Source organism: Stakelama sediminis, from assembly GCF_014199335.1.
GTDB lineage: Bacteria > Pseudomonadota > Alphaproteobacteria > Sphingomonadales > Sphingomonadaceae > Sphingomonas > Sphingomonas sediminis.
The window spans coordinates 47,501-162,843 of sequence record NZ_JACIJI010000005.1 but is presented as its reverse complement, the minus strand read 5'-3'; the positions used below and the strand labels follow the sequence as shown (position 1 = coordinate 162,843).

Below are 115,343 nucleotides of genomic sequence, written 5' to 3'. Positions count from 1 at the left end.
ATGACGCTGACAAAGTTGTCGAACCCATGGATGCGCAGCGTATAGCGTGGCGGCAGCAGGAAGAAATTATAGCTCAGCGCGCTGATGGCTGCGGTGCACAATCCCGCGCCGCGTACCCCCCGCACCGACGCCGGCAGGACGGGAAGCAGAAACAGCAGCGCCGACGACGCCGTGCCGATCGCCGGATGCCAGACGATGGTGATGGCGGTAATGATGGCGACGGCAACGATGCCGGCCAGATAGTCGCGCCATTCCCCGTAGATCACAATTCGACCTGAGAGCCGAGTTCGACGACGCGGTTGGCCGGAATGTTGAACCATACCACCGGGTCGGCGGAATTGCGGTGCAGAAAGGCATAGAGCATCGTCATCCACCCCGGCAGAACCGGTCGCGACGCACGCCGGATGGCGTTGCGCCCGACAAAGAAGGACGTGCCGCCACGCTGCGCCAGCAATCCTTCTTCACGGCCGAGATCGCTCGGTACGTCGATTACGTCCATATAGCCATAATGCAGCGTCGCGCGCACGAAATGTTCATCGATCCGCTGCACCTCCAGACGCTTGCCCGGCACAATATGCGGGGCCTCCGCCGTCCTGACCGCCAGGATCAGGTTGGTGCGGTGCAATGCCTTATTGTGCTTCAGATTGTGCAGCAGCGCCGACGGGGCATAGGCTGTATCGGAAGTCAGAAATACGGCGACCCCGTCGACCAGCACCGGCGGATGCCGCGACAGCGCTTTCGCCACCTCCTCCATCGCCACGCCGTTTTCGCCAGACCGCCGCAACGCCGTGCGCCGCCCGCGCATCCAGGTGAAGATGATGAGGGCCATTGCGCTCGCCACCATCAGCGGCACCCACCCGCCTTCGGCTACGCGCAGGATATTGGCGCCGAAAAAGATCAGGTCGATGATCAGAAAAGGTGCAATGAACAGGACCGCCAGCTCGATCGTCCAGCCCCAGGCCCGCCACACGATGATGAAGGCCAGACAGGTGGTGACCACCATCGTTCCCGTCACCGCGATGCCATAGGCGGCGGCCATCGCCGAACTGCTGCGGAAGGTGCCGACCAGAATCAGCACGCCTAGCAGCAACAGCCAGTTGACCAGCGGGATATAGATCTGCCCGATCTGCGCTGCCGATGTCTGGCGAATGGTCAGCCGCGGCAACAGGCCCAGCGCAATCGCCTGTTGCGTCAGTGAATAGGCACCGGTGATGACCGCCTGACTGGCAATGATCGTCGCCAGCGTGGCAAGAATGACCAGCGGCGCGCGCAGGCTGTCGGGTGCCATCAGGAAAAACCAGTCGGCATTGGCAAAGGGCTGTCCCGCCGCCTCCGCCGCCCGCTGTCCGGATAATGCCAGCGCACCTTGTCCCAGATAGTTCAAGCTTAGTGCGGGCCAGACGAAGCTCAGCCAGCCGATCTGAATCGGTAAGCGCCCGAAATGGCCCATATCGGCGATCAGCGCTTCTGCGCCGGTAACCGTCAGAAACACCGCACCTAGCACGAACAGTCCGGCAACCCCGTGGCCAGCGAGAAAGTCGACGGCATAAAGCGGGTTGAACGCCAGCAGCACCTTTGGCGCATCCATAATGTGCCACACACCCAGCCCGGCCAGGGTCACGAACCAGACCGCGCAGACCGGCCCGAACAGGCTGGCCACGCTGGCGGTGCCGCGCGACTGGATCGCGAACAACCCGATCAGGATCGCCGCAGTCAGCATCAGCACCACCGGCGACGTCATCACCTGCTGAAACCCCGGCACGGTGCGCAGTCCTTCCACCGCCGACAGCACCGACAAAGCGGGCGTGATGATCGCATCGCCAAAGAACAGCGCCGCGCCCATCGCCCCCAGCACTACCACGATCGGCCATTTTCCCTGTGTCGCGCGGCGGGCAAGCGCCATCAGCGACAGCACCCCGCCTTCGCCGTTATTGTCGGCGCGCGACAGGAACAGCACATATTTCACCGTCACCACGATGATCAGCGCCCATAGCGCCAGCGACAGCACGCCCAGAATCTCGCCGCGCGTAATCCCGTCATCGGCGCACTGGGCCAATGCTTCGCGGAAAGCATAAAGCGGGCTGGTGCCGATATCGCCATATACGACGCCGATGGCGCCCAGTGTCAGCAATGCCAGACGCTTGCGGTTTCCGGCGGCAGGTTCGTGCGTGGTCGTATCCATGGTGCGCCATATGCGGTCACGCCCCGTAAAACGGCGCGGGGAAATTACGGGCACGGGCATAAGAAAACCGTAAAATTTTCCCACCGGCCCGCGCGCTATTGCCGCCGGACAGCATCTGCGCCACCATCGGTGCAAACAAGATACAAGGAGAGGGACATGGCCGCTGACGAAATGGCCGACTGGGATGCCGTTGCGACGGCGCAGGCACTCCGGTCGGGCGAGGTCTCCGCGCTGGAAGTCACCGACGCGGCCATCGCACGCGCCGAGGCGATCAATCCGCAACTCAACTTCCTGGTCGCCGACGATTTCGAACGCGCCCGTGATCGCGCGCGCGAACCGCTGGGCGACGGCGTGTTTGCGGGCGTGCCTTTCCTGATCAAGGATCTCGACGATTATATCGGCATGGCCACGCGCAAAGGCTCACGCGCGACCGCCGGCATGGCCCCGGCGACGCGGCAATCGCCCTTCGTTTCGGGCATGCTGGCGACCGGCCTCAACCCCATCGGCAAGAGTGCGACGCCCGAACACGGTTTCCTGCCGACCACCGAGCCGCTCGCCTTCGGCCCGACGCGCAATCCGTGGGGGCCGGACCATTCCTCCGGCGGCTCATCGGGCGGCGCGGCGAGTGCGACCGCCGCGCATGTCGTGCCCTTCGCCCATGCCAGCGACGGCGGCGGGTCGATCCGCATCCCGGCGTCATGCTGCGGCCTGTTCGGACTGAAGACCTCGCGCGGGCGCACGCTGGCGACCGATCCGGGGCATTTCCCGCTCCCGCTCAGCGTCCATCTGTGCGTATCGCGCAGCGTGCGGGACAGCGCCACGCTGCTTTCCGCGCTGGAAGCGCAGGACAACGGCCTGCCCCCGCTCGGCAGGATCGACGGACCGGCGAAAAAGCGGCTGCGCATCGGCATGCTGCTCGACAGCCCCTCCGGCGCGCCCGATGCTGAGGTGGCCGACGCCGTGCAGGGCATGGCCGGGCTGCTCGAACAGCTCGGCCACCATGTCGAGCCGACCGCGTGGCCGCAGCCGATTGCGGCGATGGGCGATCCCTTCCTGCTCGCCTGGTCCACCGGCGCGGCGAACATCGTCGCGGAAACGGCCGGGCGCATCGGCCATGCGCCGGGCCTTGAAGAGATGGAGCTGTTCAGCCTGGCGATGGCATCCATCGTCGCGAGCGCCCCTGACGGCGCGGTGGATCAGGCGGTCGCCTATCTCAACGGGCTGCATGTGCCGTACAGCGAATGGCTGTCGCGCTATGACATGATCCTGTCGCCGGTCCTGTCGCTGCCGCCGCCCGAAATCGGCTGGCTGGCCCCCGACCTGCCGGTCGAGACGATGGCCGAGCGCCTGCCGCGTTATGTCGGCTATACCACGCCCTATAATGTCGTCGGCGCGCCCGCGATGAGCATCCCCGGCGCGTTCAGCGCCGACGGCCTGCCCATCGGCGTACAGTTCGGCGCGGCCATCGGTGCCGAAGCCGACCTGCTCGCACTGGCCTATGAACTGGAAGAGGCGCGGCCATGGTCAGAGAAACGGCCGGGAGTGTGCGGGTAAGGTAGCCTCATTCCCCCTTCCGCTTGAAGGGTTTCTTCTTGCCCTTTGGCGGTCCCGCGCGGGTGCGGTCGGGTTTCTTGCCGCCTTTGCCCTCACCCTTGCCCGCGGGCTTGCCGCCCTCTCCCTTCGGGCTTCCGCCCTTGCGGTGGAGTTTGGCACGATGGGGTGGTGCGTCGCCCCGGCGCGACGGCTGGGCACCCCGGCGATGTGCCGGTCCGCTGTCGCGCGGGGCCTCATCGGACGGTTCGATGCGGATGTCCTCGCCATCCTCATCGCTGCCCGCGGTGCGTTCCAGTGCGGCGGCGAATTTGCCGGCGATGGCACGGGGCACCTGAAAATAGCTTTCCGCCGGGCCGATGCGGATCGCGCCGATTTCGTTGCGGGTGATGTGCCCGCGACGGCACAGCAGCGGCAGGATCCAGCGCGGATCGGCATTCTGACGCCGCCCGATATTCAGACGGAACCACACCACATCCTCAAATCCCGGACGGTGGCGCTGCTGCTGCGCCTCACGCCGCGCCTCCGGCGTGTTTTCGATCAGATCTTCAGGTTCGGGCAGCGCCGCGCGATGCGCGTGCACCAGCATCGCGGCAATATCCTGCGGCGTGCGTTCGGCGAGCAGGCGTTCGCCCAGTTCCCGATCCGCATCCTCCAGCTCTACCGGCGCCATCAGCCGTGCGAGCAGCCGCTCATGGTCCTGCTTGCGAATGGCGTCCGGCCCCGGCGCGTCGATCCAGGCAGCGTCGATCTTTGCCCGGCGCAGCATCGCATCGACCCGCTTGCGGCGCGGATAGGGCACGATCAGCGCCGCCGTGCCCTTCTTGCCCGCGCGCCCCGTGCGCCCCGAACGGTGTTGCAGCGTTTCGGCATCACGCGGAATTTCGACATGGATGACGAGGCTGAGCGTCGGCAGGTCGATACCGCGCGCGGCGACATCGGTGGCGACGCAGACGCGCGCGCGCCGGTCGCGCAGCGCCTGCAGCGCCTGATTACGCTCCGACTGCGAATGCTCCCCCGACAGCGCCACCGCAGCAAACCCGCGCTCCAGCAAAGTGGCGTGCAGGCGGCGGACATTGTCGCGCGTGGCGCAGAACAGGATCGCCGTTTCCGCCTCATGAAAGCGCAGCAGGTTGACCACCGCATTCTCCACGTCGGAGGGCGAGACGGTCACCGCCTGATAGGTAATATCGCCATGGCCGCGATCGTCACCCACCGTCGAAATGCGCAGCGCGTCACGCTGATAGCGTTTCGCCAGCGCCTCGATCGGGCGCGGCATGGTAGCGGAGAACAGCAGCGTGCGCCGCTCCTGCGGCGTGGCGTCGAGAATCTCTTCCAGATCCTCGCGAAAGCCCATGTCGAGCATCTCGTCGGCTTCATCGAGGACGATCCCCGCCAGCGCCGACAGGTCGAGCGCGCCGCGTTCGAGGTGATCGCGCAGCCGCCCCGGCGTGCCGACGACGATGGCGGCCCCGTTGCGCAGCACCCGGCGTTCGTGCGAGGCGTTCATGCCGCCGACACAGGTGGCGATGCGCGCACCCGCCTTGCCATAAAGCCAGATCAGTTCGCGGCTGACCTGCAACGCCAGTTCGCGCGTCGGCGCAATCACCAGCGCGCGCGGCGTGGCGTTTTCCTCCACCGCACCGCTGTCGCCGAGCAACTCATTCGCCAGCGCCAGGCCGAAGGCGACGGTCTTGCCCGACCCCGTCTGCGCGGAAACGATCAGGTCGCGGCCCGCGGCGTCGGGATTTAGGACGGCGGCCTGTACCGGGGTCGGCTCGGCATAGCCACGTTCGGCAAGCGCCTCTGCCAGAACGGGCGGAAGGGTGGAAAAGCTCATGAAACTCGCAATCATCACGTCCGGGCAACCGCGCCCGAAACCAGGGGGAAATCAGATCGATCGGGCGGCAGCCCAGCCGCTGGCCCAGGCCCATTGGAAATTATATCCGCCCAGCCAGCCCGTCACATCGATCGCTTCGCCGATCCCATACAGCCCCGGAACGCGTTTGGCTTCCATTGTTTTCGAAGAAAGTTCCGCGGTGCTGATTCCGCCCGCCGTCACCTCCGCCTTGGCGAAGCCCTCCGTACCGTTGGGGATGAAGCGCCAGCCGGAAAGCTGCGCCGCCGCCGCGTTCAGCCGCGCATCGGGCAGATTGGCAAGCTCGCCCTCCAGCGCCAGCCGCTCGGCCAGCGTCACGGCGAGCCGGTCGGGCAGCGCATCCTTCAGCAGCGAACGCATCGTCGCACGCGGGGTACTGCGCTTTGCATCCACCAGCCAGCCGGGCGCGCGGTCGGGCAGGAAATCCACCGCCACCGCCTCGCCATGCCGCCAATAGGAAGAGATTTGCAGGATCGCGGGACCCGACAGCCCGCGATGGGTGAACAGCCCGGCCTCCCGAAACGCCGTCTTGCCGGTGCGCGCGACAATCTCGGTGGCAACGCCCGAAAGCTCGCGGAACAGCACATCCTCACCGCCCAGCGTCAGCGGCACCAGCGCCGGGCGCGGCTCCACCACCTTCAACCCGAATTGCCGCGCCAGATCATAGGCAAAGCCGGTCGCGCCCATTTTGGGGATCGACGGTCCCCCGGTGGCGATGACCAGCGCGGGCGCTTCAAAACTGCCGTCCTGCGTCGTGACGCGAAAGCGGCCATCGGCATGATCGACGCCCGCAATCTGCTGATCGCAGCGGATCGTCCCGCCGGTCTGCACTACCCCATCGACCAGCATATCGACAATCTGCCGCGCCGATCCGTCGCAAAAGAGCTGCCCCAGCGTCTTTTCGTGCCAGGCGATGCCGCGATCCTCCACCAGCGCCAGAAAGTCCTGCGGCGTATAGCGGCTCAGCGCCGACTTGGCGAAATGCGGGTTGGCGGAAATATAGCGGTCGGGCGCGGTATCAATGTTGGTGAAATTGCACCGCCCGCCCCCCGAAATCAGGATTTTCTTCCCCGGCCGCCCGGCGCGTTCGAGCAACAGCACGCGCCGCCCGCGCAGCCCCGCCTGTGCCGCGCACATCAGCCCGGCGGCGCCCGCACCCAGAATGATGGCATCGGCTTCCGTGCCGGTCATCGCAACACCGTCGCTGTTTCAGCGCATCCCCGATGCCACACAGTCTGTTCCATGGGCGGCCCATAGAACGGTCGGCGCACAATGTCTCTAGGGTCATGACCCTAGCCGCTCCATCCGATCATCCCGCGCACAGGCGCGGCGCGTTTGCAACACCCGGCCCGCAACGTGCCGCCACTCCCAAAAGGAGGGCTTGGCAGTCGCGGTCGCGCATCATAGACGGCATCGGATCCTGTGATCCGGGGAAACCCCATGAAGCGTATCGCCACTGCCCTGCTGATCGCCGCCACGCTGGCCCTGTCCGGCTGCGGCAGCGCGAGCGACGAGCGGCAGGTGGTGGTCAGCGCCATCGGCGGCCCGGCGACACCGGCCGATCCGAACAAGGGGCGCATGGATTTTCCCTCGCGCGTGCTGATGGGTGCTACCGCACAGGGGCTGGTGCGGTTCGACGGCAACGGGCAGGTCGAACCGGCGCTGGCCGAACGCTGGATCGTGATCGACGACGGCACCAGCTATATCTTCCGCCTGGATAATGACGCGGCATGGCCCGGCGGCAAACCCGTCGATGCGGAAGCGGTTGCACGGACGCTCAGCCGTGCCGCCGCACCCGGTTCCAAAAACCCGATGGCGCCATTCCTCCATGCCGTCGATCAGGTGGTGGCGATGACGCCGCAGGTGCTCGAAGTCGAATTGTCGCAACCGCGTCCCGGCCTGCTGCAACTGCTGGCCCAGCCCGAAATGGCGGCGTTCCGTCCCGGCGGCCTGAACGGTACGGGTCCTTTCCGTATCGTCGATAACAGCAAGGGGCCGGGCGTGCTGCTGCGCCCCGTCAGCCCGGCGGACAGTGCGGATGAGGACGGCACCGACGACAGTGTGAACGCCGCCCCGCCCGACAAGCGGCAGGATGTCCGCCTGATCGGCGAGCGCGCGTCGCTGGCGATTGCGCGTTTTGCCGACGGCACCAGCGATCTGGTGCTGGGCGGCACCTTCCGTGACTGGCCGACGCTGGAGCTGAGCGGGGTCGCGAAAAACAGCATCAAGACCGATCCCGCACAGGGGCTGTTCGGCCTCGCCGTGGTCAATCGCACCGGCTTTCTGGCGGATGCGAAGAACCGCGCGGCGATTGCCATGGCGCTCGACCGCGACGCCATTCTCGGCGCATTCACCAGCACCTGGCATGCGCGCACGACGATCCTGCCCGATCAGCTCGATTCCGCCGCCGGCCCCGCCACGCCCGACTGGCAGGGCCTGTCCGCCGACGATCGCCTGACCACCGCGCGACGGCGGGTGGCGGCATGGAAACATGCGCTGGGCGACAAGGCGCGCAACGGCAGCGCCGATACCCTGCCCGGCGTGATGCCGATCCGGGTGGCGCTGCCCGACGATCCGGGCGGCAACCTGCTCTGGGCGCGGATCGGCCCGGCCATCCATGCACTCGGCCTGCCGGTAATGCGGGTGAAGGAGCGCGCGCAGGCCGATCTGCGGCTGATCGACCGGGTGGCCCCGTTCGACAGCGCGCGCTGGTATCTGCGCACCGCCTGCGTCCAGTGCAGTGCGGATAGCGAGACGCTGCTCGACGCCGCGCGCGACGCGCCCAATGCCGATGCGCGCGCGCAACGCCTTGCCGAAGCCGATGCCGCACTGACCGCCGATGCCGCCTTCATCCCCATCGCAAGCCCGCTGCGCTGGTCGCTGGTCGCCAACCGGCTCGACCAGTGGCAGGCCAATGCCCGCGCCTGGCATCCATTGAATCAGCTGCGCACCCTCCCCAATTAGGGGATATGGCAAGACCGATCCGAATGGCGCCCGGTTCCGCCGAAAAAATGGGCCGCACCAATCCCTTCGGCACCGACGCACAGTCTGTGCGCGCACGCGTCGAGGCACTGGAATTTCTTCTCGAACGTTCGATCCCGTTGCCGGGGCTGAAACGCCGCATCGGGCTGGACGTGGTGCTCGACATCCTGCCGTTCGGCGGCACGACGATCGGCGCGATCCTCGGCGGTTATCTGGTCTGGGAAGCGCGCAATCTGGGCATGTCGAAGCTGCAGATGACGCGAATGGGCGGCAATGTCGCGCTTGACTGGGCGTTCGGCATGATCCCCTGGGTCGGCGCCATCCCCGACTTCTTCTTCCGCTCCAACAGCCGCAATGTGAAGATCATCAGGAAACATCTCGACAAACACCACCCGGCCAGCGTGACGATCGAGGGATAATAGCGGGCGCGGCATTGCAAAACGGCCCGCACACGGGCAGCGGCCTCGATGCCGACCGCTCCGAAGGCCAGAAGACCGCGACGACTGACGTTCAAAACGAATCTTCACGATGCCATTGGTCTGAATATTTCAAATAAGCATAAACCGGGCTTCGCCGGGTTGGCCGAGATAGCCGGCGTCGGACAACATAATCAGATTTGTGCGATAGTAAGCTGAATGCAGTATATTATATGCAAATTCAATAAATACACTACAGTAAATAAGCTATAATACTGGGTAAATAAATTATTATTATGCCTATAGAAGCGAATAAATTTAACGAAATAATGCTCCAGAAAAATATGGGATTTTCAACTCTATAAATTTCTATAAAAACATTAGTTATATGTCCTGCACGTACGCTTTTAATAGAATAAATTAGAACAAAAAACCCGCACATCAGAACAAATATATTATAATATTTATCATGATTCATATTTAAGTGCCATACTGTAAATATTGCTGCGCGCATGTTGTTCTACACGAACAACATAAAGTCCGCTTTCTTTGCCGCAAGGACGGTTGCATACACACAAAACAGGGCCAAGCCCATCATGGGCATGACAGAGCTTGTCCACGCGATCCAGCCGTCACCCCTTCCCCATCCGCCCCAGATCATAGGCGCGTTTGAGGACGGCGACGCCGACCACCGTGCCGACCAGCAACCCGGCGAGCGAGGCTTCGGGACCGAACGCACCGCCCGACAGCCATGCCGCGGCGCCCGCCACCGGCTGCGTCGTCAGCGGGCCGCCCGCAAAGCCCGCGGTGCCCGATACGGCCGCGCCGAAAATCCAGCCTTGCGTGAAATTCCACCCGGCATGAACGCCCATCGACACCCAGATCCGCCCGGTCAGGATGTAGAAGGAGGCAAGCATGATACCGGCCTCCACCGCGATGCAGACGGCGGCGAACCAGTTCGAATTGGGGTTGGACAGGTGCGCCGCGCCGAAAAACGCCGCCGAGATCGCCAGCGCCCAGCCGGGGCCGAACGCGCGCCACACCAGCCGCAGGATGACGAGGCGGAACAGCACCTCTTCCATCACCCCCGATTGCACCGTGTCGTCCAGCGCGGTCAGGATATGGGTAATGGGCTGCGCGCTGATCGTCACCCAGCCGCCCAGCCATAACAGGCCGACCGCCGCCGCCTGCATCGCTGCGCCGATCAGCAGCCCCAGCGGCAGTTCGGCGGGCAGAAATCGCAGCTTCAGTTCATCCGGCTCGCGCTTTTCTCCCCAGCGCACCAGCGCTGCATAGAGCGACGTCGCCACCAGCGCGGCAAGGATCGTGGCGAGCAGGATGATACTGGGGTCGAGCAGTTTCAGCGGTATGCCCGCGCGGCTGGCCGCTATGCCCATAAAGCCGCCGCCGATCAGTCCGAAGCTGAAAATGACCAGCGCGCCGACCAGCACCATCCAGCCCAGCGCACGCAGCCAGCGCAGCTTTCCGGGGCCCAGCACCCGCGCATCCCCCAATGTCACCAGTCTTGCCATGCGATCCCCCGACAATTGTTGCCGCCGTCATACGCAGCTTCGAACGGTCACGCTACTGCGACTGCTATCGTCATTGCGATCCCGATCAATCCGGACTGCCGCGTCGCTACGCTCCTCGCAGTGACGATCCGGTTGATGGTCAGGCCCCTTTCCCGCGCCGCTATCCGGTGCCACAATCCCCCGCCATGTCCCGCCGTCCCCTTACCGCCGGAGAAATCGCGCTTGCACGCAGCGTGTTCGGCGCGGCCATCGACTATGACCGGGCGGAAATCGCGCAACAGAAATGGGCGTTCTTTCAGCCGCGCCATGTCGTCATGGCGCCGATGGGGTGCATCCATTTCCATCCCGGCGGCGACCTGTATCGCGACGACTTCGCCGCCGAGCCGCCGGACCTGCAAGGGCTGTTCGTCCACGAAATGACGCATGTCTGGCAGACACAGGTGCGCGGGCGCTGGTATCTGCCGCTGATGCGCCATCCCTTTTGCCGCTACGCCTATCGTCATGAACCCGGACGCCCGTTCGACCGCTATGGCATCGAGCAGCAGGCGGAGCTTGTCCGCCATGCGTTTATGGCGCGGCTGGGCCATCCTGTTCCCGGTGCGCCGCCGCTTGCCGCGCTCAACGCGCTGCTGCCTTTCCCTTTGGGGTAACTCCCCATTTCCGTTGACTTCAGCACCCATCTGGCGAGGCTGAAGGCATCCACGCCGCCGGCCAGATGGGGGATCGCAAACCATGCGACGGCACGGATCAGTCGGCACCGACGCGCGGCGTGATGGACGCGCGGTGCCCCTTGTGGAGAGAGATGCCATGACCCATGCCCTGTTGCGGCGTGCGATGCTGTTCGCCGCGCCGATCGCCCTGCTGTCCGCCGCCCCGGCGCTGGCGCAGGATTTCCCCGCCGATCCCGGTCAGTATTGGGACGTCACCGGCATCGAACTCACCGACGGCGGCAGCTATGCCTATATGCAATGGCTCGCCGATGCCTGGAAAAAGGATCAGGAATTCGCCAAATCCAAAGGCTGGATCAGCGGGTACAAGGTGTTGCAGAACACCCATCCGCGCGACGGCGAGCCGGACCTGTATCTCGTCGTGATGTACAAGGACGTGCCCAATGCCGAAGAGTCGCTGGCCCAGCGCAAGGCCTATATCGACTGGTACGCCAAACAGTCGAAAAACATCGAAAAGCTGGAGGCCGAATCCAACGACCGGCTGAAAATGCGCCGCGTGATGGGCACCACCATGTTGCAGGAAATGATCCTGAAATAGACGGGATCGACCCCTTACCCGGCGGGTGATGAACCCCCGCCCGTCGGGACCGGTTCGCGTGCCGTAAAGCGCCCCTTTTGCGCTAGGCCGTAAACCCATAAACGGCCTAAGTAGAAAGGGCGTTGTTGCGTGCGCGGACCGGGCCGCTATGGTCCCGCCTGCGGGGCAGCTTTGGAACAAGCTGCCCGGCACCTTTTGGGTTTCGGGAAGTTTCCGTCGCGTGACAACGCTCCTCACGCTTACCGTCAACGCTCTGCCGAAACCGGCGCGTCGCGCACTGGTGCGTGCCGATCCGGGTATGGTGCGCACCGCACGCGGCACGCGGGCGATGTTCGCCTTCATTCTGACGCTGCTGCTCTGTTTCGCGGTGGCGATCGTCGCGAAACAGCCGATCCTCTCCTTTCTGGTCGGTTTTCCGGTCACCGTCTTTTCCTGTGCCGTGGTCGGCGACGACCAGCTTGCGCTGCGGCTGCGCAAAACGGCGGCGCTGGCGCTTTCGGCGGGCCTGATGTTCACGCTGTCGGCGTTGCTGCATCAGACGCTGCTGAACCATGGCGTTTTCATATTGGTGGTCGGGGTAGCCGCCTATCTGCGGCAATATGGCCGGGAATGGGCACCCGCTGCGCTGGCCGCCAATGTCAGCTATTTCTTCGCCTCCTTCCTGCACCCCGACCCGGCGCAGTTGCACTGGCAATGGGTAAGCGTGGTGATCGGCGCGGCAAGCGCGCTGATCGTGCATCAGCTTGTCGTGCCGCACCGGCCCTGGCGGCGGTTCGCCTGGGCGGCGATGTCGCTGCGGATGCGGCTGGCAAAGATGGCACGGATGATCGCCGCGCTGAATGCCGACAGCGACCGCTCCCCGATCCGGGCGCAACTTCGCCGGGTGATGACGGCGGGCACGGTGGCCGAGGGCGAGCTCGACAATCTGAAAGGCGGCAGGCTGGCGCATCGCCCGCTGGCCGAGGCGCTGTTGCAGGTGCTGGCGCTGGCCGAACGGCTGGCGCTTCAGGCGGAACGCGATCTGGCATCGATCGGCGATATCGACCTGAAACCCGCCATCGCGCAGCTTGGCCAGGCGTTGCTGCATAAAGGGCCGATGCCCGACCATGGGTTGCTGCGGCCGATGGTGGAGGCGCTGAACGACCTGCAGGAAGCGGCGAAGCTGCCGCCCGATCTGGACGCCGCGCAATCCGTCACCCCGCCCCCTGAGGAACCGAAAGAGGTGGTGCTGCGCCCCGGTGTGCAGTCGGCTGCCGCCACCCTGCTTGCGATATTGGGCGGCACGGCGCTGTCGCCGGAACGCTGGTACTGGGCCGTCATCACCGTCTTCGTGATGTTCACCGGCACCTATTCGCGCGGACAGGCGCTGTTCAAATCGCTGCAACGCACTGCGGGGACCTTTGCCGGGATCGTTGCGGCAATGGTGCTGGCTTGGATCTTCAACGGCAATCCAGTTGCCGCGCTGGTGCTGATGCCGGTGGCGATCTTCTGCATCTTCTATGCCTTTACCCAGTCCTATACCTGGATGGCGTTCTTTATCACCGTGGTCGTCGGATTGCTGTTCTCGACGATCGGCGAGTTTACCGATGCGCTGATGCTGTTACGGCTGGAGGAAACGGCGATCGGCGCGCTGGCGGGGATCATCGTCGCCGCGGTCGTCCTGCCGCGCAGCACTGACGCCTATGCGCGCGAACAATATAACAAGCTGCTCGATGCGGTCGAACGCTCGCTGGAGGCGGCCTTTCCCGGCGGCAGATTCAACCGGCTGGTGCTGACCGCGGCGATCCATGATTTTGAGGAAAAGGCGGCGCTGCTGCGCGACGCCATCGCGCCCCTGCGGCTGGTGCCCTGGGGCCGCGCGCCGCAACAGCATGGGCGGCTGCGCCACCAGCTCGACCTGACCAGCTACTGGCTGCATGAAGTCGCGCTGTTCGCCCGGCGCATCGACCGGGAAGGGCTAAATCACCTCTCCCCCGTCGCGCGCCGCGCCGCGCGCGACCTGTCCGCGACGGTCAAAATGCTGCGCGCCGCCGATGCGCACAGCGTCCTGACGCCCAGCGACGAAGCCCTGTCCCGCACCCTGAAGCGCAAGCCGCTGCCGCCGATCTCGGTCGATCCGATGGTGGCGATGGCGCAGGCGTGCGACGGGCTGAAAGGCGCGCTCAACGACGGCGCATGGCTACTGACAGACCGCGGCCAGCAGGCAACGGCATTCCGGTTTTAGGCGAAGGACGAAGGCGACGCAGGAAATTCTTCCTTCGCTTTGGCGCCGGTTCTCCATAGAAGCGCAGCAAATGCCAGACGATCAAGCGGAGACGGCCATCATCGTGGGAGCCAGAGCGGAGTCATCTTCACCAGCGACCGAAGCAGCGGAGCAGGAGAACCGCACAACCCTCGATCCACAGGACTGGTCGGATATCCGGCGGCTGGGACACCGGATGCTCGACACGATGATCGACCATCTCGCGCATCGCGACGAAGCGTCGCTGTGGCGCGCTGCCCCGCCCGACATACGCGCAACGATGCAGGCACCGCTGCCGACCCGGCCTACCGCACCGGACGCGGTGTTCGATCAGTTTCGCGATACGATCCTGCCCTATGACGGCGGCAACACCCATCCCGGCTTCATGGGCTGGGTACAGGGGGCCGGGACGTCGGTCGGGATGCTGGCGGAAATGCTGGCGGGGGGGCTGAACGCCAATCTGGGCGGGCGCGACCATATGCCGATCGCGGTCGAGCAGCAGGTCGCGGCATGGATGCGCGATGTGTTCTCCTATCCCGACACTGCCGGTGGTCAGTTCCTGACCGGCGCGTCGCAGGCGAGTTTCGTCGCCCTGCTGATCGCGCGGGTGCGTGCCTGCGGCGAAGCGGTGCGCCGCGAAGGCAGTACGGCCTTTCCCGGCCTGATCGCCTATACCTCCGAAGAGGTGCATGGCTGCATTCCCCGCGCGCTGGAGATGGCGGGACTGGGCACCGATGCCTTGCGCCGCATCGCCGTGGACAGCGCGGGCCGGATGCGGGCCGATGCGCTGGAGGCACAGATAGCACGCGACCGTGCCGACGGGCTGACGCCGTTTCTTCTGATCGGTACCGCCGGAACCGTCCAATGCGGTGCCATTGACGACCTTTCCGCACTTGCCGACATCGCCGCGCGATATGGCATGCACTTCCACGTCGACGGTGCGCTGGGCGCACTGGGCATGTTTTCCGATATGATCGCGCCGAAGCTGGCGGGCATCGAGCGCAGCGACAGCATCGCCTTCGATTTCCACAAATGGGGGCATGTCCCCTATGATGCGGGCTTCCTGCTGGTCCGCGATCAGGCATGGCAGCACGCCACCTTTGCCGCCGATGCCCGCTATCTGAGCCGCGCCGAAACCGGGCTGGCGGGCGGCGACTGGTGGCCCTGCGACACCGGTCCCGATCTGTCGCGCGGGTTTCGCGCGCTGAAAACCTGGTTCACGCTGAAAACCTACGGCCTGCGCGCACTGGGCGAGGCGATGGCTGCCAACTGCCGACTGGCGCAGATACTGGCCGAACGGGTCGAAGCGCATCGCGATCTGGTGCTGCTGGCACCGGTGCCGCTCAACATCGTATGTTTCGGCTATGCCCCCGACGGCCGGAGCGGCGACGGCGCGGTCAATCGCCGGATCGTCGAACAGCTGCATCATGCCGGACAGGTCGCGCCATCACTGACGATGATCGACGGCAGGCCCGCCATCCGCGCGGCGTTCGTCAACCACCGGTCGACCCTGCGCGACGTCGAGAGGCTGATCGACGGTGTGGTGCGCTTCGGCGCCGCCGAAACCGGCAAGTAAGGAGTATCCATGGCACCCGCCCCCGTCCTTTCCGACCGCACCCGCATCCTGGGCCTGCACCACGTCCTGCCCATGGCCTATCGCGGGGAGGATATGATGCCGCTGCAATCCGAACGCGCCGCCCGCGTCGCGACGGACGCGAGCGATGCGGCCGCACTGATGGACATGGCGATGATCCTGCAAAGCACCGGACAGGCCGACACCGCCCGCGCATTGCTGACCGAAGCGGTCGCGCTGCAAAAGGATTTCTGCGTCGTGCATGGCGACGGGTCGGGGCCGCGCCTGCTGGCTTTCGTCACGCCGGGCGATTTCATGGCGAACACGCCGGTCGATTTCCTGCTCAACGGTTCGGATGCCGTGCTCTGGCTGCATTATGTCGATGCCGATACGCGTGACCTTGCCACCCTGCCCGATCATGACGTCGCGCTGGTCGCGGTCGGCGAAGCGCCGGAACACGGCCCCGTGCTCGACCGGCTGAAGACATTGCTCCCGCAACTCAGCCGTCCCGTCCTCAACAACGCCCCGCAAAAGATCGCCGACCTCAGCCGCGACGGGGTGAGCGCGATGTTCGCTGACGAGCCGTCGATCCTGGCGCCCGCAACCCACCGGATCGACCGCGCGACGCTGGAGGCGGTCTCGGCGGGCCGCACCACGCTGTCCGCCTGTTGCGCCGGACTGGAATTTCCGATCATCGTTCGCCCCGTCGGCACTCATGCGGGCGGCGGGCTGGAGCGCGCGGAAGCACCCGACGCCCTTCCCGCCTATCTGGCGGGACAGACGGCAGCGCACTTCTATGTCGCGCCGTTCATCGACTATCGCGGACCCGACGGCCTGTTCAGCAAGCAGCGGATCGTGGTTATCGACGGCAGGCCCTATCCCGGCCATCTGGCCCTGTCCGACCACTGGATCGTCCATTATCTGAGCGCCGGCATGGCCGAGGATGCCGCCAAGCGCGCGGTGGAGGCAGCGTGGATGGAAAGCTTCGATACCGATTTCGCGCGCCGCCATGCCGATGCGTTCGACGCGCTCAATCGCCGGATCGGCCTCGACTATTTCGGCATCGACTGCGCCGAACTGCCCGACGGGCGGCTGCTGGTGTTCGAAGCCGATATCGCCATGGTCGTGCATGACATGGATGACGCCCGGACCTTTCCCTATAAAAAAGTCGCCATGCGCACGCTGTTCGACGCCTTCATGGACATGGTGCGGGCGAAGGCCGGGACCGCGCAATAACCGGCGACATCGCCCGCAGCTTGCGCGCATAGATATAGCCGGACAGGTTCATCAGGATATGCGCGCCGATCAGCCACCACAGGCTGTGCGTCAGCGCAAAGCCGATGGCGAAGGCCAGCCCGATGGCGCCGGTTCGCACAACCCCCTTCCCCCCCTGATAGGCGTGCGCAAAGCCGAAAGCGGCCGAGGAAATCAGTACCGCGCCCCATATCCCCGCCACCGGCGCCAGCGCCCATAACAGAAATCCGCGATAGAGCAGCTCCTCGGCAATGCTGCCGGTCACGCAGACCCAGGGAAACCACGCAAATTCGCGGTCCGTGTGCGGGATGATGCGCGATGCATCCAGCTGGCGACGCAACAGCTCGGTCTTTTCCGGCGACAGGCTGCGTATGCGCAGCACCTGCACCAGATTGACGGCGAGGAATGCGACGACCGCGAACCCCAATGCCCCGCGCCAGCCGATCGCGCCCAGCCCCAGCGCCGCAAAGGGCCGTCCCAGCCACATCCAGCTCGCGACAAGGACCAGCGATACGATCCCCGCGCGCACGATGATGATCCGATAGCGGCGGAGCCGGTCGCCGGCTCCCGCGCTCCGCCGGACGCGTGCGCCCGTCCATGCCGACCAGACAGGCATGACGACAAGCGCAAAGGCAAGCAGGCAGAGATCGACGGTCTGATAATGCGGCATGATGGTCTCGCTATAATGTGAATGTATGTTTACATTTACATTTTCTCGGCGTCAATTATATCTGCCGCATGCCCGACACGCCCCCGCCCCCCGCCGCACAGCAACAGCGCAGTACCGTGACGCAGGACCTGCTGCTCGATGCAGCCGAAGCGGCGTTGCGGGAGGGCGGGCTGACCGCCTGCACCATTCAGGCGGTGGCGGCGCGCGCGGGCCGCTCGGCGGGCAGCGTCTATCGCCGCTTCGGGGACAAGGACGGAATGATCGCCGCGGTAATCGCGCGCTATCTGGACCGGGTTGTAACGGCGAACGAGGCGAATTTCCCGCTGCTCGCCGAACGCTTCCCGCACCTGTCGGATCGGCTCAAGGCGCTGGTCGACGGCGCCGTCACGGCACAGCGGCGCGACTGGCGGCTGGCACAGGCGCTGCGCGAGGCGGCCGCGCAATCCGACAATCCCGCGCTGACCGCCGCGATGCAGCGCCTCAACACCACGGTACAGGGTCTTGCGCGTCAGACCCTCAACGGCTGCGCAACGGAAATCACCCACCCGGACAAACCCCGCGCCATCGACTTCGCCATCCTGATGCTGGGCGGCGCGATGGAAGCCGTCACCCGCGCCGACCCGCCCATGGACGACGCAGCGATCAAGGCCGAACTATACGACATGCTCCACGGCTATCTGACGCGCCAGGGGGCCTGACGCTATCACGCTCACAATGCGTTTTAATGGCTGAGCGTTACTTGACTCAGCGGCATCGTCGAACGACTGTTTGGCATGTTCACCAATCGCTACGCAGCTCGGAGTATCAAAGCCTTTGAGGCGCAGTTCGAAGAACACGGCAGCGGCTATATCTATCGTAAAGGGTCCAAGGGACCACCGATCCCGGTCAGCGGGCAAGAACGCGATCAGTTTGTCGAAACTTTCAAACGTCATCAGCGCTATGCAATGCTGTCCATCATACCCGCGACCATTTTGCTGATCTTCGCGCTGGTACTCTCCAATACCGATCCAGACAGCACGGCTGGAAATATCGAACTGTTTGGCGGCATTGGGCTAATCCTGGCACTTTATTTCCTGTATTTCTTGCATTGCTGGAATGCGCCCGCACAGGCGTTGGAACGACGCGCGGCAATAGGCCCTGCGCTGAATCGGGAAGAAGTGCGACGAAAAGCGTTCTCCAAGCTGACCTATCGCCAGTTGGCCACCGCATCCGTGATGGGCGTTGCCGGGGTTTTTCATAGCTCTTTTAATGGAGGAAATTTTCATCGACCGGCCATTGGTTGGATACTGATGGGCGGACTGGTGGTTATCTTCGCAGGCATTCAGGCGGTCCGAAAATGGCGGTTCGATGCCGGGCAGAATTCGTCCGGTCCTGATTGCTCATAAAACGCCTCTTCCATGAGAGTCGTCATTGCGAGCGCTGAAAGCGCGCGGCAATCCAGAGCCCTCTTCGTTTTTCGGTCAAACAATGGGGTATGGTCGCGCCGGTATCACGATCATTGTCCGGAACTGAAAAAGCGGTAAATTGTCTGGATGGCAACGCCGAAACTCGGAGAGAATATCGCGCGGGAATGGGACGAAGAGCCCCGCGCCCCTGAATTATGGGACGCGCTTCAACAACTTAAATCCGATCCCATGGCCGGATTAGATGCCATGTTATACTTGGCCGAAGCCGGTTCCCGACTTGCCATGGTGTACCTTGGAGACATCTACCTTAACGCAAAACACGGTGTGCCAAAAGACGTGCAGCGCGCGGAATTATGGCTCAGGCGAGGTGCTGCTGAAGGGTCGATCGAGGCCGGACTCGGTCTGGCGTGGCTGCTGCTGACGTCAGGCAGGACCGATGATGCCCTGACCGAATATCAGCGAATAGCCGATCTGCACCATTCCCCGGCTCTCTTCGCCCTGGGCTGGCAATATTACAAGGGAAAGGATGTCGCGCACGACATTCAAAAAGCGCTGTATTATTTCGAACGCGCAAAAGCCGAAGGACACCTGCACGCCGCAAACTGCATTTGCTGCATTCGGATGCGACCGGGGATAGGGCTCGCCTCATGGTTGCGCGGTATGGCAGGCAAAATCGCCCTGACGCCGCGGCTCATGAGGACCATGTTTCGCTATCCGAACAGCGATACCCTGCGTTCTTACTGAAGTTCCTTCTGTCGCGGCCCGCTTCCTACGGCGCCTGTACCAGCCCCTCGGCAACGCCGGTCGCCAGTTGCGCGCGCAGATTGTCCAGCACGCTGGTCGGGACATAGGGTTGCGGCGATGCTTCCTTGCCGTGCATCAGCCGTTCGCGATCTTTCTTCGACGGATGGACGATCCGCACGCGCACCGGCGCGATGCCGCTGCGCAAAATGCCCAGTTCCTCCGCCGCACCGCGCGACAGGTCGAGGATGCGCCCGCGCGCGAACGGCCCGCGGTCGTTGACGCGCACCAGGATCGTCTTGCCGCTGTCGAGGTTCGTCACGGCGACATAGCTGGGCAGCGGCAGTGTCTTGTGCGCCGCCGTGACCCACTTCGCCTGAAACCGCTCGCCATTGGCGGTCTGATGCCCCGATTCCGCGCCGTACCAGCTTGCATAGCCGAGCACGTCATAGGTCGGATCGGCATGAGGGGTATAGGTAATCCCGCGCACCGTATAGGGCCGCCCGATCTTCACCGGATAGTCGCTGACCGGCTTGTAATGATGCCCCGCACAGGCGGACAGCGTCAGCGCCGTCGCTGCAACGGCGACCCTGCGCGGGATGATGAAACGCGATACCCCCCTGTCCATCTGCTTTCGTTAGGCGGTTCGCATCGCACTGACCAGAGCGGACACACCCCGGCCATCGCCGTCAGCACTCATTCTGTCGCGCGCATTGCGTTTGCCATGGCCGCTGCAACCATGCATGTTCACCGCTTCATCAGGGGGGAGATTCAGCATGATCCGTCGCGTCGCCAGCGCCATTGCCTTGTCCGGGCTGCTCACCACCACCGCGCTCGCCGCGCCCGCCACAACGCAGGCTTCGATCGAGTCGCAGTTCGATGCCGGCGTCAGTTCCGCCGATCAGATGGCGTGGCTGAAACAGATGGCGTCGCAGCCCAATCATGTCGGATCGCCGCATGACAAGGCGAATGCCGAATTCATGCTGGCGAAGTTCAAGGAGTGGGGCTGGGACGCGCATATCGAAACGTTCGACGTCCTCTACCCCACCCCCATCAAGACGCTGGTCGAACTGACCGCGCCCGAAAAGATCGTGCTGGGCGGGCAGGAACCTGCCGTCGCCGCCGATCCGGATACCGCAAATCTCTCCACCGCATTGCCGCCCTATCTCGCCTATCAAGGCGATGGCGACGTCACGGCGGACGTGGTCTATGTCAATTACGGCATGCCCGACGATTACAAGGAACTCGCGCGGCGCGGGATTTCGGTAAAGGGCAAGATCGTCATCGCGCGCTATGGCGGCGGCTGGCGCGGGCTGAAGCCCAAACTGGCGCAGGAACATGGCGCGGTCGGCTGCATCATCTATTCCGATCCGGCGAATGACGGCTATGCCACCGGCGATCCCTATCCGAAGGGCGGCGCGCGTCCGGCCGACGGCATCCAGCGCGGATCGGTGGAGGATATGACCACCTTCCCCGGCGACCCGCTGACACCGGGCGTGGGCGCGACGAAGAATGCCAAGCGGCTGACGCGCGAAACCTCTCCGGTGATCCTGAAAATTCCGGCGCTTCCCATGTCCTATGCCGACGCGAGCAAGATCCTGTCGCGGCTCGGCGGCCCGCTGGCACCTGAATCGATGCGCGGCGACCTGCCCTTTGCCTATCATCTCGGCGGGGACGGCGGGGTGTCACTGCACCTGCTGGTCAAGTCCGACTGGTCGCTCAAGCCCATTTACGATGTGATCGCGATGGTCCGCGGCTCGCAATATCCCGATCGCTGGATCATTCGCGGCAACCATCATGACGGCTGGGTGTTCGGTGCCGCCGACCCGCTGACCGGCAATGTCGCGCTGATGTCGGAGGCCAAGGCGATCGGCGGCCTGCTGAAGACCGGATGGCGCCCCAAACGCACCATCGTCTATACAAGCTGGGATGGCGAGGAACCGGGGCTGCTCGGCTCGACCGAATGGGCCGAAACCCATGCCGACGAGCTGAAGAAAAAGGCCGTCATCTACCTCAACACCGACAATAACGAACGCGGCCTGCTGTTCGGGCAGGGCAGCCACGACTATCAGCAATTGTTCAACGCCGTTGCCGCCGACGTCACCGACCCGGAAACCGGTGTGCCGGTAAAGAAGCGCACCGTCGACATGGTGCTGGCGAGCGCTTTCGACGGCGACGGCGCGCCGCCCGCGATGCTGAAAGCCGCGAAAAAGGGCGATCTCGCCCTGCTCGCCGCCGGATCGGGGTCCGACTATTCCGCCTTCCTGCAACATCTCGGCATCGCCTCGATCAACATGGGGTTCACTGGCGAGGGCGAAGCGGGCGGCTCCTATCACTCCGCCTATGACAGCTATCACCATGTCGTGCATTTCGACGATCCCGGCCTGAAATACGGCGCCGCGCTGTCGAAGGTGGTGGGCCGCATGGTGCTGCGCATCGCCGACGCCCCGACGCCGCCCACCCATTATGGCGATTTCGCCGACACGATCAGCGGCTATGTCGATGACGTGCAGAAACTGGCGGAGAAGCAGCGCAAGCAGGATGGCGAGCGCGACAAACTGCTCGCCGACGGCACGTTCAAGGTGGCCAGCGACCCGTTGCATCCGGTCGGCCCGCCCGAAGCGGAACCGGACACGCCCTATTTCAACTTCGCGCCGCTTGAAAACGCCGCCGCACGCCTCACCAAAAGCGCCAAAGCCTATGATCAGGCCTATGCCGCGAGGGACGCAGGCCTGACCCCGGCAACGCGTACGAAGCTCAACACCATGTTACAGGATATCGACCAGTTGCTGCTCGACGATCGCGGCCTGCCGGGGCGGCCCTGGTACAGGAATCTGGTGACGGCGCCGGGCGTGCTGACCGGCTATGGCGCGAAAACGCTGCCCGGTGTGCGCGAAGCGATCGAGGACCGGCGCTTCGGCGATGTCGATACCTATACGGTGCGCACGGCAAAGGTGCTCGACGCCTATGCCGACCGGCTGGATGCCGCGCGCAGGCTGGTCGAAGATAAATAGAAACCATAATGCCGACCGCCCTCGCCAAAGGATGAAGGCGGTCGGCGCATATACCGGGACCAGTTACGCGGTCGTGACTCTAGCGAAAGTCGGTCATCGCCTGACGCAATAGCGCATCCAGCCCTTCGATCGGCTCCGGCTTGACGTGAAAAATCCCTGCGCGCCCCTTTCGCTCCGGCGCGCCCAGCAGGGATTCGATAGTGTGATAATAGGGACGCTCCGCATAGTCGTCGAACCATAGCGTCGTCGGCTTGCCCTTGCGGATCGCATGATCGGCCGCACGCAGACCGCAGGCCAGTCGAAACCGCCCGTCGATCAGCACCAGATCGGGCACCCGCTCACCCAGCACGCGAAACGGTTCTTCGACATAGCGTGCCCAGCGCTTCCGGCGCGACGCACTGGCTTTCTCGACCAGCGGCATTCCCCATTGCACCGAAAATCCCGTATCGATGGTAAGCAACGTCACCGAACTGTTTTTGCCGATTTTTTTCTCCACCGAGCGTGCGAAGAACCGGTCGTTCTCGACCGTAATGGTTTCCTTGTTCTGCCCGGCGGCAACGACGGTCGACCCCCCTGCACCGAATTCCAGATACAGATTCGCCTTGTCGAGCAGCGCCTTAAACGGTGCCGTCGATTCGGCATCGAAATGCGGTGTGTCGGGAACGTCGAAGCCCTTGATTCTCTGCATGTATAAAAAATGCGCCAGCCGGACCGGCTTCTTAATCTGCGGACTGAACGCTCCCATCCACTATTCCCTCATTTATATTTTCAGAACCCATGCGACGCGACCAGCCCTGATCAGGCTTGCCCCAGCCCCTCGAACAGCGCACTCATGCGTGCCCACGCTTTTTCGGCGGCCGCCTTGTCATAGGCGGGGCTGTCGATCACCGTCCAGCCATGATCTGCCGGATAGACCTCGATCTCTGCGGGGCGTCCGGCGGCTGCCGCAGCCTGTTTCAGGTCGGTCTTGTCCTCCGGCTCTTTCGCATCGTCATTCTGCGCGATGGCGAAGAGATAGCTTGCCTGCGTCTTGCCCAGCAGCTTGTCGGGGCTTTGCGGATCGTCCGCTTTGACCAGCCCTCCGCCGTGCAGCGACGCGGCCGCCCGCACCCGGCCCGGCACGCCCGCCGCGCTGAACACCGTGAACGGCCCGCCCATGCAATAGCCGTTGGTGCCGATGCCCGCGGCCGTATCGACCTCGTCGCGCGCATCCAGCCAGCCGGTCAGCGCGCCCGCATCGCGCATGATCGCATCCGCCGTCAGCCTGGCGCGCCAGGGCGACACCTTCTGAAATCCGTTATCGCTGCGAAACCTATTGAAATCGGCGAATTGCGGTGCAGGCACGTCGCGATAATAGGGGTTGGCGACCAGCACCGCATAGCCCTGCCCCGCCAGCCGTCGCGCCATCACATGAAAGGCTTCCCGCAGACCGGCAATATCCGGCCAGGTCAGGATCGCGGGATGCCTGCCCTTTGCCGGGCGCACGAAAAACGCATCCATCGTCCCGTCTCTGGTCGGAATGCGTACATGATCCTCGGCCAGCGCCGCCGTACCCGCCATCGACGCGCCCGGCGCACAGGCGGCCAGCGTCCCCACCGCGCCCAGTGCCGCAAATTCACGCCGGTTGACCGACCACTCGAACCCGCCCTGTTCCTCCCAGGCATTCAGATTGTCGCGTTCGCACATGTCCGGTTTTCCATCGCTGTCGGTATCCCCGGAAAGATGTAGCACAATGGCGGCGTGCGCAAGGCTCCGCCGTACCGGCTCAGGCTGCGGAAATGTCTGCCGACCGCTGCACCATAATCCGGGAAATCCGGATCGATGCCAGCGCCACCAGCACCCCGGCGATCAGGTCGGCCAGATAATGTCCGCCCCAGACCAGTGCCGATCCGATCATCAGCACGTTCAGGATCACCAGCGGCAGCCCCCATCGCCCGACGCGCCGATAGCCCCAGGCAAGCATCGTCGCCCCCGCCGCATGATAGCTGGGAAAGACGATCAGCCCCGTCATCACCGAAATGTTCAGGATGCGCAGGCTGCCGTCGCGCGCACCGGTCAGTTGCCCGACATCGAACGGGAACGGCGGATTGCCGTATGCCGGAACCAGCATGAACAGCAATGCGGTGATCCACAATCCCACGATCATCGCGGTGACGAACGTCCATGCCTCTTCTTGCCGACGCGTGACGAACAGCCACAGCAACAGCAGTTGCGGCGTGAAGGCGAAGCTTTCGTAAATCCAGCCGCTGGCCTTGCTCAGCACCGGCGAGGCGAGCACGAAATCGACGATCGCCTGTCGGTGATATCCGGGCACCATATCCGCGAAACGGCGCAGCGCTTCATCCCGGACCGGCAGGCCGACCGCCGCCAATATGGTGTTGCACGTCGCCAGTATCAGCATGCTGAGCATCAGCAGCAGGATCGCCTCAACCCCGCCCGCCAGACGCGGAAATCCCGCCCAGCGCATCGCCCAGCTAATGGCCAGAAAGATCAGGAAGCTGGTGCCCAGCCCGGAATACCATGCGGTATCGAGGCTGAACCGCCCGACCGCCACCGATCCGGCGATCAACAGGCACCCCAGCAACGCCGACATATAGAGCGGGATCGTGTACGCATCGAAAAACCGCCGGTCCTGCGCAAAAAACCCGCTTGCCGTGCGGATGCGCCCCCATGGCGGGGAAAGGGTGTCAGCGCCGATCATGCCCATGCTTGTAAAAACGCAGGCATCTATAATTGATTAACCGTGTCGGGCGATGGGTACTGAAAGGCGCTCTTTCCCCCCGAAGATCAGATATCCGCGAAGAATTCGGGCAGCACCGTCACTTCTTGGGTAACGACCGGACGCACCCGCACGCCCAGTTCCTTATCCTTGAGCAACTGGCACAGTGCATCGCCGTCGATCAGGTCGATTGCGGGCGCGCCGTCGCGTGTCGCCTCCCGCCGGGCATCGGCGGTGAAGGTGCCGGTGGTGATGATCAGCCCCTTGTCCGCCCTGCCCTGCATCGCTCCGCGAAAATCGCGCACGACCGACGATCCCACCGACCCCGCATAGCGCTTGCACTGGAACAGCACCTGAAAGCTGATCAGGTTCATGCGCAGCACGCCCGAACCGTCAATCCCGCCATCGCCCGATTTGCCCGTCACCTCGACCCGCACGAACCCGCTTTCGCGCAGCAACCGCTGCGCCAGCCGCTCGAACGCATCGGGCGCCATGGATTTGAGCTGGGCAAGCAAGGCATCGGTCCAGGCATCTTCCGCCTCGGCGGCTTCTTCCTCGGCCAGTACCGGCGATGCCGCACCCGAAGTTGCCGCAGCCGCTTCGCGCTCCTTCTTACGCGCGGCGAGCTTGGCATTATGCAGGTTCGCTGCCTTCGCGATCAGCTTGCGGACGTGCTCATCGGTTTGGGCCTCGGCTTCCGCACGCCCTTCGTCGGTCAATACCCACACGCCCCGCCCCCCGCTGCTGACCAGCCCGGCAATTTTCAGATAGGTGCGCGCCCAGGACATGCGGTCGACCGCAATCGGTTCACCGCTCGTCGGGTACGTGGCATCGAGCTGTTCCGGCGTCAGGCCGCTCAGTTCCGCGACCCCATCGTTGATCTCGGTAATCGACCCCGATCCACCCAGCTTCACCAGCACCTGCAACGTCGGCAACAGGAAATCGTCCAGTTTGGGTACGTCGCTCATGCCGCCTTCCTCAATCGGTATCCGTCGTCATCGTGCACGACATGGCCAAGCCGGACCAGCGCGTCGAGCGTCGCCGCCACGCGCTTCTCGACCTTGCGGCCCTGCGAATACCGTCGCGCGATCGCTTCGGCGGTCAGCGCCTCGCCCCCGCGCAGGTCGGCGATGACCGCGGCGGTCTGGCCGATCGCGTCGCGGGGGAAGGCGGGCTTTTTCGTCTTGGCTTGCGGAAGCATCGCCTCGATCTGTTCGGCCTTCGCGGCGGGCGCGATCTGCGTCAGCCCGGCCTTGGGGATTTGATAGTCGGGGCGCAGCCAGCGGACCTTGCCCGCCTGTTCCTCGGCATGGCGCTCGGCATTGAGCGCGACCAGCCGCTCGACGATCTGCTCGTCGGTCAGGTCGCGCGGCCAGCCATAGGCATCGGCGACCGCATCATCGATCCGGTCGTGCAGTTCGGCGATGATATCGACCCGCCCGCGCGTGCGCTGGTCCTGCTCGGCTTCAGTGAAGGCCTCCCCCTTCACCAGCTTTTCGCGAAGATTATAGAGGCCGGTCAGCGTCAGGTCGCCATGCTCGGCCAGCACCACCTTGCGCGTCGCGTCGAGCTCCTCGGCAAGGTCGCCGATGGTCTGCTTCTGCGCGTCGCTCGCGTCGGGGAAGGGGAAGGGGTCGAAGCAACTACCTTTAAGATAGCGATGACCTGCGTCAAAGTTCGCTACCCCGATCAAGCCAGCGTTTGCAAACACCCAAGCTAGATGACTTCTCGATGATAAAGCACCTAGCACCCACGCATCATCAACCGATACTGTCATAAGCGCATCATCTGGTAAAATATTCGCACTTAGAAAAACGAAATTCCTGAATTTCGTCGTTACCGGAGTGACGATATAGCGTTCTATCCCTCGGAGCGATGGACGCAACTCAGATCTAGCTTCTCCAAATATCCACCAGTTATTCCGATATGTTTCGCGATTGTTTTTATCACGCTCTGGCTTAACCGTGGTCAGCAAATGTTGATAGATTTCGGGGTAAGCTCGTCTTACAGTGGTTTCATCGAGCCCAAATAAGTCGATCACCAGAACGCCCCTCGGTCGTCCAGTGATGTCCCTGCCGTGTCTATAGGCGCGGATATGACGGTCAGCGCCTTCCCTCGTTTTAAGACCGAGCTGTTCTGCTTCAGCGGGTGAAATGATGAATCCGGCCCCGTGCAACTTGACCCCCGGCGAGCTGAGCCATTGGTTCGCCAAAAGACTAGATGCTTGGGTAACGTTAGCTCCAACCGTCAAATCAGAATGAATAGTCCCGATTATCTGCTCAAAGTGCAATTCTGGAGTATCGCTATCAAGGTCGTGCTCAGCGACGGTTTTCAGAAGGCTTCCTTCCGCTTTCCCAACCTCCGCGACGGTCATCGCGATCCGCACCGCCGCCGCGTCCTTCGTCGCCTTCGTCCAGGGGTGATCGGGGATCGCCATGATCAGACTGATCGGCGGCCGCGCGTCGAGCCGCCTGGCGATGACCCGGCGGCTGAATTCCTGCGTGATCGAATTGGTGGTGACGAAGCCGAACCGTTTTAGCGCACTGCCCTTGCGCACCAGCATCTCGGCGGCATGGTCCCACCAATACATCACGAAATCGGCGGATTTGTTGATCTTCGGATGCGCCTTCCACAGCGCCTCCGCATAAGCGTCTCCCAGTCGTGACCGGAACCACTTGGCCCCGATAAACGGCGGGTTGCCGACGATATAGTCCGCCTGCGGCCAGTCGGGCCGTTTGGGGTTGGGCAGTTCGGTGCCGCTGCCGTCGGCCTTCGGCCGCTCTTCCCCATGCGCCAGCACCGCATCCATCGCGGTGATGTTCGACAGCTTTTCAAGCACCGGGTCCGAAATGCTGGTGCCGTTGCGCATCTGCCATTGCAGATAGCCCAGCCACAGTACCAGTTCGGCGATCGCCGCCGCGCGCGGGTTCAGCTCCAGCCCCAAAAAGTTGCGCGGATGCACGGTGGAGGTTTCCAGCGCCAGCGCCTCCTGCCCGCCCAGATCGGCGAGCACTTCGAGCACGTCGCCTTCCAGCCGCTTCATCAATTCCAGCGCGACATAGAGGAAATTTCCCGTCCCGCACGCCGGGTCGAGCACGCGCGTCGTGGCAAGTTTTACATGAAAATCATGCACCGCCTTGATCGCTGCCGCCGTATCGCCGCCTTCGCGCTCACGCTCGACAGTGCCCAGCACCGCGCCTTCCCATTCGGCCTGTAACGGGTCGATCAGCGTGGCGTTGACCAGCCGCTCGACATAGGCGCGCGGCGTATAATGCGCGCCCAGCCGCTTGCGTTCATCCTTGTCGAGCGCCTGTTCGAGCAACGTCCCGAAAATCGCGGGCTCAACCTCGGTCCAGACATGTTTGGCTGCTTCGTACAATTCGCCGATCTCGTCGCGCTGCATCGGGATCGCCGTCCGCTCCTCGAACAATCCCCCGTTGAAATGCCGCACTTTCTCGCGCAGCGTCGTCGAATATCCGCCCTTGTCCATCTTCGCCCACAGCTCTTCGAGCATCGGGGCAAAGCCTTCGGGATGCGTGCGCGCCTCGCCCAGCACGTCGGTAAAGCTGCCGCGCGTCAACAGGCCGGTATCTTCGGCGAACATCGTGAACAGCACGCGCATCAGGAAATGCGCGACGCGTTCGGCTGGCTGACCGTCCTCCTCCAGCCGCTTCGACACGCTCGCCAGCCGCCGTGCGATGTCGCGCGTGACCTCCGCCGCCTTTTTCGCCGGGTCCAGGCTGTGCGGATCGAGCCAGATCGCGCGCAACCGGTCGCGTATCGCGGGATCGCGCAGATCCTCCAGATAGATGCGAAACCCGCCGCGATCGGGGAATTGCCGGTAATTGCGCCCCTGCCCCGAAAAATCGGCGAACACCTCGATCGCATGGCCGACATCGCAGACCAGGATGAACGGCGGCCAGACATGATCGGCGGGCAGCGCGCGGGCATATTGCTCGGCCTGTTCGCGCGCGTTGCGCATCAGCACGTCCCAGCCGCGATTGGCGCTGCGCCGGCCCCGCGCGCCGCCCGCATCCATGCCAGGCAGCGCCGCCTGTGTCGCGGAAAGCGCCACTTCCTTGCGCCCGCCCCGCTCGCGGCTCTGCTTCGCCTCCAGCACGAAACAGCCGCGTTTATACAGGTCGATACGACCGTGCCCGGTCTTGCCCTTTTCATCCTTGAAGGTGACGGCACGCTCGAAAACATAATCATTATGTTCGTGCGTCGCGTCGGCGGGGTCGGGCTGCGGCAGGTCGAGCAGCTGCGCCAGCTCGGTCAGGAAAAGCGGGAAATTGGCACGCTCCGCCCCGCCCTCATTATGCTGCCAGCGCGCGATAAATGTTTCGATATCCAACGAATACTTCCCCTTACCCTATTGCTAGCCGCGCACCACCCGTCTCGCCAACCGAAAATACCTTCATTCCGGAACCCTCGCATCCGGCCTGCGCTATTCCTATCTCCCCTCTAGGCCGTAAACCCATAAACGGCATCGTCGAGGTTTGAGCCAAAATGGCGTGGTGCAAGGAGAAAAGACGCAGGAATATGTCAATATTTCCAGACTTTTCGACGCCGCACCGGGCCGTTTTGGCCAAATCCCGCAGGGACGTCCAAATGGCTTCCATCTCGAACCGAACGCCGCTTGCAAAGGCAAAGAGCCTTTGCCGCGCGTCGTTCGGCCCGATCTGTTCGCCCTTTGAACGCCTCGACGGTGCCGTTTATGGGTTTACGGCCTAGCATCTCCATAAGAACAGAGATAGAACAACCGGCATGGCACTCACCACCATTAAAAAGCATCGGTGTTCCGGATGCTGACTCACATAAGCGTTCGCGGCGCGCGTGAGCATAATCTGAAGGGCGTGGACATCGACATTCCGCGCGACACGCTGACGGTCATCACCGGCCTGTCGGGCAGCGGCAAGTCGTCCCTCGCCTTCGACACCATCTATGCCGAGGGGCAGCGCCGCTATGTCGAATCGCTGTCGGCCTATGCGCGCCAGTTCCTCGAAATGATGCAAAAGCCCGATGTCGAGCATATCGAGGGGCTGTCCCCCGCCATCTCCATCGAGCAGAAGACGACCAGCCGCAACCCGCGCTCGACCGTCGCCACCGTCACCGAAATCTACGACTATATGCGCCTGTTATGGGCGCGCGTCGGCATCCCCTATTCACCCGCCACCGGCCTGCCCATCAGCGCGCAGACGGTCAGCCAGATGGTCGATCGCGTGCTGGCTTTGCCGGAGGGGACGCGCCTCTACCTCCTCGCCCCCGTCGTGCGCGGGCGCAAGGGCGAGTATCGCAAGGAACTCGCCGAGTGGCAGAAGGCGGGGTTTCAGCGCGTGCGCATCGACGGCGAGACCTATCTGATCGAGGAAGCCCCCGCGCTCGACAAGAAATACAAGCATGACATCGAGGTCGTCGTCGACCGCCTCGTCGTGCGCGAAGACATCGCCACGCGGCTGGCCGACAGTTTCGAAACCGCGCTCAAACTCGCCGACGGCCTCGCCTATGTCGACCTCGCCGATACCGATGTAGCAGACGTCACCCCAGCGAAAGCTGGGGTCGCAGGCGATGGCGCGGTGGCTTCCGCTGGAGTGACGGGCAAGAACATCACCGGCGGCGCGATGAAGGGCGCGGGCGTCCCCGACAACCGCATCGTTTTCAGCGAACGTTTCGCCTGCCCCGTTTCCGGCTTCACCATCCCCGAAATCGAGCCGCGCCTGTTCAGCTTCAACGCACCGCAGGGCGCGTGTCCGGCGTGCGACGGGCTGGGCGAGCGGCTGGAGTTCGACCGCGATCTCGTCGTCCCCAACCCGGCGCTCAGCCTCAAGAAAGGCGCCATCGTCCCCTGGGCGAAGTCCAACCCGCCTTCCCCCTATTATATGCAGGTGCTCGGCTCGCTCGCCCGCGAATTCGGCTTCAGCCTCGAAACCCCGTGGGAGGAACTGCCGGAAGATATCCGTGAGATGATCCTCACCGGCACGCGCGGCAAGCCCGTCACGCTGACCTTTGTCGACGGCCGCAAATCCTATGACGTGAAGAAACCGTTCGAGGGCGTGCTCGGCAATCTCAACCGCCGGTTGATGAAGACCGAAAGCGCGTGGATGCGTGAGGAGCTTGCCAAATATCAGGCCGCGCATCCGTGTGAGACCTGCGGCGGCGCGCGCCTCAAACCCGAAGCGCTGGCGGTGAAGATCGGCGGCGACGACATTGCGCATGCCACCCGCCTGTCGGTGGTCGACGCGCTCGCCTTTTTCCGGGCGCTGCCCGACACGCTGACCGCGCAGCAAAAGGAAATCGCCACCCCGATCCTGAAGGAAATCCTCGAACGCATCGGCTTCCTCAACAATGTCGGGCTGGATTATCTCAACCTCGACCGCACGTCGGGCACGCTGTCGGGCGGCGAGTCGCAGCGTATCCGCCTCGCCAGCCAGATCGGCTCCGGCCTGTCGGGCGTGCTCTACGTCCTCGACGAACCCAGTATCGGCCTGCATCAGCGCGACAACGACATGCTGCTCGCCACGCTCAAACGCCTGCGCGACCTCGGCAACACCGTGCTCGTCGTCGAACATGATGAGGACGCGATCCGCACCGCCGACTATATCATCGACATGGGTCCGGGCGCGGGCGTCCATGGCGGCGACGTGGTGGCAAAGGGCACGCTGAAACAGGTGCTGAAGACAAAGGGCAGCGTCACCGCCGATTATCTGAACGGTACACGGCGTATCCCCGTCCCCGCCAAACGGCGTAAAGGCTCTGGCAAGAAACTCACCGTCCACGGCGCGCGCGCCAACAACCTGCAAAACGTCACCGCCGGCATCCCGCTCGGCACCTTCACCTGCGTCACCGGCGTATCGGGGTCGGGCAAGTCCAGCTTCACCCTCGACACGCTCTACGCCGCCGCCGCCCGCCAACTGAACGGCGCGCGCATCCTTGCGGGCAAGCATGACAAGATCACCGGCTTGCAGCATCTCGACAAGGTCATCGACATCGACCAGTCGCCCATCGGCCGCACGCCGCGTTCCAACCCCGCCACCTATACCGGCGCCTTCACCAATATCCGCGACTGGTTCGCCGGCCTGCCGGAGGCGCAGGCGCGCGGCTACAAGCCCGGCCGGTTCAGCTTCAACGTAAAGGGCGGCCGTTGCGAAGCGTGTCAGGGCGATGGCGTGCTGAAGATCGAAATGCACTTCCTGCCCGACGTCTATGTCGAATGCGATGTCTGCCACGGCGCGCGCTACAACCGCGAAACGCTGGAGGTGAATTTCAAGGGGCATTCGATCGCCGATGTGCTGAACATGACGGTCGAGGACGCGGTCGAGTTCTTCAAGGCGGTGCCGCCGATCCGCGACAAGATGGCGATGCTGGCCGAAGTCGGGCTGGGCTATGTCAAGGTCGGGCAACAGGCCACCACCCTGTCGGGCGGAGAGGCGCAGCGCGTCAAGCTCGCCAAGGAACTCAGCCGCCGCGCCACCGGCAACACCCTCTACATCCTCGACGAGCCGACCACCGGCCTGCATTTCGAAGACGTCCGCAAACTGCTCGAAGTGCTCCACGCACTCGTCGAGCAGGGCAATACGGTGGTCGTCATCGAGCACAACCTAGATGTGATTAAAACGGCGGACTGGATTCTGGACCTGGGGCCGGAAGGCGGCGTCAAGGGCGGCGAAGTGATCGCCACGGGAACGCCGGAGGATATTGCCGCGAGCGAGCGGAGCTTTACGGGTACGTATCTCGCGCCGTTGCTGGCAAAGGGGAAGGAGAGCGTGGCGGCGGAGTGATCAATTCACGTGCGCACAACAAGGGGCAACAGAAATGAATAAACCAACGCCGATGTTTAACTGTGATCTATGTGGAAGCAGCATTCAGATGGGAGCCGGACGATACGAAGGCAAAACACTTCCTCATTACCAAATGACTTTGTGCAAGCCGTGCTTCGAAGGCAATTGGGATGGCTTTGCTCCCCATTACGAGCTGCGGTTTGAAAAGTTTTTGTCGGATCGCAACATTTCTCTTCCAAAGAGGAATGCGAAGGGATGGTACCCTCGGTAGTTACAATGAAATAAATTACGTCAGATCGTTAATCGTACCAATATACTACGCCGCTCTAGCCATTTTTTCGTATTTTAGTTTTCGCCATGCCGCATGATAATACTCTGCCTTGGAACGACAAGCAGGGTCGATTTGGGCCGCCTCATACAACCTTGAAACCAAGCTAGGGAATATCTCCAGCTTATCATCCCTTATCTCGCAAGCCTCAAGAAGTCGTATTTGATTTTTGATCTTTTTCCATCGCTCAAATGGCAAGCTAATCCCCTGTCCCGTCACGACTACGCCAGTCACGATACCCGGCGAATTGTATGCAAAGGCATGGTCTTTGTGAGCGCGCAAACCGGCGCGAAAAATAGTACGCCTAACTTCGTGCAAAACTTTAAAGCTAGCGCGCTTTCCAGACATTGTTATATCATCAACGTAGCAAGTTATTTCGAGGTCATATTTGCAAGCAATATTTGCTAGATCATCGAATAAACTCTCGAATGCATAAAATGATATAAGTGGACTTATTGCACTACCAGTGGCTAAATGTCCGTCATAGCAAATTAGTGCCGCCAGAAGCCCTGAGACATCAGGAGCACATTTCATTCGGTCACGAAAAAAATGCATTACTCGGTGCTGCGGAACCGACTGATAGAACTTAGCGATATCGATTTTTATTATTCGCCCATCACCCACGTGTGCGCGTGCATTAGATAAGTAAGATCGCCCTTTTACCGCAGAGTGCAAATAAGGAGGCACTTCGATCCGAGATAAATATCTATGCAATTGACGGTGAAGACTCTGAAGAGCGGCACCCGGCTCCTCAATAGTCCTTCCCGTATACTTGTGCTTATAGACCTTATAGCCACCATAAGCCGCCAAATCGTCAAGCTTATTCAAGTCCCAGCCCAAGCGCTTTGCGAGCGCGTGGGGAGAGCCAATCTTATACAGATGGCATCGCTCAATTGGGATGCGAACGAGTGCTTTTTCTTTGGGGGATTTGGTGCTCATCTTCTTCTGCCTCAGCTACCCATTCGAGCATTTTTAGCACCTTATCGGCAAAATATACTCGAGCTTTATCAAAGCCTGATTGATCGCTCTGCTCTGCAAAGAGCATAATCGAGGAAAGTGGGACGTCAAATCTCTTCGCGTACCTTCCTAAAATATCTAAACTTGGTTCCTTCCTGTCTCGCTCGATCTCATTCAAGTAGGAGCGAGATATACCAATTTGTTCAGCCAAATCCGACTGCGAAAGTCGGTGATATTGGCGAATTGTTTTAAGCGCCCTGTCATACATAATAAACCTCCAACAAACCCCTTTTGCTGGTGAGGAATTAAGGGGAACTTACATAATCATTTCCCATGCCTTCGCGGCCAAATGAGCCAGCTTCAAACAAAAGTTCAAAGCAAGCGTCAGCGCCTTCCAGGTACTCGGCCGCAACAATACTCGCCTAAGCGACATATCGTTTCGGCGTGACTTTGCACGCCTCTTCTCAGCATCCGGTTCGAGTGTTTCACTCATAGATTTTACTCCTTAAGGCTCGCCACGGAAATGTGACCAGCTCCACCCATAAGGAGTACAACTGGAGAAGAGGCATCCCCCCCAACCCTTCGCGTCCGGTCCACACGGACGCGCCTTATCGGTGGCGGTGGTGGTCCCGGTGCGGGTCCCCTCTTCCTGCCGACAAGTGTGAGGACCCCCCGAAGGTGATCCCGCAGGCGATTTCTCACCCAGAGGTTAAGTGGAATGTTGTCCTTTTCCCGAATGCATGACCCTGATATACACTGCTTTCGCCAAAAGTCAACACCTGTTCGCTGGCGGCGAACATTTTTTCGCTATGTGGCGACTTCATGGGTTTAACTGTCACTGATGCCTCGCCATCACCCGCAGCCCGGCATGGAAATAAATTCCATGCCGTCAGACGGGCCTGCGGCCCGCTGGCCGGGCTTGCCCGGTGCCGTCGCACCGGCGCTGGATTTAGCGGGACGCTAAATCCTCGCGTGCGCGCGCCGCTGTCCTACACGCTGCTTTTCGGCATATACGTCCGGTCCCCCTGATTCCTTTGGGAAGGACGCACCATGCCCGACACCCTCGCCCGCTTGTGCCCGCTCGCTGCGCCGCTGTCTGCCGCATGGGGTCGGGTGCGCCTGTGCTGCGGGTCCGTGCGGGGGATGGGATGGAGGGGGGACGTAGCCTCAACTTCCGCAACTTCCGCGTGGGAACGGTCCCGGCGCAGGAGTAAATCCCGCGCCGTTGGACGGGCTGGCTGCGCCACCCGCCGGCCGGGCTTGCCCGCGCATCCGCGCGGCGCTCGATTTAGCGTCCCGCTAAATCCTCGCGTGCGCGCGCCGGAACCCCGCTCCGCCTCGCCCGTTGAGTGCGCACCATTTCAACGCTGCAGCAGGAGGGATATTCGATGCCTCAGAAACGCGACAAGCATGGCCGCTTCGTGGCCGATCATTCACGGCGCAACCGCCGCATCGGCGCCGCCGCGCTCGGCACGTTGGCGGCACTCGGCGCGGGTGTCGTCGCGGCGTGGCGGTATCATCTCGTGAACCGCACGCCGCGCAGCGACGACAAGCCCGCCGATCCGGAACAAACGGCCGACGGCACGCCCGAACACCCCTATGATTTCCGCCCCGACTCGCTTGTCGCGGCGTCGAACCATGACGGGCCACCGGCGGAAGCCGCCGTGCACTGACGGCGCTGCCCCGCCCCTGCCGACCCCGACCCCGAACCGCCGAAGGAGCCTTTATGTCCAGCACCGCCGATAGCGACAGCACGCCGCGCCCCGCCCGGTCCGGGCGCAAACGCCGCCTCGGCATCGCCGTGCTCGGCACGCTCGCTGCCCTTGGCGCCGGTGCGGTTGCCGCCGCCCGCTATGGGCTGGTCGAACGCTTCCGCCGTCGTAAAGAGGGCCATGCCGCGCCCGATCTGACCGGCGACGCGCATCCCGACGGCACGTCCCGCGCGCCCGATCATTTCCGCCCGGACGGAGACGCACCCGTCCCAAAGTCCGATCGCGACGCGCTGCGGCCCGCTACCGTACCCGCGCCGCGCAGCACCGACGCGGTAGAGGAACCCACCGTCCATTAAGGCGCTAGGCGCGCCCCCGCCACGCTGCCCCGGCACCCCGGCATTTGCCAGCGTCGCGGTTTGCGCGTATAAGGGCGGCGCTATTGTCGCAAATCGACGGTCTTTGGCGCTTTGCGGCCCCTCATTCCTTCTTTCCCTACGCTCTGGCAGAACCACAGGGCGCCCGTTTTTCGGGGTCCGACCAATGAAGGAAACCTCCCATGGCCATCACCGGCACCGTCAAATTCTTCAACGCTGACAAGGGCTATGGCTTCATCGCCCCCGATGGCGGCGGCGACGACGCCTTTGTCCACATCTCCGCGGTGGAAAAGGCGGGAATGCGCACCCTCGATAAGGAACAGCGCGTTCAGTACGATCTCGAATCGGACAAGCGCGGCAAACAGGCTGCGTGCAACCTGCAACCGGCCGACTGAACCGGAAATTCGCCGGGCGGCTCCATCGCGGGGCCGCCCGGTTTACTCGGGGGGAACAAAGGATCGCAATCGCATGACCGAAGCCGAAACCTTCCGCGCCCGCGCCGATGCTGCCGGGGCCGAAGCCGCCGCCAGCGACCTTGCCAATGTCCGTGACCGGCTGTTGCGGTCTCAGGCCGCATGGGCCGCCATGGCCACCCGCTCCGAACGCGTCGCCAAAGAGCGCGCCCGCAACGAAGCCGAAAAGGCGCAGGCCGCACAGGATAGCGCGCCCGCCGAAAGCTGAACCGGGCAGCAGGGGCTGTCCTACACGGCCCCTTCCCGCCTATACCGCCTGCTCCACGGCCTATGCGAAGCAGAAGATACACGCACACAACGTAACCCAGGCAGCGCCGCTATTCGGCTCAGGCGCGCCCGAAGCGCCGGTCGCCATTTGCAGGCCATCAGAACCGGATGGCGACGGTGCTCTAGTGGTCGTCGTCGCCGCGGGTGGAATACGCCGTCGACAGCGCGTGGTAGAGGCGGTCCTTGCACACCAGCTGGCTCGACTGGTCCGCGATCAGCGCGACGCCCAGCATCGGCAGCATCAGGCCGCGGCTGACCGTCGTTTCGCTGATGATGATGACGGCGGTCAGGGGCGCGCGCACGACCCCGGTGAAATAGGCGGTCATGCCCAGCAGCACCACCGCACTGGCGGGCTGACCGGGAAAGACTTCCTTCAGCATGTTGCCGAACCCCGCACCGGTGGCGAGGCTGGGGGCGAAGATCCCGCCGGGCAGGCCGCCCACCGCTGTCGCCACGGTCGCGGCGAACTTGGCGAAGCCGAACCCGAACGGCATGTCGACGCCCTCGATCATCGCGCGCGCGGGCGCATAGCCGGTGCCCCAGGTCTGCCCGGTCAGCACGCCCAGAACCGCGACGACCACGCCGCAGACCGCCGCCGTGGTCAGCGGTTTGGCCCGCAACAGGCGCAGCCATTTGTGATTGCCGTTCGCGGCCAGCAGCAACAACCGGGAGAATGCTCCGCCGCCGATACCGCCCAATACCCCCGCCAGCGGCACGACCAGCAACGCGCTCTTGAACGGCAGCGTCGCCCCGGTCACACCGAAATAGATATAGTCCCCGGCCACGCCCTGGGCGACCATACCGGAGATCAGGATCGCGGTCATGACCAGCAGGGTCATCCGCTGCTCATAGGCCGCGGCCAGTTCCTCGATGGCAAAGGCGATTCCGGCCAGCGGCGTGTTGAACGCCGCCGCGACACCCGCCGCACCACCGGCGATGATCATGGAGGCGCGCATCGGCGCATGCATCACCTTGTGCCACAACACCATGACGCCCGCGGCAAGCTGTACCGTCGGGCCTTCGCGGCCCACCGACGCCCCGCACAGCAGCGCGCCCAGTGTCAGGAAGGATTTGAGGATCGCCGTGCGCATCGACACCAGTTCCTTCGCGGCGGCGGCCGGATTGGACTTGGCGGCAATGACCTGCGGAATGCCCGATCCCTTCGACATCGGCGCATAGCGATTGGTCAGATAGGCGACGATCACGAAACCGATCGGCGTGATCGCCAGCGGCAGATAGGGCCAGATATCGACCAGGTGCAGAAACTTGTCGCTGAACCAGTCGGCAGCCTTTGCAAAGACCAGCGCGAACAGCCCGATCGACACCGCGCCGCCGGTGATCGCCACACGCCGACGAAACACCATCGACTGCGGGCCATGGCGATGCATGAGCACACGGATTCGGCGTTTGGTATAGGCTTTCATGACCGGCAGAAGGATCGACGGGGGGACATCATGCGGCTCTGTATCGTGCAAGTGCGGCAGGATCAAAGCCATAGCAAAAGATTCTTTGACACGGACATAAATGTCACAATGCGCAAATAACAAAACGGGACTTGGGAATGCGAAACGCCGATGATAGGAAACCCGTATTGTGCCCCTATCCGACAGCCGTTCCCACCATCATTACGCTACCGCACCGGACCGCGCAGGCTATGCCATTGCAGCGGGCGGCATACTGACGGGTGCGCTGATCGCCGGGCTGGTGGCGTTGAGCGGCCAGCACGCGCCGATCGCCCTCATCATGGCGTGGCTTTTGGGAAGCCTGTTCGGAATGCTCGGCATCACTGCGGTCGCCGCGCCACTATGGCTGGCGTTGCATCTGGCCGGATGGCGCGGGCCGCGCGCAGCCGCAGCACTGGGCGCGGGACTGGCGCTGTTCATCTTCCTGGGTGGGCAATTGCACGGCTTCGGCATGTTGTCACCGCTTCCCGACGCCACCCAGTCATTGGGATCACAGGCGCTTACCGCCATCGTTACCGCGCTGGTGCTGGCCGCCATCGGCGCTGTCATAGCGTTGATGATGTGGCGGATCGCCTATCGCAAGCTGTTCTGACGGAGGTGGGGCTGTACGCCCTAGAAGAACATTTTGCGCAGGCTGATACTGATCGTCCGCCCGAGCGGATCGAGATAGCCGGGCTGATAGCGCAACGGCACTTCTCCTTGTGCATCGGTCACATGCTGGCGGGTGTCGAAGATATTGTCGATCGACAGGCTGATCCGCGCGCCCCGCAGCCAGGAATGCCTGGCCACCAGCCCCTGCCTGCGCCCCAGATCGGCGAACAGCCGCAGATTGAAGGTCGCAAGGTCGGAAAAACGCAGCGAGTCGTCACCATTGGTACCGCCGTCGACATGGGTTGCACTCTGCCAGTCGGCGCTCAGCCGCCCGCCGAACCCGTTTTTGAACAAGGCTGCATTCAATTGCACCTCATGCCGCGGCTGACCACCGCTATTGCCGAGCGCAGCCCCGTTGAGCAGGTCGAGCGGCGCAACGCCGGGACGGATCAGGATACGGTCCTGCAAATGGATGGTGTGGTAGAGACTGATGCGCAGCCGACCGCCCCCGCCGCCGAACGGACGGTGACCACCACGACCGCCGCGACGTTGCGCCTGCCGGTTGTTTTGCGCAGACTGGTTTTGCGCCTGCGCGTTGCCGCTATTATCGGCGCCCTTCGTCGCTTTGTCGCCGGATGCGCCGTCTTGCGTCGTCTGACCGCCCTGTGCCGATTTCGCTTGCGGGTCGAGGGAGGATTGCCGGTCGCTGGAAGCCGCGTCCTGCCGATTCTGTCGGCGCCAGCCTCCACCACCACCACCGCCACGTCCACCGAAACGCCCGCGCTCGTCACCACCAAGCCGTTTCGTAAAGTTGATGCCCCAGCGCAGTTGCTGACGGTCCGACTGTTCGAAATTGACCGGTCGGGAATCGACCTGAACCAGTTGCCCATCCGGGCCGCGCACGAAACGATCGGGAAACGCTGCCTCGATCTGCGCAGTGGCGGAAGGAAAGGATTCGATCGGATTGCGGATACGCTCAGTCACATACTGGGCGTTAAGCCGCACATCCTTGAGCGGATTGAGGTTCAGCTCAATCTTCATCACATGGCGGTTATCGGCGATCAGATTCGGATTGCCGCCCGATATCTGGGTGACATCGACCGTCTGCCCGGTGACATAGTCGAAAATCCGCGTGTTCGGCGTCAGGATGGTCGGGTTTCCGAGCTGTTGCGGCGTCGGCTCGCCATCCTCCTGCGTGACGGAGACCAGCAGGCTGACCGGATCGACGGGCGTCCAGTGCAGACCATATCCCAGCGACGTCAGCGTGCCGAAATCCGAAAGCTGGCGGACCTGCGCATTCCCGTTCAGCGAAAGCTTACCCAGCGTGCTCAGCACCGCGCGGCTTTTATTGGCGATGGGCAGGTCGACATTGACCTGCCCTGCCTCCACCGTGCGCCCTACGGCAATGCGCTGATACACGCCCGATCGCGTCGAGTTGCTGTGCAACTGGTTATCATCGAATTCCAGGTTGAAACTGGTCGTCACCGGTCCGGCCGGAAGCGTCAGCGGCGATCCGGTAATCAGCGCATTCAGTTGTCCGACATCGGATACCGACCGGGCATTGTCGTAATATTGCCCCAGCCCGGACGTCAGAAAATCGGGTGTGAAGGGGTTGAGGCTATTGTCGCCCAGCATCAGCATCTGCTGCACCGCGCCGATATCCACGCCCGTTGCCGTGTCAGTACGCGTATCGACCCGGTCATAGGCGCCGGTCAGCGTCCATTGCCAGCGCGAAAGCACGCCGTTCAGGGTGACCCCCGCATGTCCGGTCAATGTGCCGACGGTGCTGGTCAGCGGCTGCGACGTATCGGCATAACGGTTGAGCAGAACATCGTTCGAAAAGGGCGAATAGGGATTGTCGGACGGCACCAGCAACTGCGCGCCGGCCCATCCCTGCCAGGAGGTATCGCGCTCACCCTCCAGGCTCAGGTTGATCGTCGCATTGACGTCGCCGAACACCTTGGTCGCATAGACAGCGTTGACCGATGTCCGCTTTTTCGAAGGTTCGAGGGTCCGGGCGCTGGTGTCGTCGGTGGGATTGGCGGTCGTGGAAAAATCGTCCAGCGTCGGGGCGCCCGTTGTCGGAATCACTCCCGCAACGGTAATCGGGCTTCCGGCAAGCGCCGTCAGCGCCGGATCGATCGCGCCGCCCGACGGAGAGGTGATGTTGCCAGCCAGCGCATAAGGCGCACCACTCGACGTCGGCAAGATGCCGCGCTGCGATTCCAGCAGGCGCGACTGGGTTTCGCCCTCGACCTCCACGTCCAGCCGCCCATTGGGCGTCAGCTTCAGATAATGCCCCTCAAGCTGAAGGTCATTATTGCCACCTGCCGTCGGCACCTTGTCCTTCACCTCTGCGGTGGTTGCGCGGAAATGCTCGCGCAGAACGATGTTCACCACCTTCTGGTCAGCGCGATAGCCATATTTCAGCGCGACTTCCTCCGGCAGGATATCAACGCGTGCAATCGCCTCGACCGGCAGGTCGCGAATTTCGCGAAAGCCGGAAATCCGACGCCCGTTGACCAGCACCACCGGGCGCCCCGACCCCATGCCGCTGCCCGTGTCCGCCGCCAGCTCGGTCAGCAGGTCGGAAACCGAACTGACGCCATAGGCGCGGATGTCGGCGGGACCAAGCTGCTCTTCGGGCTGAATATCACCGATCACCCCGCCCCGTTCGCGCTCACCCGTCACCACGATATCGCCGCTGCCCTCTACGACTTGCGCCGAAGCGGACGGAGTCGGAGTAGGCGCAGGGGTTTCCGCCCCGCTCGGCTGCGTCGCATGAGTCTGCGCGGCCAGTGCGGCCGGTGACGTGGAAAGCAGCAGCGCCGTAGTGGCGAGCGTAAAGCGGATCATGCGAGCAGGGGCCTTTCAAACATGTACGACCAAAGGCCGGACTGCCGACGTTCCTAATCGCCATTTGTCGCAAAAGTTTCGCAAGTCGCGATACATTTGAAAATCTTTTGCGAAATCTGCCCGACCATGCCCCATATGATCATGTCGGACATGAAATCATCCGGCATCCCGCTGCATTGACATGGGTATGAACGATCGTGGGCCGTTCGTGCGCAATCGTATCATCGACCTGTCGACAGCAGCGGCACGTCGGATCGGCATGCTGAAAGACGGGTCGCACGCGTCCGGCTGCGCCTGCTGGTGTCGTCCGCGCACTGATTTAGACAATGCTCGCGTAATTATCCTGCGCGCAGGAGCAACTGGTCGCCCCAGACTCACTATGTGTCGCAATCGCGACGACCGCCTCTGGCACTTCGTTCCGACAACGCTACGGTTTCCGCCATGGGGGTATTCGCCAGACATTTTTCCCTGATCGCGGCCGGTGCGCTGTTTGCCGTCGGCATCTCGTCCCCGGCGCTCGCCAGAACGGCTGCATCAGCGGTCGATGGATTGGGAGAGGGAGAAGCGAGCTATTTCAGCACCGAAATGGCGGGCAGCCGTACCGCCAGCGGGGAGCCTTGCGACCCCGACACGCTAACCGCCGCACATCGCACCTTACCGCTGGGCAGCGTGGTACGCGTCACTAATCCGGCCAACGGCAAATCGGTCGTGGTCCGTATCAACGATCGCGGACCCTATGCCCGTAACAGGATCATCGACCTGTCGCGGGAGGCCGCACAACGTATCGGACTGGTGCGTGCGGGACGTGGCGAAGTGCAGCTTAGCATGGTCACCGACGACGATACTCCATCCCCGGACGATAACTGATCACCTTGTCGGCACCGTACCGGAACGCCCGGACCCTCCCAGAGTTGTATCGGCATGGAAACTTTCCATGCCATTTTCGGAAGTCCGCATAGCATATCCGCCGCACAGGCATGTGCCCGCACCGTGCTGGTTTTCGCCTATGGCCTGATCCTCTTCCGGCTTGCCGGACGCAGGACGTTCGCGCGCTGGTCCGCCCTCGACATCACCGTTTCGATCATTGTCGGATCGACACTCAGTCGGGGGCTGAGCGGCAATGCGCCGCTTCCCACCGTGTTTCTGGAAGTAGCGCTGATCATGGCCCTGCACTGGATCATCGCCCGGATCATTGCCCATCGCCGCATGTTTTCACGCCTGATCGAAGGTCCGGCGATCGAACTGGCACGGGATGGCAAACTGTTCCTGAGCAGACTACAACAACATTCCGTATCTGCCGCTGACCTGGATGAGGCCCTGCGCAGTCAGGGTATCGAGAATATCGATCAGGCAAGCCGGGTCACGCTCGAGCCGAGCGGCAGAATTTCCGTTCTGAAATCGAAATAATCTTTCGCCAAAGCCGACTTCCGGTTGACCGGAGCGCTGGTGCAATGCAGCAAGAAGGACATATGGCTACAAAATCCCCCATCACGAACAATCCCGATATCCGCTTTCTCGGTCGCCTGCTGGGCGACGTCATCCGCGAATATGGCGGGGAGGAACTGTTTAAACGCATCGAATATATCCGCTCCACTTCGGTCGATCGCCACCGCGGCGTGGCGGGGGCCGATGCCATCGATCCGGGACTGGACCGGCTGACGCTGGATGAAACGCTGGATTTTACGCGTGGCTTTATGTTGTTCTCGATGCTCGCCAATCTGGCTGAGGATCGGCAGGGCGTGGCGGTCGAGAAGGACGCCGATGTCGAACATGCGCTTGAGCGACTGAAAAAGGACGGGATCGACTCGAGCGCCGTACTCGGCCTGCTCGCCGACGCCCGCATCGTCCCGGTGCTCACCGCGCACCCGACCGAGGTCCGGCGCAAGAGCATGATCGACCATCGCAACCGCATTGCCGATCTGATGCGGATGCGCGACAAGGGCATCACTGAAACGCCCGAAGGAGCGCTGGTCGATGACGCGATCATCCGCCAGATCGCGCTCCTGTGGCAGACCCGCGTGCTGCGCCGCGACCGACTCTATGTCGCCGATGAAGTTGAAAATGCGCTCAGCTATCTGCGCGACGTGTTTCTGCCCGCGCTTCCCGCGCTATATGCGCGCTGGGACCGGGCGTTGGGCGAGCGTGCGCCCTCTTTCCTAAAACCGGGAAGCTGGATCGGCGGCGATCGTGACGGCAACCCCTTCGTTACCGCCGATTCGATGCGCCTGGCGTTGTCCCGCGCGGCCGAAACCGTCATCGGCCATTATCTCGACTCGCTGCACGCACTGGGTGCTGAATTGTCGATCTCGACCCAGCATGGCGAAGTCGATGCCGATGTGCAGGCGCTGGCCGATGCCAGCGGCGACGAGGCTGAAAGCCGCAGCGACGAGCCCTATCGTCGTGCCATTTCGGGCATTTATGCCCGGCTATCGGCCACGCATGCAAACCTGACCGGCAAGCTGCCGCCGCGCCCTGCCCCGCTGACGGGCACACCCTATCCCGATCCCCATGCGTTTCGTGCCGACCTGTTGGTCATCGCGCGCGGACTGACCGCAGACGGTAAACGTGTGCTGGGGTCCGGCGGCGCGCTGGGCCGGCTGATCCGCGCGGTAGAGACGTTCGGCTTCCATCTCGCCACACTCGACATGCGCCAGAACAGCGCGGTGCATGAACGCGTGGTTGCCGAACTGCTGAAATCGGCAGGTGTGGAAGACGATTATATGGCGCTGGATGAGGAAGCCCGCGTTGCCCTGCTGCGCAGAGAACTTGCCAGCCCGCGCCCGCTGACCAGCCCTTATGCCGAATATTCGGACGAAACAGCATCCGAGCTGGCGATCATGCACGCCGCAGCCGATGCGCACGCCAAATATGGCCGTGACTGCATCAACAACTACGTCATTTCGATGGCAACTTCGGTATCGGATCTGCTGGAAGTCAATCTGATGCTGAAGGAAGCCGGCCTGTATGTGCCCGGCAATCCGCCTCAGGCGCATGTCATGGCGGTTCCGTTGTTCGAAACCGTCGCCGATCTGGAGGCCGCGCCCGATGTGATGCGCGCCTGGTTCGCGCTGCCCGAAGTTGCCACCGTATCGAATGCACGCGGCTATCAGGAAGTGATGATCGGCTATTCCGATTCGAATAAGGATGGCGGCTATTTGACATCCACCTGGCAATTGTCGCGCGGTTCGACCGCGCTTGCCCCGGTGTTCGAAGATGCAGGCATCGGGATGCAGTTGTTCCACGGGCGCGGCGGTGCCGTGGGGCGCGGCGGCGGTTCCGCCTTCTCCGCGATCCGCGCCCAGCCGCCCGGCACGGTGCAGGGCCGCATCCGCATCACCGAACAGGGCGAGGTGATCGCCGCCAAATACGGCACGCCGCAAAGCGCCATGGCCAATCTGGAGGTGATGACATCGGCAACGCTGCTCGCCAGTCTGGAGCCGGAGCGCCTGAGCAACCGCGATTACGACCGCTTCGCCGCGGCGATGGATCAGCTTTCGGACACTGCCTATCACGCCTATCGCGCGCTGGTGTACGGCACCGACGGATTCCGTCAGTTCTTCCGCCAGATGACGCCGCTGACCGAAATCGCCGGTCTCAACATCGGCTCGCGTCCGGCCAGCCGCAAGAAATCCGACGCGATTGAGGATTTGCGCGCGATTCCGTGGGTATTCAGTTGGGCGCAGGCGCGTGTCATGCTGCCCGGCTGGTACGGCGTGGGTCAGGCTATCACCGCGTTCGAGGACAAGGGGCTGCTGCGCGAAATGGCCGAAGGCTGGCCGTTATTCGCCGCGACGCTGGAAAATATGGAAATGGTGCTCGCCAAATCCGACATGGGCATCGCCGCACGCTATGCCACGCTGGTCGAGGATCAGGGTGCCGGCGAGACGATTTTCGGACGCATTCGCGAAGGCTGGCAGCAAACGCATGACGGACTGTTGATGGTGACGCGCCAGACGCGCTTGCTGGAAAAACATCCGGGGCTCGAAAGTTCGATCCTGCTGCGCCTGCCCTATATCGAGCCGCTCAACCTGTTGCAGATCGAACTGCTGAAGCGTCACCGCGCCGGGGAGGACGATGCACGCATTCGCGAGGGCATTTTGCTGTCGATCAACGCCATCGCTACGGCGTTGCGCAACAGCGGCTAGAAGCGACCGTTGCGTCGGTTTCACGGGCAACGGAATCACGTTCCCGACGTTTACCGGTTTCCAAACCGGAGTTTGTTTCATGCGTGAATTGATCCGCCCCGCATCAGCAATGGTTTCCCATTGCTGATTTTGGGCCTAAACACATGCGCATGACGAATATGAAACCCGATACACCGTTACTGGATACGGTGGCGACTCCAGACAAATTGCGGACACTGAAAGCTTCCCAATTGCGGCAGGTAGCCGACGAATTGCGTGCCGAAGTCATTTCTGCGGTGGGAACCACGGGCGGGCATCTTGGCTCCGGTCTGGGCGTGGTCGAACTGACCGTAGCCCTGCACTATGTGTTCGATACGCCCAACGACCGGCTGGTCTGGGATGTCGGGCATCAATGCTATCCGCACAAGATCCTGACCGGTCGGCGCGACCGCATCCGCACGCTGCGTCAGGGCGGCGGACTGTCGGGCTTCACCAAACGGACGGAAAGTGAGTACGACCCGTTCGGGGCGGCGCACTCCTCGACCTCGATCTCGGCGGCGCTGGGTTTTGCGGTCGCAAACAAGCTGTCCGACAATCCGGGCAAGGCAATTGCGGTGATCGGCGACGGATCGATCTCGGCCGGCATGGCCTATGAGGCGATGAACAATGCCGAGCAGGCGGGCAACCGGCTGGTCGTCATCCTGAACGACAATGACATGTCGATTGCGCCGCCGGTGGGTGGCCTGTCGGCCTATCTGGCGCGGCTGGTATCGTCGGGCGAGTATCTGGGTCTGCGTGGTCTTGCCAGCAAGGTGACCAAGAAACTGTCGAAGCGGATGCACAAGGCCGCCGGCAAGGCGGAGGAATATGCCCGCGGCATGGCGACCGGCGGCACCTTGTTCGAGGAACTGGGGTTTTATTATGTCGGGCCGATAGACGGGCACAATCTCGACCATCTGATCCCGGTGCTGGAAAATGTCCGCGACGCAAAGGAAGGGCCGGTGCTCATCCATGTCGTGACGCAAAAGGGCAAGGGCTATGCCCCGGCCGAAAATGCAGCCGACAAATATCACGGTGTGCAGAAATTCGACGTGGTGACAGGCGCACAGGTGAAAGGTCCGCCGGGGCCGCCCAAATATCAGGATGTGTTCGGCGACACGCTGGCAAAACTGGCAGAGACCGATGAGCGCCTCTGTGCAATCACGGCGGCGATGCCGGGCGGAACGGGTGTCGACCGCTTTGCCAAAGCGCATCCCGATCGCGCGTTCGACGTGGGCATTGCCGAACAACATGCGGTAACCTTTGCGGCTGGACTGGCGGCACAGGGAATGCGCCCGTTCTGCGCGATTTATTCGACCTTCCTGCAACGTGCCTATGATCAGGTGGTGCATGACGTCGCGATCCAGAACCTGCCCGTTCGGTTCGCCATCGACCGCGCGGGTCTGGTGGGCGCGGACGGTGCCACCCATGCAGGCAGCTTCGACGTGACCTATCTCTCTACGCTGCCCAATTTCGTGGTGATGGCGGCTGCCGATGAGGCGGAACTGGCGAACATGGTCTATACCGCCGCCGTGCATGACGATGGGCCGATCGCCGTGCGCTATCCGCGCGGGAGCGGAACCGGCGTTCCAATCCCCGAAGTACTGGAAAAGCTGCCCATCGGCAAAGGCCGGATTGTGCGCGAGGGAAAGAAGGTCGCGATCCTGTCGCTCGGTACGCGGCTGACCGAGGCGGAGAAGGCCGCCGACATGCTGGAGGCCAAGGGGTTGTCGACGACAGTCACCGACCTGCGCTTCGCCAAGCCGCTCGACGAGGAACTGATCCGCAAGCTGCTCGCCACGCATGAAGTGGCGGTGACGATCGAGGAGGCTGCGATTGGCGGGCTGGGCGCGCATGTGCTGACGCTGGCCAGCGACGAAGGACTGATCGATGCGGGGCTAAAGCTGCGTACCATGCGTCTGCCCGACCGCTTTCAGGATCAGGATAAGCCCGACAGGCAATATGACGAAGCCGGCCTTAATGCCCCGGACATCGTCGATACCGTACTCAAGGCGCTGCGGTGGAATGAAAGCGCAAAAGAGGCGGACACAAGGGCGTAAGGAAGTTTCATGAGTATCAAGCGTATCGCCGCACTGGCTATTGCCGCACTGTTGACCTGTGCGGCAACGCAGGCACCCAAGCCCGCCCCTGCCCCCGTTCCCGATGCGGGGGTGCTGACGCTGAAAGTCGGCAACGTCACCAAGGCAAAGGGTATGGTGCATGTCTCTATCTGCAGCCAAAAGCTCTTTTTGAAGGACGACTGCCCCTATACCGGATCGGCTCCGGCAAAGGTCGGCGTTACCACCGTGCGCGTCACCGGCCTGCCCGCGGGTATCTATGCCGCGCAGGTTTTTCAGGACGAAAATGGCGACGGCAAGGTCAATCAGGCGCTGTTCGGCATTCCAACCGAGCCGGTCGGCTTTTCCAATGACGCGCCCATTCGCATGAAACCACCGAAATGGCAGGATGCGAAGTTTGATTTCGACGGCCGGTCCAAAACCATTTCGCTGAATCTGCGCCACTTCCTGTGACATGAAGCCGCTTTCGCTTTCGACTCTGCGCACCCCGGTCCCGGCACTGGTCGGTAGCAGCGTCAGGCGACCATGGGCGACATTGCTGATTACCGCACTGCTGACGCTGGCGGCACTGTTCTACGCCGCGGGTCATTTTGCGATGACCACCGATACCGGCGCGCTGATTTCCCCCAAAGTGGAGTGGCGGCAACAGGAAAGCGCGATCGAAAACGCCTTTCCGCAGCTTCGCGACGTCATGCTGATCGTGATCGACGGCAAGACGCCCGAACTGGCCGAAAGTGCCAGCGACGCGCTGGCGAAAAAACTCGGCAGCGACAAACAGCATTTCCGCATGATCCAGCGCCCCGATGGCGGGGATTTCTTCGCACGCGAAGGGCTGTTGTTTCAGTCACAAAAGGAGGTTCAGCAGACCACGGCAAACCTGATTCAGGCGCAGCCGATGCTGGGACCGCTCGCCGCCGATCCCAGTCTGCGTGGCGTCGCCACATCGCTGTCGACCATGCTGACCGGCGTCCAACAGGGCACGACATCGCTCAGCCGGATAGACAAACCGATGACCGCGCTGGCCGACGCACTGGACAAGGTGGTGGACGGCAAACCGGCCTTCTTCTCATGGCAACGCCTGCTCAATGACGGCAAGTCGGGGATGGCGGCACCGACCCGGAAGCTGATCCTTGCCCAGCCGGTACTCAACCATGCCGACCTGATGCCCGGAGAGGCGGCAAGCGATGCCGTCGATGCTGCGGCCAAGTCACTGGGTTTGGATGCCGCGCATGGCGTGTCGGTGCGGCTGACCGGCGAAGTGCCGCTGGCGGATCAGGAATTCGCGACGCTGGAGGAGAATATCGGTCTCGTCGCCTTCGTGATGCTGGCGGCAATGCTGCTGACCCTGTGGTTCGCCACGCGCTCGGCAAAGATCGTCGCGGCAATCCTGATCACCATCGTCGCCGGACTGATCGTCACCACCGCGCTCGGCCTGCTGGCGGTTGAAAAACTCAACCTGATCTCGGTCGCCTTCATCCCGCTGTTCGTCGGGCTGGGAGTCGATTTCGGAATTCAGATCAGCGTGCGCTTCAATGCCGAGCGGGTGGAAGGCTTCGGCGCGGCCGATGCGCTGCGCCGCGCGGCTGGCGCGCTGGGGGCACCGTTGCTGCTGGCGGCGGCGGCGATCTTCCTCGGCTTCGCGGCGTTCCTGCCCACCGCCTATGTCGGTATCGCGCAACTGGGTATTATCGCCGGGCTGGGCATGATCATTGCGCTCGCCTTTTCAGTGACGTTTCTGCCCGCGCTGTTGCTACTGCTCAACCCCGGCAAGCCAAGCCGCGACGTCGGGTTCAGCCAGATGGCGCCCGTCGATGCTTTTCTGGAACGCCGCCGCAAAAGCGTGCTGTGGGCGTTCGTGCTGGCGCTGCTGGTCAGTATCGCGCTGCTGCCGTTCGTGCGGTTCGACTTCAACCCGATGCACCTGCGCGATCCGCATTCGCCCGCGATGGCGACGCTGACCGACCTGACGCGCGATCCCGACCGCACGCCGAACACCATCGAGGCGCTCGCCCCCAATGTGCAGGCCGCAGACGCGCTTGCGAAAAAGCTGGGTGCGCTGCCCGAAGTTTCGCTCGCGGTGACGCTCGACAGCTTCGTCCCCGACAACCAGCAACCGAAACTGGCGCTGATTCAGGACGCCTCGATGCTGCTCGACCTGACGATCAACCCGTTCGACACCATGCCTCCACCCAGCGACAGCGAACTGGTTCAGGCGTTACGGAGCACGGCACAGCAGCTTCGCAGCGTGGCACAGCAGACCGCGGCCCCCGCCAACCAGCCCGCGCTGCGGCTGGCCACCGCGTTTGAAAGACTGGCCACCGCCTCGCCGCAGATACGCGCAAAGGCGAACGCGGTCCTTTCGAAGCCGCTCGATACTACACTGAACCAGATCCGGTCGATGTTGCAGGCCCAGCCCGTCAGCCGGGACACCCTGCCCGACCAGCTTCGCCGCGACTGGGTGGCGCCCGATGGCCGCGCGCGTGTCGAACTGTTCCCTAGCGGCAACAGCATGGACAATCGCGTTCTCGAACGCTTCCGCGCCGCCGTGGCACGCGTCACCCCTGCCATTTCCGGCCTTCCGGTCGCGACCCAGGCCGCCGCCTCGACCGTCGCAGGTGCGTTCATTCAAGCCGGAGTGATCGCGCTGGTGCTGGTCAGCCTATTGTTGTTCTTCGTGTTGCGCAGCGTTCGTGAAGTCGCCTTCACGCTCGCACCGGTGGTCCTGTCGGGCTTCCTGACGCTCGGCACCTGCGTGCTGATCGGGCAACCGATCAATTTCGCCAACATCATCGCCTTTCCGCTGTTGTTCGGGGTAGGCGTGGCCTTTCACATCTATTTCGTGATGGCATGGCGCGCGGGTGCGCGTGACCTGCTGCAATCCAGTCTAGCGCGGGCGGTGCTGTTCAGCGCACTGGCCACCGGCACGGCATTCGGCAGCTTATGGTTGTCGCACCACCCCGGCACCGCCAGCATGGGCAAGATTCTGATGATCTCGCTCGCATGGACACTGGTCTGCGCGCTGATCTTCGAACCCGCGCTGCTCGGCCCGCCGGATCAGTCGCGCGAAGAGGAAGGTGCGGTCGCCGCAGGATCCTGAAGCGGATCGGTCAGCGGGTCGTTGGCAGGCGTCGGCATCGTTTTCGCCTTACCGCTCGCCGCAGGATCAGTGAGCGGGTCGGTCAGCGGATCACCTGATGACCCCGCCGAAGGGTCGGACAGCGGATCCGCCAGCGGATCGTCCTGGGTCGCAGCGGGTTTTGCCGCATCATGCTCCTTCAGCGCCGCGACTTCCGCCGCACGGTTTTGCAGATAGACCGACCGCAGCGTCGCATAGGGATCGACCGCGCTGCGGTACAGCGCCTTCAGGTCGGCATCGGATTCGGCCCGCTGATCCAGCCCGGTAATCACTGCCTTGGGAATCTGATATTCGGCGCGATCGAACGGCGTGCCTATCAGCACCGGCAGTACGGCTCCGTCCGCAGGGCTGCTCAGCAAATCACGCAGCGTAGTCGGCCCGACAAAGGGCAGGAACAGATATGGCCCCGGCCCGATGCCGTAATAGGCCAGCGTATCGCCGAAACTGTTGTCATGATGCGGCACGCCTTCGGGCGTCGCCACGTCCAGGAACCCGCCAATACCCAGCACCGTGTTGATTGCGAACCGGCCAAAGGTTTCTGCTGCCCGCTTGAAGCGCAACTGCAACAGGTCATTCAAAAACGCCAGCGGCTCGGTCAGATTGCGGAAGAAGTTGCGCAGACCCGATCGCACCGGCTTCGGCACCACCGTCTTGTACGCCATCGCCAGCGGGCGGATCAGCACCTTGTCCAGCCCCATCTGAATCCCGAACATTGTCCGGTTGAACCCTTCCAGCGGGTCGTTCTGCCCCGGTACCGCAGCGGTGACGACGATATGATCGGAATCGGCGGCTTGCGGTGCGAAACGCACCGGCACCGTCGCCGCCAAAGCCATCGTCACCGGCGGCGGATCAACGGCGGCACGCGACTGTGCCAGCGGCATGGGCGATACCGATGCCGTGACGATGATCGGCGCATCTGCCGCCCCGGACGACGCCGTATCGAAGGCACCGGGCCGCAGCGCGGGCGGCAGGCCGCGCATGACGACCGGTTGTTGCGGCAGGGATGCCGCCGCCGTGTCCAGCGCGACCGGATCAGCGGCGGCAACCGGCAGGGCAAGCAGCAGCGGCGTCAATCAGCAGCCTTGTCGGCCAGCGCGTCGAGATGGCGAACCAGCGCTTTCGCCCCGCCTTTTTGCAGCACACCTGCGAAATCGGAACGCCGCGTGGCAATCTGGCTGATCGAATTCTTGTAATAGACGTCGATGATCTTCCACGCGCCGCCCTCCTGACGCAGGCGATAGCCCAGCGCCACCGGGCTGCCGCCGGGCTTACCCAGCGTGGTGCGGACCAGCGCGTCGCTGCCGCGCGTTTCGACATTCGGGCTGACGGTGAATTTCTCCCCCGACCAGCTATCGAAATTGCCCGCATATTGGGCGATGGTCATGCGCGAGAACGCATCCGTCAGAGCCTTTTGATCGGCAGGTGCGATACTGTTCCAGCCCGGCCCCACCGCCAGCCGTGTCATCAGCGGCAGATCAAAGGTCTTTTCAATGACCGGGCCGATGCGCACCACACGCCCCTTGAAGCCCAGCTCCTTGCCGCTCTTCATGGCCGACAACAGCCCGCTGTCGAGTTGTTCCACCGTCGATGCGGGCGATTGCTGTGCCTGCGCGACCGCGGGCGTCAGCATCATCGCAGAGGCAAGGCCAAGAGTCAGTCGATTGGAAACTAGCATGATTTCCTTCCATCGAATTGCGCCCGCTCTATCTGCGGCGTCGGCAAAAATCCAGACACGTTGCGCGGGCATTTATTCGGTTCGATAGCCTCTTGCGCCTGAACGGTCCCTGACCCTAGATAATGGTCGATACGGTTCATAAATGCCATTACAGGGCATGACGGAGAGGAACCGGGAGGGGCAAAACGCTGTTTTCCAGCGGAAAGGACATGCCTTTGCGGATCATTCTTGCTCAACCCCGCGGTTTTTGCGCCGGCGTCGTACGCGCCATCGATATCGTGGAAAAAGTTCTCCAGCAGCATCAGCAGCCCGTCTATGTACGTCACGAAATCGTACATAATGCCCATGTCGTGAATCGATTGCGCGATCAGGGCGCGATTTTCGTCGAGGAACTGTCCGAAATTCCGACCGGAGCGCCGACCATCTTCAGCGCGCACGGCGTGTCGCAGGACGTCGAGAAGGAAGCACAGACGCGCGGACTGGATGTGTATGACGCGACCTGCCCGCTGGTGACGAAGGTGCATATTCAGGGCCGCCGTTATGCAAAGTCGGGGCGTCATATCGTGCTGATCGGCCATGCGGGTCATGCCGAGGTAGAAGGCACGCTGGGGCAGATCGATGCGCCGGTGCATCTGGTGCAGAGCGAAGAAGACGTCGCCACCCTGCCTTTTGAGCGTGACGCACCCATTGCCTATATCACGCAGACGACGCTGAGCGTGGACGATACCCGCCATGTCATCGCCGCACTGCACGCCCGGTTCGACAATGTCACCGGGCCGGATGTTTCCGACATTTGCTATGCCACGCAGAACCGGCAGCAGGCGGTTCGCGCGCTATGTCGCGAAGCCGAATTGCTGCTCGTCGTTGGTGCGCAAAACAGTTCCAATTCCAACCGATTACGTGAAATCGGTGCGGAAATGGGCCTGCCCAGCCATCTGGTGCCCGACGCTGGCGCACTGGACCCCGCATGGTTCGATGGTGTCGAAACGATCGGCCTCACCGCCGGTGCTTCTGCCCCTGACGCGCTCGTCGATACTGTGATAGAGGCGTTGCGTGCGATGGGATCGGTGACCGTCGAGCATCAGGATGGAGTGTCCGAAGATATGGAATTCAGTCTTCCTGCCCGCTTGCGCACCCCGCCCCTGCGCGCCCATGTAGGCGCGAAATAATCTGTCTTCCCCTGACGTTTAGGATTTCCTCATGTCGATTCCGCTTTCCCAAATTGCCCGCATCGGCAGCTACACGCTGCGCGAGCATATCAAGGGCGGCAAATATCCGCTGGTACTGATGCTGGAACCGCTGTTCCGCTGCAACCTCGCCTGCCCCGGCTGCGGCAAGATCGATTACCCGGACGCAATTTTGAACCAGCGCCTGTCCTATGATCAATGCATGGAGGCGATTGACGAATGCGGCGCACCCGCCGTGTCGATTGCCGGTGGCGAGCCACTGCTGCACAAGGAAATGCCGCGCATCGTCGAGGGCTTCATCGCGAAGAAGAAGTTCGTGATCCTGTGTACCAACGCGCTGCTGCTCAAGAAGAAGATCGACCAGTATAAACCGTCGCCCTTCTTCACCTGGTCGATCCATCTCGACGGCGACAAACAGATGCACGACCATGCCGTCGATCAGGACGGCACCTATGACATCGCCATCGAAGCGATCGAACTGGCCAAGGCCAAGGGCTTCCGGGTGCAGGTCAATTGCACCGTGTTCGACGGTGCCGATCCGGCGCGGCTGGCGGGTTTCTTCGACGAGATGGAAGCACGTGGCGTGGAGATTACCATTTCGCCGGGCTATGCCTATGAGCGCGCCGCCGATCAGGAGCATTTCCTCAATCGCGAGCGCACGCGCAACTTCTTCCGTGACGTATTTTCCCGCGGGAACGGCGGCAAGGCATGGACCTTCACCAATTCGCCGTTGTTCCTCGACTTCCTGGCGGGCAACCAGACCTATGAATGCACGCCCTGGTCGATGCCGCTGCGCACCGTGTTCGGCTGGCAGAAGCCCTGCTACCTGCTCGGCGAGGGCTATGTCTCCACCTTCAAGGAACTGATGGCAGGGACCGATTGGGACAAATACGGCGTCGGCAAATATGAAAAATGCGCCGATTGCATGGTCCATTGCGGGTTTGAGGGTACGGCCGCGACCGATGCCATCCGCCATCCGCTGAAAATGATGCAGGTGGGACGCAAGGGCGTGCGTACTGACGGGCCGATGGCGCCCGATATCGACCTGTCCAATCAGCGCCCGGCGGAAGAAAGTTTCTCAACCCATGTCGAGCGGGAACTCGCCAAGATCAAGGCGGCCGATCCCAAGGCGTCCAAGCACGTCGTAAACGCCGCCTAACCGTTTGAACGCAGTGCCCGCGCGCCGCCCGGTGCGGATCAGCGCGGGCAGTTGCGCAGGATGACGGGCAAGCGAGGCCAGCACGCGGCCCAGCGCCATGCCGCCATCGGGCCGCATCCCCGCCAGCGCGGCGGGGGGCAGTGTCTCGTCCGCCGTGTCGGAAATCACGCGGACCGCCGCGAAGGGCAGCCCGCGCTCCTCCGCCACCAGTGCTGCGACATGGCTTTCCATATCGACGGCGATAGCCCCGCTTTCCTGCCACAGGATTCGCTTGTCCTCCCGCGCCGCCACCGCATCGTCCCTGCCGATCACGCCCCCACGCCGGGCATAGGGCAGCATCGTCAGCAGCTTTTCGATCAGCCTCCGGTTGCCGTCGATAATTACATCACCGGGATGCAGCGTCGGATTGAGCGCCCCGGCCAGTCCGCTCGATACGATCGGACCGGGGGATTGCACCGCCAGCGCGTGCAGTTCCTGTGCCAGCCGCGCGCCGTCACCACCGCCCGCCACCGCGACGATATCGCGTCCTGTCCCTTCGATCAGCCGCTTCTCGCGGAGCAGCCCGCAGGCGACGATCAGCGTCACATGCCGTGCGCGACACGGCGCGTGTTGGAACGTTTAAGGTTGCGGTAGCGCGCCATCGCCCAGAGCGGGAAATATTTGGGATAGCCGTGATAGCGCAGGTAAAAGACGCGCGGAAAACCGCCGCCGGTATAGAATTCCTGCCCCCACAATCCGTCCGCCTGTTGATGTTCGGCCAACCAGCCGATCCCGCGTGCGACCGAATCGGAATCGACCTCACCCGCCGCCATCAGGCCCAGCAGCGCCCATCCCGTCTGCGACGCAGTGGAAGGTGCCGGACGATGGCCCTCATAATCGAGCGCATAGCTGTCGCAATCCTCCCCCCAGCCGCCGTCCGGATTCTGGATGGATTTAAGCCACGCGACCGCCTTTGCGACCATCGGATGATCGGGCGCAACACCTGCCGCGTTCAGCGCACAAAGCACCGACCAGGTGCCGTAGATATAGTTGACGCCCCAGCGCCCGAACCAGCTTCCATCGGCTTCCTGCGCTTTTTCCAGCCAGCCCAGCGCCGCCTGCATCCGCGCGCTGTCGGTCGGCTCGCCAAGCTGCGCCAGCATCGACACGCACCGCGCGCTGACATCGGCGGTCGGCGGGTCGAGCAGCGCGCCATGATCGGCAAAGGGCAGGTTGTTAAGATAGTGATAGGCATTGTCGGCATCGAACGCGCCCCAGCCGCCGTCACGCGATTGCAGGCCGACCGTCCACTCGGCCCCGCGCGCAATCGCCTCATCGCGATCCGCGTCGGATTTCGCGCGCGCGCGATCCATCGCCATCACCACCACGGCGGTATCGTCAAGATCGGGATAGTGCGCGTTGTTATACTGAAACGCCCAGCCGCCGGGCCGTATATCGGGCCGTTCCTCCGCCCAGTCGCCCTTCACGTCCAGCACCTGGCGCGGGCCAAGCCAGTCCAGTGCTGCCTCCGCCCGCTTTTCCGCCGTCTCATCACCCACTTCCAGCATGGCGTGCGCGGCGAGCGCGGTATCCCACACCGGCGAAACACAGGGCTGACAATAAGCCTCGTCCGCATGGATCACGAGCAGTTTTTCGACCGATTTGCGCGCAATCGCACGCGAAGGATGATCCTCAGCATAGCCTAGGCAGTCGAACATCATCACACTATTCGCCATGGCCGGATAAATGGCACCCAGCCCGTCCTCTCCGTTCAGCCGTTCCTCGACAAAAGCCACACAGGCATCGATGGCGCGTTTGCGGGTCTTTTCCGGCCACAGACCGTCCACCCGCTTCAACACCCGGTCAAGCGTGTTGAAGCCTATCGTCCAGAGCCATTTTTCATCGGCCACCCGCCGCTCCGGCGTCACCGCTTCGCCCGTGTAAAGTTCGTCGACCCGGACGCGCAGCGGATTGCGCGCCACCGGCTTTTTCGCCGCCAGCACCAACAGCGGTACGACCACCGTGCGCGCCCAATAGGACATTTTCGACAGATGGATCGGAAACCAGCGCGGCAACAGGATCAGTTCGGGCGGCATGGTCGGCACCGCATCCCACGGCCCGGCATCGAACAGGGCAAGCTGAATACGGGTAAAGACGTTGCTCGCCGCCGCACCGCCCGCCGCCAGCACCGCTTCGCGCGCACGCCGCATATGCGGCGCATCGACATCGTCCCCGATCATCTTCAGCGCATAATAGGCCTTCACCGTCGCGCTGAGATCGAATTCCCCGTCGTGAAAGAGCGGCCAACCGCCGTGCGTCCCCTGCCGACGGCGCAGATAGGTGGCGATTTTCGCCTCCAGCTCCGTATCGCGCGCTTCGCCGAGATAATGGCGCAGCAGCACATATTCGGACGGGATGGTGGCATCCGCCTCCAGTTCGAACACCCAATGCCCGTCCGGCCGTTGCGCCTTGCCCAGCGCGGCAGTGGCACGGTTTACGGCGCGATCGACATGATCCAGCGCGTTCGGGTCGGATTGGGTCAGCGTGGCATCCATGGTCGTTCGCACTTCCTACGCAAGCCGCGCCCGCATCGCCAGCCCCGCCGCGACTTCGCCGGAACGCAATGCCCCCTCGATCGTGGCGGGCAGGCCGGTATCCGTCCAGTCGCCTGCCAGAAACAGGTTGCGCCAGCGGGTTTCGGCGGGCGGGCGCTTGGCATTCTGTGCGGGCGTCGCAGCAAAGGTCGCGCGCTTTTCCTTGACGATCTGCCAGCGCGGCATGGCCGTGTCGATGCCATAGGCAGCACAGATTTCCGTCCAGAATGTCCGCGCCAGCGTCTCCCGGTCGACGTCCACCAGCCGGTCGGCAGCACTGACCGTCACCGAAATCCGGTCGGGGAAGGCAAACAGCCATTCCGCCGTTCCACCCAGCAGGCCCAGCATCGGCGGCGCATCCTTTGGCGGCGCAATCGCGAAATGCGCATTGACGATGGCGCGAAACTGGTCGGGAGCGCGCAACTCCGGCACCAATGTAGTCGCGACCCAGGGCGGCACGGCAAGGATCACCGCTTCATTGGGCGCAATATCCTGAGCCCCGTCCGCCCAGTCGAGCGCTGCTATCCGGTCGCCTGCAAAGCGAATAGCCTTTAGCCGCCGTCCCAGCCGCACCGGCTGACCCCGCCGGTCGAGAAATGCCGTCGCCGGGTCGACAAAGGCCGATGCCAGCGTCGGCTCGGCAATCCGTGGACAGGTGGCCTGTCCGCCCTTCGCCACGCTTTCGCGCAGCACCGCACCCGCCAGCGCCGCCGATGCCTCACACGGATCGGTATTGAGTGCGGCGAGCAGCACGGGTTCGAGCAACCGGTCCCAGACCGGCCCTTTCGCAGCAATCCGGGCGTCGATCCGCATATCGCTTCCCCGCAGCAGGCGGACCAGCGGCAGATAGTCGCGCACGCGGCTGCCTGGCACGCGCGCACGCCGCGAAAAGATCCACCAGGGCAGCCGGCCGTCGCTGATCCGCACCGACCAGTGCGCACCGCTCCTCAGGTCGCGAAAGGCAAAGCGTGCCTCATCCGGTCCCGCCAGCGGAGTATCCGCCCCGATCGCCGCACGAAAACGCGCCACCGCGGCATTACCCGACAGCACCAGATGATTACCGTTGTCGATGGTCAGGCCAAGCTGCGGATCGTGATAGGAGCGGCAGCGCCCGCCCGCCTGCGCCGCTGAATCGGACAGCGACACCGCAATGCCCTTTCGCGCCAGCGTGACGGCAGCCGACAGGCCCGCCATCCCCGCGCCCGCAATCACCACCCGGCGCAGGGTCAACGCTTCAACCCCAGCCGCGCCAGCGTCCACAGCAGGGCAGGCTTGCTGAGCTTCACGCGCTCGCGCGGCGGTGCCCAGCCCGCCGCCGCCATCCGCCGCAACAGCTTCGCATAGACCGCCGCCATCAACCGGGGTGCGATCAGATAGCCCTTCGGCTTCTTCGCCAATATCGCTTCGGCTTCACGAAAATGCGCTTCGGCCTGTGCCAGCAGCGGGCGGCAGGCAGCGTCGATACGCGGATCGGCCGCCACTGCCTCCGGCGTGATCGGCACGATGCCCGCACCCTCCAGCGCTTCCCATGACAGATAGACGCGCCCGATCGCCGCATCCTCGTCAATATCGCGCAGGATATTGGTGAATTGCAGCGCGCGGCCCAGATGGTGCGAGAGCGCCAGACCGGGCTCCCGCTCCATCCCGAACACCTGCACCGACAACCGCCCGACTGCCGACGCCACCCGGTCGCAATACAGGTCGAGTTCGTCGGCGCGCGGCCAGCGAATATCGCGCGCGACATCCATCGCCATGCCGTCGATAATCGCATCGAAATCGGGCTTCTTCAGATCGAAACGCTCGATCGCCGGTTTCAGCATCCTCGCGAGTCCCGGATCGCCACCGGCGTAGAGCGCAGCGATATCCGCCCGCCATTGCGCCAGTTGGGCGGCACGCTCTGCCCGGTCGCCCTGCAAATCGTCGGCGATATCATCAACCACCCGGCAAAAGCCGTAAATCGCGTACATTGCTTCACGCCGGGGCTTGGGCAGCACCCGCATCCCGGCATAAAAGCTGCTGCCATGCGCCGCCTGTTGCAGGTCCATTGCGTGCGAGGGCGTCTGTTTCATCGCGGCCACCGCAGCCAGTATTTGAGCAGTGCCCCCGTCGCCAGCATTGCCGCCTGCGGCCTGGTGTGATGCACCCGCTGGCTGAGCGGGTCGCGGCGATGCAGCCGTTTGTTCAGGCTGACCGCAAGGCCGTGGATCACCGCCACTTCGCCTGCCAGCCGGGAATCGCGAATCGACGCGGCAAACCCCGCCGATTGCTCAAGCAGCGCGTCCGTCTTTGCCGCCAGATGCCGGATCGCCGCAAGCAGACCCTGCGTCGCTTGTGCGCCGCCGAGGTCCTCGATACGGCCGCCCGTTTCCGCGAGCGTTTCGGAAGGAATGTAGACGCGGTTCAATGTCCGATAATCCTTGCCGCAATCCTGCAGATGATTGATGACCTGAAGCGCCGCACACAGTGCATCCGATGCGGGCCACAGCGTGCGCGATTCGCCGTGCACGTCGAGCACATAGCGCCCGACAGGCATCGCGGACAGGCGGCAATAGCCGATCAATTCCCCCCAGTCGGCATAGCGGTTGATCGTCACGTCATGGGTGAAGGCATCGAGCAGGTCGCAGGCATGGCCGGGGTCGAGGTCGCGTTCGGCCATTGCATGATGCAGCGCCAGCGCTTCTTCATTATCGCCGCGCCCCATCACCCCTTCGCGCATCGCGTCGAGCAGGCGCAACTTTTCCTCCGGCGCGGCATCCGGATTGTCGGCAACGTCATCGGCCGCGCGGGCAAACCGGTAAAAGGCCATGATCGGCGCGCGATAGGCGGGCTTCACCAGATGCGACGCAACGGGAAAATTCTCGTCGCGATGGCCTTTGCCCGATGCGAGTTGTGCTGCCTCCGCCGTCATCCGCCTGCCCTTGCCGCCTGCGCCCTGCCCTTCCACATGCCGCCGCGCCCGCGCCAGTGCTGCCAGGCGGAGAGGAAGGTGCATCCCGCATAAAAGGCCGCGATCAACGGCAAGGCAATCCCCCAGAGCGGTGAGCGATGATAGAATCGCAGCATCGGCTGAAACGCAATCGTCATCAGCACCCATGCGGCCAGTGCCATGCCCCAGATCAAGGGATAGCCGCCCGCAAAAGCCAGCACCGGCGGGGCAAGATAGACCAGCGCCATGCCGATGAGCGTACCCAACAACGCCCAGGGCGAATAGCCAAGCTGCGCATAGGCCGAACGCGAAATCATTGCGGCAATCTCTCCCCAGCCGTCATACGGACGAATACTGCGCGACCGGTCGGTCAGGCCCAGCCATATCGGCCCTTCACGCTTCATCAGCGCGCCGAATGTGCAATCGTCGATCAGTGCGCCGCGGATCGCCGCAATCCCGCCCGCACGTTCCAGCGCATCGCGCCGGGCGAGCATGCAGCCGCCCGCCGCCGCCGCCATGCGCCCGGGCCGGTTCACGCGGGCAAAGGGATAGAGCATCTGAAAAAAGAAGACGAAGGCCGGGATCAGCGCACGTTCGGCAAAAGTGTCGCAGCGCAGTTTCGCCATCAACGAGGTAAGGACCAGCCCGCCCGCCTCCGCGCGTGCCACCAGACTGCGCAGCGTATCGGGCGCATGGGCGATATCGGCATCGGTGAGCCAGAGATAGTGCGGGCCGCCACCCGCCGCCGCAACGCCCTGCGACACCGCCCAGAGCTTGCCTGTCCAGCCGGAAGGAAGCGGTTGCCCGGTCACGATTTCCAGCGGATGACCGCCGGCATCGCGCGCCGCCTGCCGCGCCACATCCGCCGTGCCGTCGCTGCTCGAATCATCGACCAGAATGATACCGAACCGCCCCGGATAGTCCTGCGCGGCAAGACTGCCGATCGCGCGGGCAATAACATCGGCCTCGTCGCGCGCGGGCACCACCGCCACCACATCCGGCCAGTCCGTCGGCTCCGGCGGCAGATCGCACGTATCGCGTTCGCGCGCCAGCCAGAAGCCACCCCGCACGACAAGCATCCCGATCCAGATCAGCAATGCCAGCACGGCAATCGCCAGCTCGATCAATGCACCAGTCACCGCACGCTCCCTGCGGCACGAAACCATGTCAGCGCATCGGCAATCGCGCTTTCATAGGGGCGATGGCGATAACCCAGATCGCGCTCTGCCTTTGTCGAGGAATAAAACATCGCGTGTTTCGCCATCCGCAACGCATCGCGGGTGAGGAACGGCTCCTTGCCCGTCACCTGCGCAATCCCCTCATTTACCCAGGCAAGCGGATAAAGCGGCCCGGTGGGCAGGCGCACACGCGGCGGCCTGCGTCCCGCCAACCGGGCGATGGCACCGAACAGGTCGCGCATCGTCACATCGTCACCGCCCAGAATATAGCGTTCGCCCAACTGCCCCTGCTCCAGCGCGGCGATATGGCCGTCGGCCACGTCATCGACATGCACGACGTTCAGCCCGCTTTCGATATAGGCGGGCATCCGGCCATTCGCGGCCTCGACGATAATGCGCCCGGTCGGGGTCGGGCGCACATCACCGGGCCCCACCGGTGTCGAGGGATTGACGATCACCGCAGGCAGGCTTTGTTCGGCGACCATGCGCTCGACCAGCCGCTCGGCTTCCACCTTGGAACGTTTATAGGCGGTAATCACCTGATCGGGCTGCGCCGCACGATCTTCATCGGCGGGGCCATCGGGATCGGGCAGGATCGTCGACACGCTGCTGGTATAGACGATGCGCTCAACGCCTGCGGCCAGCGCCGCTTCCATCACATTGCGGGTGGTGGCGATATTGTTGCGGACAATTTCTTCCGGGTCACGTGCCCAGAGCCGATAATCTGCGGCAACATGAAAGACCTGCCGCGCCCCCGCCATGGCTTTTTCAAGCGATGCCCGGTCGCGCAGATCGCCGGTGACGACCGGCCCGGTAAAGCCCGACAGGTTTGTGCGCGGGCTGGTATCGCGAACCAGCACTGTCGGCCGGGTTCCGCGCCGCATCAGCGCGCGCAGCACTGCACCGCCGACAAAGCCGGTCGCACCAGTCAGAAAAACCTTGTCGGACAGACTGGTCAGCCTATTCACTCCCTTGTCGCACGCGCCGCACTGGGCCCTTAGGCATTTTTGGCGGTGCGGAAAAGGTCGTAGCCGGATCGGGGAGTCGCAAGGGATTGGCGCTGGAGATTATCGCCGTTTGCGTGTCGCTGGCCGCGATTGCGGGCAGCATATTACTGCTCTGGGGCGCGATGCTGATCGGTCGCTATCGCACGGCGCCACACACCGCTGCACCGTTCGACGCATCTGCCGTCACATTGCTCAAGCCTCTATATGGTGCGGAACCGCGCCTCTTTGAAAACCTCGCCACTTTCATCGAACAGGACTGGCCGGCACCTGTGCAAATGCTGTGCGGGGTACAGCGTGCCGACGATCCGGCGATTGCGGCGGTCGAGGCGCTGAAGGCGCGCTATCCCGATGCCGATATCGAATTGGTGGTCGACCCGACCGTACACGGCAGCAATGCCAAGGTTTCGAACCTGATCAACCTGATGCGCCGTGCCCGGCACGACCGGATCGTGCTGAGCGACAGCGACATGGCGGTACCGCGCAGCTATCTGGCGACCCTTCATCATGGACTGGAGCAGCCGGGTGTCGGAGCGGTGTCGTGCCTGTATCGAGGGCGAGGCGATGCCGGTTTCTGGTCGCGGCTGGCGGCGCTGGGCACCGACCTGCATTTTCTTCCCGCCGCCGCGATCGGCATCGCCAGCGGCATGGGCCACCCCTGTATGGGCTCCACCATCGCGATGCGCCGCGAAATGCTGAACGCGCTTGGCGGGTTCGAAGCGTTTGCCGATATTCTGGCCGACGACCACGCGATCGGCGCAGCGGTTCGGGCGCGCGGAAAGCGGGTGGCCATCCCGCCGATGCTGCTCACCCATTGTTTTACCGAAGAGGCGCCGGGTGCGCTCCTGCGCCACGAATTGCGCTGGAACGCCACCATTGCCGGGATCGACCCCGGCGGCGCGGCGGGAAGCATCATCCTCCATCCTCTCGCGCTGGCGCTCGTCTCCCTGATCTGCGTACCGGGATGGCCGGGAACGGTTGCGTTGCTGTTCGCGCTTGCAGCACGCGGCATAGTCGCGGTACGGACGGCGCGCGACACTGGCGACGCGCTCGCCCGGATCGCATTGATTCCGGTGCGGGACACGCTGTCCTTCGCGCTGTTTTTAGGCGGTTTCGTCACGCGCTCGGTTGAATGGCGCGGCGCAGCCCTTAAAATTACACGCGGGGGCCGGCTCGCCGGAAAATGAAGAAAGGCTCTTATTCGATGCGCACGCTCTTCCTCCAGGCACCCTCGTTCGACGGTTTCGACGGCGGTGCGGGATCGCGCTATCAGGCTCGACGCGAAATCAAGAGCTTCTGGTATCCGACCTGGCTCGCGCAGCCGGCGGCACTAGTCGAGAATTCAAAGCTGATCGACGCGCCGCCGCACGGCATCAAGCTGCCCGAAGTGACCGCGCAGGCGAAAGATTTCGACCTTGCCATCCTCCACACCTCGGTGCCCAGCTTCGCCTCCGACGTGAAAACGGCGGAAGCGCTCAAGGCCGAAAATCCTGACCTGAAAGTCGGCTTTATCGGCGCAAAGGTCGCGGTCGAGGCCGACAAGAGCCTGAAGGATGCGGGCGGCATCGTCGATTTTGTCGCACGCAACGAATTCGACTTCACGATCAAGGAAGTCGCCGACGGTCGCGACTGGCACGCGATTCAGGGGCTGTCCTGGGTCCACAACGGCGTCATCACCCATAATGACGACCGGCCGATGCTGGAGACGATGGACGACCTGCCCTTCGTCTCCCCCATCTATAAACGCGATCTGGTGATCGACAATTATTTCATCGGTTATCTGAAGCACCCGTACATCTCCATCTATACGGGCCGCGGCTGCAAATCGCGCTGCACCTTCTGCCTGTGGCCGCAAACGGTGGGCGGACATCGTTATCGCACGCGCAGCGTCGGGCATGTCATCGAAGAGATCAAATATTGCCTGAAGGCGTTTCCGGAAGTGAAGGAATTTTTCTTCGACGACGATACCTTTACCGACGACCGTCCGCGTGCGGAGGCGATTGCGCGTGAACTCGGCAAGCTGGGTGTCACCTGGTCGTGCAACGCAAAAGCAAACGTGCCCTATGAAACGCTGAAGGTGCTGAAGGAAAACGGCCTGCGCCTGCTGCTCGTCGGCTATGAAAGCGGCAACCAGCAGATCCTGCACAATATCAAAAAGGGCATGCGCATCGAGGTTGCGGAGGAGTTTACCCGCAACTGTCACAAGCTGGGCATCGCTATCCACGGCACCTTCATCCTCGGCCTGCCGGGCGAGACGAAGGAAACCATCGAGCAGACGGTGAACTGGGCGCGCAAGATCAACCCGCACACGATTCAGGTGTCACTGGCAGCACCCTATCCCGGCACGTTCCTGTATAATCAGGCGGTCGAAAATGGCTGGCTGGATGCGAGCAACGCCGAACTGGTCGACGATCACGGCGTACAGATCGCACCGCTGCACTATCCGCACCTCAGCCATGGCGAAATCTTCCACTCGGTCGAGGATTTCTACAAGCGTTTCTATTTCCGCCCCGGCAAGATCGGCTCGATCGTCGGGGAGATGGTGCGCGATTTCGACATGATGAAGCGCCGCCTGCGCGAAGGCGTGGAATTCTTCCACTTCCTGCGCGAACGGAAGGGCGCTGCGGGATGAAACGGCTGGTGGTCACCGCCGATGATTTCGGCGCGGCCATCGCGGTCAATGATGCGGTCGAACAAGCGCATCAGAGCGGCATCCTGACCGCCGCCAGCCTGATGGTCGCGGGTGATGCCGCCGCCGACGCGGTGCAGCGGGCACGACGCCTGCCCCGGCTGGGGGTGGGGCTGCATCTGGTGCTGGTCGATGGCTGTCCGATCCTGCCCCCCGAACAGGTCCCCGACCTGATCGACGCGCGCGGCCGGTTTCGCGACAATATGGCGCTGGCCGGGTTCGCTTTCGCCTTTCGTCCAGCCGTACGCCGTCAGCTTCGCGCCGAGATCGAGGCGCAGTTCGCCGCATTCGCCGCGACTGGTCTGCCGCTCGATCACGTCAATGCACACAAGCATTTCCACGTCCATCCGGTCATCGGTTCGATCCTGATCGCCACCGCGCGCCGTCATGGCGCAAAGGCGCTGCGTGCGCCGGTAGAACCGGGACGCCCGAAAGGATCGGGCTGGCTCGCAGCCCCTTTTGCCCGAATGCTTCGCCGGCGCGCCCGGCGCAACGCCATGGATGCCCCCGACCGTGTATTCGGACTGGCCGACAGCGGGCGGATGAACACCGCCAATGTCCTGCGCGCCATTCCGCAGGTTTCGGACGGACTGAACGAACTTTATCTGCATCCGGCGGTTATGGATCAGTGGCCCGGCTGTGGCCCCGACTATCGCCATCGGGATGAACTGGCAGCCCTGCTTGACCGCGACGTCCGCGACGCCATCGAAGCGCACGGCATCGCACTGGGAAATTTCGGCGATTTTGGGAGGGAATGATGCTCGCCAAATTCGGACTCTCGGTTGCCCCCGATCAGCCCGTTCGGCTTGGGTCGGACGATCACCTGCGCCTGTTCTGCCAAACGCTGCTCGATACCCATGACCCCTATCGACCGGCGCTGATCGACTGGCCAAGGCTGGACGACGAAACCCGCGACAAGATCGTTTCCCTGCCCATCTGGGACATTGCGGTGCAGACCGAGGGGCGTGCGGGCATGAACGTCGCCACCTATGGCAGGGATATTTCCGATCCTCTGCTCTACGACGCCATCGCGATGAATGCGTTTGAGGAGAAGCGGCACAAGATCGTACTGGCCGACATGGTGCAGGCTTATGGCATCGAGCTGGAGCCCGAACCGGAATATAAGGTACCGCGCGACCCCGAATGGGCGTTCATGGTGACCGGTTATTCGGAATGCATCGACAGTTTCTTCGGCTTCGGCCTGTTCGACCTTGCCAAACGATCGGGCTTCTTTCCGGAAGAACTGGTCAATACATTCGAACCCGTAATGCATGAAGAGGGCCGCCATATCCTGTTCTTCGTCAACTGGGTCGCCTGGCATCGCCGCAACATGCCGCTGTGGCGTCGTCCGTGGTTCGCGGCAAAAATCGCGGCGGTCTGGGCATTCCTGATCTGGGAACGCATCGGCATTGCACGCGGCATGGAAGACAGCGAAAAGGGACAGGACAATAATTTCACGCTCAACGGATCAAAGGAACTCGGCGTCGAAATCAGCTTTCCCGAACTGGCGCGCATCTGCCTTGCCGAAAATGACCGGCGGCTGGGGCAATATGATCAGCGCCTGCTGCGTCCGCGCTTCGTACCGCGGATGATGCGACTGGCGTTGCGCTTCACGGGGCGTGGCAAGAAACCCTCCACGGCCTGATTCAGATGCGCACCCGGCTCTGGATAGTATTGGCGACCTTTGTCGGGCTGGGTGCGGCGATATGGGCGTTCGGATCGGCCGGGCTGACACAGGTATTGTCCGCCGCGGAACGGATCGGGGTCGGCGGGTTTTTGCTCTATTGCCTGTATTCGCTAGCGGTCTTTCCGATTCTGGGCGGCGCATGGATCAGCGCCGCGCCGGGCGTATCGGCACAGCGGGTTCCGCTATTCGCCTGGGCGCGCATGGTGCGCGAGGCGGCGTCCGATATCCTGCCCTTTTCGCAGGTCGGCGGCATCGTCCTGGGCACGCGCATACTGACCGCGCGCGGAATTGCGGCACCGCTCGTCTATGCCGCGTTGATCGTCGAGATGACGACCGAGATGGCGGGACAACTGATTTTCACCCTGTTCGGCATCATCATGCTCGCGCTGACGGTCACCGCAGGCGTCGACTCGGTCCTTTTACCGATTCTCGCCGGGACGGGGCTGATGGCGGCGATGCTCGCCGCGTTCCTGATGGCGCAACGCTATATCCCCGCGCTGGGCGAACGGCTGGGGGAACGCATGATCCCCGGCGTGGCAGAGAAAATGGCGGAAACGGGCATTCTGGTTCGCCGGATTTATGAAAAGCGCGGCCGGGTGGCGGCATCCTTTCTGTTCAACCTCGCCGGATGGATCGCCTCGGCAGCCGGCGCATGGATCGCCTTGCGGCTGATGGACGTGAATTTACCGCTATGGGCGGTGCTGACGCTGGAAAGCCTGATCTTCGCGCTGCGCAGCGTCGCCTTCATCATTCCCGGCGCAATCGGGGTGCAGGAGGCCGCCTATGTGCTGATCGGCCCGCTGCTCGGCCTGCCGCCCGAAAGCGCGCTTGCCCTGTCGCTCGCCAAGCGCGCACGCGACCTCGCGCTCGGCATCCCCGCGCTGATCGGCTGGCAGGCAAGCGAACTGGGCGGTATCGCGGCGACAAAGCTGCGCTGACCACCCGGTGCGTCACTCCTCGTGCGCGAACAGGCGATAGCCCCAGGCGGGAAGCGTCATCGTCTCACCCCTGGTGATCGTCACCGGGGCACTGCCACGAAACTCATGATAGGTTCCGGCCTGTAACCGGGTCGGGAAGCTGACCGTAACCGGCTTTGCCGACAGGTTGAACACGCCGAACACTTTGTCATTGCCTTCCTGACGCACCCAGCTGAACACCTGTTGCGGCTTGTCATTGTCGACCTTGACCATCCGCGCGCCCCATTTGCCGTTATGCAGCGCCTTGTTGTCGTCGCGAAAGCGGATCAGGTCGTGAAACAGCGATCCCAGCCTGCAATCGGGATGGGCGTCCCACTGGATCGTATCCTTTTCAAAGAAGGCAAGCCGTTTGTGGTTACACGCCTCCTGCCCGTCATAGATCATCGGGATGCCTTCGCCGGTAAAGCTCAGCGCGATCACCGCCGGCAGAGCCTCGCCGAAATTCTCATATTGCGTGCCTTCCCAGGCATTGCTGTCGTGATTGGCGACATAGACCATGCGCATCGCCGATTTCGGCCAGGCGCTCTCATTCTCGCTATAATAGCCATAGAGCGCGGTGGCGTCGGCCTTACCCTGCGCGATATTCTTCATGGTGTTATGCCAGTCCCAGGCATAGACGGCGTCAAACGCCTTTCGGGTATATTCGGGAAACTTCCATTCAGCGAGCATGAAGACCGGCCTGATCCGTTCCAGACGCGCGCGCGCCGTTTCCCAGAAATCGAGCGGCACATAACCGGCAACATCGGCCCGATAGCCGTCGATCCCGAAATTCTTCACCCAATAGACCATTGCGTCGGTCATCGCCTTGCGCAGTGCGGGCTTGTCGTAATTCAGGTCGATAATATCCGACCAGTCCCACCATGGCGTAGGCGTGAAATCGCCCTTCCAGTTACGCTCATACCAGTCGGGATGTGCCTTTACCCAGACATTGTCCCAGGCGGTGTGGTTCGCCACCCAGTCGAGAATGACGTGCATCCCCAGCTTGTGCGCGGCATCGACAAACGCCTTCAGATCCGCCTTGGTCCCCAGTCGCGGGTTCACCTCCAGATAGTTCCGGACCGAATAGGGCGACCCCAGCGTGCCCTTGCGATTCTTCTTCCCGATCGGGTGGATGGGCATCAGCCAGATGATATTGACGCCGAGCTTCTTCAGACGGGGAAGCTGTTTCCGGGCAGCACGAAACGTCCCTTCCGGCGTGAACTGACGGGTGTTGAGTTCGTATAGTACCGCCGTCTCGCTCCACGGCGCATTGTGGATCGTCGCATAGGGTTGGGGCTGATAGGCCGCGAGCGAATCCGCCTTCGCGGACGTGCCATGCATCTGGGCCGAGGCAGTACCGATAGCGAGCGCGGCCGCCGCGAGCGAAAGGGTAAGTTTTTTCATTGAGCTTCCAGTTCGATTTCGGCGGCGCGCACGCGCAACATGGCAAGGGCGGCAAAAATCAGGACCCCGGCGGCAAAGGCCATCGTCCAGATGGGCTGCGTCGGAAAAAACGCCTTCATGATGCTGCCCATCACGGTGGCGACGAGAAGCTGGGGTACGACGATGAAGATGTTGAACAGCCCCATATAAATGCCGAGTTTTCGTTGCGGCAGGCTGGACGCAAGGATCGCATAGGGCATGGCGAGGATCGATGCCCAGGCGATGCCGATGCCGATTTCGCTGACCAGCAGCCAATAGGGACTGCGAATGACCAAATAGCTGGCAAATCCGGCCGCGCCGAACAACAGACAGATCAGATGCGTGCGGGCCTTGCCGATGCGCCGCGACAATGGCGGCAGGATCGTCAACGCGGCGACGGCAGCCACGCCGTTAAACACCGCAAACAGAACGCCAACCCAGTTACCCCCTTCGTTATAGGCAGGACTTGTCGGATCGGTGGAGCCATAAACATATTGGACGACGACCGGCGTCGTGTAGATCCACATGATGAACAGCGCGGACCAGGTAAAAAACTGGACCAGCGCCAGCCGCTTCATGATCGTCGGCATACCGGAAAAATCACCAACGATATGGCTGAGCATATTGTCCGTATTGCCCCGCTGGGCCAGCGTCCATGCCGCCAGCTTGCACAGATCATAGGCGATCAGCAGCCCGCCCAGCAGATAAAGCTCTTTTTCCAGACCAAGTGTCGAAACCGCCAGCAGCACGACAGCGCCAATTCCCGCCCACAGGCCGAAATTCAGCTTTGCCGGCTGAGGTGCCGCGGTGGGAAGCTCCTCTTCTCCAAAGGACTCCATTTCCGCCGGGCTATATTCGCGCGTGGTAAACACCGTCCATAATATTGCCAGTAAAAGTGCGACCCCGCCGATCCAGAAACTGTACCGCACCGAATCCGGCACGCCGCCGCCAACAACTTCATTCGAAACGCCCAGCTTGGCAAAAACATAGGGAAGCAGCGACCCAACCACTGCACCTGCACCGATAAAAGCGGTTTGCATTGCGTAACCCGCAGTATGCTGGTCGCGGCGCAACTGATCGCCGACATAGGCGCGAAACGGCTCCATCGACACATTGAGCGAGGCGTCGAGCACCCACAGCATCATCGCCGCAAACCATATGGCCGGCGATTGCGGCATGACGAACAGGGCAAAAGCGGCGAGAACGGCACCGGCAAGGAAATAGGGCCGCCTGCGCCCCAGCCGGGTCCAGGTGCGGTCGGAATAATGACCGATTATCGGCTGCACGATCAGCCCGGTCAGCGGCGCCGCAATCCACAACGCCGGAAGCCGGTCGAGAGATTCGCCCAGCAACTGAAAAATCCGGCTCATATTCGCGTTCTGCAGCGCGAAGCCGATCTGGATGCCGAAGAATCCGAAACTCAGATTCCACAGGCCCGCCATGCTTTGGCGCGGCTTTTCGGTCATCATCTCTCCCTGCGGACGGTTTTCGGGTCTTGGCGCCCGTTGCAATCTTATACTCGGCAAAACTTGCCCTACCGCCGTCGTCGCGGCAATGGCGACGCATACGAATACAGCTATTTACTCCTCGGCTTGCACCGATGTGTGACTGTCGCAATGATGTCTGAACGATGCAGAACAATCCCGAACCGCATGTATCCCTGGACGGCAAAGAGCAGCAGCCGACACTGATCCTCGACGACTTCTGGCCCGGCCCGGACGTGCTGCGTGAGGATGCGGCAATGCTGCGTCTGCAACCGATCGGCCCGCATTATCCCGGCCTGCGCGCCACCATCCCGCCGATGCTGGCAGAGCGGATGCGGCAGCGCATCGCGCCGCTGCTCGCAACGCATTTTGATCTCGATCCCGCACCTGCCGTATCGGAAGCCTATTATTCGCTCGTGACGACACCACCGGGGGATCTGGCACCGATTCAGCGCCTGCCGCATTTCGACGGGGTCGAGGATCGTCGCATCGCGCTGCTGTTATTTCTGGGCCATGGTCCGCAGGGCGGCACCGCCTTTTACCGGGAACGCACCACCGGGTTCGAACGGATCAGCGCCGAACGCCTTACGCCCTATCGTACCGGTCTGGATGCGGCGATCCGTCAGTACGGCCTGCCCGAGCCCGCCTATATCGAGGGTGACACGCCGTTGTTCGAACAGATTGCCCGGCATGACGCCTGCCATAATCGGGCTCTGGTCTATCGCGGCAATCGCCTGCATTGCGCGTGGTTGCCCGACACGGTGCCGATCACCGGAAACCCGCTGACCGGGCGCCTTACGCTGAACCTGTTCCTGTTCGACTGACGCACGTGGAATCAGGCGCCGCTGCTGCCGCGCACCACCAGCCGGGTGGGCAATGCGCCCGTCCGCGGCGTTGCTCCGCCCAGCCGGGCGAGCAACGCCGACACCAGCGCTTCCCCCGCCGCGCGGGTATCCTGCGTCACCGTGGTCAGCGGCGGCGTGGTGAAGGAGGCGGCAGCGATATCGTCGAACCCGACGATCGCGACATCGCGCGGTACCATGTGCCCGCGCTTCTGCAACGCCAGCATCGCGCCGATCGCGATGGAATCGCTGGCGGCAAAAATCGCGTCATAGGATGCCCCGCGCCGCTCCAGTTCCTCAATCGCCTCGGCACCCGCCGCCTGCGTCGTCACCGCATCGACCTGCAACGCCCGGTCTATCTTTCGTCCTGCAGCGCTCAGCGCATCAGCATAGCCGCGATAGCGTTCGGCAAATTCGGGATAATGATGATCGGCATGGCCCAGAAAGGCGATCCGCCTGCGCCCCTGTTCGAGCAGGTGCCGGGTCGCGGCCATCCCGCCGCCATAATTGTCGGACCCGAGCGTGTAACCGGTCGTATCCTGACGTACGGCACCCCACAGCACGAACTGCGTGCCCTGTTCGAGCAGCTTTTCCAGCCGCGACTGATAGATTTCATAATCGCCATAGCCGAGCAGGATAATCCCGTCGGCCTTGTGGCTGTCCTGATAATCGACATGCCAGTTACCCGAAAGCTGCTGAAAGGAAACCAGCAGATCATAACCCGCCCGCGCCGCCGACCGGGTGATGGCGCCCAGCATCGAAAGGAAGAACGGGTTGATCATCGATTCATCGGGTGTCGGGTCTTCAAACAACAACAAGGCCAGCGTATCGGTCGATTGTCGTCGTAATGCGGACGCGTTCTTGTCGACCGCATAATTGAGCTGACGGGCAATCTCCTCGATCCGCGCACGCGTCTGCGGATTGACGTCCTTGCTGCCGCGAAGTGCGCGCGAAACCGTGGGCTGCGACACACCTGCAAGCTGTGCAATATCCAGTGATGTCGGCCGCCTTGCCAAAGCCAGCCCCCTCCTTATCGAAGCGCGAAATCGAACTGCGCTTCATAGTACCGCATACCTATTCAGGGAATGAATACGTATGCCGCATCTAGGGTTAGTCGCAATCAGCAAATATAACCAGTCCCCATGACGACGCAAAATCGCGTCGCAAGAACAATAATGTGGACAGGATGCGCGCACGCTCCTTTGCGAATGCGCTGTTGAGGACAAGGGGACATTTTCAATGAATAATCCGTTCGCGCGGCTTGCGGGCCGCGACCTGTTGACGTGCAGCAGTCGTGCGGTGCTGGGTCTGTCACTTGCGCTGAGCTGCGTCGCACCGGCCTATGCACAGACCCCGGGCAACGACGACACAACCGCGCCGCAGGCTAAGAAGGCAGCCGACGCGCAGACGACCGCCAGCACCCCGACCGAAGCGCAGGGGGCCAGCGACATCGTTGTAACCGGATACCGCGCATCGCTCGACAAATCCGCTGCAATCAAGCGCAACTCGGTTCTCATCGTGGACTCGGTGTCGGCAGAAGATATTGGCAAGCTGCCCGACGTTTCGATTGCCGATTCACTGGCGCGTCTTCCCGGTGTCACCGCCCAGCGCCTAGAAGGGCGCGATCAGAGCCTGTCGATCCGCGGCCTTGGCCCGGAATTCGGCACGACTCTGCTCAATGGTCGCCAGCAGGTGACGGTCGGCGACAATCGCGGCGTCGAATATGACCAGTATCCCTCGGAGTTTTTCCAGAACGTCAACGTCTATAAGACAGCAAATGCTTCGCTGATTCCTGCCGGCATTTCCGGCACGGTCGACCTCCGCACGCTACGTCCGCTCGATTATGACAAGCGCGTCATTTCCTTCCAGCTTCGTGGCCAGATGAATGGCAACAAGAAGCTGAACCCCGACAGCAAGCGGTTCGGCTATCGTACGTCTGCAACCTATATTGATCAGTTCGCGCATGACACGCTGGGCGTTGCGATCGGTGTTTCGGCGACCTCGGCTCCGATCCAGTACACCCGGTACAATGCCTGGGGCTTTCCAAACGATGCAAATGGCGACCTGATTCTGGGCGGTGCCAAGCCCTATGTGCAATCGAACGTCCTGAAGCGTATCGGTGCGGTCGGTACGATCGAATACAAGCCCAACGACAGCTGGCATTCGACGCTGGACGTGCTGTACACGCACTTTTCCGAAGAACAGACTCTGCGCGGCATCGAGTTTCCGCTATATTGGGGCGCTGACACCAATGTTACGGTCAATTCGGCAAGCAACGGCTTTGTCGACTCCGCAACCTTCAGCAATGTTCACGGCGTTCAGCGCAACGATTACAACCAGCGCAAGGCGGACACCTATGCACTGGGCTGGAACAACATATTTGAGCTGACCGACCATCTGAAACTGAATGTCGACGCCAGCTGGTCGCATGCCGACCGCACCGACTTCCTGCTCGAAACCTATACCGGCACCGGCTATAATCGCGCCGGTCCGGGCGATACGGTCACGGTGACCCGCAATAACGACGGGACATTCGATATTGTCCCGACGTTGAATTACGACGACACCAGCATCTTCAAGATCACCGATCCGCAAGGCTGGGGCTATAACGGCACTCAGGCGGTGGTTCAGTCGGGCTTTCTCAATCGTCCGAAGTTCAAGGACGATCTGAAGGAGCTGCGCGCCAGCCTGCATGGCGATATAGAAGGCAGCGTGCTTTCCGGATGGGAAGTCGGTGCGAACTATAGCCAGCGCAAAAAGACGTCGGCGTACACGTCCTACTTCCTCTGTCCGCAGGGCGGCGGAACGGACTGCACCGTCGCCAGTGGAACACCGACCTCTGAACCGGTGCCGCAGGGCGCGCTGATTGATGGGACCACCTCGCTCGACTATCTGGGCGTGCCGGCAATGCTGACGCTCAACCCGCTATATCTTTACAACAATGCGTTCAACGCGGTGTATGATAACCGCCCGGTTTCACTGGTTCGTGACAACTCCGTCACCGAAAAGGTATGGACTGGCTATGCCATGCTTGACGTCGACGGCGTTGTCGGCGGCAAGAATCTTAAGGGTTCGATTGGCGTTCAGGTAGTTCATACCAACCAGAGCTCGGACGGCTCCTTCTCCAATCTGGGCGCAGGCGGTGTCGTAACCGTCATCCCCGCGTCGGACAGCGACAGCTATACCAACATCCTGCCCAGCGCCACGTTCGCACTGGAAGTAGCACCGCTGACCTATGTGAAGATCGGCGCATCGCAGACAATGGTGCGTGCGCGTCTGGATCAGGAGCGCGTGAACCGTGAACTGACGATCAACAATGCAAATGTTGGAACCGGCGGCGGGCCGGAATACAGCCCGTTCGCTTTCAGCGGCGGCAACACACAGTTGCGTCCGTATCAGTCGACCAATATCGACTTGTCGCTTGAGAAATATTTTGCAGGCGGCGGCTATGTGGCGCTGGCAGGCTATTTCAAGCATCTGACCGACTATGTCGATGCGAACGCCAGCACGACGTTCGACTTCACCGATTATCTGTATCTGCTGTCTCCTTCGCAGCAGGCACAGGTGCTGGCATCCGGTGGTCAGATCGGGTTGAATTCACGCCCCGAAAATGATGGTCGCGGCTATCTGCAGGGCTTTGAATTCACGCTGTCGCTGCCGTTCAGCCAGATCAGCCGTTCGATCGACGGTTTCGGCTTCTTCGGAAGTGCATCCTATACCGACAGCTCGATCAAGCTGGGCAGCAACCCAGACCCGATCACGCTTCCCGGCTTGTCGGACTGGGTGTTCAACGGCTCGTTCTATTACGAAAAGCACGGGTTCCAGGCTCGCGTGAACTATCGCCATCGGTCGTCCTTCCTTGGCGAAGTGGCGGGACTTTCGGCAGCTCCGACCTATCGCAGCGTCCGCGGCGAAGGCGTGCTGGATGCCCAGATCGGCTATGAGTTCGACAGTGGCCCGCTGACCGGTCTTTCGGTGATGGTACAGGGCAAGAACCTGACCGACCAGCCATTCGTGACCTATCAGAACGGCGATGAGCGGCAAGTGATCGATTACCAGCGATACGGTCGCCAATATTATCTGACGCTGTCGCTGAAGATGTAACCCTCCCCTTGGGGCGGCGTGCCCTAACCCGCACGCCGCCCCGGCCTTTTCAGGTCGTCACGTTACTGCCATAGCCAAGTAATACAGCTTGCATACCGGGATGAGGACCATGGCATCAACTGATCCAATCAACATCGTGATCGCCGGCGGCGGCACGGCTGGCTGGATGGCGGCAGCAAGTTTTGCCCGTTTCCTCGAAACCGGGTTCACGATCACGCTGGTCGAATCCGATGCCATCGGTACCGTCGGGGTCGGCGAAGCCACCATCCCGCAAATCCGCCTGTTCAACGATGCGCTGGGACTGGATGAAGACGCGTTTCTGCGTGCAACACAGGGCACCTTCAAACTCGCTATCGAATTTGTCGACTGGCTGCGTCCGGGCAGTCGATACATGCACGCATTCGGCGATATCGGCCGCGATGTCGGCCTGTTGCCATTTCAGCAATATTGGCTGCGCGCCGTGGCAGAAGGACGCGCCAAGCCCGAACTCACCCCCTATTCGCTCAACAACATGGCAGCACTTGCCAAACGGATGCAGCGCGGCAGACCGCGCACCGCAAAGGTGCTGCCCGACATGCCCTATGCCTTTCATTTCGACGCCAGCCTCTATGCGCGCTTTCTGCGCCGCTATGCCGAACTGCGCGGCGTCGAGCGGGTCGAAGGCACCATTCAGTCGGTTTCCCGTGACGGCGCAACCGGCGACATTACCGCACTTATGCTGGACGGCGGGCGAGAGGTCGCGGGCGATTTCTTCATCGACTGTACCGGTTTTCGCGGGTTGCTGATCGAGGAAGCGCTGGGCGCAGGCTATGACGACTGGACGCGCTGGCTACCCTGCGACCGGGCGCAGGCAGTGCCGTCCGAGCGGGCCAGAGATTTTACCCCTTATACCCGCGCAACCGCGCATGGTGCGGGCTGGCAATGGCGCATTCCGCTCCAGCATCGCACCGGCAACGGCATCGTCTATTCGAGCCGTCACCTGAGCGACGACGAAGCCGCCGCTCGCCTGCTCGCCAATCTGGATGGCGAAGCGCTGGGCGATCCGCGCACCATTCCCTTTACCACCGGCAAGCGTCGCGAATTGTGGAAACATAATGTCGTTGCCATGGGGCTTGCTGCGGGATTCATGGAACCGCTGGAATCGACCAGCATCCATATGGTTCAGTCGGCAATCTCCCGCCTGCTGAAACTGCTTCCCGGCCGCATCACGGTGCAGGCCGATCGCGACGAATTCAACCGCCAGAGCGATTTCGAATGGACGCGTATCCGCGATTTCCTGATCCTCCATTACAAGGCGACCGAGCGCGACGACACGGAATTCTGGCGCAATTGCCGGACTATGGACGTGCCCGACACACTGGCGAACAAGGTCGCGCTGTGGCTGGGCAATGGCCACATCACCCGTGAGCATGAGGAACTGTTCACCGAGGTCGGCTGGCTGCAGGTTTTCGTCGGCCAGGGGATGATGCCACGCGGCCATCATCCAATCGCCGATTCCATCCCCGACAAGGATCTGGCCGAATATATGATGATGATCGAGCAACTGAACGCGCGCGAAGTTGCGCAGATGCCGGACCATGCCGATTTCGTGACACAGTATTGCGCCGCCGGTGCAGAGGTGGCCGCATGATTGCGACCGCGCTGCTGTCGCTGCTGCTGACCGGAACAGCCGCTGCCGCTCCTGCCGCACAAGCACAGGCGGCAACGCGCGCTTCTTCCAATGATTATCGCGCGCGTCCGCCACAGGATGAGGTGATTTATTTCGTCCTGCCCGACCGCTTTGAAAATGGCGATCCGTCCAATGACAAGGGCGGGCTGACGGGGGGACGGCTGAAAACCGGATATGATCCCACCGACAAGGGGTTCTACCATGGTGGCGACCTGAGAGGGTTGACCGAACGGCTGGGCTATCTGCAGAAACTCGGTATCACGGCGATCTGGGTCGGCCCGATTTTCAAGAACAAGCCGGTTCAGGGCGCACCCGGCCATGAAAGTGCCGGGTATCATGGCTATTGGATCACCGACTTCACCCGCGTCGATCCGCATTTCGGGACCAATGCCGATTTCCGCGCGTTCGTCGACGCGGCGCATGCACGCGGCATGAAGGTCTATATGGACATCATCGCCAACCACACGGCGGATGTCATCCAGTACCGCGAATGCGTCGGCAAACCCGACTGTCCCTATCGTTCGAAAGGCGCCTATCCCTATTCTCGCAAGGGCGGCGTCGACGGGGCACCGATCAATCCGGGCTTTGACGGGGATTCAATCCAGACGCCGGAGAATTTCGCGAAACTGACCGATCCCGACTGGGCCTATACCCCCTTCATCCCGAACGGCCAGGAACATGTGAAAGTCCCCGACTGGCTCAACAACCCGATCTATTACCACAATCGCGGCAATTCGACGTTTACCGGCGAATCCACCACCTATGGCGATTTTGCCGGGCTGGACGATCTGATGACCGAAAATCCGCGGGTCGTGGACGGTTTCATACAGATTTTCGGTAAATGGATCGACGATTTTCACATCGACGGATTCCGCATCGATACCGCACGCCACGTCAATCCCCACTTCTGGGCAAAGTTCGCACCCGCCATGCTGACGCGGGCAAAGGCGAACGGCATTCCCAATTTCCACATTTTCGGCGAAGTCTATGACGAATCCGTCGATCCCGGTTATCTGGCGCAATTCACACGCCGCGACGGCCTCCCGGAAGTACTCGACTTCGCCTTTCAGTCAGCGGCGCGACAGATGCTGGCCGGCACTGCCGGTACCGATCTCTATGCCAAGCTGATCAACGGCGACATCCTCTATGCCAGGGGCGAAGATACCGCCCGTCGCCTGCCGATCTTCCTCGGCAATCACGACATGGGCCGGCTCGGCTTCATGATGGACAAGGCGCATCCTGACGCGACGGATGCCGAACGCCTTGCGCGTATGGAACTGGGCAATGTGTTGATGTTCACTTCACGCGGGGTGCCGACGGTCTATTCGGGCGACGAGCAGGGTTTTACGGGCCATGGCGGTGATCAGGCTGCGCGGCAGGACATGTTCCCCAGCAAGGTCGCAAGCTATAACGACAATGACCTGATCGGCACCGATGCGACAACGGCGGTCAGCAATTTCGACCCCCATCATCCGCTTTATCGTCAGATTGCCAGCCTGTCCGCGATCCGGCGCAGCCACAAGGCGCTGATGGAAGGGCCGACGACCATCCGCCAGACGTCTCAAAAGCCGGGGCTGCTCGCCTATACGCGCGGCGCAGATGACGGGCATGAAATTCTGGTCGCGATGAACACCTCGACCAGCCCGATCACCCGCGACGTTACCATCGGCGTCAGCGATGCCCGCTTCACCACGCTTGCCGGTTTCTGCCCCGCAGTTGCGGCGGCACCCGGCAGCGTCACCATTTCCCTTCCTCCGCTCGGCTATGCGATTTGCCAGGCCGCGCCTGAACCTTCGCAGGACCGTCCGTGAACGCTTTAGAATCCGCCGCTCAATCCGGCAGTGCGATCCAGCAGGCTCCCTGGTGGAAGGGCGCCGTCATCTATCAGATCTATCCCCGCAGCTTTGCGGATTCGAACGATGACGGCATCGGCGATCTGCCCGGCATTACTGCGCATCTTGATCACGTCTCAGACCTGGGTGCGGACGCGATCTGGCTGTCGCCCTTCTTCACCTCTCCGATGGCGGATTTCGGCTATGATGTGGCCGATTATTGCGATGTCGACCCGATCTTCGGCACGCTTTCCGACTTCGACGCAATGGTTGAACGCGCACATGCACTGGGTCTGCGCGTTATCATCGACCAGGTCTATTCGCATTGCTCGGTCGAAAATCCGTGGTTTCGCGAAAGCCGGTCCAGCCGCGACAATGCAAAGGCAGACTGGTTCGTCTGGGCCGATGCAAAGCCCGATGGCAGCCCGCCGACAAACTGGCAGTCGGTGTTCGGTGGTCCTGCCTGGACCTGGGACGCGCGGCGCGGCCAATATTATCTGCACAATTTCCTGAAGGATCAGCCGCAGCTCAATCTGCACAACCCACAGGTGCAGGAAGCGGTGTTGAACGTAGCCCGGTTCTGGCTGGATCGCGGTGTCGACGGATTCCGGCTCGATGCTATCAATTTTGCGATGCACGATCCGCAATTCCGCGACAATCCGCCCGCGCCGCCTTCGACCAAAGCACGTACGCGCCCGTTCGATTTTCAGGAAAAAAAGTTCAACCAGAGCCACCCGGACATTCCGCAGTTCATCGAACGGCTGCGCGCGCTGATCGACAGCTATGGCACCTTGTTTACGGTGGCTGAGGTCGGTGGCGACGATTCCGACCGTGAGATGAAGCTGTTCACGCAAGGGAACCATCGCTTCAACAGCGCCTATGGCTTCGACTTTCTCTATGCTGATACGCTGACGCCGCAACTGGTTGCCGATGCGGTCAGTCGCTGGCCGGATATGCCCGGCATGGGCTGGCCGAGCTGGGCGTTCGAAAATCATGATGCACCGCGCGCCATCTCTCGCTGGGCGCCACCGGAAAAGGCGCATGTCTTTGCACGATTGAAAATGCTGCTGCTGCTATCGCTGCGTGGTAACATCTTTCTCTATAACGGGGAGGAACTAGGCCTGACTCAGGTCGATATTCCGTACACCGATCTGCGCGATCCCGAAGCGATCGCCAACTGGCCGCTGACGCTTAGCCGCGACGGTGCCCGCACCCCGATACCCTGGGTCCGCGACGCTCAATATTGCGGGTTCGGCACCACCAGGCCATGGCTTCCGGTGGGACAGGATCACGCCGCGCTGGCCGTCGATATACAACGGCACGACCCGGATTCATTGCTTGCCCTGACCCGCAGCCTGCTCAGGCTTCGTCACGAAATGCCCGCGCTACGCCTCGGCTCGCTCGAAATGCTCCATGTCGGCAAATCTGTTCTCGCCTTTGACCGCACCCATGGAAAGCAGGTCGTGCGATGTGTTTTCAACCTCGCGCCGGAGCAGGGCGACTGGCCGATCGAAGCCGATGCGAAGGCCAGGGTTCTTGCCGCCGTCAACGGCGCAACGCCGGACAGCCTGCCCGCCTGTTCGGGCATTCTCTTTACACCGGAGCATCGCCCATGACCCTGCCCCGCACCTTGCTGCGCCTGACTGCGATTGCCGCGTTCGGCGCAGCCCTGATCACCAGTGCCCATGCGCAGGATGTCGCCACCGTCGCCTCACCGGACGGTCATATCCGTGTCACGATCAGCCTCGATGGCGAACATCGGTTGAACTATTCGGTTTCACGCGACGGGACGCCGATCATCGCGAATTCCCATATCGGTTTCACCTTTACCGACATGGACCCGATGACACGCGGTTTCACCATCGACGGCACATCGCAAAGCAGCCTGGACAGCCGCTGGGAACAGCCTTGGGGCGAAAATCGCTATGTCACCGACAATCATCGCGAGCTGGTGGTACACGCACATGACGGCGGCGCATCCGATGCGATGCACGATAATCGCGTCGAACGGCATATCACGTTGCGCTTCCGCGTTTTCGACAATGGCGTCGGATTTCGGACCGAATTCGGCAACCGTCCGGGCGGCGGCGCATGGCATATCGCCGATGAGGATACGGAATTCGCGCTCGCCAGCCCCGGCACTGCCTGGTGGATTCAGGCCGGCGACTGGAATCGCTACGAATATCTCTATCAGAAGACACCGATTTCAGCCGTTTCGGTCGCCCATACGCCGATAACGATGCAGCTCGACAACAACATCTGGCTGTCCTTTCACGAAGCGGCACTGGTTGATTATTCGGGCATGTGGCTCAAACGGCTGGACGGCGAACGCTTCCGCTCCACCCTTGCCCCGTCAAGCCATGGCGCCAAGGTTATCCGCACTGGGCCGTTCGTTACCCCCTGGCGCACGATCCGTATCGCGTCTTCGGCTCCCGGCCTCTACGACAATAATCTCGAACTCAATCTCAACGAACCGAACAAGCTGGGCGATGTCAGCTGGGTAAAACCTTTCCGCTACATCGGCATTTGGTGGGCGATGCACCTCAACCAATGGACCTGGGCATCGGGGCCGAACCATGGCGCCACCACGGCACATACCAAAGCCTATATCGACTTTGCTGCGAAACACGGCTTTCGCGGCGTCCTGATCGAAGGGTGGAATAAGGGCTGGGACGGCACCTGGTTCGGCAATGGCCGCGATTTCAGCTTCACCCAGCCCTATTCCGATTATGATCTGAAAGGGCTTGCCGCCTATGGCCGAGAAAAGGGCGTGCGCCTGATCGCGCATAACGAAACCGGCGGAAATCTCGCTAATTACGAAGCCCAGCTCGACGACGCCATGACGCTGTATCAGCAACTGGGCATCGATTCAGTGAAAACCGGCTATGTCGCCGATGCCGGCGGTCTGATCGCGCCTGGCGATACGCCGGGCGAACAGCGCATGGAATGGCATGACGGGCAGCGTTCGGTGCAACATCATATGAAGGTCGTGCTGGATGCGGCGAAGCATCATGTCATGATCGACGATCATGAGCCGGTAAAGGATACCGGCCTGCGCCGCACCTATCCCAACTGGGTCAGCCGCGAAGGCGCGCGCGGTATGGAATATCAGGCATGGGGCGTTCCAAAGAACCCGCCCAGCCATATTCCCAACCTGTATTTCACCCGCATGTTGTCGGGACCGATGGATTATACGCCGGGCGTACTGTCGCTGAAGGGCCGCGACAATAGTGACATTCCCTCCACGCTCGCGCGTCAGCTGGCGCTCTATGTGGTGATCTACTCGCCGATCCAGATGGCAGCGGACATGCCCGAAAATCTTGCGCAATATCCGCACGAGCTGGACTTTATCGACCATGTGCCAACCGACTGGTCGGAAAGCCATACGCTGATGGGCGCACCCGGCAACTACGTTGTGGCGGCACGCAAGGATCGGAACAGCAATGCATGGTATGTCGGCGGCGTTACCAACGATCAGGCGCGTACGGTAACGCTAGACCTGGCGTTCCTCGATCCCGGCAAGACCTATAGGGCAAAGATCTGGCGCGATGCTCCTGATGCCGATTTCCGCAAGGATACGCGACACAAGGACATCATCGAAACCCGTGCAGTCCGCAAGGGAGATAGATGGTCCGTCCGCATGGCACCTGGCGGCGGTTTCGCGATCCGAATCACGCCGAGCTAGGACGGATCGACATTCAGAAGATGATGTGACGAAAATGGTGGATTTTCGTGACCCGGCGCGCAGCGTACTTTCGGTACGTGAGCACCGGAAGTGCGGAAAGCCGCCTTTTGCAGGCCATCAGGGCTGAATGGCGATCCGTCCTAGGGTCAGGGTCTAGTTGTCTTCAGGTTCGTCATCGGCATCGATCGCGATCTCGGCATCATCTTCAGCGTCAAGATTGCGTTCGATCTCTTCCATCATCAGGTCGAGCTGATCCACACTGACTGCCAAATCGATGGTTTCGCCGTCTTCATCTTCGATTTGCAGCAGATAATCTTCGCCAGCGGGCGTGATGGTAAAGCTTTCAAGCGCCTTGGTCACGATTCTGATCTCCTGTTTGCGAGAGAAGTAACGACAGGATCGGCAGGATCGTTCCTGCCATATGGAGAAACTCTCCGCTTCCTGCGATAGGGAGCGGCATGGCAAATCCATCGCAGAAGCTCAGTCTCGTCGAAGTGACCGCACTCGGTATCGGCGGCATGATCGGCGGCGGCATTTTCGCAGTGCTGGGCCTTGCCATTTCAGTGGCCGGCCATGCCGTGGCGCTGACCATGGCGGGTGGCGGAGTGATCGCGCTGCTGACCGGACTGTCCTATGCCCATCTGGGCCTTGCCTTTCGTGACGAAGGGGGCAGTTTCACCTATATTGAAAAGGCATTCGCCAAGCCCGCAATCGCCGGTTTTGCGGGTTGGCTGCTGGTGGCGGGCTATGTCGGCACACTGGCGCTCTATGCCACCGCGTTCGGCGATTACGGTGCCACATTGTTTCACGGCACCGGAGCCGCACCCGCACTGATGAAGCTGCTGGCGGCCGTGGTGCTGGGTGCATTCCTGCTCATCAACCTGCTCGGCGCCAAGCTGTCAGGCGGAGTGGAGCTGGGCGTCGTCGCGATCAAGCTGGGCATCCTCGCTTTATTTTCGCTGGTCGGGATGATCGGCATCCGGACGAGCCATTTCGTACCTGTATTCGATCACGGCGTCGGTACGCCGCTGGTTGCGGTGGCACTGATCTTCGTCGCTTATGAAGGGTTCGAACTGATCCCCAATGCCGTAGAGGAGATGCGTGATCCCGAACGCAATCTGCGCCGTGCGATCGTCAGCGCCATTGTCATCACTTCAGTCATCTATGTGATCGTCGCGGTGACGGCGCTCGGCAACCTGACCCCTGCGCAGATACAGCATGATCAGGAATATGTACTTGCCGTCGCCGCACGCCCGACCCTGGGACAGGCGGGATTCCTGCTGATCGGGGTCGCCGCGCTGCTTTCCACCGCATCGGCCATTAACGCCACGTTGTTTGGTGCCGCCCGGCTGGCGATGGTGATGGCGCGGGAGCGGGCCCTGCCGCGTGTGTTTTCCCTACAGGAGCGCAAGCGTCCGGTGCCTTATATAGCGCTGCTGGTGCTGACTGCGCTCTCGCTCGCCTTTGCTCTGCTGGCACCGCTATCGATCATTTCCGCATTTGCCAGCGCGACATTTCTGATGATCTTTGCCGGCGTCAATCTCGCGGCGCTGCGCCTGGCCAGAACCATCGGTCTTCACCCGCTCATTCCCTTTAGCGGCGCAGCGCTGACCATCATCAGTTTTCTGGTCCTGCTATGGCATATCTGGCAGCAGGACCGGATCAGCCTGCTTGTCATTGTCGGTACCTACGCGATTGCCGCCGCACTGGAAGCCGGGCTGATCTGGCTTCGCGGCCCGCGGCGTCGGCAACATAATGTCTAAACCGCGTTGCTGAACCGGGTCGTCGATTGCTGACGATACGGATCGAGCGCAGCAGCAATGCCGCGCGCATAGGGCCATGCCTCATGCCCCAGTATCATAGTATTGCCCGCCCAGCCGATCAGGCCGCGTTCGGCAAACGGGATCAGCCGCTCCCGGATCAGAGCAACTTCACCCAGTGGTGACAGGTCCGCTTTTCCCGAACACAGCAACTGTTCGATTGCCGCCCCACGCCATTGGTCCTGCGCCGACCGTCGGATGCCGCGTGCGGTGGCGAATTGCCCGGCACCGACGCGAAGCTGATAGCGGCCGCTATTCTTTTCATTCTGCAACAGATATCCGGGAAAACTGCTGATCGCAGACGCTCCCATTCCGATCAGGATTTCGGCGTCGTCATCGGTATATCCCTGAAAATTGCGGCGCATGCTGCCATCTTGCGCTGCTTGTGACAGCGCGTCTTCGGGGCGTGCGAAATGGTCAAAGCCGATCGGACGATAGCCGGCCTGCTCCAGCAGTGAGTGCGCATGCGCAGCCATCGCAAACCGCTGCTCCACATCGGGAAGCGCTGCCGCGTCGATCCGCCGTTGCCGGGGCAACAGATGCGGCACATGCGCATAGCCGAATACTGCAAAACGGTCCGGAGAAAGGTCGATTGCCAGCTTCAGACTCTCTTCCAGATCAGCATCATTTTGATGCGGCAGGCCATACATCATGTCGAAATTCAGGGACGTGACTCCGGCTGCGCGCAACTGCCCGACGACACAGGCCACCGATTCGAGCGGCTGAACCCTGCCGATGGCCGCTTGCACATGCGGAGCGAAGGTCTGCACTCCCAGGCTGGCACGGCGCACCCGATTACGCGCGATCACCTGCGCCCAACGATGATCAAAGCCGCGCGGGTCGAGTTCCACCGAAATCTCAGCGTCCGTCGCATCGAACACGCCGCGCACATGCCGAAGCAAATGATCGAACTGTTCGGGTGCGATGGCATTGGGGCTGCCGCCACCAAAGGCGATACGGCTGATTCGACCGCGCCCCGCCAGTTGCGTGGCGAACAAATCAATTTCCCGCCCCAGATTGACCAGATAGGCCGATAGCCGGGCAACGCGGTTTGCCGCGGCGGTATTGCAGCCGCAATACCAGCATATCTGTCGGCAAAAGGGCAGATGGAGATACAGCGACACCGGCGTGTCATTACCAATCCGGCTTAGCGCATCCGCCATATCGCCTTGGCCGACATGATTGTGAAACTCGGCCGCCGTCGGAAAGCTGGTATAGCGCGGCACCGGCGTCGAAAGCAGTTCGGGATAATAGCGAGTCATGTCGACTCTGATCCCTTAACCCGTCCCTGTCTGCGTTGACGAAAATCAAATCACGCAGGAAATCCATGGCAGGCATAAAAAAGGAGGCCGGGAAATCCCGACCTCCTTCTTTTTTCAATCCCAAAGGATCGTGGCTTACTGCCCCGAACCCGGACCGTAGGTGATTTCCACACGACGGTTCTGGAGTTCGCGAACGCCATTGGCGGTCTGAACACGCAGATGGGTTTCGCCGAAGCCTTCGGTCGAAATCACACCATCGGGGATGCCACGCTGTTCCATATACGCCTTCACCGAGTCGGCGCGACGGACGGACAGCTTCATGTTGTAGCCTGCCGGACCCGACGTATCGGTGTAACCAGCCAGCATGACATGCGCATTGCCGCAATTCTGATACGCGGAGATCGCGTTGTCGAGAATGCTCGCTGCTTCCGGCGTGATGTCCGACTTATCCCATTCGAAGAACACGATATACGGTCCCGGGGTGCAAACAACCGGTTCCGGAGCCGGCGGAGGCGGCGGCGGAGGCGGAGGCGGCGGCGGGGGAGGCGGCGGCGGAGGAGGCGGCGGAGGCGGCGGGGTAGGCGCACCGAAGTTGTACGTCAGACCACCCATCAGGCTGTGCGAGCGGAAACGGCCTTCGTAACCACGACCGTCGGTGCCGACCAGCTTGACATTATCCGCATTGAAGAAGCGATACTTCAGCGAAACGTCGATATGGTTGGTAACCGGAGCACGGACACCAGCCAGCGCCTGCCAGGCGAAGACCGTGTCGGAGTCATCCAGGAACGGACCATAGTTGGTGTACAGACGATAATCGCTCGCCTTGACGCGAGCCACACCGACACCACCGCCGACAAAGCCGTTGATCTCATCATCCGAACCGAAGTCCAGAAGACCGTTGACCATGAAGCTGAGAGCAGAGGTCTTACCGGCACCATTATAGGTTCCGGCAGGCATGGTCGGCTCTCCGGCGGTACCGATTGATGTATCGGCCATGAAGCTGTCGGCATGTGCCTGACGATAACCGACTTCGCCTTCCAGACGGAACGGTCCGAAGTCATAGCCGATGACGCCATCGACGTCCCAGCCATAATGGCTGTCGGTGGTAACGGTGCCCGCATTGGGCGCGCTGATATCGTAATTGATATTTTCAACGATCATCGCACCGCCATCAGCGCCCACATACCACGAATGATCTCGTGCGAGGGCGGGTGTGGCAAGCGCGGTGGAGGCAAGTGCCAAGGTAACGGCAAGCTTCCGCATCTTAATCCCCTTTCCAAATGTCCTACGGACAGCGCCAACTCCCTAAACAAAGGATAGTTTCCACGCAAGCGCACAAAATTTGCAAAAGGGTCTACAAAAGTCGATTCTGTTGCGAAAAGAACACAGTTATGCCGTCGCAATCAGTCCGTGCGTGCGAAGACAAGCCAGAATGGAAGCTACTGCATCGCGCGCCTCGGCATCGATCGTATCGCCACCCTGAACGTCCGCAATCGACGCTGCCTGCGCCCCCACCACCTGCTGCCCGTCCACTATCAGCCGTGTCACCGGCATTGCTCCGACCTGCCACTGATCGCTGAAAACGGCGAACACGTCATCGGGAACAGACCATATTGCCTGCCCGGCTCGCGCAGAGACGAACCGCCACCCTCCATCAGTCCAGCAGGCAAGCGCATTCGTCTGCCCCACCCAGTCTCCTGTCGGTGCTGCACCCACGATCCAGCACTCCCCGGCGGCCGGCGTACCGGGCGGGTCATCCTGCCCGACCGCCTGCACAGCCGGAACCATCAGCATATCGATCAGGGTCAGCGCCTCATTATGCGTCATCTCCTTTTGCGCCTGCCCCGCACTGAGAAGAGGAAGAGACAGACGCGCGGTCGCTGCTTCAGTCATGAGTGGATCCTTCCGTTGGAAAATTCAGCCGAGCGTGATCTGTGCGGGCAACGACAATCCGTTGTCGCCGATTTGCTGCACGGCAACATTCAGCACGCCAGTCCCGCGCATGGTCGAATCGATCATCAGTGCAGGCGTATCCGTCTCGATCGCGGCACGTAACGTCCCATCCGTTCCCGTCAGCGTCACGCGATAGCGTTCCGTCGCTTCGCCCAGCGGCACGTCAACACCGTCCCGCCATGTCCATCCCGTCCGGCTTCGGCGAACCCAGCTTAGCTGAACCCCGCCATCGTTCGGATGGTCGGCTTGCAAATGCACCGGTGAGGGCGGCACCAGCGAGCGGCCGGTAACAGCCACCGACACTTCGGGACCATTACCGTTATCCGCGACCCCCGTCGCGGCAACCTTCACCACCCCGCCGATCCGCCCGCTGCCGATATCCAGCAGACGCAGCGCCTCGGCGTCCAATAGTATGAACGGATCGCCCGCAACCTGCCCTCCGATCGCGTCTTCGGTCCCGCGCCGACCTCGCCACAGGGCAGACAAGCGCCACCGCCGTTCGGCGATCTGCTCCGCTGCACCGAACTGAAGCAGCTCGTCTCCCACCAGCGCCGCGTTCGCGCCTGCCAGCAACGCCGCCCGATCCGCCTGTCCCAGCACCATCGCGGCATGGGCCAGATCGACCTCCAGCATGCCGAACCGATCCTCGATCCACGCCGAGCCCGCCCCCGGCGGGGTTACGACAGTACCGATCACGGCAGGCAGGGCCGTCGCCCCTTCCGCCTGCCATGTCGTGCCGCCATCCTCACTCAGCGTCAGCGCGGCACTACGCCATCCCGCCCCTTCTCCCGCAGCCGCGACACCGATACGCGGCATCGTCAACAGCATGTCACTGACCAGCGGCAGTTCGAACGCCGCCAGCACCGTTTTACCGACGACCCGGTCAGGTGCCGACGATACCTGACCGGAACTCGCCGCCTCCATACTTGGCGGCGGCGCGATCCGGCTCAGCGTCAGGGTCAGCACCATCGCTTCCAGCGACCATTGCGTCACCCGCCAGCTTCCGCTCTCCCCGGCAATCCGCACCCGAGCTCCGGGGCCGGTTGCGCAATTCGCCCAGCCGACCGCCAGCCTGCGCGTCTCGCGCCCGACATCGGCCCGCATCAGGATCGCCTCGGCCGCCTGCTTTGCCTCGACAGCCGATAGTGCTGCCGCCAACGACACCTGCTGTTCCTTGCCGCCACGCGCGTCGGGCCGCACTGCGCGTTGCAGTCCCGCCTGATAGTCACGCGCCGGATCATAATGCCGCACCGTCACCCGGTCGGGCAGGCTTGCCGCGCTCGCAATCTCGCGCACTCCACGCCGCGCCTCCTTGCCCTCGCCATGCACGCCCGCATCGGCAAGCGTCACCGCATCGCCCGATCCGGCCTGCACCGTCACCCCGTCAGTTCCCGGCGCGAACCAGCATCCTGCGACCTCGGCCAGCGGCTCGATCACCGCACGCCGGTCGTCGCCATAGGCAGAGAAGCCATCGAGCAGGAACCCGCTCGCCCCCGTCACCACACCACCCGACACCGTTTCCGCGACGCTGCCCATATCCACCGCCGCGGCATCGGCAATCACCTCAAACGTCAGCGACGGAATACGATTGCCGAAATCGGCAAGCTCCAGTTCCTCGAACACCGCATAGGCGCAGCCGCGATGCGCCGGTGTTTTCGCCGCTCCCTCGCTGGCCGCGATCAGCGGATCGACTGCCTGATCCTCTCCGCCGCCAACCCAGCGAAAGGCACCAAGCTGCGATTTGAAATCGCCCGCCGCTCCGCGCAACAGCTTGCCGTCGGCCCAGATCCGCCCGATCCCCTGGATGGTCCGCGCCGACAACAGCACTGCAAACGATGCCGAATAGCTATAGGTCGTGACCTTGGGCTGGCCCTTGCCGCCTCCGGCACTACCCCGCGTCTCGATCAGATCGGTGGACCAGATGACCGTTCCCGCAACACGCAGCGTTCCGAACAATGCCGGAATTGCACTGCCATAAGAAGAAGTCTGCACCGACAGGTCGGACAGGCGTGGCCCCTGTCGCCCCTTCGGCCTGAACAGCACCTCACTGTCAAAGCTGCGCCCCAGCGTCGCCCCGATCGCGGCGCCCAGCGGCCCGCCGATCAGCCCGCCCGCTACCGTCAGCACCAGCGTCGCCATGCGTCTCTCCCCCATTTTCCAGCCGCCAGCACCCGACCACCGGCCAGGGGACTGCCCCCGGCCGATGCACCACCCGTCTTAGTGCGGCATCGGCATGCACGATTCCGTCCGGCACCCGGATCGCCAGATGCAATTGCCCCGGCCCCGCCCGCACCACGATCAGGTCCCCCGGCCCTGCACATTCCACGCGCCCCAACCCCGCTGCCCGGATCAATGCCCCCACATGCGCAGCATCGCCGGTGCGCAACCGATACCCCTGGGCCACCCGTCCCAGTTCACCGCCCGCCTCCAGCGCTTCCGACGCAAGCCCCACGCAATCCAGTCCAAAGACAGGGTCGCGTCCGTGCAACCGAAACGGCACCCCCACCAGCGCCATCGCGCGCGATACAATTTCTTCCGAAGCCATTTGGCGCTCTGCATCACGCACCCGGATAACGGGTGAGCAGATCGACACCCGGCAGATACGGCTCGCCGCGAAAATTCACGGCATTGCCGAACCGCGTCGCACAGGTCGAAAGCTGCTTGTCGCACCCTTCCACCAGTTCCACCAGCGCGCCCGCCCCATCGAACCGCGGCGGCATCCGCAGCGTCACCGTCGTCGCCTCCGATCCGGCAATCGCCGACCGCAAGCCGCTATTCGCGCCGCTAAACCAATGCAGCACCCCGCCGCCATAGGCATTGGCACTCGGCTCCTCCCCATCCAGCGTCAGCATCGCATCCGCCGCCGTCACCCGCGCGAAGCGCCTGCGCCCCGCCATCGCCACCCGGCACCGCGCATCGCCCAGCGCCGCGCGGCACGATGGAGAGGTCACTTCATTGGCGGGCAGGTCCAGCGCCGCCGTCACCCCGCGCAGTTCGGCGGTAAAACTCCTGTCCGCCGTTTCCACCGCGCCGATCGTCCCGCTGCCGATCACCAGCGCCTCACCCGGCGAACTCCAGTCAACCATCGACAGCGTCACACGCGCACCGTCCCAGCGCCCGGTAAGTAAATCCGTTTCGGCAATCGCCGCATGCGAAAACGCGCCGCTCACATCCATGCTGTCGGCATCCAGCCCCGCACTGCGCTTCACCGCCGACGGCGTCATCCCCGGCGACGCGCGATATAGGAGGCCATTAAGCACCAGATCGCGATCATGCGCGGTCAGTCCGACCGTGATCCCGTCGCGCCGCTCGATCCGCCAGCACAGCGTAACGGTGGTGCAGTCGCCTGCCAGTCCGTCCATGCCCTCAATCCTCGCGCAGTTCGATCAGCGGTACGCTGGGCGCGGCCCCCGCCATAAAGGTCGCGCGATTGACGCTCAGCCGGTCCTCGGCAAAGCGCACCGGCACGTCGAAGCGGAACCCCGCCGTCACCCGCGTGCCCTCGGCAGGTGCATTATCGAACACCAGTTGCCCGCCCGGCTCCAGCGTGAAGCCTTGCGTCTCGACACCATCCACCGCCACCCGCACGCTGCCCGCCACCGGCCGGGTGATCCGCCGCGCGCTTTCACCATAAGCCTTGACCAGCGCAAAGCTGACCGTGGTGCCATCGCCCGTCCCCAGCAGTTGATCGCCGGGAGCGACCGCATCCCCTGCGCCCGACGCACTGTCGAACGGGTCGCGCAGCCGAAACCCACGCGCCGGTCCCATCCGCGCGCGAAAGAATGCCAGCAGCGCGGCAATATCCGCTTCCGACCGCACCCCCGGCCCGACATCGTATCGCGTGCGCGCCGCCGCCCAGTCGGCATTGCGCGTCTCATGCCCGCCCGCACTCGTCACGATCGCGGTGGACACTTCCGGCGCGACTTCCGCTTCACGCCCCAGCGCCACGGGAAACAGCACATCATCGAACGCCTGCACATCGCTCTCCTCATCGAAATGCACATATCCGTCGCGCAACACCTGCGGCAGCGCCCAGACGAACGTCTCCGCCACCCCGCGCGCCCGCGCAGCATCGGCCGCCGCATCGATGGCGCGCCATTCGGCTGCATCCTCCGGTTTCAGCACGAAGCCCGCGAAATAGTGCTGCGCACCGACCGGATAGCCCAGCCGCACTTGCGCTGCCGCTACGCCGCGCGCGGTCGCCGCGACATTGCCGCTCGCCGCCCAGTCATAATCTTCCAGTTGCAGGATATCGAAGGCAGGCCGCGCCCAGCCGACCGGCATATTCGCCCGCTTCAGTTCCGGCGCCGCCGGGTCGAGTACCGTCGGCAGATAGGCCAGCAGCATCACCACCGCCTCGCCCGCCACATCCCGCACGGCATCGCGCAGCGCCAGCGTCGATGCCGCCAGCATCGCGCCCGCCTGATCCAGCAGCGCAAGCTGGTCATTATCCAGCGGCTCGCGCACGCTCGCAATCTCCACCGGATCGCCCCCGAACGCCGCTTTCGCCGCCGCATCGTACAGGCAGGGCCGCCCATCGGGCATCACCCACCACCAGGGCTCGCCGATCTGGAACTGCACTGCCAGCCCCGCCGCGCCCGCAATGGCGACAAAGGCCTGCGCCACCTGCCGCAAATATCCCATCGCTCCGTCATGCGCTGGTGACAGCAGCGCCGAGGGCGGTTCCCATCCCGTCAGCCCCGGCGATCCGTCAAAGGCGCGCTGCTTCCAGTCGCCCCAACAATGCTGGTCGAAGAGTTCATAGGACAGCGACCAGATCACCCCGAACCCAAGCGCCTTGGCCCGCCCGGCGAAATCCCTGTGCCAGGCCGCGCACGCCGCGTTCAGCACACCGCCGTTCAGGCTGACATAAAAGCCGCCCGAATTGGCTTCGAGCCGGAAATAATGGCTCATCCCGACATAATGGACGATGTCCCCGCGATAGCCGAGATGCAGCGCATTGCGCAGCAACCGCGCAGGCGTCAGATTATAGCTGTCGTCATAGCCGCTCGCGATCGACAGCCCATGTTCGGGCACCACCACCGCGCCGATATCGAGCACCGACCCCGGCCCCTCGCACCGGATGGCCGACATTTCGGCCCACCCCTCGACCGGCGCGGCCAGATCGGCATCCTCACCCGTATAGCCTGACGGCGCCAGCGACACGAACATCCGGTCGATATCGCCCGCAAACACCGGATCGGCCTCACCCGGCAGCAGGAACCCGCCATCCACTTGCGCAAAGTCGATGCTGACGACCGCATCCTCAGGCGTCCCCTCGGCATAATTCCACAGCCGCACATACCAGGACCGCGCCTTACCCTCCGCATCCCGCCCCTCGATGGTCAGTACCGGCCCGTTGACCACATCCAGCGCCAGCACCCCCGACGACCGCCAGCGAAACGACAGCCTGCACCCGCGAAAGTCCCGGTCGGTGGTATAGGCCAGCAGCGGATGGTCATAGCGATCCTCCGCTTCCCAGATCAGCCCGGCCAGATCGTCGGCGCGATAAAAGACGCCATCGACGCGCAGCGCATCGGGCGCGGTCGTCGTCACCGCCGCCATCATCGGACGCGGGAAATTGACCGTCCAAAACCGCGGATCGAACCGCGAAATCACATCCCTGTCCTGATGCCCACGCGCGGAATGCAGCACATAGCCCATCAGTCCACCCCCGCCAGCGCCGCCTTTACCGCGCGCGCGACCTGACGGCTCGACTGCGCCAGGGCACGCGGCTGATCGCTGCCGGGGCTGTTGATCGTGATCGCCACCCGCACATCCTTCGACGCCGACGCCGACGCCTGCGGTGCGGCCACGCTGCCGCTGGTTGTCGGCACGAACAGTTCCGGCCCGCGCTCGCCCACCCAATAGGGGCGGTTCGGGCTGACCGGCCCGCCGGTCGCGCGCCCCGGCAATCCGCTCAGCGCACCGATCAGCGACCCCAGCAACCCCGTCGCCGCCCCGCCCTGCCCGCCGAACAGCGATTCCAGCCCCGAATGCAGCGCGTTCGCCGCAATCGAATCGAGCATCCCGGTCGCCACCCGCTCCAGATCCTGAAAGCCCAGCTTGCCGGTACGCACCGCTTTCGCCAGCGCGCTTTCGACCGACCGCCCCGCACGACTGACGCCCGCCGCAAACGGTCCGTCCAGTTGCTGCCGCATCGTATCGACATCGCGGGCAAAGGCACGCGTATCCGCCCGCACGCTGACCAGCAGCGTTTCGATTTCCTCATCCATCGGGAAAATTCTCCATCAGCCGCGCAACCGTCGCCCGGTCCACGCCGTCCGCCGCACCGTCCCCGGCCATCGCCTGCACCAGCACCGCCAGTTCCGCCGGTGTCGCGCGCCAGAACGCTTCCGGCGACCAGCCGAACCACAACCCCGCCAGCCCGGCCAGCCGCCCCGCACACACCCCAAATTCCTCCCCGGCACGGGGAGGGAGACCATGCGAAGTATGGTGGAGGGGGGCCACCCCACACGCCACCATTGCCTACCGCCCCGCCAATATCTGCCCCAGCAGCCCTTTCAGCGCGGGCGTCGCCGCCGCCAGCCCGCCCGCCGTCACGCCTTCGGCAAAATCCTCGCGCATCATCCCGTCGGGCCGCTCGCGCAAACAATGCCAGAACAGCGCCACCATCTCGCTCAGCGCCAGCTTTCCCGCCGCCGCGCGTTCGACCAGCGCGAACAGCGGCCCCAGCTCGCCTTCCGCCGCCACCAGCGCCGCAAAGCTGGGCCGTAGCACCAGCGTCACGCCCCCCACCCGCAACGCCGCCTCCCCACGCACCGCGTTCGCTCCGTCCTCCATCGGCAGTTCTCCAATTCAAGGTAGATTTCAAACCACATACGCAACGGATTTCGGTTCTGGCCGTGGCGAAAATGGTGCTGGTCGAGAACCGGCGCGCAGCGACCTTAAGGGTCGTGAGCACCGGAAGCGCAGATCAGTGCCGTTTGCAGCCCGGCCCGGACCGAAGGTCGTTGCGGATTATGCGCTTACGACCGCCCCGCTGCTTTCCAGGCTCAGTGTATAATTCCGCTCGCCATTATAATCCCCTGCATAGTCGAGCTTCGTCACAAGGAACCGACCCGTCATCGTCTCACCGCCCTCGAAACTCAGCCGGTAATCATCGAGCACGCCCGAAAGCGCATTGCTCTTCACCCGCGCCTCCGCTGCCGATCCGGTAAAGATACCCGCCCCCGACACACTCACCGACCGCACGCCCGCACCCGACAGCAATTCGCGCCAGCCGCCCGAGTCCTTCGACGTGATCGCCACCATTTCACCGTTCACCGAAAGCTGCGTGGTGCGCAGCCCGGCCACGGTGGTGAACGCCACCGGATCGCCGCCATCGCCCACTTTCAACAGGAACGCGCTTCCCTTCTCCGCCGCCATTTCGAATTCTCCCGCTTATTTTGTTTCGGCACCGTCCCGCTTCCCGCGCGTCCGGTGCCGTAAAGAATCAATCCACCCGCAGCATCCGCGCGCGCAGTTCAATCACCGCCGTCCAGCGCTGCGACCCCGCCCGCACAATCCGGCTGCGCAGCACCGCCAGCGTCACCAGCCGCCAGCCTTCGCCCAAGTCGCCCGGCACCCCCTCCACCGCCGCGCCCACGGTCTCGACCAGCCTGCGCAGCCGCAGCGGCCGTTCGCCTTCATCCTCGGCCAACATAGAAATCCGCGCTTCCCACCCTTCGGCATCCTTGGTGCCCCAGGGGGTCAGCACCGGCTCCTCGACCATCAGCCAGGGCCGCGCCGACCGCACCGGCGGCGCATCGAACACCGCCGTCACCGCGCCCGTCACATCGCCGTCTGCCCGCAGAGCCGCGACCAGCGCCGCCTGCACCACTGCCCCCGCGCTCATGGCATCATTCCCCCGATCCAGCGCAGCGCCGGGTCAAGCGCCAGTCGCGCGCGCAATCCCCGCCCCGCCAGCATCACGGCGGGCGCGCCGTCGGCCGTATCTCCGGCCGACACCCGCACCCCCGGCGCAGCCTCCCCGATCCGCACGATCAGCGTATCGCGCACCGCAATCGCGCGAGCTTCGGCCAGATGCCGCGCACGCGTCTCCAGCGCCGCCATCATGCCCGATACTCCGCGCGCGCCATCCGCATCCGCCGGAACGGACGCCACAGCGCGGTGACGGCGGCAGGCACCGGCTCGCGCGTCCCTTGCCCCTCGAACAGATGCGCGATCAGCACCGCCACGCCCTGCGCCACCGGTGCGGGCAATCCGCTCCAGTCCGGCGCCAGCCCTGCATTGAACTGCACGCGCACCCTGCCTGCCGCACCGGGGTGCAGCACACGGACCCAGCCCGTCCCTTCGGCGGCGATATCGACCGCATAGTCCGTCACCGGCAACACAAAGGCCGCATCCTCCGCCGGAACGCCCATAACTCCCGTAATCGCGGTGACGGGCTGCGCATCCAGTGCCTGCCACATGCCCGACACCGGCAACATTGCTTCAAACCCGCGCGCGATCAGCGCCGTCGCGGTAAATTGTTCGGCCAGCGCCAGCGCGGTCGCGGCAAAATCGCCGATCAGCGCATCCTCATCGCTCGCACCGCTGCGCATCAGCGCCTTGGCCGCATCGCGCGCGTCCGCGATCACCGCCGCTGGAAAGCCCGGTTGCATGGCAATCTCCCAAACCCATCAAAATCCTCCCCTTGCAGGAGAGGTGGCTGGCCAAAGGCCAGACGGAGGGGTGTCCCGGCTCATGCAATGGCCCGAACCGCCGCCCCGGCATCTCGCCGGGACGGCTCTCCCCTCCCTTCACCCCGCTCAGGCGGCAGCGAATTTCAGCAGCTTGATCGCTTCCGAATTGCTCACCATCCCGCCGACGCGCTTGGTGGCATAGAAATGCACGAACGGTTTGTTGCTGTACGGATCGCGCAGCACCTGCGTCGCGCTGCGTTCGGCGATCAGATAGCCCGCCTTGAAATTACCGAACGCGATGGACAGCGAATTCGCCGCAATGTCCGGCATATCCTCGGCCTCGACCACCGGATAGCCGAGCAACGTCGCCGGCTGCCCCGCCGCCAGCGAAGGCTGCCACAGGAACGCGCCGTCGCCGTCCTTGATCTTGCGCACCGCCGCCATCGTCGCTGCGTTCATCACGAACGACGCGCCCTGCCGGTATGGCGCGCGCAGGCTCTGCACCAGATCGATCAGCGTTTCGCCCGGATTGGCGGCAAACGCACCATCCGCCCCGCTCGCCAGATATTGCAGCGTGCCGAACGGGCGCGCGGCATCGTCCACCGCACTTACCGGCGCGGCCAGAAAGCCCTTGGGCCGATTGACCCCGCTACCGCCGACAAACGCAGCGCCCTCGGCACGGGCGAATTCGCGCGCAATCTCATCGGCCAGCCAGCTTTCGACATCGAAGCTCGCATCGTCGAGCATCGCCTGGCTCGCCGCCGGATTGGCATAGAGTTCGCCCATCGGCGGCGCGATTTCGTTGAACATCGGCGTATCGGTTTCGGGCCGCGCATCGGTTTCGCCGGTCCAGCCCGACGGCGTGCCGCCACTCGTCACCAGCTTGCGATAGCCCGCCGATCCCACTTTCACGACGTTGGCGATCGCGCGGATCGGCGACACGCTCGCCAGAGTCGCATCGATCATCGCGTCGATTTCCTGCGGCACGGCATAGCCGCCCTCGGCGCCCGTCACGCCCGACATCGCCTTCATCTCGACCGTGCTGCCCGACCGCACGAACGCCGCAAAGCCGCCCGCAACGGCACCGTCACCCCCCATCAGCATCGGGCGTGCACCCGGCACACCCGCCTGTTCCACGCCGTCGAAGCTTGCTTCCAGCGTGTCCGTTTTCGTTTCAACCGTCATGCATTTTCTCCCACCAAAGTCTCCACCGCATGCACCCGCGCCAGCGGCTGCATCGGCTGCGCCACCAGACTGACCTCTATCAGCTCCAGTCCGGTCAGTTCGCGAAATCGCCCCCGCCGCGCCGTGCGCACGCGGTATCCGAAGGACAGCCCGGTCACTCCGCCCGCCGCGACCAGCGCCGCCAGCCGTGCATCGCCCAATCGCCCGATCACGCGCAGCCCCCGTGCATCCTCGCCCACCGCCTCGATCCGCCCCACCGGCGGCCCGCCATGCTGCCACAGCAGCGGCACCGCCTGCGCCCCGGCAAAGGCCCCCTTACGCACGACATCGCCGCCCCGATCAGCCACATCGAACACCGCCGCATAGCCGGCAAAGCGCACCACACTCCCCCTCCCCAACCGGGGAGGGGGCTGGGGGGAGGGGCCACCCCAACCACAACGCGGCGATGGGCCGCCCCTGGCGTCCTGCCCCCCGCTCACTTCACCCACCCGGCAAAGCCCAGCCGCACCGCGATCCCGACCAGCAGCAGCGCCAGCCCCAGCCGCACCACCCAGCCGACGACCGCGCGCCACGCCGATTTCTTCGCGTCGCGCCAGGCGCTCAGCAATTCGCGCAGTTCTGCCACGTCCTTGGCCGCATGGGCATCGTCCAGCCCCATCCGCTTCAGCGCCCGCGAAGCGCCCAGTTCTCCCGCTTCCTCGACAATCGCGCGCAGCGTCACCAGGTCGGCACCCTCTCCGGTCGCCTGCCCCAGCAACTGCGCCAGTACCGGCCCGTTGCTCATTGCATTTTCCCTTCTTGTCGTGCGGCGGGCGAGTCCCTACCCATCGGGACATGCATCCCCGCCTGACCCGCATCCTGCTGATTCTCATCGCCGTGCTGGCCGCCGCCCTGCTCTGGCTGTGGTGGTCCGACGCCGTGTTCATCCACAAATGCGAAGCGGCAGGCGGCATCTGGAATCGTTCGGCGCGTGTCTGTGAAATCGGCATCAGCCCCGATGACGGTGCGTCCGACACCATGGTCTGACGTCCATGCGCCGCTACCTCAAACCCGTGATGGCAGGCTTCGGCGCCGCGCTACTAGCCTTCTTTTTCGTGCTGCCCTTCATCCTCGGCCATCGCTGCGAACAGGCGGGCGGCCGGTTCAACCGTATCAAGCTGACCTGCACGCATTAGATCAGACACAAACCGCCCGCCCCGCCTCCCCACCCGGCCACCATATTCTATGGGACCATTGGTGGCCGGGTGAGGAGGCGGGGCGGCATGGCCAGGGGTTCGCCTCGCGAACCCCAAACAACTCTCTCAACCGATCCCCAGCATCGCGCGCTTTTCCTCATCGCTCAGGAAATCCGCACCCGACACCTGTTTCCACAGCCGCTCGCGATCCTCGGCCAGTGCGGGCACCTTGTCCCGGTCCACCCGCAGCATCGCGCCGGGAAACCACGCGCCCAGCGCCTGTGCCAGCGCCCCCAGCATCATGTCGGCCAGCGGCAGCACCGACAGCCGCCACAGCGCCCGGTTGGCCTCGCGATAGTTTGCGTGCGTGCTGTCGCCGGGCAGGCCCAGCAGCATCGGCGGCACCCCGAATGCCAGCGCGATCTCCCGCGCCGCCGCGGCTTTCAGCCCGACAAAATCCATATCCGCGGGCGACAGGCTCATCGCCTGCCATTTCAGCCCGCCCTCCAGCAGCATCGGCCTGCCCGCATTGGCCGCACCCTGAAACGCACCCTCCATTTCGGTGCGCAGTCGCTCGAACTGATCCGCGCTCATCGCCGCGCCATCGCCGGGATCATAGACCAGCGCCCCGCTGGGCCGCGCCGCATTGTCGAGCAGCGCCTTGTTCCATGTCGACGCGGCATTGTGGATCGCCACCGCGCCCGCCGCCGCGCCCAGGCACCCCAGCCCGTAATGGTCGTCGACCGGGTTAAAGCCGCGAATATGCACCACCGCCGGCCTGCCGCCCGCATCCTCGGCCGCCAGCCGCGTCACCCGCTCCCCCACCCGATAGCGATAGGCGACGGGCCAGCCCTGCGCATCCGGCTCCACCGTCACCCGTTCGGGGCGCAGCGCATACAGCTCGGCCACTCCGCCCGCGCCATCGTCGATCACCTGCACATAGGCATTGCCGTGCAACAGCAGATAGGACGCGACCGTCTCCAGCAATGCCTGCCCCCCGGCACGCGCATCGACCAGCGCCGCCAGTTCCGGCTGCGACGCGGCCAGTGGCGCGCTTCCGACGCTTTCCGCCACCAGCCGCACCGCCCGCTGCGCCACCGCATTGGCGCAATAGGCATCGCGCACCTGCGCTTCATAGGATCGCGGCCATTCGCCGATCACCGGCACGCTGCCCACCCGCGACAATGGCGGACGCGCACCGTCGCGCCCGGCCGCCTTGCGCCCGAACCATTTCATGCCCTTCTCCTTTAAAAAATCCGCCTCACCCCATGGGGAGGGGACCGCGCGAAAACGCGGTGGAGGGGGATCGCCACAAAAGCCCCCCTCAACGTCCTTTCAGATTATTGCCAGCAGAACCGAATGCACGTCTCGCCGGTCTCTTCGCCCCCGGCATCGAACCGCCGCTCGGTAATCGCCCCATTCCCGTCCGCATCGACCGTCACCACGGTGCTGCATCGCGTCCCGTACCGCGCATTGCGCATAAACACCGGGGAGTTCACCGGCTCCAGCGCATCGCCGTCGCTCGCTCCGAACGCCCGTTCATCGCGTAGTGCTGCGAACAGCGGCTCCACCGATTCATCCCCGGCATCGATCCAGTCCGCAACCGCGCGTTCGACCGCACGCGTCTTGGGCCAGGGCGCATCGTGCAGCCCGTTCGACAGGCCATGCACCCCCGGCTCCAGCATGTGCCGCACCGGCTCCGGCCGGTTGGACAACAGCATCGCCGTGGCCCCGTCCACCACGATCAGGTTGAAGGGGTTATAGGCCTCCACCGCCCCCAGCGCGTCCATCCCCTGCGTCAGCGCATCCGTCACCAGCCCGCCGCGCGACCGTTTCGCCGGATCAGGGCCCTGCGGATTACGAACATTCGTCACCACCGCGAACCGCCCCGCCTCCTGCACGCCCAGCCAGGTGCCGCCGCCCACCGCATCGCCTCCGGCGATCAGTCCCGGCACATCCTCCCACCGCGCCAGCGGCAAGGCAGGCCGCGCGTGCAGCTCATCCCGGTTCCCCGCCGCGACCAGCCGCCAGCGCGGATCGACCCGCCACGCTATCGCAAGCACGCACATCGCTTATTTCATTTTCTGCCGGACAGAAGTCATTCGACATCAAACTCCCTCAACTCCCGCGCACCATGCAACACCCGCAGGATCATCACCATATCCTCCGCCGTCCGATAGAAGAGCACCATCGTCCGCTCGAAACTCAGCGAGCGCACCCCTTGTCCCATTTCCGGGCGCGGCGTCCCCCGGTCGGGAAACTGCTCCAGCCCCGCACAGCATTTTTCAATCCGGTCAATATAGCCGTCCGCAATCGCTTCCCCGGCTTCGGCAGCGATCCAGCGATGGACCGCAACCAGATCGTCCATCGCCGGCCGCGACAGCGCAACACGGTGACTCATGCGTCGCGGTCGCGCGCAATCCGCTCCCGTACCTCGGCAAAGCCTTTCGCCAGCGGCACGGCCTCGCGCTGATCCGCCAGCGCCTCCGCCACCTTCGCGCGATAGATCGAATCGAGCGCCTGCTGCTCGCGTTCCAGCGCGCGGATACCGGCCCGCATCACCTCGCTCATCGACGCATAGCGCCCTTCCGCGACATAGGCCTGCGCCGTCTCGGCAAGCCTGCCCAACGTAACGGTGACGGGTTTCGACATGACGACGCTCCTTCAACTATGATTTTATCATAGCATGTTCAGCAGCAGTCAATAATCCAGAGAAAAACAAACAATGAACACTTGACTGGAATAACCGGGATATTTGATACTTACGTCCGACAGTCGCGCTACTGCACTTTCTGTTCTCCGTCCCACGACGTCCTATCGACGCGGGACGCATGGGGCATCCCGGAGACCGGGCTTTAACCCGGGCACCAGAAAGGAAGGTGCGCTATGAAACGGGTTCACGTCCGTTCCTATGTGCGCTGGCGGCTTGGTCGGGAAGAGTGCGTCTGTGCGCACACCCGGCGATGGCCTCGCCAGTACTCGTTTGGTTTTTAGTTCGAGCTAGACCCCAACGAGAGGTAGCGCGACTGTCACCGGGTGCGACTGTTATATCTATCTAACATTATGTATTCCGCAATGAGAAAATAACCCGGAGCGGGTTATTCACGACACCTCAAACCACCCGCACCCCCGCCTCGCCGCGCCGTTTCAGCATCGCCTCGGTCATCGCCCAGACCAGTGCATCGGCGCGATCCGGCGACCGCCCCGGCCCTTCATAGCCGCCGCCCGCGATCAGGCCGCACAGTTCGTCCTCCAGCGTCGGAAACGCGCCGACATGGAATGCCCGCCCGCCTTCGTACAGCGCCGCCACCGGCTCGGCGCGCGCGCTCTTGCCCCGGCTGGCATGGACCAGCTTTACCGGCAGCATCGCATCCGCGGCCATCAGCACGCTTTTGACCATCTCCCCGCCATTATTCGCCTCGGCCACCACCCGGTCGGCCCCGTTGCGCACCGCACACGCCGCCACCGCGCGCGCCCAGCCTTCGGGCGACACCGCGCCGACGCTCGCATCGTCGAGCACATAGGCCTTGCCGTCGCGACCCAGCGCCACCGCGACGATCCCGCAGGCATCGCCATGGCTCCCGGCGGGCGGATCGACGCCCACCACCACGCGCCGGATCGTCGGATGCCCCGCGACCCGCACACTTTCCAGCAGCGCACGAGTCCACAATGCACCCGCTACATCGTCGATCAGCTCGCCGTCCAGTTCCTGCCGCCCCAGCCGCGTACCTCCGTACATCGCCGCCATCGCCTGCTGAAAGACATCGGGCAGCATCCGGTTTTCCACCGTTCGCCCCCGCACCACCGCCACGCCCTGCTGTTTCGCCAGATCGCGCAGCAAGGGGATCGGTCGCGGCGTCGTCGTCACCAGCACGCGCGGCCGCTCGCCCAGCCGCAATCCCATCGCCAGATTGTCCCAGCTCCGCGTGGGATAGGCCCATTTGGCAATCTCATCGCACCAGGCGATATGGAATTGCGGCCCGCGCAACCCTTCGGGCCGCTCGCCCGAATGCACGAAAGCCTGTGCCCCCGACCGCCAGACCAGCCGCCCGCGCGACGGTTCGAATTTCGGCACATTCGCCTGATCCGCCGTCGCCAATATCCCGCTTTCGCCTTCGATCATGACACTGCGCACCTCGGCCAGCGTCGCGCCGACCAGCGCGATACGCAAGCTCCCGTCCGCCTCGGCCAGCGCGCGCACCCATTCCGCCCCGGCGCGCGTCTTGCCGAACCCGCGTCCCGCCAGCATCAGCCACACCCGCCAGTCGCCCGGCGGCGGTAATTGCCGCGGATCGGCCCAGAACGACCATTCCGACAAACATTTTTTCCAGTCCCTCGATCGCCGTTCGAACCTGCGCCGCGCGTCCCCGGCCGCGACTGTCCGCGCAGTGGCCGTCACGCGCCCTCGCCTTCCTGTTCCCCACCTGCCTCCGCCAGCCGGTCGAGCCTGCGCAGCACCTCGGCCTTCGCCTCTTCCTGCGTCATGCCGCGCACGCCCATCGGTGTCGCATGGCCGCCCAGACGGTCATAGACTTCGGGCCGCCGTGCCTTCAGCATAAACATCGCCAGAGTATCCGAATAGGTTCGCACGCTGCCGACCAGCTCGCCGCGAAAATAAACCGGCTTTTCCACCCCGTTGCGCGCCCGTTCGAGCAGTTCGGCCTCCAGCGTGTCGAGCGATTCGTTGATCGCCGCGTCCCAGTCGGCGGCGAATTTCGCAAACCGCGCGCGATGGCGATACACCGTCCCGCTTGTCAATCCCGCTTCCCGCGCCGCACGGCTGACATTGCCGGTCTGCCGCAACACTTCCAGAAAACACGCCTTGCGCACTGCCAGTCCCGGCGCTTTCGCCGCCTGCCGCTTTTTCGCCGCCATCGCATCCCCCCAACGCAAACGGGCCGAAAGCATCTCTGCCCTCAGCCCGTTTGCGACTCACAATTTTTCAGCGTGCACATCCATTGCCACATCAGCGTGACGATGTCAATCAAAAAGTGCCTATTTGGTTATATACTTATCCGCCGTCATTGCGAAGGGCGACAGCGACGCGGCAATCCACCTCTCACCCAAAAAAGAAAAGGGCCGCGCCGAAACGCAGCCCCTTCCTTGTCAGATCGCGCCGGGACGTCAGCGTTCGTGATCGTCCTCGTTACGCTGCGACTGACGACCGCTGCCCTGTTGCTTGCTCTGCTTGTTCTGTTGCTGGGCAACGCCCTTCTGACGCTGCTGATCCTGACGACCCTGCTGGGGTTTTTTGTCCTGATCCTTCATGGTCCTGCTCCATACGGACCTCTCGCCGGGACGCAGTGCCCCGGGCATGGGAGGCATCGGAAAAACGCCCGATCCCGGCAAAAAGGCGCTCCGCTCGTCGCAAAGTCGCTCCTTTCATCGCAAACCGGTTTCGGCTGCGTATCGACGTCGGGCCAGGATGGATCGCCATTCAGAAGATGATGTGACGAAAATAGTGGATTTTCGTGACCCGGCGCGCAGCGTACTTTCAGTACGTGAGCACTGGAAGCACGGAAAGCCGCTATTTGCAGGCCATCAGGGCTGAATGGCGATCCGTCCTAGGCCAGCGCCTCGACCGCCGCCTTCCATGCCGCCGACTCTTTGCCGCGTTCCTCGACCATCGCCACCGCGCCGATGGTCCCGGCATCGGGGTCGATCTCGACATGCGCGTCATAATCGAACGTCGCATTGCCGGAGATTTCGACCATCCCGTCGGCTTGCGCAGTTGCACGTACCAGCCCGCCGCGGTTAAACACGTTGACCTCCGCCCCGAACGCCGTACGCCCGGTCAGCCCGGCGGCATAGGTCGACGCCGCCATCGCGCTGCCGCAACTGTCGGTCAGCCCGACCCCGCGCTCATAGGTCCGCACGAACAGTCCGCCCGCTCGCAGTTCGACGAAGCTCACATTGGCGCGTGCCGGGATCAGCGCCGGCCCGGCTTCGCACCAGTCGCCCAGCGCCACCAGTTCCGCTTCGTCCACCGCATCCACGAATGTCACCAGATGCGGGTTGGGCATGGCCACGCCGGTAAAGTGCCGTTCGCTCGGCAACCCCGGAATCACCGCATCGACGATCCTTTCACCAACCCCGACCAGTCCGACATCGGCACAGGCGGTCGAAGCCGGTCCGGCCCGCGTGCGGATCGTCGCCACCCCCGGCGAAATCGCTTCGGCAAGGGCCGCCTGCGCGCTGCTGGTTTTGAGCTTTACCGGCGCATGGTCCAGCCCCGTTACCTCGAACCCCAGCCGCGCCGTGCAGCGCAGCCCGTTAAGGCAGGTTTCGGCCTCACTGCCGTCCGAATTGAACATCCGCATCCCGAACGCATGGGTTGCGTCCCCCGGCACCAGCAGCAACAGCCCGTCGCCGCCGACCGGACCGTCCCGATCGGCCATCAGCCGCGCCACCGCCGCCCATTGTCCGTCATCCAGCGTCAGGAAGCGTGCATCGATCAGCGGGAAATCGTTCCCCGACCCGTGGCATTTGATGAAATCCAGTCGCATGCCGCCCATGTAGGGGAAGCCGCCGCGACTTGCACCGTCAAACTGGGGGTGAACCACCGAAACGCTTTGCACGCGCGCGCGGCTATGCCACGACATGCGCATGACGGAGTTTGCCTCCACCCTCTTTCCGGCGCTGATGATCGTCACCGCCGCGCTCGCCGTGGCGCTGTTTCGTGCGAGCCGTCGCCTCGATGGCGTGGAACGGCGGCTGGCGGAACTCGAACGTCGCCCGCAACCGGCTGCCGATACCGCACGCCCGGCAACCACCGCCCAGCCGACGGCTCGGCCAGAGTCCGCGCAACCAGCGGTACAGGCAAAGCGCGCCAGCGTTCCTCCACCCCCGCGAGAGGCACCGCCGCCACCGCCTCAACGCTCGCGCATTCAGTTCGAAACGCTGGTCGGGCGTCGTCTGCCGATCTGGATCGGCGGCACGGCGCTGGTGTTCGCTGGCTTCTTTCTCGTCCGCTACACGATCGAACTGGGCGTGTTCGGCCCCGTCACCCGCACTACGTCCGCTGCGATATTCGCGCTGTTGCTGCTCGCGGGAAGTGAGGTTGCACGCCGCCTTCCCGCCACCGCATCGGACCCGCGCATCGCGCAGGCGCTGGCGGGCGCGGGCATCGCCTCGGCTTATGGCACGCTCTATGTCGCCGCCGCCATCTATCACCTGATTCCGCCGCTTGCCGCTTTCCTTGTCATGCTGGCGATCACCGCACTGGCACTTGCGCTGGCATTGCGCCACGGCCCGCCGACCGCCGCCATGGCGCTGATCGGCGGCTTCGTCGCACCACTGGTGGCAGGGTTTCAAGCCGCAGGCATCGGCCCGCTACTGCTCTATCTGGCGCTGTTCACCGGCGCACTGTTCGCGCTCGCGCGGCAACGCGGCTGGGCATGGCTTGCCATCGCCACCTGTGCAGCCGGGTTCGGCTGGGTCAATTTCCTGTTGTGGATGCTGGACGGGCGCAGCGCGGGCGGCATCGGCCTGCTGGTGCTGCTGATCGCCGTAGCGGGCAGCCTCACCCTGCCGCCCGCAAAACGCGCATGGTTGCGCGCCGCACCGCTGGTTGCGGGGCTGGTACAACTGATGGTCGTCGCGCCTGTGCTCGACTTCGGACCCGTCGCATGGGGGCTCTATTGCGTGCTTTCCGCCGCCGCGCTGATCCTCGCCCTGCGCGATACGCGTATGATGCCCGGAGCTTTTGCCGCGCTGATCCTGATCCTCGTGCTGCTCGCCATCGGCTTTGGAAATCCGGCACCCGGCGTCACCGCATGGGCGGCAATCGCGGCCACGCTGCTGTTCGGCGGCATCGGCTTGTGGCGGCTGGAAAACGACCGCGACTGGGGCTGGATTGCGACCGGCGGGCTTGGCGCACCGCTATTATTCGCGAACATGCTCGCACCCCATCTGCTGCCGGGTTTCGGCTGGTTCCTGATCGACAGCGCGCTCGCTGGCGCGTGCGGCTGGCTTAGCTGGCGCGCTGCCGATCATGCAAACCGCGACGATCCTGCCCTGATCCTCGGCGCAACATTTGCAGCGGCCCTCGGCACGCTCGCCGTCACGGCCATCGCGGGCAGCGACACCGGCCCGCTGGCACTGGCACTTACCATGGCGGCACTGTCGTTATGGGCGCGCAGGACCGGTGACACCATGCTCCCCCGCCTCGCCACCGCCGCTTTCGCCGCGGCCTGCATTGCCGCCGCGCTGCCGATTATCGATATGCTCGGTCTTGCCCTGCGTTCGGTTGCCGGATCGCGCCTGCCCTATCGCACCCTGTTCGATCTCGGTCCGCTGTTGCTTGCGCTCGCCCCGCCCGCCATCGCGGCCATCGCAATCGCCGCCTACGACCGCTCCGCGCTGGGCAAAGACCGCCGTTTCGTCCTGCCCGTCGCGATCCTGCTCGCGCTGTGGTGCCTCTACGCGCTTGCCAAGCAGCCGCTCGCTATCGCTACCCCACAGGCATTTGAACGCTGGGGTTTCCTCGAACGCGCCCTCCTGACTCAGGCCTGTTTCGCCGCGGGCTGGTGGCTCACCCGCCGCGACATGCAATCGCTGGGCAAGGCGCTGCTCGCACTCGGCGCGTTCCGTTTCCTCTGGTTCGGCCTGCTGCTGCTCAATCCGACCGTCGTCGCGCAACAGGTGGGCGGCATCCCCATCCTCAACGCCGTGTTCGTCAGCGGTGCGCTCACCGCCTTCTGGCTATGGACATTGCCGCAATGGCCGCGCCTGCGCTGGGCCGCGGCCATTGTCACCGGCATCGCCGCATGCGCTCTAGTGCGTCAGGCCGCCCATGGCAGCATCCTCACCGGCCCCGTCACCACTGCCGAAAACTGGGGCTATTCCGCCGCCCTGCTCGGCCTTGCGATCTTCTGGCTGTGGCGCGGCATCGCCCATGGCCTCAGCGACATGCGCCATTTCGGCCTCGGCCTGCTGACGCTGGTGACGCTCAAGGTGTTCCTGATCGATGCCGCCGCACTGACCGGCCTGCTGCGCATCCTGTCGTTCCTGGCGCTCGGCCTTGCGCTGATCGGCATCGGCTGGGCCTATGGCCGGTTCGTCGCGACCACCTCCGAAGCGCCCAACCAACCGCTTCCCAACCCCGATCCACTCGGCTAAGCACCACGCCCATGTTGCGTCGCCTCTACAACTGGATGCTGGAAAAGGCGGCCCACCGCCATGCCGAACGCTGGCTGTTCCTGTTCGCTTTCGTCGAAGCCAGCTTCTTCCCGATCCCACCGCACCCGCTGCTCGGCCTGATGTGCCTGTCGAAACCGAAGCGCGCATTGCGCTACGGTGCGATCTGCACCCTGGGTTCGGTAGTGGGCGGCCTGCTCGGCTATGCCATCGGCTATTTCGCCTATGACGCTTTCGGCGCACAGCTTCTCCACTGGCTGGGCCTGGCGCAGAAATTCCCGGTCGCGGCCTGCTATTTGCGCGAATATGGCTGGCAGCTCATTATCGTAAAGGGTGCCACGCCGATCCCGTTCAAGCTGGTGACGATCACCGCCGGGTTCATCCATCTGAACCTGTTCACCTTTATCTGGGCCAGCATCGTCAGCCGCGGGTTTCAGTTCATGCTGGTCGGGGTGCTGTTCCGTCTGTTCGGCGCATGGGCAAAGGCGTTTATCGAGAAATATCTCGGCCTGCTGACCATCGCCTTCGTCATTCTGGTCGTCGGCGGTTTCCTCGCTATCGGCGCACTGGAAGGCGGTCATGGCGGCACCAGCGACCGCTGCGCCACCGCCACGATTGCTACGCAGGCAAACTGAACACGCTGAAGCCGCGTGTCACAGCATCTTGATACTGTGCAGCCATTGCACCGCGAGCTTCGGCCATTCGGTCGTGATCGGCGCAGAGGTCGGGCGCATCCCGAACGCATGACCACCCTTGGCATAGATGTGCATTTCGACCGGCACCTTTGCGGCTTTCAGCGCCAGAAAATAGCTGATCGAATTGCGGACATCGTCCGTCGGGTCATTGTCGGCCTGCACGATGAAAGTCGGCGGCGCATCGGATCGCACCGGGTCATAAGTATGCAGGTCCATGCCGTGTCCTGACCATAAATGGCCGGGATAAACCGCAATCGCAAAGTCCGGTCGCGCGCTCAGCCTGTCGGCAGCGTCCACCGGCGGATAGCTTCGCCCCGTGGCGTTACTGATCGCCGTGACCAGATGGCCACCAGCCGAAAAGCCGATCACGCCGATCCTGTGCGGGTCGATATGCAGGCTACCGGCACGCTCCCGCAACAGCCCCATGGCACGCTCGGCGTCCTGCAGCGGCAGGAACGGCTGCGGTTCCCGGTCGCACGGACGGCACGACTTTGGATGCCAGTCCTGCGGCACGCGGTATTTCAGAACGACACAGGTCATGCCCTGCGCGGTTGCCCAGTCGCAAATCTCCGTACCTTCCAGGTCCATGGCCACGACCTCATATCCGCCGCCCGGAAAGACCATCAGCGCAGCCCCGGTATTTTTGCCCTTGGGCCGATAGATCGTCATCGTCGGACGGGTGACATAGCCCGCCCAGTGCCACAGGCGTCCCGCAACCAGACCGGACCCGTTCCCCACCTCTTCCGGATGGTCGCCGGTATCGGGCTTCTGCAGCGCCATTCCCTTCGGCCAGAGCGGGATCTGCTCGCCCCCCGGTCCCGGCGTCCACACCATCTGGCGCGACACGATCTTGACCTTGGCGGCAGCATCCGTGGTTTTGCTCGTCTGGCTTACGGCAGCACCGTTAACGCCGACCACCAACAGGACAAATGCCAGCACCACCCCGATCTTCTGCAAGGCCCACTCTCCCAAATCCGGATACGCCCGGTGAAACCATGTCGGCCAACTGCCGACATCACCGCGCCCGCAAAAAAGTGCCACTGCGCGAACAGCATAGCAAGCACCATCAATCCGCGCGCATCGCCTCGGCTGCCAGCACCTCCGCTTCCGCCAGCAACGCATCATCGGCACTGCCCTGCGCAACATTTTCCCGCCCGATCAGCACCAGTACCGGCACCGCCAGCGGGCTGACACGCGGCAGGTCGATATGCAGCATCGTGTCGCCTGCCCGGTCGAGCAGATCGCCCAGTCGCCCGACATCGGTCATGCGCGCCCGCGCATCCGCCCATGCCGCGCGCAGCAACAGGTGATCGGGCTCGTATCGTTGCAGCACGTCGTAAATCAGGTCGGTGGAAAAGGTTACCTGCCGCCCGGTCTTGCGCTTGCCGGGATGCTGCCGCTCGACCAGCCCGCCGATTACCGCGACATCGCGAAACGCGCGTTTCAGCAGCGCCGATTGCTGCACCCATTCGACGAATTCCTGTTCCAGTATGTCGGCGGAAAACAGCGCCGCCGGATCGCGTACCGGTTCCAGGCTGTAACAGGCCAGCGCATAGTCGCTCGACACGAAGCCCAGCGGTTTCAGCCCCTGCGTCTCCATCCGCCGGGTCAGCAGCATCCCCAGCGACTGATGCGCGTTCCACCCTTCGAAACTATAGGCGACCATGTAATGCCGCCCTTCATGCGGGAAGGTTTCGACCAGCAATTGCTCCGGTCCCGGCAGCACCGATCGCACATCCTGCATCGCCAGCCATTCGCGCACATCGTCAGGAAAGCGCGCCCACTGGACGCGGTCATGCAGGAAGCCGCGCACCCGCCGCGCCAGGTTGGTCGACAGCGGCATCCGCGCGCCGCCATAGCTCGGCACTCGCGCCGGTCGGCTGGTCGCACGCACCACCAGATCGGTGGTGTCCATCCGCTCCACCTCCAGACTCAGCCCGGCAAAGAAAAACGTATCGCCCGGTGCCAGCGATGCCGCGAACCCTTCCTCGACCGTTCCCAGCGACCGCCCGTTCTTGAACCGCACATGCAGCACCGGCGCATCGACGATGATGCCAGCATTCATCCGGTGCTGGGTGACAAAGCGCGGGTGACTGACCCGCCACAAGCCTTCTGAATCCTGCACCAGCCGCCGGAACCGGTCATAGGCACGCAGCGCATAGCCGCCGTCCGTGATAAAATGCAGCACGCGCTCGAACGCTTCGTCGGTCAGCGCAGAATAAGGAAATGCTGCACGCACTTCCTGCAACAATTCCGCAGCATCGAAGGGCGCGGCGCACGCGCACGCCATGACATGCTGCGCCAATACGTCTAGCCCGCCGGGGCGGAAGTTATCGGGGTCCAGTTCGCCCGCCTCCACCGCGTCCAGCGCCGCGCGCGCCTCCAGATATTCGAACCGGTTGCCCGGCACCAGCACCGCTTCCGACGGCTCGTCCAGCCGGTGATTGGCACGCCCGATCCGCTGCAACAGCCGCGACGATCCCTTGGGCGCCCCCATCTGGATGACGCAATCGACATTGCCCCAGTCGACACCCAGATCGAGACTCGCCGTCGCCACCAGCCCGCGCAGCCTGCCGTCCGCCATCGCCGCTTCGACCTTGCGCCGCGCTTCCCGCGACAGGCTGCCATGATGCACGCCGATCGGCAGGTTGAGATGATTGACCTTCCACAGATCCTGAAAGATCAGTTCGGCCAGCCCGCGCGTATTGCTGAACACGATGGTCGTTTCGTGCGTCTCGATCTCCGCCATCACCTGCTCGGCGGCATAGCGTCCCGAATGGCCGGACCAGGGCACCCGGTCCTGCGGCAACAGAATCGCGATGTTCGGATCGGCACCCTTGTCCCCCATCACCTTCTCGACCGTATCGATATCGCCATGGGGCGCCAGCCAGGCGCGATATCCGTCCGGGTCCGCCACCGTCGCCGACAGTGCCACGCGCCGCATGCCGGGTGCGATTGCCTGCAACCGCGCCAGCGACAGCGCCAGCAAATCGCCCCGCTTTTGCGTCGCAAAGGCGTGCACCTCGTCAATCACCACGGTTTTCAGTGTTTCGAACAACCGGAAACTATCGGGATAGCTCAGCAACAGGCTCAGCGATTCGGGCGTGGTCAGCAAAATCTGCGGCGGACGTTTGCGCTGCCGCGCCTTGCGATCGGACGGCGTATCGCCGCTGCGCGTCTCGACGCGGATATCCAGCCCCATTTCGGCAATCGGCGTCATCAGGTTGCGCTGCACATCGACCGCCAGCGCCTTAAGCGGCGACACGTACAGCGTATGCAGCCCGTCCACCGGCTGTTCGATCAGGTCCGCCAGCGTCGGCAGGAACCCGGCAAGCGTCTTGCCCGCTCCCGTCGGCGCCACCAGCAGTGCATGACGCCCCGCCCGCGCCGCCGCCAGCATGGCAAGCTGGTGCCGCCGCGGCGACCAGCCGCGTTCGGCAAACCATGCTGTCAGCATTTGGGGAAGGTCGGTATCCGGCATCCCTTCCATAATCGGCATGCACGACGAAAGTTGCCAGAGGCGATTGATCGCCGTGCATCCGGTGCAGGGTCAGACCTTCACGAAAATCAGATCCCTTCGACGATCAGTTCCGCCGCATCCAGTCCCCAGCCCGGCATTTTGCCATGGCTGGCGAAGAACATGTCGCGATAGCGCATTTTCAGGAAATAGGGCGCGCGCCCCATTTTCAACAATTGCTGATCGCCGCCGAACCAACTGTTCGAATGGATCCAGAACGCCTTTTTATCGCCCATATCGCCGATGCACAGCACTTCCGGCTTCAGCGGCTTATCGGCCTTTTCGGCCGAAACCGTACCGAAAATCTTGCCGATCTGCAGCCCGACAATCTCCGATTCCTGATGCCCGATCGCGCCCAGTTTGGGCATCGTCACCGCGGCACAGTCGCCACAGGCGAATATCTCCGGATAATCGGGATTGCGCATCAGCAGGTCGGTTTTGATGAAACCCTGTGAATCGCTGATCGGCAGGTCTTTCAAGAAATCGTGCGCCACCCAGTCGGGGAAGATGATCTTCAATTCGCACGGTAAATGACGGCCGTCGGCAAAATCGATTCCCTCCGCTGTCAGCCGTTTGATGTCCTGCGTCTTGTTCCAGTAATTGAACCCCATGCCGCTGGCGATATCCAGCAACTGCTTGACCACGTCTTCACCGGCGTCTTCCGCGATCAGCTCGGCCGGCGTGAACACGGTGATCTTGTCCGGCCCGCCCTTGTCGTGATTTTTCAGCCAGGTCGCCATCGACAGCATCACCTCGACCGGGGGCCCTTCGCATGCCGCCATCGCGTCGGGGATCGACCCGCCCGGATAGGGTTCCAGCCCCTTCGCGCCATCACCCTGATGGAATCGCGCCGATCCGATGGCGATCGGACCGCCCGCATAGTCGTTCTTCAGATACTCGGCGAGTTTCTGGCCGTGATAGAGGTCGCTGACCGTATGCCCATATTCGGCAAACCCCTCGATCCTGTCATAGGCCAGCCGCGCACCCAGCGCGATTACCAGATAATCATACGCCTTGGTTTCCGGCTCGGCTCCATCGCGCTCCGCCGGCGTAAAGGTCACGCGACGGCGATCGACGTCGATCGCCGTCACCTCGCCGTGAATGAAAGCGATATCGTCCTTGTCCAGCACCGGTACGAGGTCCATCCGCTGATTTTGCGCCGGATCGCGTCCTTCAAATACATCGGCGGGAATATTGGGCACGAACAGCAAATAGCTTTTCTGGTCGATCACCGTGATCCGCGCCTTATCGCCGACCTGCTTTCGAATATTCTGCGCACAGGCCAGCCCGGCGAAGTTACCGCCAAGGATCAGAATGTGTGGACGATCTTCCAGTTCGGACATGATAGGTCTCCTGCTGCATCTGACCGATATCAAATCGGCCGTCTATATAAGACTCTACTAATTCACGAATACGCAGAAAGTTCACTGGCTATATCGGCAGGGAACCCTGAGGACCCTCCTGCGTAGCCTCAGCATATGGCTCCGGACCTGAAACAGGAGAAGCACTTTGCCTTACTATATCGCCAAAACAATCGACCAGCCGTTTGAGGATGCGATTGAAGCCGCAGAAGCAGCGCTAAAGAAGGAAGGGTTCGGGGTTCTGACCCGGATCGATATTGCCGATACGCTGAAAAAGAAGATCGGCGCCGAATTTCACCCCTATGTCATCCTTGGCGCATGCAATCCGCAACTCGCTTTCGAAGCACTGAAGCTAGAAAACAAGGTCGGTACGATGCTGCCGTGTAACGTCGTCGTTCAGGCGGTCGCCGATAATCGTAGCGAAGTTGCAGCCATCGACCCCGTTGCTTCCATGCAGGCTATCGACAATGCCGATTTGAAGGGAGCTGCCGAGCAGGTTCGCGCAAAACTGGCGCGGGTAATAGACAGCCTATGAACTACACTTATTTACCTAAAAATATAAATCGTAATTCGGGCTTTCGGAGAATTCGGTCTCATTGCTGGCACCCGGAACGGGTAGCTCCCATATCCGGCGCATGACTCGTCCCGGCAGTTGGATCGAACCGCATCCGGAAGGTATTTACGTGCCGGCCGCCGACCTGTGGATTGATCCGTCCGCGCCGAAACTGCGCGCGGCCATTACCCATGGCCATGCCGATCATGCACGCGGCGGTCACGGAACCGTCTGGGCCACACCCGAAACGCTGGCGATCATGGAAGCGCGCTACGGCCCGCAACCCGGCAATCCGGTCGCCTATGGCGAAACGCAGCGGCTTGGTGATGTTGATGTAACCTTCGTCCCGGCAGGCCATGTT

The 115,343-nt window shown here is 63.2% G+C and carries 102 protein-coding genes (2 of these 102 running past the window's edge); 45 read left to right on the top strand and 57 right to left on the bottom strand.

Features of this window, described 5'->3' with window-relative positions:
- A protein-coding gene (locus tag FHR23_RS13095; protein WP_343043152.1) for an ATP-binding protein crosses the window boundary here: on the bottom strand, nucleotides 1–266 show its 5' portion. 1,171 nt of this gene lie to the left of the window's left edge; only the first 266 of its 1,437 coding nucleotides appear in the window; its start codon is at nucleotides 264–266; its stop codon lies beyond the left edge, outside the window.
- On the bottom strand, nucleotides 263–2,182 hold the full coding sequence (locus tag FHR23_RS13090) for a potassium transporter Kup (RefSeq protein ID WP_184004797.1): 1,920 nt from the start codon (nucleotides 2,180–2,182) through the stop codon (nucleotides 263–265). The genes FHR23_RS13095 and FHR23_RS13090 overlap by 4 nt, the downstream gene beginning before the upstream one ends.
- A 156-nt stretch (nucleotides 2,183–2,338) precedes the next feature.
- Between FHR23_RS13090 and FHR23_RS13085 the strand changes: the two genes are divergently transcribed.
- Nucleotides 2,339–3,736, top strand: coding sequence for an amidase (locus FHR23_RS13085; RefSeq protein ID WP_184004794.1), 1,398 nt, complete (start codon nucleotides 2,339–2,341; stop codon nucleotides 3,734–3,736).
- Nucleotides 3,737–3,743: 7 nt separating this feature from the next.
- Here FHR23_RS13085 and FHR23_RS13080 read toward each other — a convergent pair whose 3' ends face one another.
- Both FHR23_RS13080 and FHR23_RS13075 read right to left on the bottom strand, forming a co-directional pair.
- Nucleotides 3,744–5,573 carry a DEAD/DEAH box helicase gene (locus FHR23_RS13080; RefSeq protein WP_184004791.1) on the bottom strand — a complete coding sequence of 610 codons (1,830 nt, stop codon included), beginning with the start codon at nucleotides 5,571–5,573 and terminating at the stop codon, nucleotides 3,744–3,746.
- A gap of 51 nt (nucleotides 5,574–5,624) precedes the next feature.
- Complete coding sequence (locus FHR23_RS13075) at nucleotides 5,625–6,803, bottom strand: BaiN/RdsA family NAD(P)/FAD-dependent oxidoreductase (RefSeq protein WP_184004788.1); 1,179 nt, start codon at nucleotides 6,801–6,803, stop codon at nucleotides 5,625–5,627.
- Between the two features lie 249 nt (nucleotides 6,804–7,052).
- Between FHR23_RS13075 and FHR23_RS13070 the strand changes: the two genes are divergently transcribed.
- Nucleotides 7,053–8,576 (top strand): ABC transporter substrate-binding protein, encoded by a 1,524-nt coding sequence (locus tag FHR23_RS13070; protein ID WP_184004784.1) that lies wholly within the window; start codon nucleotides 7,053–7,055, stop codon nucleotides 8,574–8,576.
- Nucleotides 8,577–8,581: 5 nt separating this feature from the next.
- On the top strand, nucleotides 8,582–9,013 hold the full coding sequence (locus tag FHR23_RS13065; protein ID WP_425506370.1) for a DUF4112 domain-containing protein: 432 nt from the start codon (nucleotides 8,582–8,584) through the stop codon (nucleotides 9,011–9,013).
- Between the two features lie 629 nt (nucleotides 9,014–9,642).
- Here FHR23_RS13065 and FHR23_RS13060 read toward each other — a convergent pair.
- Nucleotides 9,643–10,542, bottom strand: coding sequence for a CPBP family intramembrane glutamic endopeptidase (locus FHR23_RS13060; RefSeq protein ID WP_184004782.1), 900 nt, complete (start codon nucleotides 10,540–10,542; stop codon nucleotides 9,643–9,645).
- Nucleotides 10,543–10,727: 185 nt separating this feature from the next.
- Between FHR23_RS13060 and FHR23_RS13055 the strand changes: the two genes are divergently transcribed.
- The 5 genes from FHR23_RS13055 to FHR23_RS13035 all read left to right on the top strand — a co-directional run bounded on the left by FHR23_RS13055 (nucleotide 10,728) and on the right by FHR23_RS13035 (nucleotide 16,859).
- On the top strand, nucleotides 10,728–11,192 hold the full coding sequence (locus FHR23_RS13055; RefSeq protein WP_184004780.1) for a vgr related protein: 465 nt from the start codon (nucleotides 10,728–10,730) through the stop codon (nucleotides 11,190–11,192).
- Between the two features lie 157 nt (nucleotides 11,193–11,349).
- Nucleotides 11,350–11,808: a hypothetical protein gene (locus FHR23_RS13050; RefSeq protein WP_184004777.1), complete on the top strand. Its 459-nt coding sequence runs from the start codon at nucleotides 11,350–11,352 to the stop codon at nucleotides 11,806–11,808.
- A gap of 220 nt (nucleotides 11,809–12,028) precedes the next feature.
- Nucleotides 12,029–14,032, top strand: a complete 2,004-nt coding sequence (locus FHR23_RS16785) for an FUSC family protein (RefSeq protein WP_184004773.1) — start codon at nucleotides 12,029–12,031, stop codon at nucleotides 14,030–14,032.
- Nucleotides 14,033–14,102: 70 nt separating this feature from the next.
- Nucleotides 14,103–15,626 (top strand): pyridoxal phosphate-dependent decarboxylase family protein, encoded by a 1,524-nt coding sequence (locus FHR23_RS13040; RefSeq protein ID WP_184004771.1) that lies wholly within the window; start codon nucleotides 14,103–14,105, stop codon nucleotides 15,624–15,626.
- A 9-nt stretch (nucleotides 15,627–15,635) separates the two neighbouring features.
- Nucleotides 15,636–16,859, top strand: coding sequence for an ATP-grasp domain-containing protein (locus FHR23_RS13035; protein WP_184004768.1), 1,224 nt, complete (start codon nucleotides 15,636–15,638; stop codon nucleotides 16,857–16,859).
- Here the strand turns inward: FHR23_RS13035 and FHR23_RS13030 are convergent.
- Nucleotides 16,819–17,547, bottom strand: coding sequence for a CPBP family intramembrane glutamic endopeptidase (locus FHR23_RS13030; protein ID WP_184004765.1), 729 nt, complete (start codon nucleotides 17,545–17,547; stop codon nucleotides 16,819–16,821). The genes FHR23_RS13035 and FHR23_RS13030 overlap by 41 nt on opposite strands.
- 68 nt (nucleotides 17,548–17,615) lie before the next feature.
- On the opposite strand from FHR23_RS13030, the gene FHR23_RS13025 reads away from it, so the two are divergent.
- The 3 genes from FHR23_RS13025 to FHR23_RS13015 all read left to right on the top strand — a co-directional run bounded on the left by FHR23_RS13025 (nucleotide 17,616) and on the right by FHR23_RS13015 (nucleotide 19,697).
- A complete protein-coding gene (locus FHR23_RS13025; protein WP_184004762.1) occupies nucleotides 17,616–18,245 on the top strand; it encodes a TetR/AcrR family transcriptional regulator in 630 nt (209 codons plus the stop codon).
- Between the two features lie 75 nt (nucleotides 18,246–18,320).
- A complete protein-coding gene (locus tag FHR23_RS13020) occupies nucleotides 18,321–18,932 on the top strand; it encodes a hypothetical protein (RefSeq protein WP_184004760.1) in 612 nt (203 codons plus the stop codon).
- 147 nt (nucleotides 18,933–19,079) lie between these two features.
- On the top strand, nucleotides 19,080–19,697 hold the full coding sequence (locus FHR23_RS13015; protein ID WP_184004756.1) for a tetratricopeptide repeat protein: 618 nt from the start codon (nucleotides 19,080–19,082) through the stop codon (nucleotides 19,695–19,697).
- Nucleotides 19,698–19,722: 25 nt separating this feature from the next.
- Here FHR23_RS13015 and FHR23_RS13010 read toward each other — a convergent pair whose 3' ends face one another.
- Complete coding sequence (locus FHR23_RS13010; protein ID WP_184004754.1) at nucleotides 19,723–20,322, bottom strand: septal ring lytic transglycosylase RlpA family protein; 600 nt, start codon at nucleotides 20,320–20,322, stop codon at nucleotides 19,723–19,725.
- A 148-nt stretch (nucleotides 20,323–20,470) separates the two neighbouring features.
- Here FHR23_RS13010 and FHR23_RS13005 point away from each other — a divergent pair, with 148 nt between their 5' ends.
- On the top strand, nucleotides 20,471–22,708 hold the full coding sequence (locus tag FHR23_RS13005; RefSeq protein WP_184004751.1) for a transferrin receptor-like dimerization domain-containing protein: 2,238 nt from the start codon (nucleotides 20,471–20,473) through the stop codon (nucleotides 22,706–22,708).
- 79 nt (nucleotides 22,709–22,787) lie between these two features.
- Here the strand turns inward: FHR23_RS13005 and FHR23_RS13000 are convergent, their stop codons facing one another.
- From FHR23_RS13000 to FHR23_RS12980, 5 genes are all read right to left on the bottom strand, one after another.
- A complete protein-coding gene (locus FHR23_RS13000; protein ID WP_184004748.1) occupies nucleotides 22,788–23,396 on the bottom strand; it encodes a hypothetical protein in 609 nt (202 codons plus the stop codon).
- Nucleotides 23,397–23,506: 110 nt separating this feature from the next.
- Entirely contained in the window at nucleotides 23,507–24,394 is an 888-nt protein-coding gene (locus FHR23_RS12995) for a dienelactone hydrolase family protein (protein WP_184004746.1), read from the bottom strand.
- A 79-nt stretch (nucleotides 24,395–24,473) separates the two neighbouring features.
- Nucleotides 24,474–25,409, bottom strand: coding sequence for a phosphatase PAP2 family protein (locus FHR23_RS12990; protein ID WP_184004743.1), 936 nt, complete (start codon nucleotides 25,407–25,409; stop codon nucleotides 24,474–24,476).
- An 86-nt stretch (nucleotides 25,410–25,495) separates the two neighbouring features.
- On the bottom strand, nucleotides 25,496–26,395 hold the full coding sequence (locus tag FHR23_RS12985) for a restriction endonuclease (RefSeq protein ID WP_184004740.1): 900 nt from the start codon (nucleotides 26,393–26,395) through the stop codon (nucleotides 25,496–25,498).
- A complete protein-coding gene (locus FHR23_RS12980; RefSeq protein WP_184004736.1) occupies nucleotides 26,392–29,781 on the bottom strand; it encodes a class I SAM-dependent DNA methyltransferase in 3,390 nt (1,129 codons plus the stop codon). The genes FHR23_RS12985 and FHR23_RS12980 overlap by 4 nt, the downstream gene beginning before the upstream one ends.
- Nucleotides 29,782–30,232: 451 nt before the next feature.
- On the opposite strand from FHR23_RS12980, the gene uvrA reads away from it, so the two are divergent.
- Nucleotides 30,233–33,205 carry an excinuclease ABC subunit UvrA gene (gene uvrA / locus FHR23_RS12975; RefSeq protein WP_184004733.1) on the top strand — a complete coding sequence of 991 codons (2,973 nt, stop codon included), beginning with the start codon at nucleotides 30,233–30,235 and terminating at the stop codon, nucleotides 33,203–33,205.
- 316 nt (nucleotides 33,206–33,521) lie between these two features.
- On the opposite strand, the gene FHR23_RS12970 is transcribed toward uvrA, so the two are convergent.
- Nucleotides 33,522–34,472 carry a reverse transcriptase family protein gene (locus tag FHR23_RS12970; protein WP_184004730.1) on the bottom strand — a complete coding sequence of 317 codons (951 nt, stop codon included), beginning with the start codon at nucleotides 34,470–34,472 and terminating at the stop codon, nucleotides 33,522–33,524.
- Nucleotides 34,423–34,758, bottom strand: a complete 336-nt coding sequence (locus FHR23_RS12965) for a helix-turn-helix domain-containing protein (RefSeq protein ID WP_184004727.1) — start codon at nucleotides 34,756–34,758, stop codon at nucleotides 34,423–34,425. Before FHR23_RS12965 ends, FHR23_RS12970 begins: the two co-directional genes overlap by 50 nt.
- 1,120 nt (nucleotides 34,759–35,878) lie before the next feature.
- On the opposite strand from FHR23_RS12965, the gene FHR23_RS12960 reads away from it, so the two are divergent.
- The 4 genes from FHR23_RS12960 (at nucleotide 35,879) to FHR23_RS12945 (ending at nucleotide 37,257) form a co-directional block, all read left to right on the top strand.
- Complete coding sequence (locus tag FHR23_RS12960) at nucleotides 35,879–36,163, top strand: hypothetical protein (protein ID WP_184004724.1); 285 nt, start codon at nucleotides 35,879–35,881, stop codon at nucleotides 36,161–36,163.
- A 53-nt stretch (nucleotides 36,164–36,216) separates the two neighbouring features.
- Complete coding sequence (locus tag FHR23_RS12955) at nucleotides 36,217–36,558, top strand: hypothetical protein (protein WP_184004721.1); 342 nt, start codon at nucleotides 36,217–36,219, stop codon at nucleotides 36,556–36,558.
- A gap of 200 nt (nucleotides 36,559–36,758) precedes the next feature.
- Nucleotides 36,759–36,971: a cold-shock protein gene (locus tag FHR23_RS12950; protein ID WP_184004718.1), complete on the top strand. Its 213-nt coding sequence runs from the start codon at nucleotides 36,759–36,761 to the stop codon at nucleotides 36,969–36,971.
- Between the two features lie 73 nt (nucleotides 36,972–37,044).
- Complete coding sequence (locus tag FHR23_RS12945; protein WP_184004715.1) at nucleotides 37,045–37,257, top strand: hypothetical protein; 213 nt, start codon at nucleotides 37,045–37,047, stop codon at nucleotides 37,255–37,257.
- Between the two features lie 181 nt (nucleotides 37,258–37,438).
- On the opposite strand, the gene FHR23_RS12940 is transcribed toward FHR23_RS12945, so the two are convergent.
- Nucleotides 37,439–38,740 carry a chloride channel protein gene (locus tag FHR23_RS12940; RefSeq protein WP_343043162.1) on the bottom strand — a complete coding sequence of 434 codons (1,302 nt, stop codon included), beginning with the start codon at nucleotides 38,738–38,740 and terminating at the stop codon, nucleotides 37,439–37,441.
- A 169-nt stretch (nucleotides 38,741–38,909) separates the two neighbouring features.
- Between FHR23_RS12940 and FHR23_RS12935 the strand changes: the two genes are divergently transcribed.
- Nucleotides 38,910–39,371, top strand: coding sequence for a hypothetical protein (locus tag FHR23_RS12935; protein ID WP_184004712.1), 462 nt, complete (start codon nucleotides 38,910–38,912; stop codon nucleotides 39,369–39,371).
- A 20-nt stretch (nucleotides 39,372–39,391) separates the two neighbouring features.
- Here the strand turns inward: FHR23_RS12935 and FHR23_RS12930 are convergent, their stop codons facing one another.
- Nucleotides 39,392–42,226, bottom strand: a complete 2,835-nt coding sequence (locus FHR23_RS12930; protein WP_184004708.1) for a TonB-dependent receptor — start codon at nucleotides 42,224–42,226, stop codon at nucleotides 39,392–39,394.
- A gap of 181 nt (nucleotides 42,227–42,407) precedes the next feature.
- Between FHR23_RS12930 and FHR23_RS16700 the strand changes: the two genes are divergently transcribed.
- The 7 genes from FHR23_RS16700 to hpnN all read left to right on the top strand — a co-directional run bounded on the left by FHR23_RS16700 (nucleotide 42,408) and on the right by hpnN (nucleotide 51,564).
- Nucleotides 42,408–42,698, top strand: coding sequence for an RlpA-like double-psi beta-barrel domain-containing protein (locus tag FHR23_RS16700; protein ID WP_184004705.1), 291 nt, complete (start codon nucleotides 42,408–42,410; stop codon nucleotides 42,696–42,698).
- Nucleotides 42,668–43,093, top strand: a complete 426-nt coding sequence (locus FHR23_RS12920) for a septal ring lytic transglycosylase RlpA family protein (protein ID WP_184004702.1) — start codon at nucleotides 42,668–42,670, stop codon at nucleotides 43,091–43,093. The genes FHR23_RS16700 and FHR23_RS12920 overlap by 31 nt, the downstream gene beginning before the upstream one ends.
- A gap of 54 nt (nucleotides 43,094–43,147) precedes the next feature.
- Nucleotides 43,148–43,633: a DUF421 domain-containing protein gene (locus FHR23_RS12915; protein ID WP_184004699.1), complete on the top strand. Its 486-nt coding sequence runs from the start codon at nucleotides 43,148–43,150 to the stop codon at nucleotides 43,631–43,633.
- Nucleotides 43,634–43,695: 62 nt separating this feature from the next.
- On the top strand, nucleotides 43,696–46,371 hold the full coding sequence (ppc, locus tag FHR23_RS12910; RefSeq protein WP_184004696.1) for a phosphoenolpyruvate carboxylase: 2,676 nt from the start codon (nucleotides 43,696–43,698) through the stop codon (nucleotides 46,369–46,371).
- Nucleotides 46,372–46,520: 149 nt separating this feature from the next.
- Nucleotides 46,521–48,449, top strand: coding sequence for a 1-deoxy-D-xylulose-5-phosphate synthase (gene dxs / locus FHR23_RS12905; RefSeq protein ID WP_184004693.1), 1,929 nt, complete (start codon nucleotides 46,521–46,523; stop codon nucleotides 48,447–48,449).
- Between the two features lie 9 nt (nucleotides 48,450–48,458).
- Entirely contained in the window at nucleotides 48,459–48,920 is a 462-nt protein-coding gene (locus tag FHR23_RS12900; protein WP_184004690.1) for a DUF2141 domain-containing protein, read from the top strand.
- 1 nt (nucleotide 48,921) lies between these two features.
- Nucleotides 48,922–51,564 (top strand): hopanoid transporter HpnN, encoded by a 2,643-nt coding sequence (gene hpnN, locus FHR23_RS12895; RefSeq protein WP_184004688.1) that lies wholly within the window; start codon nucleotides 48,922–48,924, stop codon nucleotides 51,562–51,564.
- Here hpnN and FHR23_RS12890 read toward each other — a convergent pair.
- Entirely contained in the window at nucleotides 51,522–52,676 is a 1,155-nt protein-coding gene (locus FHR23_RS12890) for an MlaA family lipoprotein (protein WP_246359879.1), read from the bottom strand. The two genes, hpnN and FHR23_RS12890, sit on opposite strands and share 43 nt — an antisense overlap.
- A complete protein-coding gene (locus FHR23_RS12885) occupies nucleotides 52,673–53,278 on the bottom strand; it encodes an ABC transporter substrate-binding protein (protein WP_184004685.1) in 606 nt (201 codons plus the stop codon). Before FHR23_RS12885 ends, FHR23_RS12890 begins: the two co-directional genes overlap by 4 nt.
- A 221-nt stretch (nucleotides 53,279–53,499) precedes the next feature.
- Here FHR23_RS12885 and ispH point away from each other — a divergent pair, with 221 nt between their 5' ends.
- Together ispH and hpnH are read left to right on the top strand one after the other, a co-directional pair.
- Complete coding sequence (ispH, locus tag FHR23_RS12880) at nucleotides 53,500–54,447, top strand: 4-hydroxy-3-methylbut-2-enyl diphosphate reductase (protein WP_343043161.1); 948 nt, start codon at nucleotides 53,500–53,502, stop codon at nucleotides 54,445–54,447.
- Nucleotides 54,448–54,478: 31 nt separating this feature from the next.
- On the top strand, nucleotides 54,479–55,624 hold the full coding sequence (gene hpnH / locus FHR23_RS12875) for an adenosyl-hopene transferase HpnH (RefSeq protein WP_184004679.1): 1,146 nt from the start codon (nucleotides 54,479–54,481) through the stop codon (nucleotides 55,622–55,624).
- Here hpnH and FHR23_RS12870 read toward each other — a convergent pair.
- The 7 genes from FHR23_RS12870 to hpnA are packed head-to-tail and all read right to left on the bottom strand — an operon-like array spanning nucleotide 55,544 to nucleotide 63,269.
- On the bottom strand, nucleotides 55,544–56,209 hold the full coding sequence (locus FHR23_RS12870) for a phosphorylase family protein (RefSeq protein WP_184004676.1): 666 nt from the start codon (nucleotides 56,207–56,209) through the stop codon (nucleotides 55,544–55,546). The two genes, hpnH and FHR23_RS12870, sit on opposite strands and share 81 nt — an antisense overlap.
- Complete coding sequence (gene shc, locus FHR23_RS12865; RefSeq protein ID WP_184004673.1) at nucleotides 56,206–58,158, bottom strand: squalene--hopene cyclase; 1,953 nt, start codon at nucleotides 58,156–58,158, stop codon at nucleotides 56,206–56,208. Before shc ends, FHR23_RS12870 begins: the two co-directional genes overlap by 4 nt.
- Nucleotides 58,159–58,173: 15 nt before the next feature.
- Nucleotides 58,174–59,427 carry a hydroxysqualene dehydroxylase HpnE gene (gene hpnE / locus FHR23_RS12860; protein ID WP_343043150.1) on the bottom strand — a complete coding sequence of 418 codons (1,254 nt, stop codon included), beginning with the start codon at nucleotides 59,425–59,427 and terminating at the stop codon, nucleotides 58,174–58,176.
- Nucleotides 59,424–60,266, bottom strand: a complete 843-nt coding sequence (hpnD, locus tag FHR23_RS12855; protein WP_184004670.1) for a presqualene diphosphate synthase HpnD — start codon at nucleotides 60,264–60,266, stop codon at nucleotides 59,424–59,426. The genes hpnE and hpnD overlap by 4 nt, the downstream gene beginning before the upstream one ends.
- The gene (hpnC, locus tag FHR23_RS12850; RefSeq protein WP_184004667.1) at nucleotides 60,263–61,105 is read right to left on the bottom strand and encodes a squalene synthase HpnC; all 843 of its coding nucleotides are present in this window, start codon (nucleotides 61,103–61,105) and stop codon (nucleotides 60,263–60,265) included. The genes hpnD and hpnC overlap by 4 nt, the downstream gene beginning before the upstream one ends.
- Nucleotides 61,102–62,250 (bottom strand): glycosyltransferase, encoded by a 1,149-nt coding sequence (locus tag FHR23_RS12845; RefSeq protein ID WP_246359886.1) that lies wholly within the window; start codon nucleotides 62,248–62,250, stop codon nucleotides 61,102–61,104. The genes hpnC and FHR23_RS12845 overlap by 4 nt, the downstream gene beginning before the upstream one ends.
- Before the next feature lie 8 nt (nucleotides 62,251–62,258).
- Nucleotides 62,259–63,269 carry a hopanoid-associated sugar epimerase gene (gene hpnA, locus FHR23_RS12840; RefSeq protein WP_343043149.1) on the bottom strand — a complete coding sequence of 337 codons (1,011 nt, stop codon included), beginning with the start codon at nucleotides 63,267–63,269 and terminating at the stop codon, nucleotides 62,259–62,261.
- Between the two features lie 86 nt (nucleotides 63,270–63,355).
- Between hpnA and hpnI the strand changes: the two genes are divergently transcribed.
- Genes hpnI through FHR23_RS12815 form a run of 5 tightly spaced genes read left to right on the top strand, consistent with a single transcriptional unit; the run spans nucleotide 63,356 to nucleotide 68,619 of the window.
- Nucleotides 63,356–64,492, top strand: coding sequence for a bacteriohopanetetrol glucosamine biosynthesis glycosyltransferase HpnI (gene hpnI, locus FHR23_RS12835; protein WP_184004661.1), 1,137 nt, complete (start codon nucleotides 63,356–63,358; stop codon nucleotides 64,490–64,492).
- Nucleotides 64,489–65,937: a hopanoid biosynthesis associated radical SAM protein HpnJ gene (hpnJ, locus tag FHR23_RS12830; protein WP_246359878.1), complete on the top strand. Its 1,449-nt coding sequence runs from the start codon at nucleotides 64,489–64,491 to the stop codon at nucleotides 65,935–65,937. Before hpnI ends, hpnJ begins: the two co-directional genes overlap by 4 nt.
- A complete protein-coding gene (gene hpnK, locus FHR23_RS12825; RefSeq protein WP_184004655.1) occupies nucleotides 65,934–66,752 on the top strand; it encodes a hopanoid biosynthesis-associated protein HpnK in 819 nt (272 codons plus the stop codon). Before hpnJ ends, hpnK begins: the two co-directional genes overlap by 4 nt.
- Nucleotides 66,749–67,639, top strand: a complete 891-nt coding sequence (locus FHR23_RS12820) for a ferritin-like domain-containing protein (RefSeq protein ID WP_184004652.1) — start codon at nucleotides 66,749–66,751, stop codon at nucleotides 67,637–67,639. Before hpnK ends, FHR23_RS12820 begins: the two co-directional genes overlap by 4 nt.
- A gap of 5 nt (nucleotides 67,640–67,644) precedes the next feature.
- Nucleotides 67,645–68,619, top strand: a complete 975-nt coding sequence (locus FHR23_RS12815; RefSeq protein ID WP_184004649.1) for a lysylphosphatidylglycerol synthase domain-containing protein — start codon at nucleotides 67,645–67,647, stop codon at nucleotides 68,617–68,619.
- A gap of 12 nt (nucleotides 68,620–68,631) precedes the next feature.
- Here the strand turns inward: FHR23_RS12815 and FHR23_RS12810 are convergent, their stop codons facing one another.
- Together FHR23_RS12810 and FHR23_RS12805 are read right to left on the bottom strand one after the other, a co-directional pair.
- On the bottom strand, nucleotides 68,632–70,041 hold the full coding sequence (locus FHR23_RS12810; protein ID WP_184004646.1) for an alpha-amylase family glycosyl hydrolase: 1,410 nt from the start codon (nucleotides 70,039–70,041) through the stop codon (nucleotides 68,632–68,634).
- Entirely contained in the window at nucleotides 70,038–71,528 is a 1,491-nt protein-coding gene (locus FHR23_RS12805; protein WP_184004644.1) for an MFS transporter, read from the bottom strand. The genes FHR23_RS12810 and FHR23_RS12805 overlap by 4 nt, the downstream gene beginning before the upstream one ends.
- A 161-nt stretch (nucleotides 71,529–71,689) precedes the next feature.
- Here FHR23_RS12805 and FHR23_RS12800 point away from each other — a divergent pair, with 161 nt between their 5' ends.
- A complete protein-coding gene (locus tag FHR23_RS12800) occupies nucleotides 71,690–72,367 on the top strand; it encodes a DUF6445 family protein (protein WP_184004641.1) in 678 nt (225 codons plus the stop codon).
- Between the two features lie 11 nt (nucleotides 72,368–72,378).
- Here the strand turns inward: FHR23_RS12800 and FHR23_RS12795 are convergent, their stop codons facing one another.
- Complete coding sequence (locus FHR23_RS12795) at nucleotides 72,379–73,407, bottom strand: LacI family DNA-binding transcriptional regulator (RefSeq protein ID WP_221227532.1); 1,029 nt, start codon at nucleotides 73,405–73,407, stop codon at nucleotides 72,379–72,381.
- A gap of 217 nt (nucleotides 73,408–73,624) precedes the next feature.
- Between FHR23_RS12795 and FHR23_RS12790 the strand changes: the two genes are divergently transcribed.
- The 5 genes from FHR23_RS12790 to FHR23_RS12770 all read left to right on the top strand — a co-directional run bounded on the left by FHR23_RS12790 (nucleotide 73,625) and on the right by FHR23_RS12770 (nucleotide 83,675).
- Complete coding sequence (locus FHR23_RS12790; RefSeq protein WP_184004637.1) at nucleotides 73,625–76,489, top strand: TonB-dependent receptor; 2,865 nt, start codon at nucleotides 73,625–73,627, stop codon at nucleotides 76,487–76,489.
- 109 nt (nucleotides 76,490–76,598) lie between these two features.
- Nucleotides 76,599–78,119: a tryptophan halogenase family protein gene (locus FHR23_RS12785; protein WP_184004635.1), complete on the top strand. Its 1,521-nt coding sequence runs from the start codon at nucleotides 76,599–76,601 to the stop codon at nucleotides 78,117–78,119.
- A complete protein-coding gene (locus FHR23_RS12780) occupies nucleotides 78,116–79,969 on the top strand; it encodes an alpha-amylase family glycosyl hydrolase (protein ID WP_184004633.1) in 1,854 nt (617 codons plus the stop codon). Before FHR23_RS12785 ends, FHR23_RS12780 begins: the two co-directional genes overlap by 4 nt.
- Nucleotides 79,966–81,606, top strand: coding sequence for an alpha-amylase family glycosyl hydrolase (locus tag FHR23_RS12775; protein WP_184004630.1), 1,641 nt, complete (start codon nucleotides 79,966–79,968; stop codon nucleotides 81,604–81,606). Before FHR23_RS12780 ends, FHR23_RS12775 begins: the two co-directional genes overlap by 4 nt.
- Complete coding sequence (locus tag FHR23_RS12770) at nucleotides 81,603–83,675, top strand: glycoside hydrolase family 97 protein (RefSeq protein WP_184004627.1); 2,073 nt, start codon at nucleotides 81,603–81,605, stop codon at nucleotides 83,673–83,675. Before FHR23_RS12775 ends, FHR23_RS12770 begins: the two co-directional genes overlap by 4 nt.
- A 153-nt stretch (nucleotides 83,676–83,828) precedes the next feature.
- On the opposite strand, the gene FHR23_RS12765 is transcribed toward FHR23_RS12770, so the two are convergent.
- The gene (locus FHR23_RS12765) at nucleotides 83,829–84,035 is read right to left on the bottom strand and encodes a hypothetical protein (protein WP_184004624.1); all 207 of its coding nucleotides are present in this window, start codon (nucleotides 84,033–84,035) and stop codon (nucleotides 83,829–83,831) included.
- A 98-nt stretch (nucleotides 84,036–84,133) separates the two neighbouring features.
- Here FHR23_RS12765 and FHR23_RS12760 point away from each other — a divergent pair, with 98 nt between their 5' ends.
- Nucleotides 84,134–85,438 (top strand): APC family permease, encoded by a 1,305-nt coding sequence (locus FHR23_RS12760; RefSeq protein WP_184004621.1) that lies wholly within the window; start codon nucleotides 84,134–84,136, stop codon nucleotides 85,436–85,438.
- Here the strand turns inward: FHR23_RS12760 and hemN are convergent.
- From hemN to FHR23_RS12675, 17 genes are all read right to left on the bottom strand, one after another.
- A complete protein-coding gene (gene hemN, locus FHR23_RS12755) occupies nucleotides 85,435–86,757 on the bottom strand; it encodes an oxygen-independent coproporphyrinogen III oxidase (protein ID WP_184004617.1) in 1,323 nt (440 codons plus the stop codon). The two genes, FHR23_RS12760 and hemN, sit on opposite strands and share 4 nt — an antisense overlap.
- Nucleotides 86,758–86,892: 135 nt before the next feature.
- Nucleotides 86,893–88,020 (bottom strand): OmpA family protein, encoded by a 1,128-nt coding sequence (locus tag FHR23_RS12750; protein ID WP_184004614.1) that lies wholly within the window; start codon nucleotides 88,018–88,020, stop codon nucleotides 86,893–86,895.
- A 126-nt stretch (nucleotides 88,021–88,146) separates the two neighbouring features.
- A complete protein-coding gene (locus FHR23_RS12745) occupies nucleotides 88,147–88,650 on the bottom strand; it encodes a DUF2793 domain-containing protein (protein ID WP_184004611.1) in 504 nt (167 codons plus the stop codon).
- Between the two features lie 24 nt (nucleotides 88,651–88,674).
- A complete protein-coding gene (locus FHR23_RS12740; protein ID WP_184004608.1) occupies nucleotides 88,675–90,849 on the bottom strand; it encodes a phage tail protein in 2,175 nt (724 codons plus the stop codon).
- Complete coding sequence (locus FHR23_RS12735) at nucleotides 90,761–91,255, bottom strand: peptidoglycan endopeptidase (protein WP_343043146.1); 495 nt, start codon at nucleotides 91,253–91,255, stop codon at nucleotides 90,761–90,763. Before FHR23_RS12735 ends, FHR23_RS12740 begins: the two co-directional genes overlap by 89 nt.
- Before the next feature lie 13 nt (nucleotides 91,256–91,268).
- Complete coding sequence (locus FHR23_RS12730) at nucleotides 91,269–92,072, bottom strand: DUF2163 domain-containing protein (protein ID WP_184004604.1); 804 nt, start codon at nucleotides 92,070–92,072, stop codon at nucleotides 91,269–91,271.
- Between the two features lie 4 nt (nucleotides 92,073–92,076).
- Nucleotides 92,077–94,374, bottom strand: a complete 2,298-nt coding sequence (locus tag FHR23_RS12725) for a DUF2460 domain-containing protein (protein WP_184004600.1) — start codon at nucleotides 94,372–94,374, stop codon at nucleotides 92,077–92,079.
- Nucleotides 94,374–94,946, bottom strand: a complete 573-nt coding sequence (locus FHR23_RS12720; protein ID WP_184004597.1) for a tail tape measure protein — start codon at nucleotides 94,944–94,946, stop codon at nucleotides 94,374–94,376. Before FHR23_RS12720 ends, FHR23_RS12725 begins: the two co-directional genes overlap by 1 nt.
- On the bottom strand, nucleotides 94,939–95,121 hold the full coding sequence (locus FHR23_RS12715) for a phage tail assembly chaperone (protein WP_343043145.1): 183 nt from the start codon (nucleotides 95,119–95,121) through the stop codon (nucleotides 94,939–94,941). Before FHR23_RS12715 ends, FHR23_RS12720 begins: the two co-directional genes overlap by 8 nt.
- A 78-nt stretch (nucleotides 95,122–95,199) precedes the next feature.
- Nucleotides 95,200–95,514: a gene transfer agent family protein gene (locus FHR23_RS12710; RefSeq protein WP_184004591.1), complete on the bottom strand. Its 315-nt coding sequence runs from the start codon at nucleotides 95,512–95,514 to the stop codon at nucleotides 95,200–95,202.
- Between the two features lie 177 nt (nucleotides 95,515–95,691).
- On the bottom strand, nucleotides 95,692–96,099 hold the full coding sequence (locus FHR23_RS12705) for a phage major tail protein, TP901-1 family (protein WP_184004588.1): 408 nt from the start codon (nucleotides 96,097–96,099) through the stop codon (nucleotides 95,692–95,694).
- A 67-nt stretch (nucleotides 96,100–96,166) separates the two neighbouring features.
- A complete protein-coding gene (gene gp17 / locus FHR23_RS12700; RefSeq protein WP_184004585.1) occupies nucleotides 96,167–96,568 on the bottom strand; it encodes a tail completion protein gp17 in 402 nt (133 codons plus the stop codon).
- Nucleotides 96,565–96,789 (bottom strand): hypothetical protein, encoded by a 225-nt coding sequence (locus tag FHR23_RS12695; protein ID WP_184004582.1) that lies wholly within the window; start codon nucleotides 96,787–96,789, stop codon nucleotides 96,565–96,567. The genes gp17 and FHR23_RS12695 overlap by 4 nt, the downstream gene beginning before the upstream one ends.
- The gene (locus FHR23_RS12690) at nucleotides 96,786–97,337 is read right to left on the bottom strand and encodes a head-tail connector protein (protein WP_184004579.1); all 552 of its coding nucleotides are present in this window, start codon (nucleotides 97,335–97,337) and stop codon (nucleotides 96,786–96,788) included. Before FHR23_RS12690 ends, FHR23_RS12695 begins: the two co-directional genes overlap by 4 nt.
- Before the next feature lie 147 nt (nucleotides 97,338–97,484).
- Nucleotides 97,485–98,543: a phage major capsid protein gene (locus FHR23_RS12685; RefSeq protein ID WP_184004576.1), complete on the bottom strand. Its 1,059-nt coding sequence runs from the start codon at nucleotides 98,541–98,543 to the stop codon at nucleotides 97,485–97,487.
- Entirely contained in the window at nucleotides 98,540–98,926 is a 387-nt protein-coding gene (locus FHR23_RS12680) for an HK97 family phage prohead protease (RefSeq protein WP_343043143.1), read from the bottom strand. Before FHR23_RS12680 ends, FHR23_RS12685 begins: the two co-directional genes overlap by 4 nt.
- Nucleotides 98,927–99,018: 92 nt before the next feature.
- Nucleotides 99,019–99,327, bottom strand: coding sequence for a DUF6127 family protein (locus FHR23_RS12675; RefSeq protein WP_184004571.1), 309 nt, complete (start codon nucleotides 99,325–99,327; stop codon nucleotides 99,019–99,021).
- 50 nt (nucleotides 99,328–99,377) lie between these two features.
- On the opposite strand from FHR23_RS12675, the gene FHR23_RS12670 reads away from it, so the two are divergent.
- Together FHR23_RS12670 and FHR23_RS12665 are read left to right on the top strand one after the other, a co-directional pair.
- Nucleotides 99,378–99,569 carry a hypothetical protein gene (locus FHR23_RS12670; protein WP_184004568.1) on the top strand — a complete coding sequence of 64 codons (192 nt, stop codon included), beginning with the start codon at nucleotides 99,378–99,380 and terminating at the stop codon, nucleotides 99,567–99,569.
- Between the two features lie 5 nt (nucleotides 99,570–99,574).
- The gene (locus FHR23_RS12665; RefSeq protein ID WP_184004565.1) at nucleotides 99,575–99,718 is read left to right on the top strand and encodes a hypothetical protein; all 144 of its coding nucleotides are present in this window, start codon (nucleotides 99,575–99,577) and stop codon (nucleotides 99,716–99,718) included.
- 126 nt (nucleotides 99,719–99,844) lie between these two features.
- On the opposite strand, the gene FHR23_RS12660 is transcribed toward FHR23_RS12665, so the two are convergent.
- The 8 genes from FHR23_RS12660 to dapF form a co-directional block, all read right to left on the bottom strand.
- Nucleotides 99,845–100,954: a phage portal protein gene (locus FHR23_RS12660; RefSeq protein ID WP_184004562.1), complete on the bottom strand. Its 1,110-nt coding sequence runs from the start codon at nucleotides 100,952–100,954 to the stop codon at nucleotides 99,845–99,847.
- 104 nt (nucleotides 100,955–101,058) lie between these two features.
- Complete coding sequence (locus FHR23_RS12655; RefSeq protein ID WP_184004559.1) at nucleotides 101,059–101,787, bottom strand: NRDE family protein; 729 nt, start codon at nucleotides 101,785–101,787, stop codon at nucleotides 101,059–101,061.
- A gap of 29 nt (nucleotides 101,788–101,816) precedes the next feature.
- Complete coding sequence (locus tag FHR23_RS12650) at nucleotides 101,817–102,119, bottom strand: type II toxin-antitoxin system RelE/ParE family toxin (RefSeq protein ID WP_184004556.1); 303 nt, start codon at nucleotides 102,117–102,119, stop codon at nucleotides 101,817–101,819.
- Nucleotides 102,116–102,370: a ribbon-helix-helix domain-containing protein gene (locus FHR23_RS12645; RefSeq protein ID WP_184004553.1), complete on the bottom strand. Its 255-nt coding sequence runs from the start codon at nucleotides 102,368–102,370 to the stop codon at nucleotides 102,116–102,118. The genes FHR23_RS12650 and FHR23_RS12645 overlap by 4 nt, the downstream gene beginning before the upstream one ends.
- A gap of 460 nt (nucleotides 102,371–102,830) precedes the next feature.
- Complete coding sequence (locus FHR23_RS12640; protein WP_246359877.1) at nucleotides 102,831–104,036, bottom strand: DNA-packaging protein; 1,206 nt, start codon at nucleotides 104,034–104,036, stop codon at nucleotides 102,831–102,833.
- A 77-nt stretch (nucleotides 104,037–104,113) separates the two neighbouring features.
- The gene (locus FHR23_RS12635) at nucleotides 104,114–104,593 is read right to left on the bottom strand and encodes a hypothetical protein (protein WP_184004551.1); all 480 of its coding nucleotides are present in this window, start codon (nucleotides 104,591–104,593) and stop codon (nucleotides 104,114–104,116) included.
- Nucleotides 104,594–104,842: 249 nt separating this feature from the next.
- The gene (locus FHR23_RS12630) at nucleotides 104,843–104,986 is read right to left on the bottom strand and encodes a hypothetical protein (protein ID WP_184004548.1); all 144 of its coding nucleotides are present in this window, start codon (nucleotides 104,984–104,986) and stop codon (nucleotides 104,843–104,845) included.
- Nucleotides 104,987–105,282: 296 nt separating this feature from the next.
- Nucleotides 105,283–106,224 (bottom strand): diaminopimelate epimerase, encoded by a 942-nt coding sequence (gene dapF / locus FHR23_RS12625; protein WP_184004887.1) that lies wholly within the window; start codon nucleotides 106,222–106,224, stop codon nucleotides 105,283–105,285.
- 100 nt (nucleotides 106,225–106,324) lie between these two features.
- On the opposite strand from dapF, the gene FHR23_RS12620 reads away from it, so the two are divergent.
- The gene (locus tag FHR23_RS12620) at nucleotides 106,325–108,838 is read left to right on the top strand and encodes a DUF2339 domain-containing protein (protein ID WP_184004545.1); all 2,514 of its coding nucleotides are present in this window, start codon (nucleotides 106,325–106,327) and stop codon (nucleotides 108,836–108,838) included.
- A gap of 11 nt (nucleotides 108,839–108,849) precedes the next feature.
- Nucleotides 108,850–109,491 (top strand): YqaA family protein, encoded by a 642-nt coding sequence (locus tag FHR23_RS12615; RefSeq protein WP_184004542.1) that lies wholly within the window; start codon nucleotides 108,850–108,852, stop codon nucleotides 109,489–109,491.
- An 18-nt stretch (nucleotides 109,492–109,509) separates the two neighbouring features.
- On the opposite strand, the gene FHR23_RS12610 is transcribed toward FHR23_RS12615, so the two are convergent.
- From FHR23_RS12610 to FHR23_RS12600, 3 genes are all read right to left on the bottom strand, one after another.
- Nucleotides 109,510–110,508 (bottom strand): alpha/beta hydrolase, encoded by a 999-nt coding sequence (locus FHR23_RS12610; RefSeq protein ID WP_246359876.1) that lies wholly within the window; start codon nucleotides 110,506–110,508, stop codon nucleotides 109,510–109,512.
- 109 nt (nucleotides 110,509–110,617) lie between these two features.
- Entirely contained in the window at nucleotides 110,618–113,032 is a 2,415-nt protein-coding gene (locus tag FHR23_RS12605; RefSeq protein WP_184004539.1) for a ligase-associated DNA damage response DEXH box helicase, read from the bottom strand.
- 86 nt (nucleotides 113,033–113,118) lie between these two features.
- On the bottom strand, nucleotides 113,119–114,411 hold the full coding sequence (locus tag FHR23_RS12600; RefSeq protein ID WP_184004536.1) for an NAD(P)/FAD-dependent oxidoreductase: 1,293 nt from the start codon (nucleotides 114,409–114,411) through the stop codon (nucleotides 113,119–113,121).
- Nucleotides 114,412–114,577: 166 nt separating this feature from the next.
- Between FHR23_RS12600 and FHR23_RS12595 the strand changes: the two genes are divergently transcribed.
- Both FHR23_RS12595 and FHR23_RS12590 read left to right on the top strand, forming a co-directional pair.
- On the top strand, nucleotides 114,578–114,964 hold the full coding sequence (locus tag FHR23_RS12595; protein ID WP_184004533.1) for a DUF302 domain-containing protein: 387 nt from the start codon (nucleotides 114,578–114,580) through the stop codon (nucleotides 114,962–114,964).
- A 100-nt stretch (nucleotides 114,965–115,064) separates the two neighbouring features.
- On the top strand, nucleotides 115,065–115,343 hold the start of the coding sequence (locus FHR23_RS12590; RefSeq protein WP_184004530.1) for a ligase-associated DNA damage response exonuclease. Its footprint extends 720 nt past the window's final position; 279 of the gene's 999 nt are visible here — the first part of the coding sequence; its start codon is at nucleotides 115,065–115,067; its stop codon lies off the right edge, out of view.

What these genes read in the sequence shown, in the direction of transcription:
- gp17 (WP_184004585.1), bottom strand. Translation starts at nt 96,568, where the DNA reads ATGAGCGCGGGGGCAGTGGTGCAGGCGGCGCTGGTCGCGGCTCTGCGG.
- FHR23_RS12820 (WP_184004652.1), top strand. Translation starts at nt 66,749, where the DNA reads ATGATGCTCGCCAAATTCGGACTCTCGGTTGCCCCCGATCAGCCCGTT.
- FHR23_RS12740 (WP_184004608.1), bottom strand. Translation starts at nt 90,849, where the DNA reads ATGGCGACGCTGGTGCTGACGGTAGCGGGCGGGCTGATCGGCGGGCCG.
- FHR23_RS12800 (WP_184004641.1), top strand. Translation starts at nt 71,690, where the DNA reads ATGCAGAACAATCCCGAACCGCATGTATCCCTGGACGGCAAAGAGCAG.
- FHR23_RS12815 (WP_184004649.1), top strand. Translation starts at nt 67,645, where the DNA reads ATGCGCACCCGGCTCTGGATAGTATTGGCGACCTTTGTCGGGCTGGGT.
- FHR23_RS12985 (WP_184004740.1), bottom strand. Translation starts at nt 26,395, where the DNA reads ATGAGCGACGTACCCAAACTGGACGATTTCCTGTTGCCGACGTTGCAG.
- FHR23_RS12605 (WP_184004539.1), bottom strand. Translation starts at nt 113,032, where the DNA reads ATGCCGGATACCGACCTTCCCCAAATGCTGACAGCATGGTTTGCCGAA.
- FHR23_RS13055 (WP_184004780.1), top strand. Translation starts at nt 10,728, where the DNA reads ATGTCCCGCCGTCCCCTTACCGCCGGAGAAATCGCGCTTGCACGCAGC.
- FHR23_RS12785 (WP_184004635.1), top strand. Translation starts at nt 76,599, where the DNA reads ATGGCATCAACTGATCCAATCAACATCGTGATCGCCGGCGGCGGCACG.
- FHR23_RS13090 (WP_184004797.1), bottom strand. Translation starts at nt 2,182, where the DNA reads ATGGATACGACCACGCACGAACCTGCCGCCGGAAACCGCAAGCGTCTG.
- FHR23_RS12645 (WP_184004553.1), bottom strand. Translation starts at nt 102,370, where the DNA reads ATGTCGAAACCCGTCACCGTTACGTTGGGCAGGCTTGCCGAGACGGCG.
- FHR23_RS12970 (WP_184004730.1), bottom strand. Translation starts at nt 34,472, where the DNA reads ATGAGCACCAAATCCCCCAAAGAAAAAGCACTCGTTCGCATCCCAATT.
- dxs (WP_184004693.1), top strand. Translation starts at nt 46,521, where the DNA reads ATGACGAATATGAAACCCGATACACCGTTACTGGATACGGTGGCGACT.
- FHR23_RS12630 (WP_184004548.1), bottom strand. Translation starts at nt 104,986, where the DNA reads ATGAAGGATCAGGACAAAAAACCCCAGCAGGGTCGTCAGGATCAGCAG.
- FHR23_RS12750 (WP_184004614.1), bottom strand. Translation starts at nt 88,020, where the DNA reads ATGCGGAAGCTTGCCGTTACCTTGGCACTTGCCTCCACCGCGCTTGCC.
- FHR23_RS13075 (WP_184004788.1), bottom strand. Translation starts at nt 6,803, where the DNA reads ATGACCGGCACGGAAGCCGATGCCATCATTCTGGGTGCGGGCGCCGCC.
- FHR23_RS12915 (WP_184004699.1), top strand. Translation starts at nt 43,148, where the DNA reads ATGGAAACTTTCCATGCCATTTTCGGAAGTCCGCATAGCATATCCGCC.
- FHR23_RS12960 (WP_184004724.1), top strand. Translation starts at nt 35,879, where the DNA reads ATGCCTCAGAAACGCGACAAGCATGGCCGCTTCGTGGCCGATCATTCA.
- FHR23_RS12635 (WP_184004551.1), bottom strand. Translation starts at nt 104,593, where the DNA reads ATGGCGGCGAAAAAGCGGCAGGCGGCGAAAGCGCCGGGACTGGCAGTG.
- FHR23_RS12990 (WP_184004743.1), bottom strand. Translation starts at nt 25,409, where the DNA reads ATGATCGGCGCTGACACCCTTTCCCCGCCATGGGGGCGCATCCGCACG.
- FHR23_RS12805 (WP_184004644.1), bottom strand. Translation starts at nt 71,528, where the DNA reads ATGATGACCGAAAAGCCGCGCCAAAGCATGGCGGGCCTGTGGAATCTG.
- FHR23_RS12965 (WP_184004727.1), bottom strand. Translation starts at nt 34,758, where the DNA reads ATGTATGACAGGGCGCTTAAAACAATTCGCCAATATCACCGACTTTCG.
- FHR23_RS12720 (WP_184004597.1), bottom strand. Translation starts at nt 94,946, where the DNA reads ATGGATGAGGAAATCGAAACGCTGCTGGTCAGCGTGCGGGCGGATACG.
- FHR23_RS12920 (WP_184004702.1), top strand. Translation starts at nt 42,668, where the DNA reads ATGGGGGTATTCGCCAGACATTTTTCCCTGATCGCGGCCGGTGCGCTG.
- FHR23_RS12600 (WP_184004536.1), bottom strand. Translation starts at nt 114,411, where the DNA reads ATGTCCGAACTGGAAGATCGTCCACACATTCTGATCCTTGGCGGTAAC.
- FHR23_RS12725 (WP_184004600.1), bottom strand. Translation starts at nt 94,374, where the DNA reads ATGGGCTATGTGCTGCATTCCGCGCGTGGGCATCAGGACAGGGATGTG.
- FHR23_RS12665 (WP_184004565.1), top strand. Translation starts at nt 99,575, where the DNA reads ATGCGCCGCTACCTCAAACCCGTGATGGCAGGCTTCGGCGCCGCGCTA.
- FHR23_RS13025 (WP_184004762.1), top strand. Translation starts at nt 17,616, where the DNA reads ATGCCCGACACGCCCCCGCCCCCCGCCGCACAGCAACAGCGCAGTACC.
- FHR23_RS12780 (WP_184004633.1), top strand. Translation starts at nt 78,116, where the DNA reads ATGATTGCGACCGCGCTGCTGTCGCTGCTGCTGACCGGAACAGCCGCT.
- FHR23_RS12945 (WP_184004715.1), top strand. Translation starts at nt 37,045, where the DNA reads ATGACCGAAGCCGAAACCTTCCGCGCCCGCGCCGATGCTGCCGGGGCC.
- FHR23_RS12735 (WP_343043146.1), bottom strand. Translation starts at nt 91,255, where the DNA reads ATGGCTTCGGAAGAAATTGTATCGCGCGCGATGGCGCTGGTGGGGGTG.
- FHR23_RS12660 (WP_184004562.1), bottom strand. Translation starts at nt 100,954, where the DNA reads ATGAAATGGTTCGGGCGCAAGGCGGCCGGGCGCGACGGTGCGCGTCCG.
- FHR23_RS12810 (WP_184004646.1), bottom strand. Translation starts at nt 70,041, where the DNA reads ATGAAAAAACTTACCCTTTCGCTCGCGGCGGCCGCGCTCGCTATCGGT.
- FHR23_RS12670 (WP_184004568.1), top strand. Translation starts at nt 99,378, where the DNA reads ATGCATCCCCGCCTGACCCGCATCCTGCTGATTCTCATCGCCGTGCTG.
- dapF (WP_184004887.1), bottom strand. Translation starts at nt 106,224, where the DNA reads ATGCGACTGGATTTCATCAAATGCCACGGGTCGGGGAACGATTTCCCG.
- FHR23_RS13050 (WP_184004777.1), top strand. Translation starts at nt 11,350, where the DNA reads ATGACCCATGCCCTGTTGCGGCGTGCGATGCTGTTCGCCGCGCCGATC.
- FHR23_RS13065 (WP_425506370.1), top strand. Translation starts at nt 8,582, where the DNA reads ATGGCAAGACCGATCCGAATGGCGCCCGGTTCCGCCGAAAAAATGGGC.
- FHR23_RS12900 (WP_184004690.1), top strand. Translation starts at nt 48,459, where the DNA reads ATGAGTATCAAGCGTATCGCCGCACTGGCTATTGCCGCACTGTTGACC.
- FHR23_RS12760 (WP_184004621.1), top strand. Translation starts at nt 84,134, where the DNA reads ATGGCAAATCCATCGCAGAAGCTCAGTCTCGTCGAAGTGACCGCACTC.
- FHR23_RS13000 (WP_184004748.1), bottom strand. Translation starts at nt 23,396, where the DNA reads ATGCAGAGAATCAAGGGCTTCGACGTTCCCGACACACCGCATTTCGAT.
- FHR23_RS13070 (WP_184004784.1), top strand. Translation starts at nt 7,053, where the DNA reads ATGAAGCGTATCGCCACTGCCCTGCTGATCGCCGCCACGCTGGCCCTG.
- FHR23_RS12790 (WP_184004637.1), top strand. Translation starts at nt 73,625, where the DNA reads ATGAATAATCCGTTCGCGCGGCTTGCGGGCCGCGACCTGTTGACGTGC.
- FHR23_RS12770 (WP_184004627.1), top strand. Translation starts at nt 81,603, where the DNA reads ATGACCCTGCCCCGCACCTTGCTGCGCCTGACTGCGATTGCCGCGTTC.
- FHR23_RS12995 (WP_184004746.1), bottom strand. Translation starts at nt 24,394, where the DNA reads ATGTGCGAACGCGACAATCTGAATGCCTGGGAGGAACAGGGCGGGTTC.
- FHR23_RS13060 (WP_184004782.1), bottom strand. Translation starts at nt 10,542, where the DNA reads ATGGCAAGACTGGTGACATTGGGGGATGCGCGGGTGCTGGGCCCCGGA.
- FHR23_RS12620 (WP_184004545.1), top strand. Translation starts at nt 106,325, where the DNA reads ATGACGGAGTTTGCCTCCACCCTCTTTCCGGCGCTGATGATCGTCACC.
- FHR23_RS12655 (WP_184004559.1), bottom strand. Translation starts at nt 101,787, where the DNA reads ATGTGCGTGCTTGCGATAGCGTGGCGGGTCGATCCGCGCTGGCGGCTG.
- FHR23_RS13080 (WP_184004791.1), bottom strand. Translation starts at nt 5,573, where the DNA reads ATGAGCTTTTCCACCCTTCCGCCCGTTCTGGCAGAGGCGCTTGCCGAA.
- FHR23_RS13020 (WP_184004760.1), top strand. Translation starts at nt 18,321, where the DNA reads ATGTTCACCAATCGCTACGCAGCTCGGAGTATCAAAGCCTTTGAGGCG.
- hpnN (WP_184004688.1), top strand. Translation starts at nt 48,922, where the DNA reads ATGAAGCCGCTTTCGCTTTCGACTCTGCGCACCCCGGTCCCGGCACTG.
- FHR23_RS13010 (WP_184004754.1), bottom strand. Translation starts at nt 20,322, where the DNA reads ATGGACAGGGGGGTATCGCGTTTCATCATCCCGCGCAGGGTCGCCGTT.
- ppc (WP_184004696.1), top strand. Translation starts at nt 43,696, where the DNA reads ATGGCTACAAAATCCCCCATCACGAACAATCCCGATATCCGCTTTCTC.
- FHR23_RS12615 (WP_184004542.1), top strand. Translation starts at nt 108,850, where the DNA reads ATGTTGCGTCGCCTCTACAACTGGATGCTGGAAAAGGCGGCCCACCGC.
- FHR23_RS16700 (WP_184004705.1), top strand. Translation starts at nt 42,408, where the DNA reads ATGGGTATGAACGATCGTGGGCCGTTCGTGCGCAATCGTATCATCGAC.
- FHR23_RS12710 (WP_184004591.1), bottom strand. Translation starts at nt 95,514, where the DNA reads ATGGAGGACGGAGCGAACGCGGTGCGTGGGGAGGCGGCGTTGCGGGTG.
- hpnJ (WP_246359878.1), top strand. Translation starts at nt 64,489, where the DNA reads ATGAAGAAAGGCTCTTATTCGATGCGCACGCTCTTCCTCCAGGCACCC.
- FHR23_RS12675 (WP_184004571.1), bottom strand. Translation starts at nt 99,327, where the DNA reads ATGAGCAACGGGCCGGTACTGGCGCAGTTGCTGGGGCAGGCGACCGGA.
- hpnH (WP_184004679.1), top strand. Translation starts at nt 54,479, where the DNA reads ATGTCGATTCCGCTTTCCCAAATTGCCCGCATCGGCAGCTACACGCTG.
- FHR23_RS13015 (WP_184004756.1), top strand. Translation starts at nt 19,080, where the DNA reads ATGGCAACGCCGAAACTCGGAGAGAATATCGCGCGGGAATGGGACGAA.
- FHR23_RS12730 (WP_184004604.1), bottom strand. Translation starts at nt 92,072, where the DNA reads ATGGACGGACTGGCAGGCGACTGCACCACCGTTACGCTGTGCTGGCGG.
- FHR23_RS12650 (WP_184004556.1), bottom strand. Translation starts at nt 102,119, where the DNA reads ATGAGTCACCGTGTTGCGCTGTCGCGGCCGGCGATGGACGATCTGGTT.
- hpnK (WP_184004655.1), top strand. Translation starts at nt 65,934, where the DNA reads ATGAAACGGCTGGTGGTCACCGCCGATGATTTCGGCGCGGCCATCGCG.
- FHR23_RS12885 (WP_184004685.1), bottom strand. Translation starts at nt 53,278, where the DNA reads ATGCTAGTTTCCAATCGACTGACTCTTGGCCTTGCCTCTGCGATGATG.
- hpnC (WP_184004667.1), bottom strand. Translation starts at nt 61,105, where the DNA reads ATGACGGCGGAGGCAGCACAACTCGCATCGGGCAAAGGCCATCGCGAC.
- FHR23_RS12695 (WP_184004582.1), bottom strand. Translation starts at nt 96,789, where the DNA reads ATGATGGCGGCGCTGGAGACGCGTGCGCGGCATCTGGCCGAAGCTCGC.
- hemN (WP_184004617.1), bottom strand. Translation starts at nt 86,757, where the DNA reads ATGACTCGCTATTATCCCGAACTGCTTTCGACGCCGGTGCCGCGCTAT.
- FHR23_RS12745 (WP_184004611.1), bottom strand. Translation starts at nt 88,650, where the DNA reads ATGACTGAAGCAGCGACCGCGCGTCTGTCTCTTCCTCTTCTCAGTGCG.
- FHR23_RS13085 (WP_184004794.1), top strand. Translation starts at nt 2,339, where the DNA reads ATGGCCGCTGACGAAATGGCCGACTGGGATGCCGTTGCGACGGCGCAG.
- FHR23_RS13035 (WP_184004768.1), top strand. Translation starts at nt 15,636, where the DNA reads ATGGCACCCGCCCCCGTCCTTTCCGACCGCACCCGCATCCTGGGCCTG.
- uvrA (WP_184004733.1), top strand. Translation starts at nt 30,233, where the DNA reads ATGCTGACTCACATAAGCGTTCGCGGCGCGCGTGAGCATAATCTGAAG.
- FHR23_RS12940 (WP_343043162.1), bottom strand. Translation starts at nt 38,740, where the DNA reads ATGAAAGCCTATACCAAACGCCGAATCCGTGTGCTCATGCATCGCCAT.
- FHR23_RS12705 (WP_184004588.1), bottom strand. Translation starts at nt 96,099, where the DNA reads ATGGCGGCGGAGAAGGGAAGCGCGTTCCTGTTGAAAGTGGGCGATGGC.
- FHR23_RS13005 (WP_184004751.1), top strand. Translation starts at nt 20,471, where the DNA reads ATGATCCGTCGCGTCGCCAGCGCCATTGCCTTGTCCGGGCTGCTCACC.
- FHR23_RS12950 (WP_184004718.1), top strand. Translation starts at nt 36,759, where the DNA reads ATGGCCATCACCGGCACCGTCAAATTCTTCAACGCTGACAAGGGCTAT.
- FHR23_RS13040 (WP_184004771.1), top strand. Translation starts at nt 14,103, where the DNA reads ATGCCAGACGATCAAGCGGAGACGGCCATCATCGTGGGAGCCAGAGCG.
- FHR23_RS12930 (WP_184004708.1), bottom strand. Translation starts at nt 42,226, where the DNA reads ATGATCCGCTTTACGCTCGCCACTACGGCGCTGCTGCTTTCCACGTCA.
- shc (WP_184004673.1), bottom strand. Translation starts at nt 58,158, where the DNA reads ATGGATGCCACGCTGACCCAATCCGACCCGAACGCGCTGGATCATGTC.
- hpnD (WP_184004670.1), bottom strand. Translation starts at nt 60,266, where the DNA reads ATGAAACAGACGCCCTCGCACGCAATGGACCTGCAACAGGCGGCGCAT.
- FHR23_RS12955 (WP_184004721.1), top strand. Translation starts at nt 36,217, where the DNA reads ATGTCCAGCACCGCCGATAGCGACAGCACGCCGCGCCCCGCCCGGTCC.
- FHR23_RS13030 (WP_184004765.1), bottom strand. Translation starts at nt 17,547, where the DNA reads ATGCCGCATTATCAGACCGTCGATCTCTGCCTGCTTGCCTTTGCGCTT.
- FHR23_RS12685 (WP_184004576.1), bottom strand. Translation starts at nt 98,543, where the DNA reads ATGACGGTTGAAACGAAAACGGACACGCTGGAAGCAAGCTTCGACGGC.
- FHR23_RS12690 (WP_184004579.1), bottom strand. Translation starts at nt 97,337, where the DNA reads ATGCAACCGGGCTTTCCAGCGGCGGTGATCGCGGACGCGCGCGATGCG.